This window comes from Syntrophobacterales bacterium, assembly GCA_031274925.1.
Taxonomy (GTDB): domain Bacteria; phylum Desulfobacterota; class Syntrophorhabdia; order Syntrophorhabdales; family Syntrophorhabdaceae; genus PNOM01.
Window position 1 is genome coordinate 1 of sequence record JAISPL010000037.1, and the last position, 100,929, is coordinate 100,929.

A 100,929-nucleotide genomic window follows, 5' to 3' on the forward strand; every position below is an offset into this window, starting at 1 on the left:
CAATCTGGCCGTTTGAAAAGCTTATAAGGAAAATCTCCTTATGATTTCATCAGAGATATATGGACGCTTGAGCCTGAAAGATTTAAAAGTGACCCAAACCATTTCAATGTGGGGGTAAACAGGTAGGTAGTGTTGGTTTTATTTTAGGGGGAAAGGTCAAAGGAAAATTTGGGATATGGAACGGTCCGAGCACAGTGCAGTCAACGAGTATTAGCAGATAGGGAACCACAGGGAAAAACAAGTTCCGTATTATCGCGGGCCTATCAAATGAGTCCTGCTTTCTTTCCTGCATACTTTAGCACATTAATAGCAAAATCCATCTCATCCATTGTAAGAGACCGCACAACCGTCAACCTCAACCGAGACGTACCGGGTGGAACCGTAGGCGGCCGTACGGCTTGGATAAACACGCCCTTTTCCATGAGAATATGCTGCATCTCCACAGCCTTGGCATCTTCGCCCACAACAACCGGGACTATAGGCCCGATACTGTCTTTAAGATCAAATCCTGCATCTCTCATGTGTCGTCTGATATATTCTATATTCCCCCAAAGGTCGTCCCTGAAAGACGGATTATCTTTGATGAGCCGTATGGAGGCAATGGATGCCGCGAGAACCGATGGAGACAGCGCCGTGGTATACATGAATGTCCGTGCACGATTCACCAGATAGTCGGTCACAATCTTGTCACCAAGGACAAAAGCTCCGAAAGAACCGAAGGATTTCCCGAAAGTGGCCATCTCCACATCCATGGACCCTGTCAATCGGAAAAACTCTGCCCCTCCTCTGCCCGTGTCACCGAATACGCCTGTCCCGTGGGCATCATCCAGAATAAGTTGGTATCCGTATCGGTTCCTTAGTTCCACAAGATCAGCGACGGGGGCAATATCGCCATCCATGCTGAAAACGGACTCAGAAACGACGAATTTTATCCCCTTGGAGCGGTCTTTTCGTATCTTCCCTTCCAAGTCATTCATATCACGATGTCTGTAAATCACCTTTTTCGCACGGGAAAGCCTGGTGCTGTCAATCAGACTCGAGTGATTCAATTCATCGCTGAATATGACGTCGTCCTTTTCGGTAAGGGTTGCAATGACACCCATATTGGCCATGTACCCCGTGGAAAAGACCAGCCCGCTGGGGTAACACTTGTAGGAGGCTATCTCATCCTCAAGGACCCGGTAGAGTTCAATACTGCCCGATATGCTTCTTGATGAGCATGTTCCTGCACCATACTTGTGCGCAGCCTCCGCTGCAGCCTCAATTACCTGAGGGTGGGCGTGCAGGGAAAGATAGCTGTTGGAGCAGAGGTTGAGGAACTTCTTGCCATTGAATAATATCCACGAGGCATCAAGCGGTTTTACATGGCGTATTGCCCGGTAATTGCCTTTCTGTTTTATATTTTCTAGGTTTACCTTTAATCTATCCCTCATGTAATTCTCGCGTATTCTCTTCCAGGCGACTCTTCCTGTAGGCCTTTCCTCTCGTATGTAAAGCTGTGCACAACAATCTATTACATATCACCGACGAACCAAGCGGTCAACAACATTCTTGTTGCAGGCCAACTAGCAACTACATAATAAAAAAACAGGGTGGACATGGCCCACCCTGTTTATACCTACCTTATTTTCTTAGCCTTTGATGATTCTGCAGAGTATCATCTGATGCTGTGGAGTAATGGACTTCGGATTCTGGTAACAGCAGTTCGCAAAACCCACGAGGTATTTCCTTAAATCGCTCAGCTTTACGACTTCGTCAACAAGACCCATTTTGGCACAGTATGCCGGCCTAGACTTATCATAGTATTCTTTGACAAGCTTGTTCATCTGATCAATGACAGGCGCCAATGGCTTGCTTGAGTCTTTCTCTTTTACCAGTCTTCTTGCAAAACTCGCCACAGACGCAGTCTCACCGTGCATGACGTAAATCTCCGTCGTGGCAGTGCCGATGGTAAAGGCGTTATTATTGTTCGCCTGGGGGCCGGCCATGATATAGTGGGCAGCAGCCGTTCCTTTTCTCAATACGATTGTCATCATGGGAAGATCGCTCTGCTCAATGGAGTAAATGAGCGCCTGTCCGAGACCCAAGAGTTCGGCTTTCTCGGCGATGTCACCAACATCAATTCCCGACGTATCCTGAATCCAGAGCATGGGGACTCTATCCCTTCCGCACAGCGTGACAAACTCGTTCACTTTGATGAGTCCTTCGCGGTAGAACTTTCCACCAATGCCGGGATACGGCGCGTAGTACGGATAGCCTTTCGGCAGCATACCCTGTCTGTTTGCAACTACGCCAATGAGGAAGCCATCAATCTTGACAAGACCCGTATAAAGCTCTGGACCAAAACCTGGCCTAAACTCCATGTTCTCACTGTTATCGACCAACCTCGCCATGAGCTGCTCAACATCATAGGTCATTTTTTGGTTGAAAGAGAGGATGCTGTAAAGATCTTCTGCGGGAAATTTTGGCTCCGCCGGCTGCGCTACTCTGAAAAAACTCGCGTCGTATGCGGGCAGTTTGGCCATCCATGCCTTCAGTGAATCCAGAAGACTCTCCTCGGAAGGATGCACTTCCCTGAAAAATCCAGTGCTGTCATGATGTATCTCAACCCTACCGGGAGGCACTGATTTAAATTTCCTAGTTGCCTCTATGATCTGTTCAGCCATACCCTCGTCAAAAAAGCCCTTCGGCGCCATTCCACTCACAATACCCGCGCCGCCTACTGCGATGTTGCAGTCTTTATGGGCCAGTAGAAGTGTAGGGCTGATGCCCTGATATCCGCCGCCTGCTGGATTCGTTCCATATATTACCGCGATAACAGGAATGCCTAACTTGTTCAACTCCGCGTGGCGGAAAAAAGTTGTTCCGCTTCCGCGCCGGTTAGCGTAAACTTTTTCCTGCTCGGGCAGTTTCACGCCACTGCAGTTGACCAGCCACACAAGGGGGCAATGCAGTCTTTTCGCCATGTCGGTTACTCTGAGTATATTGTCCGACTGGCCGGCAATCCAAGCACCTGCCATAACTTTGTTGTCAAAACCAATGATCACGCACCATCTGCCGTTGATTCTCCCGAGGCCGTCTACAACGCCTGTTGTTCCGGATTCTTCGTCCATGGGATCATAAAGCAGATGGAGAGGGGCCCAAGTACCAGGGTCTACGATATATTCCAGTCTCTGATGGACAGTCCATTCTCCTCTTTTGTTCAAAGCCTCTTTCGGCATTCCCGCGTTCTTATTCTTTTCAATAAGGTCCGATATCTCTTGTTCGACTTTCTTGATCTCTTCGGCATTAGCTGCATTTACCTTCGCCGATTTTCCCCAGTCCTGCATCTTTTCGAAGTAGGGTCTCATTTTTACCTCCCCTGAAGTTTTAATAGTATTTCAATTTGTAATAATTTTCACAATTATATTGATATATAAAGCCTCTTGTCAACATAAATTGGAAAATTATTCAGCATAGTTGAAATACCTGCTCTCGTGATCAATATATACAAAACAATGCCACACTTGAGTGCATCAATTAGTCCTCCGGAAAGAGCGATCAAGCGCGAATACCCAAGCCGCGATACCCCCTCCTGATCATTTTCTCAAGGCAGGACCATACCGGAAACCCGTCCCAGATCAGTGTTTGAATAGCCTCTGGCCCGCAAAGGCCATGGTTACGTTTGCCTCGTTGCACGCCTCAATCACTTCGAAATCGCGCTCGGACCCACCAGGTTGTATAATCCCGGTAACGCCCTCCTTTATAGCGGCGTCCACACCGTCTCTGAATGGAAAAAACCCGTCCGATACGACAACGGACCCTATGAGTCCCGCCTTCCGTTCTCTGGTAAACCGCTCTATTTCGATGAGATCCTCCATCTTCCGCTTCCCCCTGTCCGCCTCCAACCTGAATACCGCGTATGGAACCCCGTATTTCTTGAATACCTCGGCATCCATGAACTTCTTGTAGGCTTTGAAGGTAGCGACCTCCACCACACCTACCCTGTCCTGTTCTCCTGTTCCGATAGCGATGGTAGCCTCGTCCTTTATGAAAAGAGCGGAATTGGAGCTTACGCCTGATTCCACGTACCACCCGAACAGCATATCGGTATATTCTCTGTCCGTGGGCGCCCTCCTGATCCGGTACGTTTCGCCTTTATAGACCGTTTCCGCAGGCTTCAGGTCCTCCTTGCCCTTAATCCTGAAAGGCTGGGATTCCTGAATGATGAGTCCACCGTCCATCAAAGACTTAATATCAATGTACCTCTTCGTCTTGAATGCTTGAAGTCGCGCAATATTGTCGATCTTGAGTATCCTAAGATTCTTCCATTTTTTTAAAATATCAATAGCATCCCCTTCAAAATCGGGTGCGGCCACCACCTCAAAGTAATACGGCGCCATAGCTTTTGCCGTCTCAGCATCCAGCGCCTTACTGAATACCACCGCTCCTCCGAATGCGGCGATCCTGTCGCACCAGAACGCCTTTTCGAATGCTTCCGCCGAGGTAGCACCATAAGCCACACCGCACGGGTTATTATGCTTCATGATCGCACACGCAGACTTACGGTCGAGAAATTTGAGGATATTAAGGGCATTATCAACGTCTGTCAGGTTGATCTTTCCCGGGTGTTTTCCCACCTGCAACATATCTTTTTCGGTTATCTTGCTGGTTAGACCTCCGTCGAAATCGAAGAATTTGACATCCCCGAGGATAATATTGCCGTTTATCAATTCATACATGGCTGCCGCCTGGTCCGGATTTTCTCCGTACCTGATTCCTCTCTCTACATTGCAATTCTCATCGGCATCGAAAATATTCCAAATCCTTTTTTTGTACACAAGGGTCTGCCCGCCCATATCAATCTTCATGGTGTCGGGAAAGTTGTCCTTTACGACCTTCTTGTACATCCCTTTAATATCGTCCACGGCGCCCCCATTGTATGGTTTAATATTCTTAATTTCGACAAACCAGAAGTTTCCGTCTGTAAAGAGTACCCAGGTTCGGCGGTGCTTATCGGCTTATACCGAGAAGCATCTTTGCCACGGATGCTGCGTCGAGTCCTTCCGCCGCGTAGGCCTCCTCGGCATCGTCCGACACTCCGTACGCCTTTACTCCTAAAGACTCCATCCGACCTGTATACCCATGACTTAGAAGATACGTTGCAATGCGCGGCGCGATCCCTGTGAGGACATTATGATCTTCATAGGTAACCACTAGGGGGAGTCCGCGGAGTTTTTTCATCACTTCCCCGTCAACCTCCTTCACGCTCGACATATTGACAACACCAACGTACATGTCTTCCCGTTCTAATATCTCCGATACATGAAGGGCTTTGTGTACCATTCCCCCGTAGGCGATGATAACCCCATCCTTCCCTTCCTTTAATACATCCATTGTGCCATACTGATATTCATATCCGTCTCCGTAGAATGCGGACCGGTCACTCCTCACGGTAACACCCCAGCGGGACCGGCCCATAGCCACCAGAAAATTCCCTTTGCTGGCCGCTACGTACCGCGTCACCCTGTCCATCTGATTCGGATCGCACGGCACAATTACCTTGAAGTTGTGTAAGTTATTTGCTAGGCCTATGTAGTCTACGCATTGATGCGTTTTCCCGTCTTGACCAACATCAAGACCCACATGAGTGAGAATAAGCTTGAGGTTGGCCTTGTTTATATCGTTAAGCCTCTGCTGGTTGTAGGTCTCATCTATTCCGAAGGCCCCAAAATCGGCAAAAAACGTAAGGATACCATCGGTCGACAGGGCACCAGCAATGGTGGCAGTGTTATGTTCCTGGATGCCACCCTGAAAGAAATACTCGGGAAAAACTTTCGCAAAATCGGCCGTTTTCACGGAACTTGCTAAATCACAGTCAAAAACACAGATAATATTGCCTTTAGGTATATTCCTTTCCGCCAAGTCTTTCAGCGCTTTGCCGAAAGCTGTTCTGTTGTCAATCTTGTCCTCGTCGGAGTAAGTGAAGGGAATGCCGGGGTCTATTGCGATCTCTTTATCTCTCATAGGGATTTTCCATGAACACTGACCATTCCTGTTCACCTTGTATGTCTCAAAATCGTCTTTCAGTCCAAGAGTCCGCAAGGCTTCCCTATATTCACTTTCGTTAAGCGGACTACCGTGATATTTTTCCTTGTTTTCCATAAAAGGTATGCCCTTCCCCATTATGGTATGGGCAATAATACAGGTAGGGTTTTCATTGATTCTGGTCCTTTTAAAAGCCCGGTAAACCTCATCATAATTATGACCATCAATTTCAAGAACATCCCATCCATCAGAGAGATAGTTCTCGGCAATATTCTGCGGCATTACAGAATCTATGGCCCCACTGATCTGAAGACCGTTATAATCAACGATTACCGTGATATTTAAAAGGCCAAATTTCTTGGCAAACCGCCTTGCCTCCGAGATCTGCCCTTTTTGCTGTTCACCATCCCCCATAAACACGTATATATGAGAGTCTTCACCTCGTATTTTCGAACCTATTGCAAATCCGCAACCTGCGGAAAGCCCCTGTCCAAGATTCCCTGTCGACCAATCTATGAAGGGTATACCCTTTACCACATGTCCCTCAAAGGGACTCCGAGCCTTTCTGAAAAAAGTAACGACCTCATCACGCGGAAGATGTCCAAGCCTCGCGAGGCTCGAGTAAACGCCGGGGGATGTGTGACCATGGCTGACCACAATACGGTCCCTGGGTTCCCCTGTCAGTCTCGCATATGAAAAAAGCACAAGATACATGTCGAGGGACGAGATAGATCCTCCAGGGTGACCTGAGCCAGCCAGTCTCGTCATCGTTATAATATCGCCTTTTGCAAGACGCGAAAGCTCGCTGAGCTTCTGACAATCCGCCTCACTAAGTTTTTCTTTTTCAAACATTCGCCTTTCCTCCTAGCAAGTAATCACAGTAGTCCCGTATAAGACACCTTTCACATTCGGGTTTCCGCGCCAGACAGATGTAACGGCCATGAAGGGTGACGAGAAGGGAGAATTTCAGCCAGTCCCCTTCCGTAACCTTCTGTTTCAGGTCCTTTTCTATCTTCTCCGGATTTTTGTTACTCGTAAGACCTACCCTGTTTGAAACCCTGATCACATGAGTATCGACTATAACCGCAGGTTTTCTGAAGGCGATTCCTGCAATCAAATTTGCGGATTTCCTTCCTATCCCCTTAATCGTCGCAAGGGCAACAACGTCTTCGGGTATATGACCGCCGAAGCGTTCTTCCACTTCGGTCGCGATATTCTTGATAGCCTTCGCCTTCTTTTTGAAGAAGCCGGTTGGTCTGATATCCTCTTCAAGCTCTTCAAGTGGAACACGGAGGTAATCCGTGAATCCTTTATATTTCTTAAAAAGTATAGGTGTAGTTCTGTTCACCCGCTCGTCCGTACATTGCGCAGACAAAACAGTTGCCACGACAAGTTCAAGGGGCGTACCAAATTTCAGCTCGTTCCTTTCCTCCCCGTGCATCTTTCTCAGGGCAGCTATTATCACATTTATGTTTTTTTCCATATTGCAACTCCACGAGCGAGTGTATTTCTTATATCACTAACACCCTGTGTATTCAATATGTCATTAAACTTCTGTCGCCCATTGCGGGTAATTCCAACTCCGCACACAATTTAGGTGGTTCCCGATGTAGATTGCGGCGTCATGTCATGGTTTATGGAAACCATTGCGCCACACTTTTAATCGTACTTGAAGTGCCTCCAGTCGATATCAATCAGCACCAACTCGCATTCGCTCCATGAGCACATTGTTCTTTCTAGGGCTGTACTGTCAATGAAGGTTCATCACGTCCACGCCAGAGACCCGTCTCTGGATAAAGAGCAATCGGCCCGTAGGTACCTGGCATGGTCCTAAAAGATCCTCCATGGCCTTCGTATAATCCATCGCTTCCATTTGCTTTATGCTGAAGCCCGAATGAACCGATCTATCGTAAAGAGGATCTAATCATCTTAATCCAAACTGCCGTCGGAAGGAATATGCCGGCCTCTTCAAAAAAATGCGGATCAGCTTTCAGGCCATGCCTCTATATCATAAGTAGCAAAATCAACCGGGGAAAAAGATAGCGGATAGCGATACAGAAAAACATACTACATGGAAAGAAAAGTCAAATGCCATATAGACTCAATTCCATGTATTCTGTGGTTTTGCTATTCGCTATTTGTCTTGCAAATAGCCTAAAACTGTTTAAAATAATCTTAAATTATCGACAGAGCAGAACATGGATAGGGAAGAAGCACAAAAAGAAATAACATTTCTAAGAAAAGACCTGGACTATCATAATTACCGTTACTATGTCCTAGACGATCCGGTAATCTCCGATGCAGAGTATGACAGAATGATGAGAAATCTGCAGACTTTGGAAGAGGAATACCAGGAGTTGGTTACACCTAATTCTCCAACCAGGAGAGTAGGCACAAGACCGCTCAGCGAGTTCTCCACCGTCACCCATACTATGCCAATGCTTAGTCTCGCAAACGCCATGACCCTGGATGAGATGGCGGATTTTGATAGACGTATAAAGAGACTCCTCAACGTGAGTGAAGTCGAGTACGCAATGGAGGCAAAGATAGATGGTCTCGCCGTTGAACTGGTATACATAGATGGCTTATTCTCGCTTGGGTCTACAAGAGGAGACGGGTACACGGGGGAAGACATTACACAGAACCTGAAGACCATCAGGTCGATTCCCATGAGACTCATCAGCGATCATGGCATTCCTGTCCCGGAAAGGCTTGAGGTAAGAGGCGAGGTATACATGGGGAAAAAAGAGTTTGAGGTTTTGAACAGGAGAAGAGGGCAGGCAGGTGAGACTCTATTCGCCAATCCAAGAAATGCCGCGGCCGGTTCAGTGAGACAACTCGATCCCAGGATTACTGCGAAGAGGAATCTTAACGCATTCTTTTACGCGCCAGGACAGATAACCGGCATATCAGTGAGTACTCACCTAGAATTTCTCGATAACCTCCGAAAGTGGGGATTCCGCGTGAACGAATATGCGAAACTCCTCACCGGTCTCGACGAGGTCTTGTCTTACTACGATCTGATTTACGGCAAGAGAGAAGAAATACCATATGAAATTGATGGGACCGTGGTAAAAGTAAACAGATTAGACCACCAGGCACGCCTGGGGACGGTATCCCGGTCTCCACGATGGGCAATTGCCTACAAATTTGAGGCCCAAGAAGAGACCACCGTCATAAAGGATATCATCGTCAGCGTTGGAAGGACAGGTGCGCTTACCCCTGTTGCCATGCTGCAACCAGTCTACGTATCCGGCGTCGAGGTATCAAGGGCGACACTACACAACGAGGACGAAATCGGAAGAAAGAATATCATGGTGGGCGACACGGTCATTGTCAGGCGGGCGGGTGATGTTATCCCTGAAGTAGTAAAAGTGATACCGGAGAAAAGAACCGGGATGGAACGGTGTTTTGCCATACCTGATAGATGTCCCGTATGCAGCGAAGTTGTGGTAAGGCCGCCGGGGGAAGCGATCAGGCGATGTGTAAATATCAACTGTCCGGCCCAGATAAAGGGTAGCATAGAGCATTTCTCATCCAAGAGGGCGATGGACATAGACGGTCTTGGAACCAAGCTGATTGAACAACTGGTGGACAAAAGAATTGTGAAGGACGTTTCCGACCTTTATTACCTCACAAAAGAAATGCTTGTGAGTATGGAGAGAATGGCGGATAAATCTGCTAGAAAAATAGTAGATGCTATTGAAGCGTCCAAGAGCAGGTCATGGGCCAGGTTCATATACGGTCTCGGTATAAGGAATGTAGGGGAACATATTTCGGGACTCCTCGCGGAACGATATGAGGGTATCGATATCCTCATATCCGCGACACGGGAAGAATTGATGGCCATCCCGGAAATAGGCCCAGAGGCAGCTTACAGTATTATATCCTTTTTTGGCGATGAAAAGAACCTCGCCACGATCGAAAGAATGCGCAAAAAAGGTGTTGTAGTAAAACAGGAGAAGCTCCACAGGCGGAGTCTGGATGGCATGACTTTCGTCTTCACCGGCACCATGAACAAGATGGCGCGGGAGGATGCACGAAGGATGGTAGAGGATCTGGGCGCGAAGACCGCTTCCTCGGTGAGCAAAAAAATTGATTACATTGTCATCGGGGAAGAAGCAGGCTCGAAACTGGAAAAAGCTCGCGAGCTGAATATAAGGACTCTTACAGAGGACGAATTCCTACATCTCATACAAAAGGCTTGACTCACCAAGCCCTTGGGTAGTAAATAGTGAATCAACAAAATGAAATGGTCGGCTGTCGGCTGTATCGTCAGTATGCTGGGTAGCGACCCTTCACAATTCTTCCGCAAAGAGAGAAGTGCTAAGTCTAAAAATTCCGGTAAAGAGGCCTTCGCATGTTGGCAATCATCGCAGGAACATCGTTAATAGAGTCTGCCCTTTTTGCGGCGTGGAAGAATACCTCCGTGCAGACACCTTACGGCGGAGTAACGGTAAAAACCGACAGTAAACATTGGTTTTTACAGAGACACGGGGACCCTCCCATGCCGCCCCACCGCATAAACCATCGCGCTCACATATGGGCACTTAAGATGCTAAAGGTTACTGAGATCGTAGCTTTCAACTCGGTGGGAAGCCTGAAACTGAAAATTGAGCCTGCCGCGCTCGTGCTACCCCATGATTTTATATCTCCATGGGATGTCCCTACCATGTTCGACCATGAAATGAGATTCACGGTCCCCGAAATGGACACGGCTCTCAGGAGCCATCTTGAGGGGGTCTGCCGTGAACTGGGTTTTGACGTGGTCGATGGTGGAGTCTATATACAGACCAAGGGTCCAAGACTCGAAACCAAAGCCGAGATCCGTTATCTACGGAGACTTGGTGACATCGTAGGAATGACAATGGCATCTGAGGCAACCCTTTGTACGGAAGTGGGGCTGCACTATACAAGTCTGTGTTCTGTTGATAATTACTGTAACGGCATCAGCAAAGTACCGTTAACAGTCAAGGAGATAGAAACCAACGTGCTCAAAAACAGTGAAAGACTGGAGTCTATAATCAACGGCATTATCTCGAAGGACTTTAAGAATAGATGAAGATACTCGTTAAAGGAGCGTTTCTGGACGGACAGCAAAGAGACGTCTTTCTCGAAAACGGCACGATCCAGGAAATATCGGAAAATTGCAAACGCGAGGCGGACCACACAGTCGACGGAAGAGGTAAAGTCCTTTTACCTTCTTTCATAAACGGGCATACCCATTCGGCCATGACGCTTTTCAGAGGATATGCCGACGATATGCCCCTTAAGCCCTGGCTGGAACAAAAAATATGGCCCCTTGAGGCCAAACTGACGGAAGAGGATGTTTATTGGGGAGCGAAACTTGCCTGCTTGGAGATGATAAAGAACGGAATCACTGTCTTCAACGACATGTACTGGTTCTGGGAAGCCACCGCGAAAGCAGTGCGTGACATGGGGATCAGAGGCTTCATTGGTGCCGTTTTCATAGACATGTTTGATCAGAACAAATGCCAGCAGGAGATCGATAATAATATAAGGCTGTTCGAGATTTCGGAAAAATATCGGCCCCATGTGACATTTACCTTCGGTCCTCATGCCGTCTATACAGTCTGCAAGGAGAGCCTCCAATGGATGCGCGATTTCTCCGAAAAACACGATATTCTAATCCATATGCATCTTTCGGAGACCGGTGAGGAAGACACGTTCGCTCAAGAGCGATATGGGATGTCGCCCGTCGGGTTTCTCGATTCCATGGATATTCTCTCACAAAGGTTTTTGGGATGTCATGGTTGCTGGCTCACTGAAAAGGACTGTGATCTGCTCAAGACAAAAGGTGTAAGTCTTGTTCATAATCCGGTCTCCAACATGAAGCTTGCAGTAGGCAAGTTTTTTCCTTATCGTAGTATCGCGGAGCGGGCGATCCCTTTTTGTCTCGGGACCGATGGATGCGCTTCCAACAACCACTTGGACCTCATAGAATCAATGAAATTTGCCTCCCTATTGGCAAAGTTTTCCACCGGAGATCCTACTGCCCTTCCCGCCAAGGAAGTATTCAGAATAGCCACTGAAGACGCGGCCCTCATATTCGGACTGGGTAACTGGAGAATCAAAGTTGGATGCAATCCCGATCTTATTCTCGTTGATCCGGCACGGCCGGAGTTGACCCCAGGCTTCGACATCTATTCAGACGTAGTCTATTCCTCGAATGGTTATATTGTGGATACAGTGATTTCAATGGGTAAAGTAGTGATGGAAAACAGGTGTGTGCCCGATGAGAGCGAAATTATTAAGAACGCCAAAATGGTGTCAAAAGCCTTGGTTGCACGATAATAGTCTTCGGAGACCGGCAAATATAAACGAACAGGATATTTTGGATTTCAGGCAATTGTTATGAGGTTTGTATGTAATGTGATGCTCGAAAAACCGACAAAATTAGTTAATGATGTTCTAAGGATGTTAGGGCTATACACGGTCTATATAAAAACAGGGCAGGAATTCGACAAATTTATCGCCCTCCACGAACAGACACCATACTGGCTGTTTAGCGGAGATTGTGCGTTAGATTCGGCGAACACATCGTGTTCGTGTGGCTCACAGGCCGAAAGACCAGTTCAGAGAATCCACCACGTGATTGATCCGTACGTGGGGCCCAGTGCATCGAATGTAACGTACGCCTAATCCGAATCCCAAGAGAGGAAATCGAGCCTTATATGCCCGAATTTGCTTTCATCGCTACGAACGCTTCAGGCAATACCCGTTTGCCGGAAAGTCTATTATGAGAAGGAACCCACGCATCACAAATATCTGATTCATGAAGGAGGCCGCCATTGACTGAAACACACGGCGAGACGAGCATTGACGAGATTATAAGCATCTTGAGGAACTACCTGAAAGATGCTGTCCCTGTGGTCACCAGATTGTCACAGAAAAGGAGAGACCCGTTCATTGTTCTAGTGGGCACCCTTTTAAGTCTCAGAACGAAAGACGAAACCACAGATCGGGCCATAGGGAGATTGATGGCACGGGCAAAAACACCCTTGGAGATACTCAGCCTTAAAGATGAAGAACTGCAAGAGCTTATTTATCCTGTAGGTTTTTACAGAAACAAAACTAAGACCCTGAAAGAAGTGTCAAAAATAATCCTGGAAAAGTATCAAGGTGTAGTGCCCGACACGGTAGATGAGTTGCTGAACATAAGAGGGGTGGGAAGAAAGACGGCCAGCCTTGTGCTCAATGAAGGATATGCCAAGCCTGCCATTTGCGTGGACACGCACGTACACAGGATTTCCAACCGGCTTGCTATTGTCGAAACACGTAATCCCCACCAGACCGAGAACGATCTAACAGGTGTGCTTCCGCAAAAATACTGGATTATTTTCAATACACTCCTTGTCGTTTTCGGACAGAAGGTGTGCACACCCATCTCTCCTTTTTGCAGTACCTGCCCTCTGAATCATCTCTGTCCACAGGCAGGCGTGACGACTCATCGGTAGATCGTCTCACAACAAATTATATACCAGCTATTTCGTCCTGTATACGAAAAACTGAACAATTACGAATGGAACAATATTATGGACAACGAGAACATTTTGTGGAATTTACCATGCAATTTAATTCTCAGCGAGACAAACAGGTAAAAAGAGCGTCTTGAGAGGTGAGACGTTACCTTAAACGCTGCCTCACTTTTTTAACTATAATGGCAATTCCCCATTCTAGGGCAAAGCCGCTACGAGTAAATATTTGGATTATTGGACTCGTCTTATGTTCCTTTATCTGCTATCTGCCTTTCAGGGGTAAGGCATGCAATTAGCGTTGGGGAGTAAATACCATAGAATACTATTATGGGATGCGAAAAACTTTTTTATCTATCCTCCCAGTTCAAAGAGATGAAAATGGTTATACAGTCTCTTAAAAGAGCGGATCAGTAATTCTCAAGGCTGCTTTCAATCAAATCCATAAAGGAATTTTTAGAAAGTACATACTTTGAAATGCAGGTGCCCTTGATATTTGATTCATTTAAGAAACAGGCGAGAGTGTGTCCGTATTTGATATCAATGTATGATGGGAGACTGGGATAGACAGCCAGGAGGGGGAGGGAGGAGATCAGTCTATACTTTACATAGAGAGAAAGAATATTGTATAGTATTGCGCGACAACAAAACATTCGACCATGCAATACAGTTCGTTGGTCCCCCAACCATACAGAATGACCTGATAGCACGGTTACGTTAAGAGGTGAAGAGTTATGTCTGAAACAAATTTCGAAAGCACTGGTATGGTCGACGACTTGAGCAACAAGGAGTTGATAAAAGAAGAGCAGTTTGCCGAACTGTTCGAAAAGAGCGGAACGCTGTCAAAGAGACTTGATCCAGGCCAGAAGATTAAGTCCACAGTGGTGAGCATTTCAGGGGATTTTGTGTATGTGGATCTGGGGGGGAAAAGTGAGGGAGTTGTAGATCTCAGCGAGTTCCTGGATGAAAATTCCAACTGCACCATCAAGACAGGAGATGAATTGGAGGTCTTCTTCATTTCAGTACAGAATGGCCTCAAAAAGCTTACCACACTTATTCGCGGACTTTCCACCGTCGACCTGTCCGGTATACATGATGCCTACGAGGCAGGCTTACCCGTGAGCGGCAAGGTTACAGGAGAACTCAAGGGCGGCTTTGAGGTACACATCGGAAAAGTGAGATGCTTTTGCCCCTTCTCTCAGATTGATCTCAGAGGAAGCAAGGATGGGGGGGTATATGTGGGTAAGACTTTTGCATTTCGGGTCCTCGAATATGAAGAAGACGGTCGCAATATCATCCTTTCGAGACGGACCCTTTTGGAGGAAGAGAGACGGGCGCAGATAGACACCCTCAAGAAAAGTCTCCAAGTCGGCATGGAAGTGCCCGCCAAGGTCCGTTCCATTCAAAGTTTCGGTGCTTTTGTGGACCTCGGCGGCATCGACGGTCTCATACCAATGAGCGAGCTTGCGTGGGACCGCTCGGAAAAGGCCAAAGACATACTTTCCGTTGGACAAGAAGTCATCGCAAAAATTATAGCTCTCGATTGGGAGAAAGATCGACTAACCCTCAGTTTGAAGGCAATGCAGGCTGATCCATGGCTCTTGGTGGCAGAAAAATACTCGCCTGATATGGCGGTCACGGGAAAAATTGTAAGACTCGCTCCATTCGGAGTTTTTGTTTCGCTTGAACCGGGCATTGACGGGCTGCTACATATATCCAAACTGGCTGGAGGGAGAAGGATCAAACATCCGAAAGAGGTAGTTGAAGTCGGTCAGGAAGTTGAAGTATTTATCCTTGAAGTCGATGCGAACAACAGAAAAATATCGCTCTCGATGAAAAAAAAGATAGAGAAAGATAGGCTGCCCATGCCTCAAATAGGTGAAATTCTGCGCGGAACCGTCGAAAGGGTAATGCCCTACGGGCTTTTTCTGAATACAGAGAGTGGCGTGACCGGGTTCATACCAAACTCTGAGATGGGAACCCCCAAGGGAACCAATCATAGTCGAATGTTCCCTGAAGGTACGCCAATGGAGGTCGTAGTCACGACAATTGATGAAGCCCACGGCAAAGTCACGTTCAGCCGTAGCGGTGTCGAAGAAAAGGTGGCACAGGATGAGTACGTTCAGTACAAGGACAAGGTGAAAAAACAGGAAACATCGTCCGGTGGATTCGGAAGCCTTGGCGAGCTCATCATGGCAAAGTTAGGCGAAGTAAAAAGGTAGTTCGCCTAACATCCATAAATCTGGAGATCCGTCCGGAGGGTCCTCATAATCTGACTTAACTGAAATCTATCCTCAAACCTGATGATATTCTTCCGATGTATACAATATGACATAGGAGGAATGGATGATGACCACGCAGAAAAAACGATCAGGCATTAATACGAGGACCTTCACGATTGAGTAAGGGAGTTGTTTTTTATAAAGGAGTTGTAGCGGATGTAAGGATGCAAGTCTCTTTAGAAAAGTGACCCCTGCCATTGCCACCCAGAGTCTGGGGGATCATTCATGATCTTTAAGGAAGCACAACAAACTTGAAGCTTAAGCATATGCGTTCTACGCGGTAGTTTATAGCCACACTCCATTACAGTAAGAACAGCCTATCCGCATATCAGGTTCTGTCCAGATAGTTTCGCAAATTAGTTCGCGGCCGATGGAAGATAGAGTTTATCCAACCATATCACCGGATTCAAACTCGTAGCTCTCAAAATGCTTCATGCTCATGTATTTTTTGTTACCCCACTTGAGTGCCTGCAACATGGCGCAACCTCGCGCAGACCAGCATCAATGCGGACTTCCGCGCCAACAGCCCTTGTCCGGCGGCGGATCTCCCGATTCAGACGCTCTATTAGTCTTAATCCAATGCTCGCTAAAATACGTCAATGTTTCCTCAATACTGCCCTTCCGCTTCCGACAGCTCGGAGTTCATCAACAACGGGGCATGGGCCTTTTCCTGCGCGGGCATGGATGTTTAGTCACCGAGAACACGTTACGATAGAAATCTTCCAACATCCCTCGGCTCTTCCAGCTTCATCTCCCTTCAGCCATTGGAAGCAGCTTCTTTCATGCCTTTCACGGTAGCCACGCGGCGATCAGGATACTGACGTTCTCATTCATCCACATAAACGTAAAGATATTTCCCTCCAGTCAATGGTCTGTTCCGCCAAGCCTCAATGTGGACGTTTAAGACTTTCGTACACCACAGGGGCCTCCGTGATGTCCTCCATCCGGCGGACACCCCGGTTTTCGCGGTCTCAAATGCCATCCCCTTCAGCTTTGGGATTTTGAGCGTCACATCACCGGAGGAGTGGCCACTTCGGTAGCCCTGGCGCTGTACGTTCGTATTTAGCGGCTATAGCACCTCCTGTTCCAACAGACTGTTTAGCGTTTCTTCCACACTACCGAAGACTAACTCCTTCAGCTCATCCTTTATGACTCCCTCGTTTAGTTGTATGATTTTCTTAGGCATGGTTCGCGGACTCCTTTCGGTTTAAATGATGTTTTGCAACGCCATTTTACCTATTGGCCGCGAACCTGTCTTTATTCAATTTGCAAAATTTATCAGCTTATCGCATACCACACATTTTTACGTAAAGTTCTGTTAAGAGTAGACATAGACTTAAATGATGATTGACTCGCATGAAACTCGCATGGAGCGGACGCGTTCTGGGAAATAGTCCGTCTTACGGACCCTTCTCAACGCCCTTACCATATATCGAGGACACGATATCGGATACAAGAAAACGGTACAGCAAAGAAAAGAGGTATCGGATTGATATGGTGGGTAAGGCAAATTACCATCGTCTCCGCATCTACAAAAGAGAGGGGTCCCTAATTCAAGGAACCCCTCTCCCAATACCGTTCGAACAAAGATATTTCTATGCGATACTCGCCAGCTTTTCCTGGAGATTCTTCGTGAACACCTTTTCTGTGTCTTTTGCTTTCTGTTTCATTACCCTGTCGCCGAACATCGCAAGTTTTCCGACAATTGTCACATTCACTTTATAGGAGAACTCAACTTCGCCGGGAGCCGTTTCTTTGAGATCAAGGAATGTCTTCTGCTTGAAGTGACCAAGCTTCGTCATATCCTCGCCTTCGCCCTCAAACTCGGCATGGGTCGGTTTTTCAATTTTTATTTTTTTTGTTACGAATTTCAACTTGACCGATATGATCCCGACTCTCTGTTTTACCACGCTCTCAAAGCTCATATCGTCGATAATCTTGACTGACTCCGTGCCAGGTATACACATCATGACGGTTTCTGGTTGCATGAGAAAATCAAACAGCTTTTCGATCGGCGCTTTGACCGTAAATCCACCTTCAATTATCATGAAAGCCTCCTTTTATTCAAAACGTTGCTAATGTTCCCGTTTACTTTTTCAGGCTTGCTTGCGCCTTCTCGATAAGCTCCGCAACTGTCTGATAGCTCTGATTTCCGGGATTCAATGCTTGTTCAACCAGCAGGTCCTTGAAATTTACGCCCTGTGAGTCAACCCAGTCCCGGTGTTTTTTGTCGCCTGTTCCAAACACGTGTCGCGCCGCCTGCAAGCTCACTTCATACTGTTTGCCACATACGGGGCATCTATATTTTAACTCAATAGCCATTGCATACCTCCTCTCTACTCATTCGGTATTTGTTTTACTTGCCGACTTTTTCTTTTTCTGCCTTCTCTCTCAATGCCTCCACGATCATATGCGGTCTGATCGGGCATTCCTTTATCTGAATGCCGAGGGCATTGAAGATAGCGTTGCCTATTGCCGCTGCCGTCGGGTTTGTAAGGCCTTCGCCGGCTTCCTTCGCACCGTACGGTCCTTCCGGCTCATACGTGTCGATTTCGGCGATAGGGACAGGCGGCATTTCCGTGGCTCTGATCATTTTGTAGTCGACCAGGTTCGGATTCATAAGCTTGCCGTCTTCGTATGGCATATACTCAAGATAACCATAGCCCGCTGCCATGGAGAACGCGCCTTCCAACTGACCGGTAAGGCCCAGATGGTTGATCGGCGTCCCGCAGTCATGGGCGGTGAGACTGTCAATAAGGTCAATTTTGCCTGTCTCCGGATCAATTTCAACTTCCACACCTTGCAGCATATAACTGTAAGCCGGAGATATCATACCTTTTCTATGAGGAGTGTAATAACCCCTGCCTACGATCCTCTGTCCATCCTTACCGCGAAGGGCTATCTTAACCAGTTCTTCAAAGGGCATGCCTCTCTCAGGACGTGCTACAATATGTACCCACCGATCCGCGATGTCGAGGTCGTATACTATATTTAAGCCCATTTTCGCCAGCGCGAATTCTAAAAGTTGGTGTTTTGCATCTTCACACGCCCTCTTTGTCGCATTACCGGTCATTAGAGTCTGTCTGGAACCCCATGCACCGAGGTCAGCCGGACAGTGGTCGGTGTCGCCTGAATGAACCTTTATATCCTCAACTTTGACTCCGAGCGTTTCTGCGGCGATTATTGCCATCGTCGTGTTAGAACCCTGGCCGATCTCTGTTGCGCCTATATGAAGCTCAACGGTTGCATCCTGATTGATGGTAACAACAGCTGAAGAGAATGAATACGGAGTATCAAACCAGTTGAAGATGCCACCCGACATAAAACCTGCAGCCGAGAAACCAAGACCTCTATTGGGAGGAAGACCGCCAGCTTTCTTCTTGGTAAGCCAGTCCTGCATGATCGTGAATGCCTCGTCGAGACCACAGCTGGCGATAAACGCCTGGCCCGGGACTTCGTAACCGGCGTAGTGACCGTTTTTCCGTCTCATCTCGACCGGGTCAAGACCAAGGTCTTTCGCGATCCACTCAAGCTGCTGTTCGGAACAAAACAACGCCTGGGGTGCGCCAAAACCACGCATGGAGGTTGACGGAAGGGTGTTCGTGTAAACTCTGTATCCGTCGTACCGGTATCCGCCCCACCTGTAAGGAAAGGAGTGGAAGAAGCCGGTCAGGTATAAGGCTGTTGCCCCCATACCTGTGTATGCACCGCCGTTGCTCACAACCCTTGACTCACGGGCAAGGAATGTACCGTCTTTTGATACGCCGGTACGGACCCAATAGTGCATCGGGGTTCTACGCTTGGAGGCAATGAAATCCTCCTCTCTGCTGAATACAACCTTCACAGGTCTGAAAGTCTTCATGCTGAGAATAGATGAGCAGAAAACTGCGCCGTCAAGCTCAAACTTACCGCCGAAACCACCGCCCACATACTGTGCGATGACGCGGATATCACCCTCTCTCATGCCCAGTACACCAGCCATAAGGGCTTGTATGTAATATGCAGACTGGTTCGAATGCCAAATGGTAAGTTTTTTCTCGGGAGTGTAACTGGCCACTGCAGACCTGGTCTCCATGCACATATGTGCCTGGCCGCCACAGAAAAAGTGGTCTTCTCTGATATAGTCGGCCTTCTCAAAACCACCTTCCACGTCACCCCACTCGATATGCCGGGTAACATTGATATTTCTCTCCACACCTTCATGAAGCTCCGGCGCACCCTTCTTCATGGCTTCGTACGGCTCAAACACACCATCAAGCACATCGTACTCAACATCAATAAAGTCAAGGGCTTTTTCCGCGATTTCCTCTGTAATTGCCGCTACTGCGCATACAGGTTCACCGATGTAGCGAACCTTGTCAATCGGAAGAATCTGCTCATCACAAAGCTCGTTGAACCGCCGCCAGATACCCTGCTTTACGCCAAGCGTGTCTTTCCCCGTCACCACGGCCTTTACACCGTTCATCGCCAGGGCTTTGCTTGCATCGATACTTATTATTTTTGCATGAGCATGCGGACTCCGAAGGATCTTTCCGTAGAGCATACCGGGCAGTTTCACGTCGAAACTGTATGTCGCCCGGCCCGTCACCTTCGCAATGCCATCGATATTATGAACGTGGGTATTAATAACGTGCAGTTTTTCTTTCGCCAGACTTGTGGTTGTCATAGTGAGTCCTCCTTGTACATACCTTTTGCCACCCGCTCGACAGCCCGAACAATGCTATTGTAACCGGTGCAGCGACAGATATTGCCTTCTATGGCCTCTTTGATCTCATCAACAGTAGGTTTCGGGTTCTCAATGAGCAGCCCTGATGTAGCCATCAGCATACCTGAGGTACAGAAACCACACTGATAGGAACCTTCGTCCAGGAATGCGTTCTGGATAGGGGCAAGTTTCCCATTTGCCTCAAGCCCCTCGGAAGTAGTGATTTCCATACCTATACACTGCATTGCTAGTATGGAACACGCCTTTACGGCCAGACCGTTCACGAGCACCGTACAAGCTCCGCAAGAAACCGTTTCGCAACCCCTTTTCGTCCCGGTAAGCCCGATATGATCTCTTATGGCTTCAACAAGAAGGGTTTTGGGGTTTACGTAAAGTTCATACTCTACTTTATTGACCGACAATTTTATCTCTTTCTTTTCCATACTGTATAAACCTCCCTACCCTAATTTGACAGCCTGTTCCCAAGCCTGTTTTGCCAAACGCTTCGTCAGGACTTTGATCAGGTGCCGTCTGAAATCATCGGATGCATGGATATCGGACACAGGATCCGCATCTCCGCCTGCGGCCTCGCCGGCCTCCGCAAAGATGGCATCATCGGGCTTCTTGCCAATAAGAACCTTCTCTGCACTTTTCGCGCGAATCGGTGTTACTCCCGCATTGCCAAGTACAACTCTCGCGTCGGTGATCATTCCTGATGCGTCTACAACCACTTTCGCAGCCACACCCACGATGCCCATGTCATTCTGTAGAAGGTTAAATTTCTTGTATACACATGCGGTCTTCGGGGTCATAGGAGGAACCTGGACCTCAAGGATCATTTCGTCATGTTCCATTGCAGTTTCAAACAGGTCGGTATAGAACTCTTCAAGTTCCATAACCCTCTCACCTTTATTCGATCCCACCTTTATTTTTGCCCCTAGCGCAATCAGCACGGGAGCCGGGTCGCCTGCAGCGTCTGCGTGAGCCAGGTTGCCACCGATCGTTCCCCAGTTACGCGTCTGAACTGAGGCAAGTCTTTCTTCCATTTTAGGCAGAATAGAATATTTCTCTTTAAGCAGCGCCGACGTTTCTATACTCTTGTGGGTTGTAGTAGCGCCCATTTTTAGACCTTCTTTGTCGTCATACTTGATATAATCAAGCTCTTTCAAGCCTTTGATGTCGATCAGGTGGTTCGTGACAATAAGGCCCTGCCGCATGACAATAAGCAGTGATTGACCGCCGCAGATAATCTTACAATCGTCCACATGATCTGAAAGCATGGTCAACGCTTCCTGGACCGTGCCTGGTCTTAGGTACGTAAAATCATGTATCATGTTTATCTCCTTTCCGTAATACTTTCTTAGCTGTTTTTAAACCGTAAATTTAGCCGCCGCCAACAGTAGTTTCTTGACAAGTCCTGATTGCTCGCCCTTGAACCTGCAGCTCACTCTGTTTGACTTTTCCACACTATTTTTGCTTCCGTGAGGTTCTCCTCCCTTTCTTCAAGGTCCTTGAGCCGCATGTTGCTATAGATAAGCTCCTGAGGAAACTCAAACTTCAGATGGGCGCATCCGTACGTCGGCTTCGGTCTGGCTGCCTTTAGGTGCCTTGCTGCTTTACAAATCTGCGAATGCCTGCCAATGTAAATTGGGCATTCTTTGCACAATTTATTTGAAAACGGACAGGCTCCTGAAACTCTTGTCATCTACTTGCTCACCTCCTTTAGTAATTTTATTTTAACTGCCACTCCTAAAACTGCAATATGAAATCGGCACTTACGGCGCCGCTATTTTTATTAGTGAATCGGCTCTATCAAAATAAATTATCTGTTTTGACTATACAACAATATTTGTATTCATATCAAGATATTTCTCAATTATACATCTCGGTTTTATGTTCCTATTCAGAAACACCTCATTACCTCATTCCGTTCAGTTTGCTTGGATTCCAACAGCCCACTTTTAGCTACATCCAGTTCCCGGACTTCACCTCGATAAGGCGATCGCCAGCGCACTTCCTTCACTCTCTTAATTGTCTGAGGATATCCTTCTTTGTTGCCATTTCGGCATCGTGAGTTCCTTCTGGTTTTCTCACTCCTTAAACGGCTTCATCCACACTCAGCGTATTCCACAAATTTATCGCGTACCAAGGATACCTACAGATAGTATACCCATAGAGAATCAAATTCGTCTTTAACTGTGAGCATCCATTTGTGGCAGTCCGGTCCATAATACAACGGTCCCTAAGGTGCATTGGCTGGTAAGGGACTAAGAAACATTCCTTTTTATATTCATCTTTGAGAAGGATTGGTGCCACGGAGATCTTGTTTACATCAAGATGATAAAAATGGTTGTTTGCCAGAAAAAGAAGCCCCCCTGCCAGTGAAGGGGGGGGATGGCAGGAGGGGCTGTCCAAAACGCCCTACTAAGAGGTATCTCAGACATATATATCATAACACATTTCCACGTTTACTACAAGCTTTCTCTAAAACAGGCGGTTCACAGGAGATACACGGAACGAAACGCCAGTTCTGCCGGCCCTAACTGCAGAAAGGCCCTGCTGACGGTTCGATTCCTAGATCCCATAGTGCGCGTAACTCTTTAATAGAAGGGAACTATTTACCGTACTTTCAAGGAAGAGGGAGCAAAAATTTGCAACACCTGGCCCCAATCTAAACAACCCGCATAAAATTACGTTTCGTAGTAGGACGATTATTAGAGCCAACAAGTTCTTCCCGGGATCAGGACCTTTTCTCTCGAGAGCCAAGTTTCTTTGCTGATGCTTTTTCCTTCTCCTTTTTCTTTGCCTCAGTCATCTGTCTTTTTTGGCTGGTTAACTCGGCCTGATGTTTCTGATGGGCCTTTACCGCATCAATCTCGGCCCGCAATTGCAGGATTTCAGACTTCAATTTGTTGCGTTCTCTATTGGAGGCTTCGATTTTGGCATCGGAACTCGTCTGGAAACCTGCCAGTTGCCCTCCTACTCCTTTTAGCTCACTGACCTCGGTGGCGAGACCAGACACTGTATTCTCAAGAAAGAGCAATCTAATCCCGACAAGAACGATCAATATAACAAGGATTATAGGAAAAACCGGCACTTTTTTGAGGACAGACGGCATCTTGCTACCCTTAGGCGGCACTACCTTTGTCTTTCTTCCGCGATCCGCGGTATATCCTCCGGGAACGTCTATGTCATTCATCAACACAGCTTTATCATCTTCATCAAATACCGGCATTTTCGCTCTCCTTTTATATATAAGTCTACCGATAATTATCACAGTTCATCCTCTCATGCCACAAAAATCGTCTCCTTTGTACTGAACTGCCCGCAAACAAAGGGATTCCAGAATGTGAGACTTACGGTCCACAGGTGAACCCCGAAAATTCTTGACAATCGCGGCTAAAAACGTTAATTTTCAGCAGGTTATGGATAGGACCCTCCTCCTTAATACCAGTTTTGAGCCGATAAACGTTCTACCATGGAAAAAGGCGGTTACCCTTATATTTCTCGGAAAAGTTGAGGTCTTAAAAGAATACGAACGGGAAATAAAGGGAGTATCCGCCACCATGCGACATCCGGCAGTAATCAGATTGCTCAGGCTTGTACGAAACCGTCACATAAACGTCAAGTTTTCAAGAAAGAATATTTTCTTAAGGGATAACTACACTTGTCAGTATTGCGGGAAAAAATTCGAACCCAAAAGCCTGACATGCGATCACATAATTCCCCGGTCAAGAGGCGGTACAGCGGAATGGACCAATATTGTCACGTCGTGTCTCCACTGCAACGTCAAGAAGGGCGACAAGATGCCGGATGAGGCAGGCATGAGTCCTCGAAAAAGACCATCAAGGCCTCGCGGATTTTATATGCTTATGCTCCTTGTGGGCGTAAATGTAATGCCTGATTATTGGAAAGACTATATATTTTCGAGGGATTAATATGGAAAAAATTTGGGCGCCATGGAGAATGGAATATGTCGGCAGTGAGCCAAAGGATGACAAAAAGTGCTTCCTTTGCATTGATGAAGTCGATGATGAACAGTCGCTCGTCGTGGGACGGAAAGGCAGGGCCTTCGTGATTATGAACCGCTACCCCTATACGAATGGCCATACGATGGTCGTTCCGGCAAGACACGTTGGTACGCTGGAGGACCTGCCCGACGAGGAGGCTCTTGACATGATCCGGCTCGTGAAGATCATGTCAATTATCTATAAAAGAGACTTCAACGTCCATGGTCTCAATATCGGTATAAACTCAGGGCGGGCGGCTGGTGCGGGTCTGGAGGAGCACTTCCACATTCACATTGTACCCAGATGGTTCGGTGATACCAATTTTATGCCTGTCATGGGAGACGTGAGAGTCATCTCCGAACACATTATGGACTCATATGAAAGATTAAAGAGAAGATTCGTTGAACAGGCGCTTTGATCCTTCCCGTCCAGTCTTATCCCCCCATGATATAATCTATGCCTTCACAAAAAACTTGTCGGATGATCTTGCTCTCCCCAAGAGGGCAATAGTTACCTTCAATAAAGGAGATCTGAATTACATCCTGAGTCAATCAAAAGGCATACCGGTGGAGGCTTGGTCACGTTTCAGACAGATATACCGTCTCAATGGCTTTAAGACGGTTATCACTCGCTCTTATTTCGGAGGACCCAATATTTCAGCCCTCGTGGAAGAACTTGCCGCTTTCGGGGTGGCAGAGTTCGTGATGTGGGGGTATTGCGGTGGAATTGATCCGGCTTTGGCGATAGGAGACATCCTCGTGGCTACGGGTGCTCTGCGGGAAGACGGTGTTTCTTTTCACTATATGGAGGGCAATGACGCCATGGTATCTTCCAGCTGGCTTAATTCGTGGGTGACAAACGCAAGAGATGAAGGATTCCACTCAGGTACGGTATGGAGTTGCGATGCCATCTACAGAGAAACGGCTGGCAAAGTTATGCGATACAGGGAACTGGGTATCAGCGGCGTGGAGATGGAAACTGCCTCTTTTTACAGCGTATGCAATTACCTTGGAATCAGAGGGATCGTCTTTCTCGTCGTGTCTGATTTACTTACTGAAGATTCCTGGACACCAGGCTTCCGAACGAAGTCTTTCAGAGCAGGCGTGAAAAAACTTGCGCAATTCATTCTCAACCAGGCCATATGCTAATCGGCAATAAAAAAGAGGCCGATACTCCGTCGGCCTCTTTACATTCTTGAATCGCCCTAAACCGAACTTATCTTTTCGGCTTTCAGACAGAAACTACCTTCACCGCTACTTTTTCACGGCTTTTTTTATAATCACAAACCCATTACTGGGACCAGGAATAGCTCCCTCAACCATAAGAATATTTGTGTCACCTCGTACATCTATCACCTTCAGGTTCTGTACCGTAACCCTTTTCGAACCCATATGCCCAGGCATTTTCTTTCCTTTAATGGTACGCCCCGGCGTCATGTTCTGCCCGATAGAACCTCCATGCCTGAAAAACTCATGCGTGCCCCGTGACGCAGGCGCCCCTTTAAAGTGATGTCGTTTTACAACGCCCGCAAACCCCTTACCTTTCGATGTACCCGTCACATCTACAAACTCTCCGGGCTCGAATATTTCCACCGAAATCTCGCCGCCAAGTTCATAGGCTTCCAGTCCCTCCGCATCAACCCTGAACTCCCTCAGTAATGCCCTTGGCAAAACATTCGCTTTTTTAAAGTGACCGTTCGCCGGTTTATTTACCCGTTTCACCTTTTCTATTTCTTCAAACCCGAGTTGAATCCCATCATATCCATCACCGGAGACGGTTTTTTTCTGCACCACCGCACATGGACCAGCCTTAATTACGGTCACAGGTATAGCGCTGCCGTCCTCCCCGAATATTTGTGTCATTCCGAGTTTTCTACCAAGCAATCCAATTCCCATTTTCCTTCACCTCCGAAAAGTTTAAAATAATAGTAAAAAAAGATAGTAAAGTCAAGGAGAAATACGGGTAACCCCTTGAAGGGATGCACGTTATGAATAGCTAATACACAGTCTTGCAGTACAGAGTACCATAATTTCACCGGATTCTGTTACAATATATCGACATGACTGATATGCTGCCTGCAAGCAAAGAGGATCTGACCGCACGGGGATGGGAAACTCTTGATATTATTCTGGTCACCGGAGACGCCTATGTGGATCACCCCTCATATGGAGCCGCCGTAATAGGAAGACTCCTTGAGTCGGCAGGTTTCAGGGTCGGTATCATTGCCCAGCCGGACTGGAAAAGTGTCGACGATTTTACACGTTTAGGAAAACCAAGACTTTTTTTCGGAGTCACTTCCGGGAATCTTGATTCTATGGTGTCCAATTACACATCCCACAAAAGACGAAGAAAGGTGGACGTCTACTCTCCAGGAGGAAGACCGGGTCTAAGACCAGACCGGGCCGTAATAGTCTACGCAAACAGGATAAGAGAGGCTTTCCACGACACGGCCATTGTCATAGGCGGCATTGAGGCGAGCCTCAGGAGGATGTCCCATTACGACTGGTGGGATAATAAAGTGCGTAGGTCCATTCTCCTGGACACAAGAGCCGATATCCTCGTCTACGGGATGGGTGAACGGCCGATCGTCGAGATCGCCCGGCGCATGACGGAGGGAGCCGATCTTTACGGAATTCCCGGCACCGTCATCGTAAGAAAAGAGGCGCCTCTGTCCGATGGCCCCATTCACATGCCGACCTACGAAGAGACCAGGGATGACAAGAAGAAGTTTAGCTCGGCATTCAAGATTTTCTATGCGAACCAAGATCCTTTCACCGGAAAAATTCTCACCCAACGTCACGACAGGCGATATGTAATCCAGTTCCCTCCTTCCCCTCCCCTCTCCAGAGATAACCTGGATGCCATATACGGACTTCCGTTCACACGAACAGCTCACGCTTCACATAAGGAAGACAAACCGCCTCCCGGCCTAGAAACGGTCAAATTCTCCATAATTTCTCACAGGGGCTGTTGCGGTGCCTGCAGTTTCTGCTCATTATCGCTGCATCAAGGCATGATTGTCCAGTCGAGAAGCGAGAAGTCCATCCTTGACGAGGCAAAAAAAATCTCCGAAATGAAGGACTTCAAGGGCACAATTACGGATGTGGGAGGTCCTACGGCCAACCTGTACGGGTCACAATGTCCGTTATGGCTGGAAAAAGGTCATTGCGGCAAAAGAGATTGCCTGATCCCGGTGAAATGCAAAAACCTCAGGCTCGGCTACAGGGAAAGCATGGAGCTTTATCGGACGATCCTCTCTCTCCCAAAAGTCAAGCACATGTTTATAGAAAGCGGTATCCGGTACGACCTCCTTGTCGACAAGGAGACAACGGATTATTTCGAATACCTCTGCCGGCATCATGTTGGCGGTCAGATGAAAGTTGCCCCAGAACATTCGGTGGATTCGGTTCTAAGGGTCATGAACAAACCTGACTTTCAGGTCTATCAGAGATTTATCCACAAATTCAAGGAGATACAGAACCGGATCCGGAAGGACCAATATGTGGTGAACTATTTTATAAGCGCACACCCGGGAGCGACAATAGAGAATGAAAATAGCCTCTCAATGTATCTCCGGGAACGAAAGATGCATCCCGAGCAGGTTCAGGATTTTACCCCCCTGCCCTCCACTGTGGCAAGTTGCATGTACTACACTGAAGAACATCCCTTTACCGGAGAAACCCTACATGTGGCAAAATCCTTTGAGGAACGGGAGATACACAGGGCTCTCATCCAGCGCAGACATTCAAAGAACAGGAGGCCAGCACATAACATATCGAATTCATTATCTAATAGCCGCCGCAAATAGAATGATTGCCAAAAAATTACTTGACATTTATCAGAGCAAAAGTTAGTAATATTTCTTATGCGATTGTTTAGAATGTCAAAATTTACCTCAATCTCCGTGATAATAACCGCTGTTTTGCTTTTTACCGTGGTCACAGCGGTCCGGGTGTTCAGCGATGAGATCCGCAAAGACGATGCCTACGTTAAAGAAAAGATCGTCGATTATCTCAAATCAAAAAAGGTACGAACTTCCGAAGATAAACTCAAGACGATAGCCGACAGGGTTTATGAAGAATCCCGGGAATGCGGCGTTGACTACAGACTCATTCTTGCAGTGATGAAGGTGGAAAGCAATTTCAGGAGTGATGCTGTCTCAAAGCGCGGTGCACGGGGGCTTCTCCAGATAATGCCATCTCTGGCGCGACACGTTTCGAAAGACATGGGCATACAAGTGAAGGGATCAAAAACGCTCAACGAGCCGGAAAAGAACATAAAAATAGGAGTAAACCATATCTCAAGTCTTCTGGAGAAATTTGAGAACCTGAAGACAGCCCTTCATGCGTATAATGTAGGGTCTTATAAGATCAGAAATAAAGTGTCCAAAGATTATGCTCCCGACACGCCTTTCACCAGAAAAGTGCTACACGAGTATAACCAAATGCTCGTCGTTCTCCCCGATCTTGAGGAAGAGGAATAGTTCACATTCAAGGCGCCTCCGGTCTAGGTTTAAGCCATTTAAACGAAAATCTTGCCCGGGTTCAGTATGTTGTTGGGATCAAAAAGCTGTTTTATTTTTTTCAGGACTGTAATGATTTCGGAAGAAAGTTCCATATCAAGATAAGCGGCCTTGGAGATACCTATCCCGTGTTCTCCGGACAGGGTGCCTCCGAGCTTCAATGCCTCGGTGAAAATCTCTTTCACCGCTTTCTCCGCTTTTTCCCTGTCTTCTCTCGTATCTTTTATCATAATGTTCACATGGAAGTTGCCGTCACCGGCATGGCCAAAACTCAGAATAGGTATGCCGAACCACTTCCCCATCTCTTCAAGGGCATGGATGAGAGCGGGAATATTTGAACGGGGTACTACCACATCTTCAGCTATCTTCACTGGATTTATATTGAAGAGCGCCTGTGAAAGAGTGCGTCTCGCCTGCCACAACTTATCTGCCTCCTTCGGGTTTCTGGTCATACGGCAATCTACTGCCCTATATTCAAGCATAATTTCTTTCACTTTTTCAGCCTGGGAGTTGATGGATTGTTCATCGCCGTCCACTTCAATAAGAAGGAGACCACCCACATCCTCTGGAATACCCATAGGGTTGGCCTGCTCGCTGCAACGGATCGAAGCCCGATCCATAAATTCGATGGTAGAGGGCACAACCCGCGCGGCAATCGTGGCAGAGACTGCCTCTGCGGCCTCGTCGACCTCTGCAAATAAAGCCAGGATCGTGGCTCTCGCCTCGGGCAGCGGTATCAGCTTAAGGATGATTTTCGTTACCACACCGAGCGTCCCTTCGCTGCCTACGAAGAGTCTGGCAAGATCATAACCCACTACTCCCTTCATGGTTCGAACTCCAGGATTGATGATTTCACCGGTTGGGAGCACAACCTCTAGGCCGAGCACGTAGTCCCGTGTGACGCCGTACTTCAACGAATTAGGTCCCCCGGCGCACTCCGCGATGTTCCCGCCTATGCTCGAATATTTATATGAAGCCGGGTCGGGAGGATAAAAAAGGCCATGTTTCGCAGTCTCCTCCTGAAGAATAAAAGTGACTACTCCCGGCTCCACCACTGCTATCAGATTCTTTGGATCGATTTCGAGTATTCTGTTCATCCTAGTAAAAGAAATAACAATCCCTCCAGACAGAGAGATGGAACCTCCGGTCAATCCGGTACCAGAACCCCTAGGAATCACCGGGATCAGATGTGTATTGGCCAGAATGAGAATACGAGATACTTCATCTGCCGACGAAGGAAGGACCACCAGATCCGGGACTGCTCCGTCTGTTCTCGCATCATATGAATAGCACCGTCTCTCCTCAAGGGAAGCGCGGACATTTTCCTGCCCCACAATGCCTGCAATCTCATCGATAATTCTTTTTTCCATTTCTTCCTCTTATTCTCCGTAGCATCGATTAATGGGCAAGACCCCTGCCACCAATTAGGTGCCAGACCGCCTATAGATATTATACAAAAAACCGTTATAAATCAAGGGGGAATGGGTGGCAGGGACAGTTCCTTCGGCCCAAAAAGTGGTAGGCATTTTTAAGAACCTGTTTCTTTAAGGAGCTTTTGTGATACCTTGTCCAGTATATGAATTGAGGAAAAATGAAGAGTGCCTTTATAGAGATTGACCCCATGGGCTGCCAGAAAGATGGTCTTTATGCCAGCGTTTGCCTAAAGGTTTTCTCGGAAAAATCCCTCGGTTCCACCACGACTACTGAGCGGGAAAAATTCTGTAACTCCTGTGGTCATTGCGTAAAAGTATGTCTTTTCAAGGTAATAAAGGCGCATAGCTACTGTCCGGCCGAGCGACTCCACGAGTCAAAAAAACAGTCTCATGCCCGGCTATGGTTAGATCTATGAATTGATGTGACAAGGCGCTCGACAAAACAGTTCCGGGATAAATATGTGGAAAACAAAACCATCAAGAGAATGATTGACTACACCCATTTCTTATAGGAAAGCATACTTCAGAGATAATACCATGATGGACAGGTGAGTTCGGCTCATAATGCATGCTTACCTCCCACCCTCTCGGGTCGGGTAGCCTTTACACAGGTTATATTGTCACAGACCTGGGTTGCTTCGTTTGATTAATACTCCCACCCAACATCTATGCCAGATTAGCGCTCGTAGATCTGGAAATGAGATTTCCACAAAATCATTCGATTGAAAGAAATCTTTCGCTATGGTAATAAATTAGCAAATTTTGCCACAACATCATTGGCTGTACGCAAGAAAGAGGAGGATAATACCCTGCATGATTGATACCGAGGCTACACCTCAAAGCGACTTTATCCGTGAGATCATTGAAGACGATCTTACGACGAACAAAAACGGGGGTCACGTTGCCACACGCTTTCCTCCTGAACCTAACGGCTATCTCCATATCGGTCATGCCAAATCAGTGTGTCTCAATTTCGGAATCGCCGCCCAGCATGGCGGTACGTGCAATCTTCGCATAGATGATACCGATCCGAGCGGTGAATCCCTTGAATTCGTGGACTCCATAATTGAGGATGTTCAATGGCTCGGCTTCGACTGGCAGGACCGACTCTTTTATGCTTCCGACTATTTCGAGAAACTTTACGAGTTCGCCGTAATGCTGATCAAGGCGGGTAAAGCATATGTCTGCAGTCTTAGCGCGGATAAGATCAGGGAGTATCGTGGAACTCTGACGGAACCTGGAAGAGAAAGCCCTTACAGGAACCGCTCGGCAGAGGAAAATCTGGATCTCTTCAACCGGATGAGGGCAGGCGAATTTCCGGACGGCGCTCACGTCTTAAGGGCAAAAATCGATATGTCGTCGCCCAACATCACCATGCGTGACCCCGTCATTTACCGGATCAAGCGATCGCCCCACTATCGGACCGGCTTACAATGGATCGTATACCCCATGTATGATTTTGCCCACTGCCTTTCCGATGCGTTAGAGAACATCACCTACTCTATCTGCACTCTTGAGTTCGAGAACAACCGGCCTCTTTATGATTGGATAGTGGATCAACTCATTTCTGAACCCCAACCCCGGCAGATTGAGTTTGCCCGTCTCAACCTGAGCTACACGGTTCTGAGCAAGAGAAGGCTCATTGAGCTGGTGGAGCAGAAATCTGTGAAAGGTTGGGATGATCCCCGGATGCCCACCATCGCGGGAATGAGAAGGCGCGGATACACGCCCCAAGCTATCAAGGATTTCTGCACAAGGATCGGGGTGGCGAAAAACGACAATCTGGTTGACATGTCTTTACTCGAAAGTTGCGTCCGCAACGACCTAAACGAGCATGCACCCCGCGTCATGGTGGTGCTCAGACCTCTTCGTCTCGTGATCGATAATTATCCCGAAGGGCAGGTGGAAAGTTTTGAGTGTCCCAATCATCCTCAGAATCCCACCTTTGGAACACGGATGGTACCATTTTCCAAAGTTCTATACATAGAAACCGACGACTTCGTGGAAGACCCTCCCAAGAAGTATAAACGCCTAAGTCCAGGCAAAGAGGTCCGCCTGAGAAACTCATACGTGGTGAAATATTCAGGCACAGTGAAGGACGATAAAACAGGCGAAATAGTTGAGGTGCATTGCACTTACGACCCTGCAACAAGAAACGGCATCCCTTCTGACGGGCGTAAAGTCGAAGGCGTCATTCATTGGGTATCGGTGGATCATTCAATTGCCGTCGAAGCTAGATTGTATGATCGCCTGTTTCTGGTACCCAATCCAGCAGCCTCGGGCGATTCATTTTTCAACCATCTCAATCCGGCATCACTGCAGACAGTGGCAGGGTGCCGCGCCGAGGTAAGTCTTGATGTTGCTAGGCCAGGAACTATGTACCAATTTGAAAGGCTTGGATATTTCTCTGTTGATCCCGTTGATTCATCTGCAGGAAAACCCGTTTTCAACCGGGTAGTACCTCTTCGTGATTCCTGGGCCAGATTGTCGGAGCGGGAAAAAGGTTAAGTTATTCTGCCCGGAAGGATCGACAAGTCCCGCTCAGGACATTTATTCTTCAGGGCAGATGGAACATCTCTGGGATTACTTCGGAAAGAACGGGTAATATAATATATCCATGACCTCAGGGATAGTTTTGTAGCGCTCTTTTCTGGTTCACACATTTTTTTATACTTCTTGGACAAACACCGCCCGTTCCAGCACCTATTATGTGGAAACTGAGGATCCTCGCTCCAAACATTAGCCCATGCCACGCGCGTTTCATGGTCTGAGGCATGGGCGAACACACCTTTCCTGCGGCATCCCTATAGCCCATATATCAGGCTTGCTCGCTTGAAGGTAGTCATGGACGGCGTCCATTTAATGCCTGTTTTTTTCAGCCTTGAGTCGGTCCGCATTCGATTGCCTTCCAGAGGCAACGAGCATCGTATCTCCCTTGAAGTGTTTTTTCTTTTCCTGTCCTGCAGTCTTTCGCGGTAGTAGGTGCAAGGTAAACGCCTTGTAAACCAAAACCACGCGATCAAGCTCAAGCTTCCACCGATCGCAATGACATCATATTCCTTCATCCCACACCTTCTAACAGTAATGACACCGGACGTCAAGAAAATTATGAGGATCGTGAGAAGCCATAGAACAAAATAACCAAAGACTTGCAAGAAGCCTATCAATCCGCTCTACTACCCACAACCTGATCTGACGTTCCCCTGATATACACAATACGATAAGAAGTGTCAAACTGAGTCTGAACGTAGGTAAGCCTTAGCCTCGTCCCACAACTCGTCCATTTTTGCTAAAGAAGCGGTTTTCAAGTCTGTCTTCTGCTCTACGTAATTGAATCTCCTGATAAATTTATCACACGCAAGCCGTAACGCATCTTCAGGGTCGATCCTCTGAAACCTCGCAATATTTACCATGGTAAAAAGCACATCGCCTACCTCTTCCCTCACGGCACTATCTGATCCTGAACGCTCAGCTCTTTCAAGCTCTTCAAGTTCTTCTGACATCTTTTTATGAACGTCGGCCAACTCCATCCAGTCGAACCCGGCCTTTGACGCCCGCCTAGAGATAACATATGCCCTGAGCAGGGCTGGCATTATGCGGGGGACATGGGATAGAGGAGAATAATCGGCGTTTTCCTCTTTTTTCAGCTCTTCCCACCTTTTTTCAACCGACACACCGTCGTGGATCCCTTTGAATACATGTGGGTGCCGATGATACATCTTCTCATGAGTATGAGAGACCACATCCTGTATGTCAAACAGTCCTCTTTCTCGGCAAATCTGGGTTATAAATACGATATGAAAAAGCAAATCGCCAAGCTCTTCTCTTAGAGCCTGTCCGTCATCCCTTTCGATTGCATCTATCAGCTCATACACTTCTTCAAGGAGGTATGTCTTGAATTCCTTAACCGTCTGCTTCTTGTCCCACGGGCATCCCTTATCACCACGAAGAGTCTCCATGAGATTTACGAGTTTTGAGAATTCTTCCATATCACCTCCATGATAGCATCAGTGACCCGCTCCATAACCTGCTTCTGCTCCATGACAATCTTCTCCCCTGCATCTCCCATTCTTTTCCTCATTGTCTCGTCGGTCAGAATACACTCCATTTGAAGAAATAGTTCCTCCCCTGTTTCCACCGTGACTCCCGCTTCACGCTCAATGATTTTGGCGGCTATCTCGCGGAAATTTTCCGTATAGGGACCGAAAATTGCGGGAGTTCCGAAAAAGAGCGGCTCCAGCATGTTCTGACCTCCATAGGGAGCCAGACTTCCGCCCACAAAAGCGACCGCGCTCTTTGCATATATAGAGAGGAGGTCTCCAACAGTGTCGACTATTACGATGGATGGCTTTGCATCTGGAAGCCCACTGTACACGGAATATCTCATCGTATCAAAGGACTCTGCAAACTGCTCTTCAAGGAGCCCTATAAGATGCAGTTCTCTTGGCGCCACAAAAATAAGGAAGTCAGGAAAGCGTCGTTTTAATCTCTTTATGACAGGCGCTATTATGTATACCTCTTTTTCCTTCACGCTTCCGAAGGTAATTATGTTACCTTTTGAAGCACCGCCCCCACCTTCCACATTCCGATAATATTTCATGTTACCCGCATTGACCACTCTCGAAGGGTCCATGCCGATCTCCACATACCGCTCCCTGTGCCCCTCTGATTGGGCTAGCACAAGATCAACATCTGAAAACACCCTTCTCATAAAAAAAGAGAACCGCTTGTATTGCTTCACAGTGCTGTCCGATATCCTCCCGTTCACAATCACAACCGGAATACCTCTCTTTCCAGCGTACCATATAAGATTAGGCCAAATCTCCGTCTCCACAATGACCAAGGCCTTAAAGTTGACGCCGCCGGCAAACCTTCTTATGGAAAACGGTATGTCAAAAGGGAGGGAGTATGCGTGAACGTTGCTCCCTGCTTTGGCCCTCAGAAAGTCTCTGGTATAATACGTATTGGTAGTGACAAGAAATTTTTCCCTGCAGTCCTTCCCGCGCACGCAGTTCAGAAGGTTTTCGGCAATTACCGCTTCCCCCACCGAGGCTGCATGTATCCAGAGGGCCTCTGAAAGCATTGTTTTGGTTTTGGCAGGAAAAAGCCTTTCGCCGAGTGTCCTCCGTATTTTCGGGCTGGCCAAGGAAAAGAAAACAAAAAAAGGAAGAAGCAGATGTATCAGGATATTATATATTATCTTCCACATGCCATTTCGTCTGCGTTGTCCGTCAAAGCGATGAGTTTTTCCTCAAGTTCAATCCTCTTGACTTCAATGTCTTCGGTGGTATCGTTCTTTCCTGCATAGATGGGATCACCCCAGATTATCACTACTTTCGAGAATAGGCGGGGAGCAACGAACCGATCCCAGGAATTAAAAGTTTTTTTTTACTTGCGCCGAAGGTAAGAGGCACTATTGGCTTTCCAGTAAGTTTGGCCAGTTCCACGATGCCTTTCTTGACTTTAAATCGCGGGCCTTTCGGGCCATCCGGGGTTATTGCCACATCAAAACCACGTCTGAGATCACGCATGATCTCTCGCAGAGAGGAGACGGTCCCCTTCCTGTAAGAACCCCTGATGGCTCCAAGGTTAAAATAGGCCATGGTTCTGGCGATAAATTCGCCGTCCCTGTGTCTGCTTATAAGAACCTTGCCCTTCCCGCGCTTGTTCGCAAAGGGCATCATGAGAAGTCTCCCGTGCCAGAAACAGACGATAGCATTCTCTCCACGCTCCCACATGGCACGGAATGCTTCGCTGTATACATAGTCAATCCTCGCTGTCATTCTGAAAAAAAGAAGGAAAAGATAAATTATGGGAGGCAACGCGTTAAGCATGATCATGTATTTCAGTTTTTTAAACACTTTTAGCTCTCTTTCCCATTTTAATGATTTTTTTCTCTGGAGGTTCCCTGAATTGTATATCATAAAGGCTTTTGTACGGCCCATCAATCATTATGAGGTCATCGTGTCTTCCTTGCTGGATAATCGTTCCGCCGTCAAGGACTATTATTCGGTCGGCGTTCATCACGGTGGAAAGCCGATGAGCTATGATGATCGTGGTTCTTCCTTTCATTAGGTTTTCCAAGGCCTTCTGGACCTCCATCTCCGCCTGGGTATCCAGAGCGCTCGTGGCCTCATCAAGAATAAGTATCGGGGCATCCTTGAACAAGGCCCGCGCAATGGCGATCCTCTGTTTTTGACCCCCGGAAAGACGCACCCCCTTCTCACCGACCATGGTATTATATCCTTTGGGCTGCTTCAAAATAAAATCATGGGCAAAGGCCATCTTGGCAGCCTGTTCGATCTTCTCCTGATCCTGGACCCCTCCATAGGCTATGTTGTTTCCTATAGTATCATTAAAAAGTATGACATCCTGTGTAACTAGGGCGATATTTTTCCTGAGGGAGCATAAGGTGACATCTCTGATATCAGTCCCGTCGATCTCCAGAGAACCTTCAGTCACATCATAGAATCGCGGCACTAGATTGGCCAGCGTCGTCTTCCCTGTTCCGCTTTTTCCTACAACCGCAAGGACCTCATTCTTGCTTATCCTCAGATTCACATCCATAAGTACCATTTTCTCGTCGTATTTGAAATAAACGCCCTTGATATCGATTACGCCCTCAACCCTCTCAAGTTCGATGGCACTCTCGTTTTCCCTTATTTCAGGCTCACGGTCAATGATCTCAAAGACTCTCTGACTAGCAGCAAGCCCCTGCTGTATATTATGATTTTCCCTGTTAAGTCTCTTTATGGGTTCGTACAGCATGAGGAGTGCCGCAGTGAAGGAAAAAAAGTTACCAGGTGTTGAGTTTCCTGCAATTACCGCTTTTCCACCATACCAGATAATCACAGCCATTGCAATGCCACCCAACAACTCCATGATCGGATGAGATAAAGCTCTTACTTTGTAACGTTTCATATTGGCACTAAAAAGGTCCTCGTTTTCCAGCCCGAACCTCCTATTCTCATATTCCTCCATGGAAAAAGCCTTCACGACGCGTTGTCCTGTAATCGTTTCGTGGAGAAAATTGGTCATCTTCGCCATTGATCTCTGGGTTTTTGTACTGATCTTTCTCAATCTTTTCCCAAAGGATACGATGGGATAGATGGCAAATGGCAGAACAACGAAGGCTATGGCGGCAAGTTTCCAGTCTCTGTAGAATACAACAAAGATGAGGCCAAAGATGCTGAAAGCGTCAAGAAGAACTGCTGTGAACGCATCAGAGACGGATGTCTGAATGAGGGTAACATCGTTCATGATGCGCGATATACTTACTCCGGTAGGTGTCTTATCAAAAAATGAAAGAGGCTGTCTCTGAAGACGGTCGAACAACAGATTCCTTATGTCCGTTACTACTTTTTGCCCCACGTAGCCCATTAGATACGCCTGCGCGTAGGTAAAGACTCCTTTAGTCAGGTAAAGGAGAACTACTCCGAATGGGATGAGAAGGAGCATGCTTGCGTTTTTCTCAAAGAAAATATTGTCAAGGACAGGCTTCACCACATAAGCTGTGAGTCCGTTAGCACCTGCCACCAGCGCCATAAACACCATGGCAAAAGCCAACTTCATCCGGTAAGGCTTCAGAAAGCCTAACAATCTAAAATATAGCGCCATATCTATCCTCTAAAAATCGTACAATCGACTCTCCGGCCAAATGATATGAATCTTCGGAACTGAGCCTTCTCTTTATCTCAGTCATCCTTTTTTCAAGTCCCTTTCTTCCATTTTTTAACATATAGAGTGTCTTTTCCACAATATCTCCTGTGCTTATATGCTGGATGAACTCTGGAAATATTTCTTCACCCATGATGATATTGGGGAGACTGATATACTTGACCTTTACAAGCGCTTTCGCAACAACATAAGATAATTTGGAGACTTTGTAGACCACTATCGTAGGGGTGCCGAGAATGGCCGCTTCCAAGGTCGCGCTGCCTGAAGCCATAATGGCGGTATCGGAATAGGACAGCGCATCATAGGAAAGTCCTCTTATGGGGATAACCGACCTCCCGACAGAATATTTTTGGATAATCCGGTCTTCAATGCTGTCGGCAAGAGGAAGGAGAACCTTGAGATTATCTACGCGCATCACCAGTTCATCCGCAACCTCAAGTAGTAGCGGCATATGTCTCGTAAACTCGTTTTCCCTGCTACCCGGCATGATGGTAACCATTGCGTCACCTTCTTTCGCACCCACCATATCGAGAAATTCTTGCCGTCCGAGTTTTGGCTTCACAATGTCCGTAAAAGGATGACCGATGTAGGTGACATCAACTCCGTGGCTGTCATAGAAAGCTTTCTCAAAAGGAAGTATACATATCACATGATCCACAAATTTCTTGATCTTCTTGATCCTCGATTCACGCCACGCCCATAACTGAGGCGGTATAAAATAGATTACTGGTATACCTTCTTTCTTTGCCATGTGCGCAATTTTCAGATTGAATCCAGGAAAATCGACGAGAATGATAAGAGAGGGTTTCTCCTCTATAAGATGCTTTTTCAATCTCCCGTATGCCTCTCTGATATATCTGAGTTTTACAAATATTTCACTTAAACCCGTAAGAGATATGCGTCCATAGTCGTAAATAATCCTGACACCCGCCTCCGCAAGTCGGGTACTGCCTACTCCGCTAAATTTGATGGGCAGCAATCTAGTTATCGCCTTCACGAGATGCAGGGCATGAATCTCTCCGGAAAGTTCGCCGGTCACGAGGACAATCTTATTATTGAAACTTCTGAATTCAGGACCGGCTTGCAATGTACCGATCAATCGAGTCGGCAAGCATAAGGGCGTTCAACCCATCCTCACCCGTGACGCTTGATTTGATTTCGCCTCTGACAGACTGAATAAATTCGGTGAGTTCGTGTTTCACAGCGTCCGCATTTGCGGTTTCATATTCCACCGTTTCCATATTACCGTCACCACCTCTGGAGGCAATCGTCAACCGCCCGCCCAGAAGGTCAATAGAATACTGCGTTTCTTTCTCAAAAACAAGCAATCGCCTCTCCTTTCCTACGGCAACCCTGCTCGCTGTGAGATTCGCAACGCAACCATTTTCAAACTCTATTCTTGCATTTACCATATCAAGTTTTTGGCTCAGAAACGGAAATCCATGAGCCTGGACTGCCTTCACTCGATCTTTAACTATGGAAAGAACGAGATCAATATCGTGGATCATAATATCAAGCACAACGGTTACATCCGTGGACCTTCCGGTAAAAGGACTGACTCTCACTGCCTCGACATACACTGGTTTCTTGATTGCCGGCAAGGCTTTCGCAAAAACAGGATTGAATCGTTCGAGATGACCCACCTGAAACACAAGACCTTTCTTTTTTGCAAGATCAATAAGCTCTCTGGCCTGCTCGACGGTAGAAGTCACCGGTTTCTCAATGAAGACGGACGCCCCATTTTCTAGGGCGGCTTTTCCGACTTCATAGTGAGACTCGGTCGGAGTAGCTATTACCACCGCATCTGATTGTCTTACAATATCTCTATAATCAGTGAAACAGGGGATTTCGTTTTTGGGTAATACCTGACGCGTCCAGGAAGTATTCACATCCACCACACCCAAAATTTCGATGTCTTCCATGGCGCTCAGTTTCTGCAGGTGTATCCTGCCCATGTGTCCCGCGCCGACTAAAGCTATTTTCAACGGCATATACCCCTCTTTGAAGATTTAATAAATTCGATAAGACTATTTACATGTTGGTGTTCTCCGGATATTTCTTCCTGAACAACCCTGAGCGATGTACTGAGCGGCAGGGATGACCTGAAAATAATCCTGTACGCCTTCTTGAGCTGAGTAATATCTTCTTTAGCGAATCCTCGGCGCTCAAGACCCACTACGTTGAGTCCGTACAATTTGGCCCGGTCGCCTGCCGCGATTACAAAGGGGGGCACATCCTTCGGCACTCCGGTTACTCCGCTTATGAATGAGTATTTACCTATCCTGCAGAATTGGTGTACCGCGCAAAGTCCGCCGAATATCACAAAATCGGCAATCTCCACGTGACCTGCCAGCGTCGCGCAATTCGCCATGATTACGTTGTTGCCCACCTTGCAATCATGGGCAATATGGGCATAGGCCATAATGAAGTTATTGTTGCCCACACTGGTCACCCCACCACCGTGCTCGGTCCCCCTGTTTATGGTCACATATTCTTTTATTGTATTGTTGTCTCCCATGACAAGGGTCGTCTCTTCCCCTTTATACGATATATCCTGAGGAGAACCTCCAAGAGATGCGAATGGACTTATAGTACAGTTTTCACCTACCTGAGTGTCTTTGTGCAACACCACATGGGAAAGTAATCTTGTTCCCCTACCAACCCTCACCTTTTCTTCTAAGATGCAGTACGGTCCAATGTGAACATCTTCGCCAATCTCTGCGTCTTTGTGTATTATTGCAGTAGAATCTATCAATATATCTTCTCCCTGTCCGCAACGGATGTCGTAACTTAAACCCCGGACTTGGTATTCCTGCCTTTGAGTCTTCCCTCTCTAGCCGTCTTCCGGTTCTTTCTTTAACATCGCCATTATCCGTGCCTCTGCGGCAACCTCGTTTTCAATGGTCGCCTCTCCCTGGAATATCCAGATACCCCTCTTGTGTTTTACCACATCCACTGTGAGTCTCAATTGATCCCCAGGCACCGCCGGCCTTCTGAAGCGGGCATTATCAATCCCAATAAACAGGACCGACCCTTTCGTGTCAGGAAAACTCTTGAATGCGAGAACTCCTCCCGTCTGAGCCAAGGCCTCAATAATAAGAACACCTGGCATAATAGGTCTGCCGGGAAAGTGCCCTTGAAAGAATGGCTCATTGAATGTCACGTTCTTTATACCTACGATCCTTTTCTCTCGATCATACTCCAAAATCCTGTCTACCAGCAAGAAAGGGTACTTGTGGGGCAAGAGCTTCAGGATCTCGTTAATCTCTACCATTTTCAACCTCCAGATGGAGTTTCTTCTCAATCCGCTTCATCGCAGCAAAAAGTTTCGGCAATCTTTTCAGATAGCCCTGGAGTTTTGCCCACTCTCTGTGGGGCATATGAGGCGTACCCAAAATCAGTGAGTTTTCGGATACGTTACTCGTGATACCTGTTCCTCCGCCTGCTTTTACATTATCGCCGACCGTGACATGATCTCTAACCCCCGCCTGGCCAGCAAGCACCACATTCCTACCGATGACCGCACTCCCCGCGATACCCACCTGGGAAACAATGATAGAGTTTTCACCCACGGAGACGTTATGGGCGATCTGCACAAGATTATCTATCCTTACCCCTTTCCCTATCAAAGTCTTTCCGAGAGACGCCCTGTCAATGGTTGTATTTGCCCCTATTTCCACATCGTCTCCTATTTCCAGAGCACCAAGCTGAGGAATCTTCGCATGGCTCTTCCCGTCCCACATGTAACCGAACCCATCGGCCCCCAGCACCGCCCCCCCATGGACTGTTACTCTTTTGCCAATGACCGTTCCATCGTACACAGTCACGTGGGGATGGATAGTGCTTCCCTCCCCTATTCTCACATTTGCCCCTATATAAACAAAAGGGTATATGGTCACATTCCGCTCAATGACGGTACCTTTTTCTATACAGGCGTATGGATAGATCGAGACCCCATCAGAAATAGCCGCACCATCAGAAACCACGGCCAGAGGATGTATTTTTTTTATGTGCTCTCGTGGCGAGTCAAACAGCTCGGCGATTGTCAAATATGCAAAGGAAGGGTTCTTCACTACGACCAGATTCCTTCCTTTTAAGCCTTCAACGTCTGTTCCTTCTCCTATAACAATAGCAGACGCTCTGCATCCCGTCAGAAGCTTCCTGTATGCAGGATTGGTAAGAACAGCTATCTCACCTTCCTTCGCCTCCCCAATCGTCGAAATACCGGAAAGGAGCACATCCTCTCCAAGAAGATGTCCCCCTACCTGTGCCGCAATTTCCTTAAGACCGATCATTTCTTTGTAGCAGGCTTTTTCCTTGAAGCCTCGTTATAGAGGGTAATGACTTTACTCGTCACATCCAGACTCGGACTACCAAACAGAATTCCAGCCTGGCTCTTCTCCAAAACCATAGAGTATCGCTCTTTTTCGCCCATACTTTTCACAACTTCTTCGAGCTCTTTCAGTATCTTTTGGGTAAATTCCATATCCTTTTGCTGTAACTCCCCCTGGTAGTCATTTGCCAGTCTCTGGTAGTCCTTCAGCTTGGCCTGATACTGTTTATCCTTCTCGGCCCTCGCTTCTGACGTTATCATCGCACCCTGTTTTTCCATCGCATCCTTCAGTTTCTGCAACTCATCCTGCTTGGCGTCAAGATTTTTTTTCAGTTTCTCGGCCTCATCCGTAAGTGATTTCTTCGCTTCTTTGCCCTTCTCTGACTCAAGCATTACCATTTGAAGATCGACATATACGACATTCAATGACTGGGCGAGAGCAGTCATAGGAAGACAAAACATCACGGCTACTGCCACAACGATAGATACCTTTTTCATATATCCTCCAGTTTAGTACTGTGTACCCATTGTAAAATCAAACACACTCCCTTTTTCGTCTTTCTGCGGATTCAGGTTGAATCCGAGTTCTACCCTGATCGGCCCCATAGGTGAAAACCACCTGAGACCAACACCAGCGGTTTTTTTTGCACCGCTTAAGACCCAACCGCCACTCCCTTCAAATCCTGAACCCACGTCAAAGAACAGGACTCCTTTTATTCCCGCAGGCTGATAGATCGGATAAATCCATTCGAAGTTGAAAAACAACTGGTTCGAAGCACCTATCGGATCACCATTTGTGTCTCTCGGCCCAGCATATCCGTATTTGAAACCTCTTACAGTATTTATGCCACCCACATAAAATTTCTCGTAAAGAGGGAGCATCTTACCGCCGTAAGGCCTCAATATGCCCGCTGTCCCCCGCACAAAAAAGATGCTTTCCCAGAATCCTGTCGGTATATACATGGAATATGCGCCAGCTCCTCTCTGAAACTGATTATCTCCAAAGAAGGGGCCACCCGCCAATTCGTAGCTTATCTCATATCTTGAACCTCTCGTGGGATTCATAATGTTGTCTATCCTGTTGCTGAGAAGGCTCACAGCAACACTGCTTGTGGCTAAAGTCCCCTCCTGTTCTCTAATGGTTGGACTCGCATTGAAATCAATATTGGTCACTTGGGTTTTTTCGTACCTGTATCTCAAGCCCGCCTTAATGAAGTCGGTGAGTGGCCTCAGGAACTGAACGCTTCCTCCGATCTGCTTGTAATCGTAATTGTCCATGATTCTTCTGAAGTTGAACGCTGAAAAAGCTGCAGAGATATTCCGGTCAAAAAGATACGGCTCCACAAATGTCAACCTGAATTGCTGCGTAATGCCACCAACGGAAGCAGTAAGAAATGCTTTTCTACCTGTGCCGAGAAGATTCTCCTGAGACACAGCCCCTGTGACGATGGGGCCTTCCGCAGTGCTGTATCCTACACCCATATTCATGCTACCAGTCGGTTTTTCTTCTACTCTGACATCAATGTTAACCTTGTCTGGTTCGTCGGTCTTCGCGATCTTCATATCCACATCTTTAAAATACGTGGTGTTGATCAACAGCATTCTGCCTCTCTTCAACTTAGAAGCAGAAAATCTGTCCCCTTCGGCCAGTCTCATCTCTCTTCTCACCACCTTATCCCGCGTTCTGATATTGCCGAACACGTTGATCCGATTTACAAAAATTTCATGCCCTTTTGCGAACTCAAAGGTAAGATCGACAGTCTTCATTTCGTCATTTATTGAGGTAAGCGGGGTTACGTCACAAAAAGCGTATCCTTTGTCCTGATAAAGGTCGGTAAAGGTAAGTATATCGTTCTGGTAAGACGAAGCACTGAAGGCTTGTCCCGTTTTGGTTTTCATCACCTTCAAGAGCATCACATCATCATAGAGCAGGTCACCTGTAAATTTTATCGCTCCTGTCTTATAAAGTTCGCCTTCGTCAATGGGTATTGTTACGCTTATCGATTTTCCATCTTTCGAAACAGTTACATCGGGAACCTTGACTTTCACTTTTACATAACCGTTGTCGTGGTAATACGCTTCCAGACGTTTCCTATCATCTTCAAGGCTCTCCTCATCAAGAATACCGGATCCGGTGACCCACGAGAGTATGCCTTTCTCTCTCACTTTCATTACCGATTTAAGTTTATCGGCTTTAAACGCATTTATGCCTGTGAACTCTATCTTCCGCACATATGCCTTTTCTGGTTCGTCAATGAGAAACCTAACAACCGCCCGGTAGCCTTCTTCGTACGAAATCTCGTAACCTACTTTCGCGGCGTAATAACCCTTGCTACCGTACAACTTCCGTATTTCATCCATGCTTTCTTTTATCTTCTCGATGTTAAGTACAGTGTTGGTCCTTATCTTAAGCTTCCCTCTTATCTCCGATGTCTTTACCTGCTTGTTGCCTGACACGTAAATCGCCTGTATTGGCGCTCTTTCTATTACTACAAAGGTGACGATCTTCCCATTGTCTGAATCCTTCACATCAATCTGGACGTCGCTGAAAAAACCAGTCCTATAGATGCTTTTCATATCTTCCCTGATTTTTTCGAGATTGAAGGGATCATTTTCTTTGGTTTTAATGGCATTAGCTATGAATCCTTTATCAACACTCTCGTTGCCGGTTATTTCGATCTTGACAATCTTCTCTGTTTCCTGGGGCTTGGCAAACTCCTCCCGTATCCAGGTCTCCGGGGGCTTTATAATCTCCTCCTCCATTACCGCGTCCTTTGCCAATCCGGCCACAGGTAATATCACCGAGAGAAGACATAAAAATATTATCAAGCTTTTCATCGTGCAGCTTGGGAAAGTCATACCTTCACTACGCTTCCGTCAAAATTTCCACAATTAGCAAAACTAACAAAAAAACATCTCATTGTAAAGTAAAAAGACAGGCGGTCGACTTACCCACGCATCCTCGTCAATACGGTTCACGACTGTTTGCCTGGAACCAACTTCCACAACCATTACCAAATTTCTAATCTCTATAATTGACCTCCATGGATACGTTCGCTCCTAGGGTAATAGACCATATGGCCCTCAAAACAATTGCTACGCGCATGGTGGTGTCATTTTTCCTTAGAATAAACGGGAGCAAAGCCAATAACAAGAGATTTCCGAATCAGGTGTTCGTCAAGCTCTCCCATCCGGTTACCTATTCGTCTGCTATACCGTTGAAATGATTGATATCTCTGGTCTCTTTATACAAAAAACATGATCTGTTTCAGTATCGGGCACATTGCCGATCAATGTAGCTGCGTCGGTAATTGTGACGGTCCCGGAGATCACCGCACCGAGGCATATCTCGACGTAATATTTGGATCAACGTCAACTGCGGCTAACAAACAATGGCAAAGAGGGCAAGAAGACTGATCTTACTGAGGCTGACCTGTGTGGCGTCAAGCTGATCAATGCCGTAATTCACGCCCACTATTACCTTCTCTTCATTCAACATAAACTCAACAGCCAACACCGATCAGTTTTCCCGCTAAACCAGTTAGACATATCGGTATCGTTGTACAAGCTTCATTGTCAATACCGGGTGTACTTTTGGAAACACGGCAGCTTCGCTCCTGTTTCTAAAACGGTCCGCCGTTAAATCGCAAGATAGGTCTTCCTAACATAGTCATCTCTGATAAGATCTTCGCTATTTCCCTCCCGAACGATCTTTCCATGCTCAAGAACGTATGTTCTTTCTGTAATTGTAAGGGTATGGTTCACATTCTGCTCCACAAGCAGAATGGTTACCCCCCTTTCATGGATCATCTTTATTACATCAAATATCTGGAGTACGATGGATGGTTGAAGCCCAAACGACGGCTCATCAAGGACAATCAGTCTGGGATTGCTCATGAGCGCCCTTCCGATACAAAGCATCTGTCTCTCCCCGCCGCTCAACGTCTTCGCCTGCTGCTTAAGCCTCTCCTTCAGGCGAGGAAACATTACGAAGATCTCTTCCAATGTCTCGTCAGTATGATTTTTCCTTATATAACCACCGAGATAGAGGTTGTCATAGACGGACATGTCCGGGAATACCTTCGCGCCCTCTGGCACTATAGCTATACCTTGCCCTATGATCTTTTCGGTCCTCATGGATGTTAGGTCAGCGCCGTTGAAAAATATGCCGGAAGCTGGTCCTCTCCTGGATACTTTGACGAGGCCCAGGATCGAATTGAGGAGGGTTGATTTCCCCGCACTATTAGGACCGATAATGGAGACAAGCTCACCCTCCCTTATCTTTGCGTTAATGTCGAAGAGGACCTGAACATCGCCATAAAATGCATCTATATGTCTTACTGAGAGCATATTCTCTCCCCAAGGTATGCAGTGATAACCTTCTCGTCGCTACATACTTCATAGGGGGTTCCCTCCGCTATCTTTTCCCCATAATTGAGCACAATCGTTCTGCCGCATACACCCATTATCGCCTTCATTATGTGTTCAACAATGACTAGGGTCTTGCCTCTTCTTTTCAATTCACGGACGATATCCATACCTTCCTCAAGCTCCATTGGGTTGAGGCCCGCGAGATTTTCATCCATAAGGATCACTTCCGCCCCGGTTCCAAGGGCACGTGCAAGTTCCAGTTTTCTTCTTTTCGGGAGAGATATAGCGGCAGAGTGCATATCTTTCACATCGCTGATCCCCAGAAACTCCATGATCTCATCCGCCTTCTTTTTGGATTCTTTTTTATTAAGACCCTGCCCAAACATAAGGGCCACCATAATATTTTCTTTCACAGTCAAAGCAAGAAAAGGGTGAACTATCTGGGATGTCTTCGTGATTCCCATCCTGCAGATATCGTGGGGTAAAAGGTGTTTTATGCTTCGACCCCTGAACGTTATATCCCCGCCGTCTGACTTATAGATACCTACGATGACGTTGAACAGGGTGGTCTTGCCTGCCCCGTTAGGTCCAATGATTCCGAGAATCTCATTCTCTTCAACATTGAAGGTCACGTTGTTCAAAGCTTTTAATGCCCCAAATGTTTTACACAAAACCCTTATCGACAGAATACTGCTGCTCATTTCCTAACCCTTTTTAGAGAAATAAGCCCTGTAATCCCTCTCGGCAGAAATATAACAATGAACAAAATTATGAATCCAAGAATCAGAAGATATGTGTAAAGAAACCTAGCGCCGATTACCTCATTGGCGATACTCAGCATGGTTGCCCCGAGTACGGGACCGAAGACAGTCCCCGTCCCGCCGAGGAGTGCCATGACGATCATCTGTATGGTGTGGATCACGCTGAATACATCGTTAGGACTGATATAGGTCAGCCAGTACGCATTGATCCCTCCCAGAACCCCGATCATCGCAGACGTAAGGGCGTATACCAACACCTTACAACGCTGCGTATCAATGCCAGCTAGTTCAGCCGAATCCTCAGCCTCTTTGATAGCTTTGAGGGCATACCCAAATTTATGCCCGTTAATAATGTAGACGGTGAGAACAATGAGGAACGCTGTCGCCAGAAACGTGTAATAGAAGAAAGGCTCGCCATGGGCGATAGGCAAAGTGATCCCATGGCTTCCCTCAAAGAGGGTCATTTTAAACGTTCTGTCAGACTCAAGAACAATCTGTTTTGCCGCTTCCGCAAAAGCCAGGGTGGCGATCCCAAAGTAAGCTCCCCGGAGTTTCATGGTATATCTTCCAATAAAAAGGGCAATGGCTCCAGAGAGAATACCTCCCGTGAACACCGCAGGAAAGAAATCGACTCCCCCTCTAGCCATAAGAAGGGCAGTGGCGTAGTTTCCTATGCCGAAATAGCCAACAGCGCCAAAATCGATATACCCTGTAAAACCCGAGGTGAGATTCCAAGCAGAAGCGAGACCTACCCACAGAAATATCATGGAAAGGACTCTGTAATAGTATCCCTCTAACTGAAGCAATGGGAACAGGGCCAACAGAAAGGCTATGGCGGGCCAGACATACGCCTTTGGTTTCATTCTACAATCCCCTTCCCCATAATACCGCGCGGCTTAAGGATAAGTATGATAAAAAGAAGAATAAAGGTAACCGCCACCGAAAGGCCGGAATTGAGGTATGTGGCGGTAAGCGACTGGATCACTCCGAGAAGTATCCCTCCCACAAGAGCCCCGGGGATATACCCCATGCCACCAAGGACTACCACGCAAAACGCGATAATCGTGTACGGCAACCCCATCTGCGGGTAGATAACAAAGTATGTGGACAGGAGCCCCCCCGCCATACCGGTAATTGCCGCCCCCACAGCAAACGTCAGGGCATACACTGCCTTGACATCAATCCCGACAAGCCTGGCCATCTCTTTATCTTGGCTTGCAGCCCTTATCGCCTTGCCGTATCTTGTCTTCTCAAGAAAAAGATACATACCGAAAGTCGTTAGAATTGCGATAACAAAGGTAACGAAACGCGCAATCGGAACCGTTATGGGTCCAAGGGAAAATCCCGTACCCGAATACTCTGTAGTCACGGTCCTGAAATCAGCGCTCCAGAGCAGAAGTGCGAGATTGGCAAGGATCAGGTGCACTCCGAAGGTGCATATGTAGGAGATCATGGGAGGGGACTCAACCACCCTATTGATAAGTATTCGCTGGATGACGTACCCCATAGCTCCTACCGAGATCATTGATAGCGGGAGACTCAGGAACGGATCAATGCCATAAAGCGTAAAAACCCAGTAGGCATTGAAGGCACCGATCATAATGAGTTCACCATGGAAAATGTTCACAATGTTCATTACGCCGAATATGAGGGAAAAACCGCTGCTGTATACGGCGTACACACCTCCCATGAGGAGTCCGTTAATCAGCGCCTGAACAAAAAGCGTCATGCGCTACTTTCTTTCCTTCCACGGTTTCGCAGGATAGACCGGTGGCTTCTCCTGAGCCTCCTTTGGAAAGACCGTGGCCAATCTTCCGCTCTGCACCTGGACGGCCACAGGGGGATGCTCGACGTTGGCCCCGTCAGGACCGAATTTAATCTTGCCATATACGGTCGAAACATCCATTTTATGGAGCTCCTCCATTAACTTTACCCTATCCGCTGCCCCGAGAGGAGGCGTAAAGCCAAGCTTTTCGATGGCCCATTGCTGAACAAGGGCTCCTCCGATAGAGGCGACCTCGACATAGTCAGGATATCGGTTGAATCTCTTGAAATATTTCTCGTTCAATTCCTTTGCCGTCCCGAACACCGCATCTTTATACAGCAAGTTGGGGGCCCATTCCGCAGCCGCCACCACATATTCCGCGTCTTTACCGAGGGATTTTATGAAATCTGGAACTGTAGGCCCGTAGCTGAACGCCACCATTTTAGGCGTGAAATCGACCTCTTTCAGCGCTTTCATAACATTGAGCGCGACTTTGAGATGAGACCCAACGAGGAGTATGTCGGGGTTCTTCTGTTTCACTTTGAAAAGCAATGAATTGTAGTCGTCCAAACTTAGAGGAAAGAGCTCATAATAGACTACGTCTACGCCCTTCGCCTTACAGTATTGCTTGAACCCTTCCGCCGCAAGGGAAGTGAACAGGATATCGGAACCGATAATGGCCGCCGTCTTCGGTCTGGGATTCAGAATATCCACGATCTCGACACAGCCTCGCACTTCCTCGGTTGCCTTTCCTAGGGTCGAAAAATAATATTTGAAGTTCCTTTCAAAAAGCTTGTTCGAGCTAGCACCCCCACTGATCATGGGGTACTTGTACTTCTCGGAAATGACGCTGGCCGCGAACACCGAATCACTCCCAAACCCTCCGAGGATAAGATCGACTTTTTCAAGGGTGGCAAGTCTCTCCACCAATTTGGCGCTCTCGGCTTTATCGCTCTTATCGTCAAAAAACAGAAGCTCGACAGGATATTTCTTTCCTTTGACGGTAATACCCCCCTTGGCATTTATAGTTTCAGCCCAGTAAGTATACGCATCCTTCACAAGATTCCCATCCCTTCCAAAAACCCCCGTCAGAGGAATAGCGCATCCGATCTTGAATTTCGCCTGCTGCGCAAAGCCGGATGCTGGCACAAGGAGAGCCATGACCAAACCAATCAACGCGATCTTCCAATATCTCATAACCGACCTCCTTTGTTTTTTTATCACAATCGTCCCTTGCCGTCCACTTATACCCATCTCAACATAGCAATCTCTTCATCGAGAAATAATTTTATAGAATCCATTCTCGACTTGTCATTTTCGAAGAAGGAATCCTTTTTCGATCTAAACCATAAGAGCGCATATAGCCGGAAGAAACCTACATTCACACTCACATTGCCAGCCCCATACTCACGTATGCATTCTGGACTGCTTTTCCGCCATCTGCTGCAAGACAGGCAGAGTGGCCGAGTTAGTCCCGTTTTTCTCTCCTGTCAAGCAGGAGTCTGGCTCCGGCCAGCAGTCCCGTAGCATGACAACGATATGGTTCTTGCCGTTGCCGTTTAGCGACGGCCTCTTGCCATGCCTGTCATACAATTCAAAAAACTCCTTTAACTATACGTCTGTTACCTTGCCTTGTAGTCCCATCCCCTGCCTCCTTTATATGCTATCTGCCGTTTGGCTCATGATAACCATTCCTGATTCTTGCCGATCCCCGCAAGCTGGCAGTATATCTGTATCACCTCATCTTCGTCGAGGTTATCTGCGTTTCTAAGCTGATCCTCGTTTATGCCAAAAATATCACATAGTTTTTTGATATTAATTGTGCTTGGGGTCATACGATCCCTTTCCAATGCGGTCACTTTGGCTTACCTGACTTGTGGGCTACCCGGTATACCCAGCCTTTCCTCAGGCTAGGCCTGAGATATGCTCAACATCTTAATCTTTTGCCGTTTGGATACCTGTCTACCATCATTTCATTTTGTCATGCCATATTCTCCATTAGCTGATCCTGGGATCAACGGATCTATTAAGGTCACACGCCGGATAGCCCATTTAAGTATATATCTGATGATGGCAGCAGGCTACAAACATCTATGATCACACCGCTTGTGCAGGTACAATAGATCACATCTTTGTCAGGACCCCTTGCCCTCGCGCTGACCCGATAAACCTCACGCCCTTCGCCCTGAGGCCGGACAGCATCACTCTGTTCAATTTCCGTTCTGCTTTATATGAAGACAGTTTGCTGCACGCAAGACATAGGAAACAAAGAAGATACATGTGCCCAGGGATAGACTTCCCTGCTCTCATCTATTATTCTATGGTACAATCGTCCTCGCAACTTTTCATAATGCCAGGCAAAGGTACCTTGAATCCAAGCTTTGTCCTGTCTCTGAACAGAAGATGGCTCCATCCTATTTCCCGTCGATAGACAGCTTCAGTCTTCCGTAATTGTTTCTCATTTCCGGCAGAAACGCCATCGTGTCCTCCTTGAAACAATTAAAATGTAGGCGCAATTACTCAGATCATCACCATAACCGTATCTTAAGTTGCCGATGTTGACCCAGTTATGTGAAATCTGGGAGGAAAAGCATAAACTCTCGTTCTGCTGCACTTTGTACACCCTATCATTTCAAGATCATCTAAAACCAACCGCAGTACAAAGTCAAACCCCTCACTTTCGTGGGAATCAATACATGGGAACCTCCCATGTGCAGAAGGGCTGCATTTCTTTGTTCGTTATGTTCTTTGCCAGGGACTGAATATGCGCATCACACCGCTTAAGACGGGATGTCTATCCGGTCTTTCATATTTGTCGTAACATCGTCATGCGTGGATCCAGTACCCTAGCGATTTTTTTTTGAGCATGGAGATGGACGGGTCTGCCTTGCCCCGTTCCAGTTGAGAGATAATGGAAGGTGCACTTTCCACCAGATCGGAAAGTTGCCTGATATTCAGATTCTTTCCTACCCTCAGCTGCCTGATTCTCTGTCCGATATCCATAGCTAAAGACTGTCTCTTTTAAATACTTTTTAAATTATTAAGTAACAGCTAATTCTTGTCAAGAGAAAAACGGTGAAACACAAAACGATTAGGCGCCATGCAGTATAACGCGCAAAAAGATAAGATAGTTGGAAAAATGAGGACTCTCATTCAGAAAGAGGGGGGGCGAAAGCGAGAAGTTACTCAGGTATGTTCACTCCTGATCTCAACTCAATCAAGGTGACCTCCGGGGGAGACATGAACCGTATCGGAGGACCCCATATGCCTGTTCCCCGGCTTACATACAGCCGTGAGTTTCCACCCAAGTCATAATAGCCCGCAGTAAAAGGAAAGACCATCCTAACTATATAATAGAATGGATAAATTTGCCCTTTATGGGTATGGCCTGAAAGCTGAAGGTCAAACAAACCAAGGGCGCTTTTGTCGATCACCGGCCTGTGTTTGAGTAATAAAGTAAACCGGTCGCGGTCGAGTCCTCCGAGAAGCCTTTTCTCCTCCACGGTCTCATATTGATGGAAATGTATTCCCGTAATATCGTCGACACCAGCCACATTGATTGCCCCTTCTATCGTTACTGCGTCACCCCTCAGGACCTTGAAGCCCGACTCCAGCGCAAATGAGATGAAGTTGGAAATTCCGGCATAAAATTCGTGATTACCCGTAATGGCGAACTTCCCAAATCGAGGCTCCACTTCCATGAATAAACGGGCCAGGCTATTCATAGAATCCGTCTGACCATCAAACAGGTCGCCCGTCGAGACGAGCATATCGGGTTTTGCCTTCTTAATCTCATAAATTATCTTTCGGAGCCTCTCCTCTCGTACTATGAGACCCAAATGTACATCGGAAATCTGGACAATTCTCAAAGAATTCATCCCTCTCGGGAGTTTGTCGGTATGTATCACAATTCGTTCCGTCTTTATACACTCAGCCTCGAAAAACCCATAGCAAGCAATGGACATAGCGCACAACACCGCGATGTAAAAGTAGAGCCTGAAAGCCCCGGTAATAGGCGACAGATCTTTTCCGGCAGTCAAACCGATCAGATAAACCACCAGCCTCCATATATCGAAAAGAACAGAAGCGCAGAAAAAAAGAAAGAACAACCCAAACCAGAAGTAACCCACATAAGCCATGACAATGGCAAATTTATCTAGGCCCACCTTTTCCGACATCCGGACTATAATAGGGGCAAAGAGCATGGTGATTATAAAGAAAGTAAGAAGTATAGTGGACAGCGGACCGAAACCAAAGGCACACCGGGCCTTCATGATAGCGTAAAAATGCATGCTCCCGTAAATAAGAAAAAAGGCAACAAGGAAAAATCTCATTGACTTTGACGGACTACTTTACGTACCATCCTCCCGTTCCTTGATTCAGAAGGCCTGAAGCAACGGACAGTTCCACTCCCCGCCTGAGAACAGGTTGACGGTATTGATGATGAGAGAGAAGACGCCACCATCACAACATCATGGTAATTTTCGTCGTCTCGCCGACATCGCGCGGAACAAAATCTCCCGATGCGATACTTTTTTCAACGAAAATTTGCATAAGTTTACTCTGCCGGTCAGAGACCAAGAAACGGGGCCGCATGATACGCGCCTATTCCAGCCATCAGGGAGAGACAAAACATAAATATAATGGAAAAAACAAACCATCTCCAATTCTCCATCTCATGTCTCATGACGGTAATGGTAGGTGCGCATGGTATAAAAATCATCAGCATAACAAGAAATGCCAACGCCGACGGACGGGTAATCACCGTGGGCAGCACCGATCTCAGTCCTTGCTCTCCCACGTTGTAGAGCACTCCAAGGATCGCTATGGAATTTTCCTTGGCTACGATACTCGACAGCAGGGCTACGATCATCCTCCAGTCAAGACCCATGGGAGCGCCAAGGAAGTCAATCTTGTGTCCGATCCAAGCCAGAACGCTCGTTTCTATTTTTCCGCCCGGTACGTTGGACAGTACCCATATGGCAACAGAAAAAACCATGATAACGGAGCCTGCTTTGCGGATAAACGCCATAGTTCTGCTCCACACCACCAGACCGATGGTTTTCAGATCAGGTCTGTGGTAGAGTGGCAATTCCATAATGAAAGGCACGGGCTCTCCTTTCAGAAACAATCTGCTAATGATCATGCCCGCAACACCTAGGGCAACGATGTTGAGTGCCACAAGGGACCACGATACTACAAGAGCTTTTCTTCCGAAGACGGCAGCGGCAATAAAGGTCATTGCGGCAAGGCGGCCGGTGCAGGGCACGAAAGGGGTAAGGAATATGGTAAGAAGCCTCGCCTTCCGCGACTCCACGATGCGTGCGCCCATTACGGACGGCACATTGCACCCAAACCCAAGACACATGGGCAGGAAGCTTTTTCCGTGGAGTCCTACAATGTGCATGAACCGGTCCATCACAAAAGCAGCGCGGGCCATATAACCCACATTTTCAAGGAAGGCCATGGCAGCAAAGAATATGACGAGCAGTGGGATGAATGTGAGAATAGACCCAACACCACCTACTACTCCGTTAACAAGCAGTCTCATCAGCCATTGAGGGGCAAAGAAAAAATACGTGTCGACCCATTGGCCAAACGTGCCGATAAGATACTCCAACCATTTCTGGGCGGGAAATCCCAGTTCAAAAGTAAGCGCAAAAATAATGCCGAGTATACCCAAGAGGGCGGGAATGCCGATGACGGGGCGGGTAAGAAGGTGATCTATGCGATCCGTTATCAGGACCTGCCCCATCTTGAATCTCGATATGGCAGCGCGCGTTACTTCCTCTATCCAGTCATAGCGACCCCCGACTACAGCTCTCATTGCATCCTCGTGTTTGATCAGAAGGGCGTTGATCTCACTCCATATGCTCACAGGGACTATTTCCTCTATGAGTTGAGAAATCTCCTGGTCACCCTCCATCAATTTTGTTGCCACCCACACGTTCGTAAGAGGGGCCGAAACATACTCTTGGACGAGCCGGATCAGCGTGTGATAAATGGCTCTGTGATCTTCCGATACATCGGGCATTTTAGGATTACAGGAAAGCTCCCCTTTTGCAAGCCTGATCGCCTCCGCGATCAGTTCTTTTATGCCTCTGTTTTTAGTGGCTACCAATTGCACAACGGGCACGCCTATGGCTTTCTCAAGCGCTTTGATATCTATGTGAATCCCCTGCCCCTCGGCCACGTCGGTCATGTTAACTGCCACAATTACGGGAGGACCAAGAAGGAGCAGTTCAGAAAGCAGATACAGACTCCGCTCCAAGGCTGAAGCGTTTACAAGGAGAATTGTCGCATCAGGATGCTCATTGATAATGAAGTCTCTAGCCACTCTCTCCTCTTCGGAGAAAGCGCTCAAGCTGTAAGTTCCGGGAAGATCGACGATCTTAATTTCATATTCGTCTGTTATATATACCCCTTCTTTTCTCTCGACCGTCTTGCCTGGCCAATTACCGATGTGCTGAGAAAGTCCGGTAAGCACGTTGAAGACCGTCGATTTCCCTACATTAGGCTGACCCGCTAGAGCTATAAGGAACGTTTCCCTGCCCGCAAGTTCCGTTGTTCTATCTTCAAGAGGGGTGGCTCTGATAACCAGGATTTGCTCGCCCTGTCCCCTTCCCAGCGCTACTCTCGTGTCCGAAGCAAACACTATGATAAGCCGTCCGCTGTTCCGGAGCACTCTTATTTTAGCCCCGGGCACTATACCCATGGCAGCAAACCTGCTCATGAGGCTTTTGCCGCCCGAAAGGTGGTAGACTATACCTTCATCCCCTTCTGCAAGGTCGGTTATCGGTAATGGTCCTTCATCCATTATTCTTCATCAAGCCTTTTTGAGTATTGAATACATGCAAGCCGAGTCAGGGAAGCACGGCACAATGTTAATTATTACTATGTCTCATGGGCGAGTGTCAATTGGAACCCTTCGGCCGGTACCGACAATTACCGCTTCTAGGAAGAATCGGTCCCGCCGTGACAGCTCAGGTTCAATCTGGAGCGACAAGATTCTCGCCGGCGCGATATGCATCGGCCAGCGCAGTGGGATGGTCAAGAATGGCGCCTTTCGCGTCGATACCGAGATAGCTTAGCGTCCGGTGTTCCGGGACGCTGATGGTCCTGAAAAACGCACTCGTAGTTGCCTCACTGCACTCCACACCGACTTCCTTCTTCATGCCTCCGGCGAGAAGCAGTAATCCTTTTCTTCCATGGCTTCCACGAGGGATTTCTCTTTTCAGTAAATACTTTTCACACCATAGACACTGGCAACGGTCAATCATGATTTTCGCTTGGGCAGGCAGACAAAAGAAAAAGATGGGGGAGGCGAGAATGATCCTGTCCGCCCCCCTGATAGCCTCGTATATATCCACCATCCCATCCTTAATCACGCATACGCCAGTATCTGTGCATCCGCCACAATTCTGGCACGGCGTTATGTTCATGCTGTTGAGCCTGAAAAGAGTCACCCGGTGAAGAGAGGGGTCTATTGCCTTCAGGGCTTCCGTGATAAGAATATCCGTGTTCCCTCCCTGTCGTGGGCTGGCATGGAAGGCGGCGATTATGCTCAACTAATTACCCCGTGTCACAAACGGTCTAATCGGCCTTGTAAAACGCCACTTTTCTTGCCCCGCACACAGGGCACAGGTCAGGGGCTTCTCTCTCGGCCGTATACCCGCAGACCTTGCAAATGTAATAGTCGTGTTCCTCATTCTTTCCAAGCTCCTCCAAAGCTTTTTGATAGAGAGCCGCGTGAATCTTCTCAACTTCATTTGCAATTGTGAAACTTCTTTCAGCTCCCTTATTACCCTCACCCTGGGCATCTACGATCATGGCAGGGTACATATTTTGAAATTCAAAAGACTCTCCGCTGACTGCAGTCTCCAGATTTTCCCTCGTGCTTCTGATTCCCGCCAATTCTCTCAGGTGATTGTGTGCGTGCACCGTCTCCGCTTCGGCGGCGGCCCTGAAAAGTTTCGCAACTTGTTTGTAACCTTCTTCCTCGGCTTTCTTCGCAAAGGCAAGGTATTTTCTGTTGGCCTGGGACTCACCTGCAAAAGCTTCCTTCAGATCTTTCTCTGTTTTTGACATGCCACCCTCCATGTATTTTTGAATAAGCCGTTTCTCTGGAAATCAGGCCCAGACCAGGAACCAAGACTCCCGTCCTATATCTTACCTTTTCTCTTCAAATGCGTCCTGTGGCGCATTGCAAACAGGACATCTCCAGTCATCAGGAAGATCTTCAAACTTTTTACCATTTTTTGCCTCATCATAGTCATATCCACACACAGTACACGTCCACATCGTCATTGCCCCTCCTTATTCGAATTTTTTGTGGTATTCTTTAACCTTCACAGCAAAATCCCTTCCGAATTCATAGCACTTCCGATCATCTTCCTCCGACGGTCTGTACATTACTTCCAGGCCCGGTTCCGCAACTTCAACAGCCGTCCGTTTTATCATGCTGTAGGCTTCCTTCACGGCTCCGCCTCCCCATCCAAAACTTCCGAACGCACCCATTATTCTGTTTTTAGGCTTCAGTCCTCCGAGGTGATACAGGAATTTTGCAACCGACGGGAAAAGCACGTTATTCATGGTAGGACTCCCAACAAGACAACCTCTCGCTTTCCATAACTCTTTGATTGCGACACTCATAGACGTTGCTCTCAGTTTTATCACTTTACAGTCCACTCCCTCATCTTTTATTCCCTGCGCCATAGGCACTGTCATCCTCTCCGTGCTATGCCACATGGTGTCATAAATGAGGGCTACCCTGAGATCAGCCTTGCCGTTTGCCATATCAAGATACATCTGAAGCACCTTGCCGGGGTCCTTCCGCCATATCACACCATGATCAGGGGCAATCATATCAATCTCAATGCCGGCTTTCACGATCTCGCCTATCTTCGCCTTTATCAGTTGCCCGAAGGGCATAAGTATATTCGCATAATAATCTTTCACTGAATCTTCCAATTCGAAGGTTGACGCACATCCTACAAATTCATCGTCAAACCGGGACGCACTGGCAAAGTGCTGGCCGAACGCATCCTGGGAAATGAGCAACTTTGCCTCTTTTATATAGGTAACCATCGAATCGGGCCAATGCAGCATGGGTGTTTCGAGAAAAAGAAGAGTATGCTTTCCTGTGCTTAGGGTATCTCCATTTTTGACTATCTTGAATGTCCACTTCGACACATCAAAGTGTCTCTCCAGGCCCTTCTTGCCTCTTTCTGTGATATAGATTACAGCTTGGGGTATTAGTTTCATTATGGCATCAATGCCGCCCGCATGGTCAGGCTCTATGTGGTTTATCACAAGATTTTCTATACGGGAAAAATCGGTGAGACGCTTGATATTCTCAATAGTCTCATCTGCAAACTCCTGTTTAACGCAGTCAACGAGGGTAACATGCTCATCCATAATAAGGTAGTTATTGTAGCTCGTCCCGTTATGTGTGATGTACCCGTGAAAATCCCTTACACCCCAGTCAATTGCTCCCACCCAGTGTATGCCTGGTTTAATCTCTACCGCTTTCATAGGTTCCTCCTTGTTTTGAATCGTTTTTACGTCGAGATGCAATCACGTACTGCCGGGATAAAAACTTGAGCCGGCCCGGAAAGCCTCCCTCGTCCCAAATGACTGCATGCTTACATGATTAAAAATAAGACATGAATGGAAAAATATCAAGTCCGAAGGAACATTTTACAACAAGTGGTCGTTTTTGATTCGCCCTCTACACTATTCGCTCTACGCTCCACGTCATCCGCACTTGACCGCACTCGACGTTGCATGGTATTAAGACTAGATGTATATGACAAGGGTCTATTATCAGGATACGGATGCGGGCGGCGTCGTCTATTTTGCGAATTATCTCAGGTTCGTTGAAAAATCTTGGTTTGAGTATCTTATGTCCATTGGAATCTCCCTTCCTGAGTGGGAAAAGTCGGATACCTACGTAATGGTCAAGACGGTGTTCCTTGATATGTCTGAAAAGGTCATGTACGGGGATCTGATCCGAGTCGACACATCCGTGAAAGAGGTGAAGAATACAAATTTCGTCCTGATCCACACGATCACGAAAGAAGACCGGGCCGTGACAAAGATAGAGACAAGAATGGTTTGTGTCGACGGCAGTGGCAAGCTCAAGAGAATGCCAAAACCTTTCATGGAAAATCTGGCGAACAGAGTAGTCGCGACGTAAAAAACCACTTCCTCCTGCTTACGCTGAGGTCCCGCCCTTCCATGCCGCCACAGGCTCAGCCCATAAATTTTCTGAATATATCTCTGGCAATAATTATTCTTTGGATTTGATTTGTGCCTTCGTAAATCTGTGTCGCCTTAGCGTCCCTCATCATACGCTCAACAGGGTAGTCTTTGGTGTACCCGCAGCCTCCAAGAATCTGCACCGCGTCGGTCGTCACCTTCATTGCCGCATCAGCAGAAAAAAGCTTCGCCATGGCGGAAAGTTTATCGACACCTATGGCGCTCATCTTGTCTCTTTCGTACACCTTCATATCAAGGAGATGGGCTGCGTCATAGACAAGAGCCCGCGCCGCCTCTACTTGGATCGCCATATCGGCGATCATAAACTGGATGCCTTCGAAATCTGCAAGCTTCTGTCCAAACTGTACGCGCTTCCATGCATATTCAACCGAAAAATCAAGTGCCCCCTGGGCGATACCCACAGCCTGGGCACCAACAGCCGGTCTGGAAAGATTGAGAGTCGACATTGCAATATCCCATCCCTGCCCCACTTCACCCAGCATATTATCCTTTGTGAGTCTCACATTATCAAACGTGACCTCTGAGAGATCGGAACCGATCATCCCCATCTTATCTTCATTTTTACCCACAATAACACCAGGGTAATCCTTCTCCACATAGAACGCCGTGATTCCGTTTGTTCTCAGTTTCGAGTCAGTGGTCGCGAAAACGGTAATGAACTGCGCGTTCGCCCCGTTTGTGATCATCGCTTTCTTGCCGTTTAAGTACCAATATTCGCCATCCTTCACCACATTGGTCCTCATGTGCGATGCGTCCGAACCCGCCTCCGGCTCGGTAAGCGCAAAGGCTACCAGATGCGGCTTGTCTGGGTCGGCGATCTTGCCATAAATGTATTCTTTCTGTTCGTCATTCGCCGCCACCATAAAAGGCATGACGCCCACGTTATGGGCAAGCGGTATGAGGGAAGCAGTCCCAGAAACCTTCGCCAGTTCTTCAATAACAAGGCAGAGGGATGTAATATCGCCATCAAGACCTCCAAAACGCTCCGGCAGCATGAGATAGAGGAGGCCATGCTTGTTATACAAATCTACGAGATCCCATGGAAAAGCGCCTGTCGCATCTATATCTTTTGCCCTTGGGGCAACTTTATCTTTCGCCAATTTTTCCGCAATCTTTTGAATCATCAAGTGTTTTTCCGAAAGATTTAGCATGCGGTTAACCTCCTTTTTGTTGACAAAGCCGTCTATTATTAACATAATTTTCCTGTTAATCAAAGGAAAAAGGAGGCTCAATGTCGAAGGTATATTTTACAGATCTAAGGACATCACCGAAACGAAACCTTTTTAATAAAATAGAAGACCTGTTGAATCGGACTAAAATCGATACAAAAATTGCACTGAATGACCTAGTAGCGGTAAAGCTCCATTTTGGCGAATATGGAGGCACAGCCTTTCTCAGGCCTGTTTATCTCAGGATCGTGGTGGACCGGGTCAAGAAGGCAGGGGGGAAGCCGTTCCTTACGGACACGAACACCCTCTATGCTGGTTCCAGGAGTGATTCCGTAAGTCACCTCTCCACCGCCATGGCGAACGGTTTTGACTACTCGTGCACCGGTGCGCCCATTATCATCGCAGACGGACTTCGAGGGGCAAACGGCGAAAAAATATCAATTCCCGGAGAAGAACTGAAAGAAGTGAGCATCGCCAGAGAAATAGTGAATGCGGACGCAATGGTTGTGGTAACCCATGTCAAGGCCCATGATATTTCGGGATTCGGAGGAGCACTCAAGAATCTGGGTATGGGGTGCGCAACAAGGGAAGGAAAACTTGTTCAGCACAGCACCGTAGCGCCTATGATCAACCCTAAGCAATGCAAAGGCTGTAAATTTTGCCTCAAATACTGTCCTGCCGGGGCTATTTCCATGATGGATAAAAAAGCCGAGATCAGAGAGGGATGTATAGGTTGCGGAGAATGCGTCATCGTGTGCCCTCAAAATGCTGTTGAGATACAGTGGAATCAAGCCCAGGATGTTTTTCAGAAGAAAATAGTGGAGTACGCGTACGGCGCTGTGAAAGGAAAGGAGAAGAAAACGGTCTACCTCAACTTCATCGTGCAGGTCAGCCCTTCGTGCGATTGTTATCCCCACAGCGACGCAGCCATAGTACAGGATATTGGGATTCTTGCGTCCGCAGACCCGGTGGCAATAGATACGGCCTCATGTGATCTCATACACGGCCAGCCGTCATTGCCCAATACCGCCATTAAGACCGTGCTCGCGCCTGGATCGGATAAGTGGCGCGCCCTCTTCCCAGGGATTGACTGGACCATCCAGTTGAGCCACGGCGAGAAGTTAGGTCTTGGCGAGAAAGCCTACACTATTGTAAAAATATAGCGGACCATGGAGGTCCATAAAACAACTTCTTCCGTTTGAAACAGAGAGGCGTGACCGATCGCCATAGCAAGAAGAAACGGCAGGATAGCTCTAAATTAACTTCAGTTCAGGCGTGTGCTGGAAATTCGTCCCTCAGCTTCCACAATGAAGATTAAGGAAATAAAAACAGTTCGCTATTCCCATTCTACTCCATGGACACCATCCTTCAAAACCCTTTTCAACGGAAAATTTTCCCACAAACACCGGGTGACGACCTCTGGCCATAGCCAGGACCGGCTTGAAAGAAGCCCGACAAATAGTTATAATTATATATATAAAATAAACGAAGTCATGCCAAGCGGCAAAAATAGACACATCAATATGCATTAACATAAAGTGGGGTTAAGAGGGAGATAATCTATGTACGAACAAGGCGTCATCAGGCCACCGAGTGAAGCTAGTAGCCTGCTCCTCAGGGTAACAAGGAACTGCCCATGGAACCAGTGCGTTTTTTGTCCCGCCTATAAAGGGACCAAGTTTTCCAAAAGAACAGTTGCAGAGGTAAAGAAGGACATCGATAGCATGGCCGTGGACTACAAGGGATACGGGGAACAAATCCAGTCGGCGTTCCTGCAGGACGGCGACAGCCTTCTCCTTCCCACAGCCCAGGTACTCGAGATATTGCTGTATCTCAAGGAAAAGTTCCCTAACATAAAGCGAATTACGACTTACGCCAGGGCTCCCACCTTGCGGAAGAAAGGCGTAGAGGAACTGGTTCAGTTGAGAGAAGCAGGTTTGACCAGAATCCATGCTGGCTTGGAGAGTGGTTCGGCGAAAGTGCTCAAAATTATAAAAAAAGGTATTACCCCGGAAGATATTGTCGAGGGAGGCAGAAAGGTTGTAGAAGCAGGAATATCCCTTTCGGAATATATCATGCCTGGAGTCGGAGGATACACGCTAAGCGAAGAACACGCGCGGGAAACGGCAAGGCTTCTTAATCTTGTCAGGCCCGATTTCATCAGGGTCCGCACTTTTGCCCTCCATCCCCAGTCACCGCTCAACAAAATGGTGGAGGAAGGCGCATTTATACCAATGAGCGACGACGCAATGGTAGCCGAGATACGCCTCCTCGTGTCAAGCCTTGATGAAATGCACAGCTATTTTTCATGCGGTGATTACAGCCCCAACCTCCTGATGCAGGTCGACGGATACCTGTACGAGAAGAAAGCTTACATGCTTCAGGAACTTGACAGCTTCCTAGCTCTTACGGCGGAACAAAGACAGGCTTATTCACTTCTCAGAAGAACCTCGTACATGAACTACCCCATTGATGTGGTTCTCAATGAAGCTACAATGAGACAAATAAGGCCTGAGATAGAAAAACTGGAAAAAAGCGGGAAGGACGGTTTCAACAAGTATATTCAACGCCTCATGTCGTTTCAGATCCCTCAGCCTCAGACGGATAACTGGAAGTGAGATATGAGTGCCTCTTAGGCAAAGGTCCCAAATATTGATAGAGGTAGCACTTTATGCCACCGTTAAATATTTTTCTGTTCTTGTCGGCTCTTTTACCGAAGAATTTTTGAAAATAGGGATGGGCGGCGAACATGAAGAAAGACCAACTGTCAAGCCCTTGAAATACATTCCCCATCGTTCTGTACAGCCGTTCTATTTCTCTCGATTCTCCGAGCCGTTCACCGTAAGGGGGATTACAGACAATACAGCCATATTTCTTTCGGGAGCGAAATTCCTCCACAGGTAATTTTTGAAATGCCACATAGTCGGCAACACCGGCTTGAAGGGCATTGGCGCGGGCCTTTTTCAAAACCTCTCCATCATTATCAGAAGCAAGAATTCTGAATTCCATATCTTTAATCTGGCTCTGCGCTTCTTCCCGTGCCTCTTCCCAGATATCTTTCGGCATCTGCGGCCATTCTTCAGAGATAAATGATCGCTTGAGGCCAGGAGCGATATTTTTGCCCATAAGGGCAGCCTCTATGGCAATGGTCCCTGACCCACACATGGGGTCAACCAATATTCTGTCCGGAGTCCAGCGGCTCAGCATCACAAGGGCAGCGGCAATGGTCTCCCGAAGTGGAGCCTCCCCCGCATCCACCCTGTAACCCCTTTTATGGAGGCCAGGCCCTGATGTATCCATGGTCAGAGTTGCCATATCCTTAAGCATGGATATCTCTATCTTGTACACCGGACCCGATTCTTCGAACCATTCAGTCCGGTATTTCCTTTTCATCGCCTCCACCACCGCCCTTTTCACGATGGCCTGGCAATCCTTGACACTGAACAACTGCGACTTTACCGATTTTCCCACAATGTGCATTTTACCCGTCAGTGGAATAATCTCTTCCCAACCCACTTTCATAGTACCCTGGAACAGTTCCTCAAAATCCATCGCGGGGAACTCCGCCACTTTGATTAACACTCTGTCCGCCGTCCTGAGCCGGATATTGCAGCGGGCGATGTCACGCTCACTTCCCTTGAATGAGACCTTTCCGTTCTCCAAAGTCAAGAGCTCGTATCCCAGGGCCTTCAATTCGAGGGCAACCACAGATTCAAGACCGAATGTTGAAGTTGCAATTATTGTGCATTGAGCCATATCTGTTCTCAAGACCCCCCAAAGCTATGCCCGCTGGCCGGTCGCACAATGTGCTGGCAACTCTTGAAACTTAATAAAATATTCGTTGAGTACGCTTTATTATATATCAATTTATAAGACACAGGACAGTGGAATACGTGCGAAAGATCGTACAAAAGCGGTTCGGAAAGGCAGCCTGATATCACGGGTTCATCACCATTTCCAGCTCAAGTTTCCGCCGTAAAGTCTTCGCCAAGTCGGCATAACGTTTTCCATCCTCTTTTCTTCCCATCCTCTTGTATAGCTGCCCCATGAGAGCGTAGAGGTTTGCCAGATTCGGGTAGTCCGGCTCTGGTTCAGCCTCCAGTATGGAGAGCGACTGGGCGCACATTTGCTTCGCCTCTTCAAGCTTGCCCTGGGCAAGACATGAGGCTGCCAAGGTCCCGGACTTTAAAGCCGTTTCCCTGTGCTCATGCCCCATCGCCTTCTCCGTTATCGCAAGGGCACGCCGATAAAGCGGCTCCGCCATGGCAGATTTGCGGCCGTAGTAATAGGCGTGGCCTATATTGCCGAGAATAAAAGCAACCCCCATGTGGTCGGGCCCCAGCTTCCTCTCTTTTGTCGCAAGGGAGCGCTCGAAAAATCTTATAGCTTCCGTGTATTTACCCTGATAATAGTACGCATTGGCAAGTTCATCCACCGTCCGTTCCGCGTGAGGGTGGTCATCTCTTAGCAGCTTATCCTGCGTGTCTAGCGCCCGTTCGAGGTATGGTTCAGCTCTGTCGTATTTGCCTCTCGCGCTTAAGACCCGGCCCAAATCATAGCGTGATTCAGCCGTCAGGAGATGATTTGAACCGAAGACTTTCTTTCTGACCTCGAAGCTATTCTTGTAAAATCCATGGGCGGCCTCATGCCAGTTCTGCATGAAATAGACACCGGCCAGCCCCTTCAATACCGCCGATACAACACCATGGTTCGTACTCCCGGCCTTTTTTGCCATTTCTAAAGACCTTTTGAGAATTATCTCCGCCTCCGAATATCTTCCTTGAAATGTTACGGCAACTCCGAGCCTCTCGAGGGATGATGCCACAATGAGACCTTCCGCCCCAAAGCCGGTTTCTGCAGACCGGAGGGCTTTTAAAAAGAGCTCTTCCGCTTCTCCGTATTTCCCCTGCTCAAGGCAGGCAGATCCCATATGGCACAATACTGGCGCTATACCGCCATGACCGGGACCGAGCTCCCTTTCAAGTATATCTAACGAACGCGCATAAAATTTCTCAGCCTCAGGATATCTGCCATCCTTCATATAGAGTTGAGCAAGCTCATTTATGGGCACAAGGAGTTCATGGTCGTAAATGTCCCTCCCATCCTCCATCTTCCTGAGAGATTCTTCAGCCTTCTTTATCGATTCCGCATCGTAATACATCTTATCGTTGGATCCCGCCGACCCGCCATAGTGAGACGTTCTCCCTAAGATATAATCCATATAGAGAGGTATATTAAGGATGACTCTGAGCGCCGATTGAGCAATCTTTTTCATCCGCTTGCCTTTACCTTATTCTTTCCTGTTCCGGCCTGTCTTAGGCGCACAGTGATCCTCCATACCCTGGTACTGGAAACGCATTCTATCACAATCTTTCTTCATTGCGTCGTGCGCCGGGAAGTTGAATCTATTGATGCCGCAGGAGACAGCATAGGCTATCCCGGAGCGCTCCCTATCTCAGGCAGATTTACATTTCTCGCCGGCATCCGCCTGCGCTCATTAGGCCATACTTGCTAATATATTATTTCCTTCAGAAACAGCCCTTTAGCAGGAGCAGTTGAGCCTGCCTTCCGTCTGTCGCCCGATTCCATAATATCCCGGAACCCTTCTGCGGTCAGTCGCCCAAAACCGGCAAGCACGAGCGTTCCCACAATATTCCTCACCATGTAGCGAAGGAACCCTGTGGCCTCAAGCACCACATAAACAAATTCGTTTCTCTTTCCAACCCCCGCCCTAAGAACCTCACGTTCCGTGCTCCGGTACGTCTCGTCCTGTTTCTTGAATGCGGAAAAATCGTGAACCCCCTTCACATTTCGTATAACAGTGCCCATATTCGAAATATCAAGGCTATGCCGGATATGCCACGCATATCGTCCATAAAACGGAGAGTTGTGGGGCGTATTAAGGATACAATAAATGTAAGTCTTACTTTTCGCGGAGTATCTCGAATGAAAATCCTCCGGCATCTCGTCCGCCTTCTTAATCTTGACGTCAGAGGGCAGAAGGCTATTAATCCCCTTTTCCAGACTCTTAAGATCAATCAATGTGTCGGAGTGAAAGTTAACCACCTGGCCTTGGGCGTGGACTCCGGTATCGGTCCTCGCGCCGCCATATAGTTTTACCGGACGGTTGATAATCCTCTCGACCGTCTTCTGAAGGGTCTCCTGTACGGTAATAACATTGGGCTGATATTGCCACCCATGATACGCTGTCCCGTCATAAGAGACAGAGAGAGAAATGTTTCTCATAGATGTTTTTTGTCATCGCCGCTCCTGACTTTATTATGGCCATTCTTGATCTTCAAGTCCGGTCGTGCGGCCGGTTTTGCTTCCGCTCTTGATTTCCCAGAGTCGATGAGCTCATGTTTCATTTTTGAGTCCACGCCCGCCTTCTCTTTCTCTTCCAGTTTGTTGTATACCTCATCAAGCTCCCTCTTCAGGACGATATTTTCAGCCTTGAGAAAACCGTTCTCTTCTTTGAGAATTTTTATCTCTTCTTCTAGGCCTTTCACCTCCTTGCCACAGGACGCAGACCCGATCAGGATCGTAAGAGAAAGAAAAATGAACGGGACGAATCTCATAAGTATTTATTCTCTCCCATGCCTTCCCAATTGTCAACAGGTTAATATTTGTGGTAGACTATGAAACTTAAGAACACTTCGGTTGCCGGATCTTAAAGTGCGCAATGAAGGGGGAAATCTGTTACGGACTCAAATATTTGCCCTTCATATTGCCTAAATCCGGCGGTCGTGAATGACCCGTTACAATAAAACTCATGCATAGGGAGGGCGTGGATGCACACCTCGGTTGTTACTGTACCCATAGAAGAAGAAATGAAGCGATCATACATGGATTATGCCATGAGCATAATCATCGGGAGGGCACTGCCGGACGTGAGAGACGGCCTCAAACCGGTCCACCGGAGAATTCTTTATGCCATGTATGAGCTGGGTAATACCCACGACAAGCCGTATAAGAAATCAGCCAGAGTGGTGGGGGATGTGATAGGTAAGTTTCACCCTCATGGCGACCAAGCTGTTTATGACGCCATCGCCCGTATGGTGCAAGATTTCTCCATGAGGTATCCCTTAGTCGACGGCCAGGGCAACTTCGGCTCTATTGATGGGGACGCCCCGGCAGCCATGAGGTATACCGAGGTAAGACTCTCAAGGATCGCGGAAGAAATACTCAAGGATATCGAAAAAGAAACAGTCGGGTTTAGGCCGAATTATGACGAGTCTCTTGTCGAACCGGTCGTTATGCCCACCAGGATTCCCAACCTCCTCGTAAACGGTTCTTCAGGTATCGCCGTAGGTATGGCAACCAATATCCCCCCTCACAACCTGACGGAAGTGGTGAACGGCATCGTTGCATATATAGACAATCCAGAGATTACCCTTGATGAGCTTCTGACTTATGTCACGGGTCCGGATTTCCCAACCCAGGCCATTATTTACGGCAGGCAGGGCATAAGAGAGGCATACGAGACAGGAAGAGGACATATCACTCTCAGGGCCCGGGCATCAATCGAAAAGAAGAAGGACGGAAGGGAAATGATAGTCGTTTCTGAGATTCCTTATCAAGTCAACAAGCTGCGACTCATTGAGACAATCGCTGATCTTGTAAATACGAAAAAAATTGAAGGTGTATCAAATCTGAAAGACGAGTCAAACAGGGAAGGGATACGGCTCGTTATCGAGTTGAAACGGGGTGAGATGGGACCGCCCATTCTCAATCAGCTGTATAAACATACCCAGCTGCAAACCACCTTCGGAATCATATTCCTCACCATCGTAAACAACGAGCCAAAAGTACTCAGTTTGAAAGAATTGATCACGGAATTCATCCTCTTCAGGAAAGAGGTAGTGACAAAAAGGTCGACCTTCGAGCTCAATAAAGCCTTGGGCAGGCTCCATATCCTAGAAGGTCTGAAGATAGCTCTTGAGCATATCGACGAAGTAATCGCCCTTATTAAACAGTCGAAAAACACCCAGGAAGCCAGGGTCTCCCTGATTGACCGCTTCGGCCTGTCAGAAAAGCAAGCTACGAGCATTCTCGAAATGCGCCTCCAAAGGCTTACAAATCTCGAACAGACGAAAATCCTCGAAGATTACGAAAATACCTCCAAAGAGATTGCGCGGCTAAGAGAAATACTTGCCAACGAGAAGCTTCTCCTTGATATCGTGAAGGCAGAGCTTATTGAAGTCAAAGATCGATACGGAGACAAACGGCAAACCGAGATCGTGGATCAGGTGCCGGATATCACTATTGAGGACATGATCAAAGACGAGGAGGTCGTGGTTACTATTACCCACAGGGGCTATATCAAGAGAACGGCCCTTGACCAGTACAGAGCCCAGCTTCGCGGAGGAAAAGGGAAAATAGGAATCGTGGTGAGGGACGAGGACTTCGTTGACCAGATCTATACAGCCTACACCCACGACCACTTCATATTTTTTACAAATGCGGGGAAGGCTTATACCATCAAAGTCCATGAGATTCCAGAAGCTCCAATGACGTCCAAGGGAAAACCCCTGATCAATCTCATCAACGCGGAGAAAAATGAGAGGATAACGGCCATAGCCCACACGCGGGAGTTTGAAGAGGACAAGTATCTCCTTCTCGTAACCAAGAAGGGGCAGGTGAAAAAGATAAGCCTGAGCGCCCTCAGCCGCATGAGATCCACTGGCCTCATAGTAATGAAGCTTCCGGAAGATGACAACCTCATGGGCACCCTCCAGACGGACGGAAACAATGAGGTTATGGTGGCCACAAAGAAGGGCAAATCAATAAGGTTCCACGAGAGCGATGTGAGACCCATGGGAAGGGTTGCTTACGGAATAAGAGGGATCAGGCTCAGGAAGAATGACGAGGTCGTCTCGGTCGAGATAGTCGACCGGGATTGCAATGTTTTTACTGTTACAGAAAAGGGCTACGGAAAAGTCTCACCCTGTTCCGAATACAGAAACCAGACCAGAGGCGGCACCGGCATCATAAATGTGCGTTGCGGCGCCAAGAACGGCGATGTGGTCGGTTTAAAAAAGGTGACTGAAGCAAGTGAGATCATCCTCGTTACCGACACGGGGAGGACCATAAGGTTCAACGCAAAAGACATGCCCGTCCAGAAAAGGGGCGGCCTCGGCGTAAAACTGATGGATCTTGCAGGGGACAAGACGATAAGCTCTGTAGCCATTGCAGGAGAGGAAGGCCCTCAGGCCCGGGACGAAACTCCCGTAAAAGATAACGGACCTGAGACCACCGCTGAGTGATGCCGGTCTCGTTACCCAGGAAACCCCGTAGGGGGCCCATTGGAATGAGCGAATTCAACAGCCCGAAATATCAAGGAGCCAGATAGCGGTGACATGAACGCACCCCGATATGATATAGGAATGATCGGCGCGGGCGCTTGGGGCACGGCCGTTGCCATACACTTGGCGAAAAAAGGACTCACCGTCCTTCTCTGGGTATACGAAAAGGAACTGTACGAAACACTCAGGGCAAGTCGAAAAAATAATCTCTACCTGCCCTCCTTCCGACTTCCCGGCTCAATAGAATTCACAGATTGCCTTGAAATGCTTTCCGGCTCAACGGAGGACATCATAATCGCCACACCGTCCTTCGCCACGAGAGCCACCATAGCTCCCGTGTCGGAAATTTTGAAGGGCAAGAACATCCTGATCCTCACAAAGGGATTCGAAATCAATACCTTATTGAGAATGAGCGAAGTAGTTGCGGAGACCGTGGGGGGAGACTCACGGATCGCCACCCTCTCCGGTCCCTCCTTTGCACAAGAAGTAGCCGAGGGGGCTTTCACGTCGGTCGTAGTCTCGTCCGAAGACAACGACTTTTCCTATTATCTTCAGACAAAAATCCACAGCGACAATTTCAGGGTCTATACATCCAGAGACATAATAGGTGTGGAGTTGGGAGGGGCCATGAAGAACGTGATGGCCATAGGAGCCGGGATCATAGAAGGCTTGGGGCTTGGCTCCAATGCCAGAGCAGCCTTTATCACCAGGGCGCTGGCGGAAATTAAACGCCTTGGAAAAGCCCTTGGGGCGAAAGAAACAACATTCATGGGGCTTTCCGGCATAGGGGATCTCATACTTACCGCCTACGGAAATCTAAGCAGAAACAGGGCCTTCGGCATTGAGCTGGCCAACGGAAAAAGGCCGGAAGACGTAATAAGAGCCCGAAAATTCGTTGTAGAAGGGTACTATACCATTAAAGCCGCATACACCCTCGCCCTGAATTCTGGAATAGAAATGCCCATCACTCGCGAGCTATACCGTATCTCGTATGAAGGTAAGGATCTCACGGCGTCAATTGCTGAAATCAAAACAAGGGTTCTCAAGGAAGAAGACGAGTAGATGCTCGTTGACGCTCCACGCGACCACGCAGATAACCAGGTCCGCATGTGTTTTATTTCCCAATAAATACTTATTCGTTGAATGTTTAATTATCATCTATGAGGCAAGCCGGCACCACACAAATCCAGAGAAATAAATGTGGGGGGAGGCAGGTTGATACAGGATTATATCTGTAATCCGCACTTCAATGTAAATAAACAAAATCCACGATCCGCCCACAACCAGGCGGGGGACACCCCAGGAGTTCGTAAGTCATATAGGACGGACATACCGTGGCTATAAAGCAAAAGCTGGTGAAGGCAATCGGGCTCGCCAATTTAGATTATGCCAACGAAGAGTTTGAAATAGTGTCTCGAGAGGAAATATTCAGCAGAACTCTTTTAGCGGCTAGCAGCCTGGATGACCAATATGTGCACCCGCACTGACCCAGGACATGGCGATCATCTCACGCCCAGCATGCAGGGACGGCAGAATGAAGATTAAGAGTCACCTTTGAAGCCGTACTACGGATACGGTTATTATCCGCCGTACGGCGCCCATTCCACGTCACACTACTCCTTTTATATATGATACGACTACGAGTCTCCCCTCACCCTGTACAAAAAGTCGCGAAGGGCGATACGTTGTTCAAGGAGCATCTCAACGAATAAGTATTCTCTATGTCTCCTCTCATGAGACATACCTCCACAAAATCGGGGAGCAGCAATAGTAGAGATCAAAGCCAACAACGTTCTTGGTTACGCTCCGGGACTGAACAGAAAATAGGCAGAATAACGGTATGGACAATAAACGCTGGAAGGTTCACAAAAAACGGCGATATACTTTTTACGTGAACAGATATTTTCATGCGGGAAACTACCTGGATGCGTCAGGTTGAAACAATCCAAGAATTCTAAGTCCCGCAAGAGAAAAGAACCCTCCAGGCGCCCATACTCTCAAGGGAAACTGATGGACAGGAACAGAATAATGATGCGTCAAGCCTCAGGGTTTGACATGAATCTGACTTAAAACCGGTGACGTCAAAATAGGAGAATAATTACTCCATGTCCGTTCATTGGTCTCTCTTAATCGCTGCCAGTTCCCCGAACAGTGTCCGGCTAAATTCATGATTCATCTGTCTGCCAGAAATTTTTCCACTGATCGGGTTGTCGGGGAGAGAATATCTTCAGATTTTGCCCTGTCGGCAAAAGGAGTTCGCTTGGTCGGCAGCCCAAGACTGCGGCGGCAAGATGAAGTCCCGACAAACTCGCACCCGACACTCCGTGAAGGATACTGGCCCCGCAGAGGCAGAGATTCTCTATCTCCGAAAACTGTTTGAAGCAGAAAGGGCCTATTTGTCCAAAGCTCTTCTCGGTTCCGTAGCAACTCCCCCTGGTCGAGCGCACGTAATGGTCAAATGTAAGAGGGGTTCCCAGCTCGCTGAAGAGTATGTGATCGCCTATTCCTGGAATAACACGTCCGAGAGATTTCAACATGGCCCCGGCCACCTTACTCTTGAGGTTTAAGTACTCTTTTTTGGACCGCCTTCCATTGGCCGACCCCGCGAAGGAAGCGAAAGCCTCATAGGCCAGGAAACGCACCGCCTCAATGGTATGATGTCCGGTAAAGCCACTAGGATCCTTGAGGGTTGTAATCCCGAAAAAAATACCGGGAAGAGGGTCATTCACTGTATCTGGATGCAGGGCGCTCTTGAAAAAAGACTCCAAATCACGGTGGGGGATATACCAGTAGTTTCCTGAATCCATACCCATGGATTCAAGGTCGAGATCTGTGGCGAGAAAAAGTATTGCCGCTGCAATCGAATACCTTGTGCGGCACAATTTCTTTCGAAGGCCGGAGCTTATGTGCTCATAGCCCACAAGACGATTATACGTAATCTCAGGGCTGGCGTTGGAGACCACACGGCCAGCTCGAAGCTCGGAGCCATCTTCAAGGCGAACCCCGATGGCACACCGCCGGCTGCTTCTTTTCTCAATGAGTACTCTCTCGACAGGCGTTGATAATAGGATCTCTCCTTTTTCTTTCGCGAAGCCCCTGATCAGGGCTTTCGGGATAGAATCCGCACCGCCTGACGGGTAATACGCACCATTAAAATAGTGCCCCGCAACCGGGGCGTGCATGGCGAAGGGCACCCTTGAAGGAGGCAACCCGTGATCACCGCAAGGGATAGAAAGGAACGCACGGGCCAACGGGTCGGATATCCATCGTCGGAGGATGTGTTCGAGGCTGAAGAGTCCATAGCGGCCCATATTCCAGGTTCGGAAAGGAACGGTCAAAAAATCGATAAGGCTTTTTGTTTCGGGAATGCACCTCATTTCTTCGCAGATTGTATAGAGAAGAGAAAAATAGCGGTCAATCCCGTTGGCTGCACCAGGAAATCGAGTTTTAAACGCCTCGACCATGATATCCTTTCCTGCTGGAATGTCAAAAACTTCTTCGCCGATTCGGATATGCTCGAAACCTTGAGGGTTCATCTCAAAAAAGGCCATATCATCCGCTACGCCGAGACCTTCGTACACTTCCCTCAAAGCGCCGCCCGGACCTAGTTCTCCTATATAGTGTACACCCGGACTGAAACGGTAGCCCCCTCTGTGGAAGCTGTGACACAGCCCTCCGGGACGGGAATGCTGCTCAAGTACAAGCACTCGCTCACCCGCCCTGGCCAAACTTAAGGCTGCGGTAAGCCCTCCGGCGCCTGATCCGATAACTATCGTATCCGCGTCACGCATAACGGTTCTTCAGGTACAAGTCCACTGGTTTGCCCGGCTTTCGCTTCCATTCATATCGCCTCCCCCACCTTTGGTTCAATTTTCTTCGGACTTATGCAAAAACATCGCTTCCGCCTTCTCATGACAGCTCCACAAGAAGAAAACCAAAGTATTAACTTAAAAATTACAGTTTGTTAAGAGGAACAATTCATGTAATTTATATTATATGCAACTTATCTAATTTTATTAATATCAACACAACATGTGGCTGCCAACACTAATTTGCCGTAAGGTCCCAGTCGGTTCGCCTTCCGTCGTGCAATCATTGAGTTCACATAAAACCAGCGATCCCGCTCATTAAAAACGCAGAAGCAGGCCACGTCACATCCGAAACTACCCGATTTTCATTCCAATGCATACAATCTTCAAGAACATCGCTTGTCCAAAGGTAAACATTACGTTCAGGTAAATAATGAAACAAAGTTAAGCTTGTCAAGATTATTTCAGTTTTGACAAGCTTAACTGCACCACTATTGGTCAAAGGCAAACCGCATCACCGCAGAACCAAATAAAAAACCCTGGCCGTTTTCACTCGACGACCTGCATAAGGATAGAACTTCTTTTAGTGGTGCCATTCCATTATCCAGCTGACCGCCATTATTCCATCCCCAGGCCCACACTGTGCCGTCGCTTTTCATGGCAAAAGAGTGATTCTCTCCCGTGGTCAGCACGGGTGCTGCGGTAAAATCCTACCAGATGCTGGAGGCGCCATCATGAGGATACTGGTCAGTATAAGCATTGCTGAAATAAGTATAGATATAAAATACATTTTTTCTGATTTTCATCTGAAAGTGCTCCTTTTCCGGGAAATTAACCCTTCATATCCCGTGTTCACCTTTTAGACGTATAGTCGTCATTATATCACATAAGTCAAACGCCTTTAAACCGTGAAGGGGGGCGGTATATTGTAACTACCGGAATCGATATAACTATGTTTCTGATTAATCTTACAGGTATCTGTCTTTCAGAATTTCGCGTGAAAATCAAATGATATTTGACTGAAATTTGTAATCAGAATTTCTGCAAGCAATGAAGTAATAACCAGGTCATAAATGTCTTTCTGGGGGGGGCAGTGTGGCTCTATGAGGATGCTCAAAAGATGTAAGGAAGTTACATAAGGGTTGAGGGGTTTAAGATTTTAGCGGGATCATCCGGAAAGAACCGGGATTTAAAGGATAGCGCATGCATAAGGCATGATAGATTTGCAATTATTCAAAGGTATATTTTGGGGTTGTTGCGCGGAGAATTGCAAAAGGATGATAGAAATATTTCAGACGGCATCACCCTCCGTAAACGTTTGTTTCATGAGACTTATCAACGTCTGCGTTAGAATAGAAATGTCGAGGCGCTTTCGGGGAAATTTTCCGATTTTGACGTTCAGAACATCATCATCGGGGAGGAGAAAATACCCTTCACCGCCGACCATATAGACGATATTGCCTCAGATCTCCCTCACACAAGCCCTCCACGAGTCAGGGTAGATTACCCTTCCTCTACATCGGTACCGGGGTCGTAGGGATGGAGCGCGGCCTTCAACACTCGGTTATCATTTTCCAGCTCGGAAACTTTTTTACCCGCTCGGATCGCATTTCGAAACGCTATCAGATTTCCTTTAATTGCCTCTTTAGTAATCTCGTCGTCCGACACCATAATTTCCACCAAGGCATCAACAAGATCTCTGAGTTCACCTTTTTCAGATCCATAAACATGGGGCGGCTTTTCGCCTACGCCTTCAGCGGAGCGGGTTGTACCATACTCGTGAGACGTCTCGGTGTCCTTGTTTATAATCTCTCTCTTTAATTTTGCGTATCCGGTGTCTTTTATATATAATCCCGGCCCAGATGAGCTTATTAAACCGATCGGCTTGCCCTCTTCCTCGCCGCGTTCCGCCGTGATTATTCCGGTAAGCAGAAAGATCAGGTCCAGATTATTATTGACGCAATAGCGCAGCAATACGTCATATGGAATTGTTTGACGCGCTCGCCAAGTAGATACCACACTGTGTCGCACGCCCAGAAACTTCGCAAGGGCACTGTGATTCTTTAATCCATGCCGCTCTATAATCCCATCAAGAATCTCATCAATAGTTCGCATATACGTCCTTTTTTACTTGACATATATGTCGCAAATGTGAATATAATCTATTTAACATGGCAACAATGATCGGCAAAACAATAAGAAAGCTGATGATCGACAAGGATGTTACTGCGGCGGCTGTTGCGAGAGAAGCAAAATGCACCCGACAGAACGTTACATACGTAATAGATGGGAGAATCAAGGATACGCCCGTTAAGGGGATCCTTGCCCGGCACTTAGGAAAACCCGTGGACGAATTGTGGCCTCCTAATGAGGCCAGACATAGAAAATAGGATTGGGACAATCGCTCAACTCTCATTTGATTTTGATTTTATCAAATCCTCCTGGAGGATGCAATGTCAAACAGCAAAAAACAATCTACCAAGGTACTGTCAGGACAGGGATCGCTCTTTGATACCGAGATATCAGAGGGCGCCCTGGACGTGTCCATGGCCTTTAGGGATGCGTTATCTAAGGCCTTAACCAGTTGTAAAGATTCTAGGTATCAGGTCGCCGCAAAAATCTCCGAACTCACCAAGCGCAATATCTCGAAAGATATGCTCGACAAATATACATCTTCCAATCTGGACTATGGTTTCAGGGCCGAGGACCTCGCCGCCTTTTGCGCGGTCACTGGCTCACTGGAACCCTTCCGGGTCCTTCTCTCTCCGCTTCGGTGCGATGTGGTTGACCCCCATGACTCTGAATATGTGCGCCTCGCCAAGCTCAATCAAGAAAAGACTCGCCTACTGAACGAAATTGCCCAGGTCGAATTTAAGCTCGGCCTCAAAGGAGGAAAATAAATGCCCGAGGAGAACCGCTACAGAATAGATGCAGTCTGGACCGCCGCGCAGATACTCAGAGAGGTCGCAAACTCCCCGGAGCCGATGGGGATGAAGGAAGTAGCAGCTATACTCGGCATATCGGAGAACACCGCCTACCGTCAGTGCGAAACGCTTGCTGAAGCTGGACTCCTTGAGCGGGTAGGCGCACACTACGGGCTTGGCACGCTCTGCATGCTCTTCTGGGCAAAATCGGTGGCAAGGCTCGAATCACAGCGTGAACAGATCAGCAGGCTGCTCACAGCGGTGAGAAAACCATAAAAAGCGACAGGAGGCGCAACCCATGCAAAAGGTTACAGAGGAACAATTTAAGGTGGCAAACGAGATTTACGAGGCAGGCAAAAGCGTCACGGAGAACAGGATAGTAGAATTGCAGCAGGAACTTGAAGTTAACGGGGATGAGCGCGAGGCCATTGGGATACTCAAAAAAATATCCTTAGACCGGGCGCACGGTGACATGGTGGAGGCAATGATCCTCTACAAAGTAAAGGAAGACAAATCTTACAGAAAAGCGGGTCTCACTTGGGCCGGATTCTGCGAAGCGACGGGCAGGGAAGTGAGAACGGTCGACCGGCAACTCGCCGACCTCAAACCGGTCTTCCATGCATATTCGGAACAACTGTCCTATTTGGTAAAATTTCCCCCTACGAAAATAAGGGCTTTAGGAAGAGGCCTTTCAGACCAACCGTCCGATTTTGAGGGAAAGACCATCGAAGACGCTCTCGCCGAAGTCGAAACCCTCAAGAAAGCCCGTAAAGAACAGGACGAGGAACTCGCCGCCCAGAAAAAAGCCCACGAGCGCGTCCAGGAGGATACCCACAAGACTATCACGAAACTCGAAAAGGAACTTGCCCGCCATGAAAAAGCCGCCGAGTCCCGCGGACTCACCTCCGAAGAAGACGCATTCTTGAAGCAGATGGAGTTCCTTCGCGCTGGCTTTGACGGTTACATGCTTAGGGTCGATCCGGAGACCATAAATGACCTCCGCACCGATGAGGAAGAAGCAGAGCCTACGGCCCGCATGATCGCCGCCTACCTTACAACCATTGACTATATGCGTAAGCAAATCCTCACCGCCTTTGACGCGGCGGTGACTCTATACGGTGACCCTGTCATGTGTCCAGAATCAGCCTGGCACCCAGGCATGGGCGGCATCATCGAAAAGGAGAACTAATCACATGTGGCAAGAGGACCTGGCCACGAACTGAACCGAGCCTCCTCCCGCGACCGTAGCGCAATCCTCGCGCATTACGAGACGCAGACAGGATACAGGAGGCAACGTCTCTACACCATCGCCGCCCAGTATGGCTTTGTCTCGGCCAGGTCCACGCGCTCAGACAAGGGTTGTCTCAAGACGGGCCTCACAACGGAACAGATTGAAGGAATCGCGTCACTTATCCATGTAACCCGCCGAGAGGTAAAGGGAGCCATCATGCCCACCGAACGGGCAATGCAGATCGCCGAGGATAACGGGTGGATCAAACCAGGCCAAGCCTCGCCCTCCGTCATGAACCGTCTCCTCCGGGAGCGACAACTCTCTAAAACACATCAGAAAGCCCCTGCGCCCCACACGGAGATGCGTTCTCTTCACCCAAATCACGTCCATGAGGTCGATGTATCAGTCTGCATTCAGTACTACCTCAAAGGCGGCCGTCTTGGGATTCTTGATGAGCGCGACTTCTACAAGAACAAACCCCACAATTTTGCGAAAGTAAAGACGAGGCTGCTCCGCTATGTCCTTGTGGACCATTTTTCCGGATCGTTCTGGCTTAAATACTATGATACCACGGGCGAGACTCAGAAGAATATGTACGACTTCCTCCGAGAGGCGTGGGGCCGAAAAGACGAAGAGGAGAAGCTGCCTTTCAGAGGCGTCCCCTTCGTGATGCTCTGGGATGCAGGTTCTGCTAACGTCTCAAAAACCATGGTCTCATTCTTCGACAGCTTAGGCGTCTCAGTCCCAAAGGGCCGCCCCAGGAACCCCCGCAGAAACGGCGCCGTGGAAGTCACCCACAACATCATTGAACCCTGGTTTGAATCCGGCCTACGAATACAACCAGCAACGTCCGTTGATGAACTAAACCAATGGGCGCACGACTTCTCCATATGGTTTCAAGCTGACCGCAAACATACCCGGCACGGTATGCCCCGCACGACCTGCTGGCTCCTCATAAAAGAAGAACAGCTCCGCGAACTCCCATCAGAAGACATCCTTCGGGACCTCTTTGTCAGTCCGAAAGAAGAGCGTACGGTGAGCGGCGCATACACGATCAGTTATCGGGGAAACGAGTACAGCCTAAAGCATATTGAGGGTCTCTTTAGGGGAGCAAAAGTATGGGCGATACTAAAACCCTATAAATGGCCTGCGATTGAGGTCGCCTATCGGGAAGCGGTCTACGAGGCCGCGCCAGTTGAGAAACTTCCCGCTATTGAGGGCGGATTCTCCAGGAACGCCGCCATCATAAATGAGCAGTATCGGTCTCAACCGGAGACAGAGACAGAGTGCGCGATTAAGCGCATGGAGAACATGGCCTACGGCGAAAACCACAGTAAAGGCGTAGTACCTTTTGAGGGACTCCGGGTCTACGGCCACCATGCCGACAAGGTGGACGCCACTCTGATGCCGCGGCGCGGCACCCCCATGGAGATCGACCGCGGCATCACAGAAACCCTGATCAGCATGACCGAGTTTTTAAAACGTCTGGTCGGCAGGGTCGGTTCCATATCACGGGAGATGAACACCCGGTTGCGGGAGGAGTATGGGGAATCCATTGAAACAACCAAAGCGGAAGAGATTATCCGCTCCATAGAGGACGAAAACTGGCCCGTCATACGGGCCGCTGAAGACAGGAGGTGATTGAATGGCAAATAACATGGTCAACAAAGTATACTCGGCGCCCGTCGAGCCAATCATTCTCAAACAACTCCTCTCGGACTGCGCTATTAATCAGCGGGTGATAGGGGATTTGACGGGTCTTGCCCGGACGACCATCAACATTACGGTCAATCGGGGCTACATACCGAGCAGGACGCCGGAGTTCAAAAAAACGGTGGAGAAGTTCGTAGCGGATAATACTCAAGCTGCCTGCTGGCTCGCAACCCAGGGGTTTTCAGTGGCAGATATCTGGAAACCTTTAGGAAAGCTCAATTACCGGGTTCACCCGTCTGATACGACGGATAAGATACGGGCCGGAATAAAAAGGGCCACAGCGGCACTCAAGCCAGGCGATCCGGAGCAGATCACAATTCAATGGGAGGTGGAAATGCTGGATCAGGAAACGATGCGATGCTTCAAAATCTTCAGAAATCCCTTTATAGACGACATTCTAAAGGACGGCGATATCTACATGAGTGAGGAACACCGTTACATTGAGGCGGCGATGCTAGACGCTGCCCACCATAGCGGGTTTCTGGCCGTCATTGGCGAGGTGGGATCAGGTAAGTCCGTCATACGCCGGAAAGTAGTAGGGCAGTTGCGAAAAGACGGCAACACCCTCGTCATCTACCCGCAGATAATCGACAAGACCCGGCTCACGGCGGCGAGCATCTGCGACGCAATCATCATGGATATATCGGAACAGAAGCCGAAGGTGAAGCTGGAACAAAAGACGCGTCAGGTTCAGGACCTTCTTCTTGAACGCTCCAAGCAGAACTTCAGATCAGTTCTCATTGTTGAAGAAGCTCACGATCTTAGTCCTGCGACGCTCAAGTATCTGAAAAGGTTCTACGAGCTTGAGGACGGGTACAGAAAGCTCTTGGGTATTATACTCGTCGGTCAGGTAGAGCTGAAAAAATACTTCAACGAGTCGACCCATGTCGACATGCGCGAGGTGATTAGGAGAATACAGACCGCCGAGGTCCGCGGCTTAAACGGCAACATAGGCGACTACTTAAATCTCAAGTTCCGACGCATCGGCGCGAAGCTCGACGACATCTTTGAGCCTGACGCAATAACAGCCCTGTCCCGGCGTCTCACGGTAAGCGATCAGGGAAACAAGAAAATCAGTCACGCTTACCCTCTGGTCGTAAATAACTACGCGGCCAAGGCGATGAACGCGGCCTGCGAGATGGGCGAGGAGAAAGTCACTGCAGCGGTGGTGGAGGCAATATGAAGAAGAGAAGAGTGTTAGCGTTTGAAATATGCGATATGTGTGACTTTGCTGCATACCATATAGATGATTATTTGTGGTGCTCATATAACGATGAGGACAAAAAGATAGAAAGTCCAGAAGACGGAATCCCTGAATGGTGCCAAAGCCCTTTCCTGATAGAAATCACGGAGGAAGAATGAACATACAAATAAAGGTCCAAGCGCCGGATCTCCTTGCAGTGACTGACGTAATTGATGTTATGTCTTTTATTCGTGATAAGGGGTGGATCCTAAAGGAGGCAGACATATCCATGGAGGCAGAGGAGGAGGAGGAGGAGGAAGAAGAAGAAGAAGAATGAAAGCGAGGGTGTATGCCGACACGATCAAAGGATCAATGCCTTCGGATTCAGAGGCTAAAGCAGGGATCAGACCACGCAACGGCATCGCCTACCCCAACGGCGATCTCCATTGCCGCGTCAGAAACGGTCGGATCAGCAGATCAGCCTGTGTGGTCCAGGCATACCGGCAGCCGGAACACTGCAGTGGTTGTCCGGCAAACCTGTAGGGAGGTTATACATGCAAAAAAGGATGGCGACAGAAGTGAAGCGGACAATCTACCCCATAAATATTTACGCTTGGGGCGATCCACAGGAAACAGATGCAAAGAAGTGGACTGCAAGGGCAAAGCTTGTGGCCGCCGCGATCTTGGGGATCGCTGGAGGATACCTATGGGCGGTGTTTCAGTGACGATAGAAGTAGAAGTGTATAAAAACTGCACCATGATTTATCTGAGAGATGATAATGGACATCTCATTGAGTGCTACGAGACGAGAGACATCACCATCAGGGATTATAGGCGCTTCAAAAAGATCGGTACAAAGACAACCCGCGGGACTCTGAAAGCCGTGCGGGGCAATTAGGGGGATTTATGACAACAAAAAAGCAGTTGATAGGTGATTGCGCTGATTGGCAGGAAGTAGACCAGGCCCTCCGCCGCATGGGAGAGATTGACATCAGTCTCAGCAAACTGGAAGGTGAGATGACACTCAGGGTTAACGAGATCAAGGCGGACTACGACATAAAGGCCGAAGGTCTCATTGCCGAGCGGAATAATCTTGAAGGAAACATCACGCTCTACGCTGAATCTCACAAAGATGAGTTTACCAAGGTCCGCTCGAAAGACCTCACTTTTGGGGTTGTAGCATACCGGGTCGTCCACAAGGTAGTTATCAAATCGAAAAAAGCCACTGTCGCCGCCCTGGAGGCCTTGGGTCTGGACGGATACCTCCGGATCTCGAAAGAACCGGACAAGGAGACAATGAAGCTCCTTGATGCCGGTACTCTTGCGAAAGTAGGTGCGAGGGTTAAAACGGATGATAAGATCAGCGTCGAACCGAACATTGAGAGTATCAGGGGTAAAGAATGAAGCTGAAAGAAGCCCACGAAAAGAGCAAACCTTTAGAAAGACTAAAGCACGTCAGCGGCCTTACCATACCCCGGCAGGAAACCCTGTTTAAGACAATCTGTCAGATGAGCAGGCGCAAGTACGCCGAAACGAACGATGACGGCTGGGCCATCGCCCAGCCCGCGAAATCGCCAGGGCGTGGATAATGGATAACCCCATCTGCTGGAACTGTCCACCGGAGAGCGGCAACGTAATGAAGCGGATCGGCGCGACCTCGGCCCATTATCATTATCAGTGTCAGGTCTGCGGTGTGGAGAGAATGGAGCTAAGGGAGGACCGGCCGCCCCTTGAAGAAAAGTATCGGTATCTCTTGATACGGGAAGAATGATATGACTAACGCCCCCATCAACAAAGGCCAGATCAAGCTTATAAAGATGCTGCAGAAAGAACGCGATCTCTCCGATGACGCATACCGGCAGCTCCTCGCCGATCATTTCGGCGTTATGTCCTGCACGAAACTCACCATGCGTCAGGCTCGGAACTTCATTGATTTACTTTCCGGCAAGCGCTGCTGGACCTGTGCGCCACGACCGAAGCGGGAGAAGATCTCCGCGAACGTGACATTACTCGCTTCCCCCGACCAGCTCCACATGATTGAGGACTTGCGCCATGCCCATAGCTGGGCATTTAACTCCATCCGCTATAACGCATGGCTAAAGAAACGAATGAAATTTGACAAAGTCGTGACATCTATTCAGGCCACCTTGGTCATAGAAGGATTAAAGGCAATGATCAAAGCCGAGAAGCACTGCGTCTGTCGTTATAATCAGGAGGCCTAATAATGGACCAGTGGATTCAGACGATCATTCCCCACCTCACCACCGAAGACCTTCCGGAGAGCTACCGGCAGGTAGCGGCGATTATCGGCGTCGAGGCTGCAGTGAGGCTCTCCGAATATCTGGGCGGTCTCCCGTTTTATTTTCCTCAGCTCGACGGGATCCTCCGCAAGAAGCGCGACCAGGCGATCAAAAAAGAGTTCACGGGAACCAATTACCGGGACCTCGCGATAAAATATAGTTTGACAGAACGCTGGGTACGTGAAATATTAAGCACTAATCCCTCGCAGGAACAACCACCCCTTTTCTAAAAGAAGTAAATTTCTGAAGTACTTCAGCGGACGTAATTCGCCCCATATTTTACATTTTACCCATGCAAGGAACACATCTTTTCACCCCCCCCCAGCACCACCAACCGGAGGGCATAGTGCTGTCAAGGCCTAAGCCCTCCCCTGGCTTTAAAAGCTTAAATGGAGGAAACCATGAAAGAAAACTTTGAATCAACAGTACAGTTCATCATCAAGGAAGAAGGAGGCCAGACGGTAGACCACGCGGGGGCGACCAATATGGGAATCACAATCGGCTTGATGAGGTCGCTCAAGCTTGATTTGAACCATGATGGCGTTATCGATGAGAAGGACGTGGCGCTCGTCGATCAGACGGTCGTCAGTAAAGTTATACGGGAACAGTTCTGGAATCTCGTCGGCGGGGATAATCTTCCTACGGGGATTGACCTGATCACATGCGACTTTGCGTATAACGCGGGACCGGCAGCGGCAAAGGCAATCCTATCGGCCACCGATCCGGCGAGCTATACCCTACGGAGACAGATGTTTTATTGGGATTTACGCTGCAAGAATCCCCAGAAGTACGGTCCCTATTTTGCCGGGTGGATAGGCAGAACAATCCGCGCCTGGCAGAAAGCCGAAGAACTGAAAAAACAAGGAGGAATAGCGTAATGAAGAAAAACGGACGGTTTATGACGGCAGGTATGGTTTTGCTCGCGGCATCCATCCTTTTGACCGCGTGCGGAGGCTCCGGAGGCTCCACGGCGGTAAAGACCGCACAGATCACGAAAGTCACCGCCGAGGCTGCTCTTGCCGAGGCAGTGAAACTAAAGGCGTCAGGCGCCATCACAGAGAGTCAGTTCAATGATGTAAAACAGGCCTACGAGACACTCCGGACTGCCCAGGGTACGCTCATAGACGCAAGAGAAGCCTATCTCAAGTCGCCTACACAGGACACAGAATCGGCTATCGTCGTCGCCGTCCTCACGGTCGCGGCCCGATCCTCAGAATTTGTAGAAATCGCCAAAAAATACCACTTAGGGGAGGAATAACATGGATATCGTCACAGCGTTAGAGATGTTGCCAGCCGTGCTCAACCTCGCGGTGAGGCTTACCACCATAGTACGAACCAACACAGCCATGCCCGTAGACGAGGAGATCGCTACTCTGGAGGCCGCCCGCATGAGATCCGCAGACGACATAATAACAGCGGTCGAGGCGGAGATCGCAAAGGGGAAGACCGCACAGTGACCTGGTCGGAGGTCGCAAAGTCCCTTTGCTTCTGGGGTCCCGGTATGGTGATCGCGTGGTTCACGCTCACCGCCCTTTATAAGCTCGCCGACAAATATCTGGGCGAGTTCATAAAAGCCCAGCAGGGGCAGGCGACGTCCCTCGCCCAGCTTGCCCAGGGCACGGAGGGACTCAGGGACTCCGTACAGGCATTTGTGACCAAGGACAACAGCGAACACCGGGAGATCATCATCCTCCTGAAATTCATCGCGGGAAAACTCGAACGCGTGGAGGACCGTAATGGATGCTAAAACGGAACGGTACAAAAGAATAAGAGGCGCAATTCTCAAGCTGCTCGCCCAGGAACACCGTTCCGCCAAACTTACACAAACCTACAAGAATCTGATCGAATCTGACCAGTGACGGGTTTGCTATTGACTTCCTGCTTCCCCGAGGCCGCCTTCACCTTGAGCTTTTGCCCAAGGCCAGCGCCTTCCTCTCCGCAGGCTGACACGGTGGAACTCACCGCCATATTCTTCAAATTGATTGCCGCATTTACGTCACGATCATGGACATTACCGCAGACCGGACACGTCCACTTACGCACCGACAACGGCAGTTTATCTAATTTGTTCCCACAAGCCGAACACACCTTGCTGCTGGCAAAAAACCTGTCAGCAACAACTACATTTCCGCCCCGCATCGCGGTCTTATACTCCAGTTGTCTGCGGAACTCGAAGAACCCCATGTCGGCAATGGAACGGGCAAGATGGCGGTTCTTCTCCATGCCCCGCACGTTCAAGTCCTCAATACCTATGGTATGGAACCGACATGTGAGGTTGGTCGTGAGCTGGTGCAAGGCGTCCTTACGGATATTGGCGATACGGTAATGCAGCCTTGCCAGCTTCTGTTTGGCCTTACGCCGATTGGCCGATCCCTTCTGTTTGCGGCTCAAGCTGCGGGAAAACCGCCGCAGGCGACCTAATAGCGCCTTATGAGGTTTGGGGCCAGAGATTGTCTCTCCCGTCGATAGTGTTGCCAAGAATGTTATGCCCAGATCCACACCAACCGCGCCTTGGTTTTCGGTTTTGGGAAGGTGGATGGAAGTATCAACAGTGATACTGACATACCAGCGGTCAGCTAAACGGGAGATTGTGGCCGACATGATCTTACCTGTAAATCGCAAGCCTTCAAACATCCGTACCCAGCCCAAGCGGGGAATATTGAGGCGTGAACCGGCTACCTTGAACTGGTCATTGGTGAGACTGAACCTGTCATGGATACCTTTCTTGCGGAACTTGGGATAATGGGCACGCCCTGCAAAGAAGTTCTTGAAAGCGTCGCCCAACTGGATAATCGCCATCTGCGGCGCATTTTTGGTGACTTCCAGCATCCACGGAAACTGTTCGCCTTTGATGGCGTTGAGTCGGCGGCGCAGCGCATACTGTGACGGCTTGGGTAATGTGTTGTCGGTTTTCCATGCCTCGTACTGGCGTGTCCATTCGGTAAGTGCCCAGTTATAGGCAAAGCGAGCCGTACCTGCTGCACGAGACAGGTAGGTGCGCTGCACGTTGTTCGGGTTGAGCGCGATCTTGTGGGCGGTTAGCATTGAGACGCCTCTACGGCTTGGCGCACACCATCAAGCAGTTTCTGGTTTTTACGTGAGCGGCTGCCATATAGCCGGGCCGAGAATACGGTGATGATCTCCAATACGTCCTTGGCAAGATCTTCTTCAAATGTGGTATCTTCACCTTGATTCAAAATCACCACTTCCACGCCTTTGGCTTCGCAGATGGCAAATACCAATTCAGCGCCAAAACGCAGCAACCGATCTTTGTGTGTTATGACTAGGCGACCAATATGACCGTCGATGATGGCTTCCAGCAACCGCTTCAAGCCCTTCTTGTGGTAATTCATCCCAGACCCAAGATCGGATACAACCTCAAATGTCCAGCCCTGACGAGCACAGTAGAGTTCAAGTACTTGCTTTTGACGCCCAAGATCATCCTTCTGGTCATGGCTGGAAACACGGGCATAGGCGATGGTGCGGCGGTTGGCCTCATTATTCGTGTGAAATAATTCTGGCTTGAGTTTTGCCAGATCGTAGCGACGGTGACCGCCTGCCGTGTGTTCAGCGGTAAGTCGGCCAGACGCCTCCCAGCGCCGTAACGTGGTGATCGACACGCCAAGCGCCCTGGCGGCTTCTCCTATACCAACAAATCTCTCCACATTGGAGAGTATAGCATAGATTTAGTTATATTACAAGTGAACTGGTTAAGCCCTGGGCCCATCGACTTCCTCGTACTCCACCGGCTTTTGGACGATCTCCGCTACACTATGCCTGCGGAGGAATTGGAGAGCCACATCGTCTATCTGGAAAAAAAGGGCTGCGTAAAGAAGGAGACGAGGGGTGCTAAGGGCTTTGAGATCACCATGATCACCATTACCGCCCAAGGCCTAGACGTAATTGATGGATTTGCGGACACCCGCGGCGTTGACGTGGGGTTTTAATGGCGAGGAAGAGCTACATGGCCGAGACCATCGAGGCGGCCTACCAGACATGGAGACGTAGCGGCCAGAACGTGGAAATGACGCTCCGTGAACTCGCCAAGCAGGGCTACACCATCAGCAAGCCCACGATCTATGAGTGGACGGAGAAGTACGGCTGGAAGGATCGGGCTACACGGGCGGAGATCAAAGAAAAAGAAATAGCGGATGTAGCCGCTATCGACGCGACCGATCAGCTAATCGCGGATCTCGAGAAACAGAAAGCGAAATATGACCGCTTCTTTGACACCCTCGGAGATTGCGGGGTCGATAACCAAGCTACCTACGCTTATACGGCTTTAGTCAAAACCATCTCGGAGGTCAGAAAGAAGGCTTCGGAGAAACCGGACCTATACGCCATGACACCGATGGTCATGGACGAGTTTGTAAAATTTATCAAAGCCAAGGCCACGGAGAAGGAGAAGGCCGTTCAGGAAACTGTATTTGACCTTATTGATCGGTTCTTTGAAGAGGTAAAGCCGGATGGCGTCTAAAACTGAGATCAAGAGGAAGATTGCGGCGGTAAGGGCGCAAATGCGCACCGAGGCGACGCCCTTCGAGGATATATCTCCCGCAGCGCGGGAAGAGCGGATCAGAAAATCCCGGACGGACGACGGCTATTTCGCGCGGACATATCTCCCCCATTATTTCAACAAACCGTCTCCAGAATTCCACAAGGAAATCTACGAATTAGCAAAAGTGGAGGATGAGCCGGTCTTTATCGCCGCCCCAAGGGAGCATGCGAAGTCGACCATCGTCTCCTTCGAGACGCCCATTGAGGACATCTGTCTTGAGCGGAAGCGCTTCATTATCCTTATCTCCGATACAGAGGACCTTGCCGCTGACTTTAACGTATTCATCAAACTTGAGCTTGAAGAGAACGAGCGGATCAGGGCGGACTTCGGGAGCCTGAAAGGCCCATCGTGGAGCGACAACGATTTCACAACAAGAAACGGCATAAGGGTTAAAGCCCGAGGCCGTGGCCAGCGCGTGAGGGGACTTAGGAACAGGCAGTTCCGCCCGGACCGGGTGATTATCGATGACCTTGAGAATGACAAGAACGTCAGAAACCCTAAGATTGTAAAAGAGGCGGTCAACTGGATTTTGACTGCTGTTATGGGATCTCTCGCGGAAAACTTTTCTATGATGATGATCGGCACGATCCTCGCTAAAAACTCCGTACTCTCCTGGTTTATTAACGCCAAGGACGAAGGAGAGAGGCCCCTCTATCTCTCGAAGGTCTATAGGGCAATCCAGGACGGAACGCCTCTATGGCCTGAGAAGTGGCCCCTTGAGCGATTAGAGAAGAAGCGTCGGCAGATCGGCACGATCAATTTTAACCAGGAGTTTATGAACGACCCCAAGGACGAGGACGGCATGTTCCGAGAGGAGTGGATCCGCTATTACCACCCCGAGGAGCTAATCGGCAAAAGACTTAGGTCCTATATCTATATCGATCCCTCCATGGAGAATGGTGCGTCTAATGACTATAAGGCAATCATCGTTCTCGGCGTAGATGACGATGGAATCATGTATATCCTCGAATCTTTCATCCGCCGTTGCTCCATCGACATGATGGCGAGAGTCGGCTACTCCCGCTATGAAGAGTTTAGGCCCATAGGCTTCGGCATGGAAGAAAACGCTTTAGGCGAATTCGCCCAGAGTCCTTTCAGGCTTGTGGCTAAAGAAAAGAAATATATCCTTCCCATCCGTGGCGTGAAGCATTCCGTGTCGAAAGAATCGAGAGTCTCACGGCTCTCTGCATTCGTTGAGCGCGGCATTATTCGTTTCCAGAAGGGTCACAGCGACCAGGACCTTCTTGTGGAACAGTTGATCTATTTCCCTTCTACCACGATAAACGACGATGGCCCGGACGCCCTGGAGGGCGCAGTCGCCATGGCCGAGGAATATGCGGGATGGAAGATGGAGTTTGCCTCTTCGGGAATAAAACGGCAGAGTGAAAAAATAGGGGGGTTTTTCGCATGACAGAGGGCCACATGCCTAAATACACGCCCAAAGTGTTTGACACGTGTTATAACGCGTCAACGGGGCCTTTCCTTGGCTGTTTACGGGAGGACCGCCATGCCTGAAACCCCTAAACTCACCACCGACGAGATTGCAACAACCGAAAAAGACATTTTTCAGGATTATATGGGCAAGGGCCAGATTAATCCGGATAAGGTCCTAAGGCGAGAATCGGGCGGCAGTGGTATAGAGCTATATGAGGATCTGCTCCGTGACGATCAGGTAGGGTCTAATCTGCAGACTCGCGCCCTTGCCGTGGTTGGCAAAGAATGGGACGTAACGCCAGCCAGCGATAAAAGGATAGACCAAAGAATAGCCGATTATGTAAAAGAGGTTTTACTCGCATGCAATTACGACGACGCGAGGAAGACCCTTCTCTCCGGTATCGTCCTTGGTTATAAAGTCTCGGAGGTGATGTGGGAGTACTCAGAAGGTCAGGTCTGGATTAAAGAGATTATAGGCAAGGCGTCGAGGCGCTTTACGTTTGATCTTGAGCGCAACTTGAGGCTCCTCACAGTCCGGGACATGTTCGAGGGCGAGGCGGTACCGCCCTGTAAATTTATTGTCTATGCCAACGCGTCTGATAACGGCTCGCCCTTCGGTGATGGTCTGGGCAGATCCCTCTATTGGCCCGTGTGGTTTAAAAAAAATGGCGTCAAATTTTGGATGACCTTTGCCGATAAATTTGCCAGCCCCACCACCATCGTAAAATACCCGCCCGGCACACCAAAGGAGCAGCAGCATGATCTTCTATGGGCCGCAGACGCCATCCAGCAAGAATCGTCCATCGCGATACCAAATAACGTAGTAATTGAACTCCTTGAGGCAACACGTTCAGGCACGGTCAACGCCTACGAGAGTCTATGTAATTTTATGAACGCTTCCATCTCCAAGGTCATACTCGGTCAGACATTAACGACCGAGATCGGCAGCAAAGGCAGCTACGCAGCCTCTCAAACCCATAATACCGTCCGCGAGGATTACATCAAGGCGGACGCGGACAGCCTGTCAGCGGCCCTTAACAGTCAGTTGGTGCGCTGGATCGTGGATTATAACTTTTCGGGCGTAACCAAGTACCCCAAAGTATGGATCAGGACCAGCCCGGATAAGGATTTAAAGTTACTCGCGGAGCGAGACAAGATACTCGCGGACATGTGCGTCCCCATAGGGACTAAGTATTTCTACGACACATATAACATTCCCAAGCCCGATGACGGCGAGGAGCTGATAAACCCACCCGCTTCGGACAACCCTTCAAAAAACCAGGACGGCTCCTCTTTCTCCGAAGGGTCGGCGTTTGCCGGACTCATCGCCGCGCAAAAGGATATAGACGCCCTTGCAGACGACGCCCTTAAAAAAGGCGCCATAGGCTTCGGTTCGCTTCAGGGGATAGTCGATTCCGCAGAGTCCTATGACGATCTGCAGACTAAGCTCGGAGAGGCATACGCCGGTATCGATATGGAGCGGTTTCGTGAGGTATTGGCGCAGGCTATTTTTATGGCCGATCTAAAAGGGAGATCTCTCGAATGATTGATTTTACGCTCCTTCCCTTCGACGAGGCAATCAGGTTCTTCCGGGACAAAGTACCCCTCACACCGGATAAGTACAGACAGCTCACCGACGAGGCAAAAGCTAAAGCGTTTACGGCGGCTGGCGTTGCCCGTATGGACGTGCTCACCGACCTTTATACCGGTATTGATAAGGCCATAGCGGACGGTACGACATTCGCGGATTTTAAGAAATCAGTTAAAGAAACCATTGAGAAACGCGGGTGGGGCGGCATGAACCCGCACCGCTTAGACACGATCTATCGGACTAACATTCAAGGGGCGTATCAGGCGGGTCATTACGCACAGCAGACCGAACTGACCGGCAATCGTCCTTATTGGCAGTACGTGGCCGTAATGGACGGCAGCGTCAGGCCGCTGCACGCCATAATGCACCGCAGAGTTATGCGCCATGACGATCCCTGGTGGCGTGAGAACTATCCGCCCAACGGCTTTAGGTGCAGGTGCACGGTGAGGAGCTTATCCCAGAGGGAGCTTGACCGGGAGAAGCTTAATGTTGATAAGAATCCGATCCCTGCCGCGGATCCAGGCTTTAGAACCAACCCAGGAGAAGCTATGGGCAAGGCGCTTACCGACGAGCAATTTTTGAGGCTCCAAAGCGATCCAAAACGCTGGACCCCGCTCATCAAAAAAACATTTGAGACCTACGGGCGACCAAAAGCGCGAGATATTACGGACTATATGGCTACATCCATCCCGCTATGGCCCAGAGGTAAAAAAGCGGCCGAGATGTATAAATCCGGGATGGCCGGGCAAGCCCTTACGGACCATGTCGGCGATCCGCTTATACTCAACGATGTGTTGATTGATCACCTTAATCTCGATGGAAGGGAACGGTTTTTGCCCTTCATAGCCGACGTAGTACAAAACCCCTATGAGATATGGCTGCAAGCCGAAAAAGAAAAGGATACGGGCAGGATAATGCTCAGAAAGCGATATATATCCGTTATTCGTGCAGGCAAGGACAGACCTGTTCTTCTCGTCGCGGAGAGCTCCCGGGGTCAATGGACAGGCTATACGATGCTGTACACGGATGACGTCGGATATTTGGATCGAATCAGAATGGGGATTTTGCTCTATGGCAGGTAATATGGGGTCAAGCGTCCCCCGCGCGGAACGTGGCCGGTCTTTGCCGTATCGGGTGCGCGGCCCACGGCGCCGACAAGGATTAAGTATACCACAGAATAAGGACGTGTCAAGTGGACGATTTTAAGATAACTGTTGATATCCAGGACAAGGAGCTTAAGGATCTCCTTACTGCTCTGACCAAAAGGGCAACGGATCTCAAGCCGGCCATGAAGGAAGTAGGCGATATAGTGCGATCCTCCATTATCCGGAACTTTGAGGCAGGCGGCAGGCCGGAGCGATGGCAGCCGAACGCGCTGTCCACGATCATGGCAGGAAGAGGACGATCCAGGACATACACGCTAAAAGGTATAGTCAGAAAGCCCCAGGAACGGAAGCTACAGAAAAGCAAAGTACTGATGCGTACAGCCCGCCTTAGAAACTCCATCAAACATAAGGCCTACAGCGACAGAGTGGAGATTGGCACTAACGTGATATACGGACGCATCCATCAGCTCGGCGGCAAAGCAGGCAGTGGTCTTAAGGTGACGATCCCCGCAAGGCCGTACCTCATGGTACAGGACGAGGACTGGCCGGAGATCAGGACCGCCATAGAAAACTATCTCATCGACCAGGAGGACATAATGCAGATCCCAGTATTCCGGACGGGCACACATACCGATTCTAATGGTAATAAGCGGACATGGACCGAGGCCGATCTCGACCGTATGGTCGCATCCTACGATCCCAAGCGGCACGAAGCGCCTGTTGTCATCGGCCATCCGACCGATAACGCGCCAGCGTGGGGATGGGTAGAGGCTCTAAATCGGACGGGAGATACCCTCTATGCTAAGCCTAAAGATCTGGTCCCGGAGTTTGTCGATATGGTCAAAAAAGGCATGTTCAAGAAGCGCTCTATCAGCCTCTATGGAGACGGAACCCTGCGGCATATAGGTTTTCTGGGGGCGTTGCCCCCGGCGGTAAAGGGCCTGCCAGACATACAGTTCGGAGAAGGTGAAGCAATAACGATTGAATTTGAAGAACACAAACAACACGAAGGAGGTAGAAAGATGGGAGTAATGAACGCAATTGATTGGATTAAGCAACAGGCGGGCAAAATGGGAGTGACCATTGCGGATCCCCCGGAGTCCCCACTTGGAGCGACATTCAGCGAGGCCGAGCTTCAAATCAAAATTGAGGCCGCAAGGAAGGAGGAGCGGGATAAGGCGGCGCAAGAGTTCTCCGAGGCCGGTAATGCCCGAGAGAAGGATATCAAGGCTCGGGAGGAGAAGATCAGACAGCGGGAGATAAAGGCCAAAAAAGATGACATAGCCGCTTTCTGCGAGGCCCTTCAAAAAGAAGGGACGCTAACCCCCGCCATGATGAAAGTAGGCATGGGCATGACCAATTTCTTAGAGTCGATTGCCGCGATTGAGACCACGATAGAGTTCGGAGAGGGTGACGAGAAGAAGAAACAGGCGCCAATAGAATTTATGCAGGCATTCCTCCGAGGTTTGCCCAAGGCCATAGAATTTAAGGAAGTGGCTACGGGTGACAAAGATGCGGGCGCAGGCGGAGACGCCGCGAAGCGGGAGAAACTCATCAGTGATTTTACGGAGAAAAATCCCAAGGCATCGTACAAGGACGCGGTGTTACACGTATCAAAAGAACACCCGGAACTTTTTCGGGACTAACTAAGGAGGCAGACGATGATAGGACAAACATCAGGCATTGAAAAATCGGTTAACGCAGGGGCGGCGATCACCGCCTATACCATCGGTAAATTTGGCGCAAACGACAATACCATGATCCCCGCTACTTCAAATGCGGACCTCATGTTCGGCGTCTTTCAGCACGACGCGGGGAATGGCTCGGAGGTGCGCGTAATGCTAACCGGCATATCTCGACTAAAGATCGGCGCTGGGGGTATTGTCAGGGGATCACCTGTCACGGCGGACGCGTCCGGACAGGGTGTTGCCATAACAGGCGCGGCTGGTACCAACGTACAAAGTATAGGTATCGCCATGGCGACCGGGAATGCGGGCGACATTGTCCCTGTCCTTATCGCACCGTCGAGACCGCAGCAGTAACAAAAATATAGGAGGTATACCATGCCAGAAGCAAGAACAGTACACGTTGATGCGACTTTAAGCACCCTGTCCGTAAAATACAGGAACGAGGCCATGATTTGGCCCATGGTGCTGCCCTTGGTTAAGGTGGGGCGGCGATCAGATAAATTTGTCAGATACGTCAAAGAAGACAGTTTTAAACTTGCCGATGACGCGATCGGTCCAAAATCATTACCAAACGAAGCGGACTGGGGAGTAGTCACTGACAACTACTCCGTCAGGGACCACGCCATGGGTGAGTGGTTGCCGCAGGAAGCCATCGACAACGCCGATATCCCGCTCCAGCCCGAGGTCGATACGAACGAGTTTTTGAACCTGCTCTTAGATATTGCTCAAGAAAGACGGGTCGCAAGCCTCGTATTCAATCCATTAAACTACCCCACGGGCAACAAAGTGACCCTGTCTGGCACATCTCAGTGGGGACAGGCAAGCGCAAGCCCGATAGCCAATATCCTTGCCGCCATAGAGGGCTGCTTTATCCGTGCCAACACTGTGATAATGGGCGCAGATACATGGATGGTATTCAGGCGGCTCCCGGAGATACTGACCGCAGTCAAGGGTCAGAATGGCGGAGGGCTCGCCACACCAGAGGAGTGCGCCGGACTCTTTGAGGTTCAAAACTGGATTGTGGGCCGAGGTCGCTATATCACCTCGGCGGAGGGCCAGACCCCAACATTCTCGCGCCTCTGGGGCAAGCATGCCGCGGCGCTCTACGTTGAACCCAATCCGGGTATCAAAACCATTACCTTCGGGGTCACCTTCTCGGAGATGTTCCGTCAGACTCAGAGGGACTTCGACCCTAAGCGTGGAATAAAAGGGGCGCACTACTTCAAGACGGCCTGGAACTCGGACGAGAAGATCATAGCGGCGGACCTTGGGTACATGCTTGAGAACGTCGTACCGTAAATAAGCTACTTCCATGGCCCTCTCTCTGCAACGGGGGAGGGTCAGGAAAAAAGGAGACTTACATGCCAATATACATAGTAAAAGATGGTCACATACTCCATGACGGGACGCTATACGCTCCAGGAGACACTATAAGCCTCAAAGAAGATCAGGCGGACGGCCTTTCGGTAGAGATGCTCCAAGACGGGCAGGAGGGGACAACTCTAACTAACAAGGAGATGATTGCGCTTCTTGCGCAACGGGGCGTTGAAATCCCACCCAAACCTACCAGGGCGCAGCTCCTTGAACTCCTTGCCGAGTCCGAAAAGACAGATAAAAAGGACGGTCAGTAAATGTACTCTACCATTGACGATATCAAAAAACTGCTCCCCGAGGGCGCGCTTATCCAGCTAACCGATGACGAAGATACCGGAGCGCCGGTAATTGCAAGGATAGACGAGGCAGTAGTGCAGGCCGACGCAGAGATCAACGCGTACTGCGCGGGCAGGTACATAGTCCCGTTTGCGACCACACCCGACGTGATCAAAAAATGCTCAGTCGATATCGCGATTTATAACCTATACAGCAGACATGTGGAGGAGATTCCGGAGACAAGGGCTGACCGGTATAAAAATGCGATACGTCTCCTTGAGGCCATAGCTAAGGGGACGATTTCTATCGGGGCGGCGGAGGAACTGTCTACAAATAACTCCGACAGCGCGGTAAACACAAAAACAAACGATGACCGTACCTTTACAAAAGAAAGTCTGGCGGGGTTCTAAATGGACTTTACGGATATTGAAGACAGGATAAAGACTGCGATCAGGACGGCTATACCCTACGCCAAACTTGTTGAGACCTACGCGGGTCAGCTTGAGGGCGATATGGAAAAGCTTCCCATGTCGTTCCCTGTAGTCTTCGTGGCTTACGGCGGCTCCGCTCTCGACCTGGTCGATGGTCAGAGCTATAACGACGCCCCCACATTCTCGATCGTCGTCGCGGCCAAGGACTTGCGAGGAGCGAAGGATCTGCGCGAAGGCGAACATGGCTGCTACCAGATGATAAAGGGTGTGCTCGGCGCAATAGCGGGACAGACTTTAGGACTCGACATATGGCCTCTTAAACCGGTCCGGGTCAATCTTATCTTTATATCCAGGATCATGGCAGCCTACGGCATAGATTTCGAAACGAGTTTTGATAGCATCTATCAGGAGGGATAATGGCAAAGATACGAGTAATCGCAAAAGTAGACGGAGTCCACGCAACGAGCGGTATCTACCTCGAAAAAGGAAAGCAATACGACGTCGAAGAGGACCTTATCGGCGATGAAGTGTTTGAAAGAGTGAAACCTGATCCGGCAACCAAGACTAAACCGGTTGCAAATAAAGAGGAGGCTTAAATGAGCGGAGTAGCAGGAGTCGAGATAAAGGCCGCGTATAAGAGGGCGGCAGTCTGGGGAACGGCAGTGGCCTGCGGAGCGGGTGACGGGCTTTTGATTATACCATCGACGATCAAGAAAGATGCAACTGTGGACGTGGACGATTCTCTGGGCACTTATTTCTCTAAGGACGGCATCTTAGGCGCCATAAAAGTCGAAGGAGATCTCAACGCATACATGCGCTATGACGGACTCGACGTGCTGCTGGCTCAAGTCATGGGCATCGCGGGGGCGCCGGTCAAACAGGGTACAACCGCGGCCTATGCTTATACGTATAAACCCACAACAGATACAGACGGCGAGTTTGGCACGCTGACCAAGAACATGAAGAACTACATCGAAGAACACACCAGCGCAAAGATAGCAGGGTTTACCATAAAGGGAGAATTCGGCAAAGCGCTTACAATCGGATTTAAGGTAATTTCGATTAACAAGACAGCAGACTCCACGATCAACACTATAACCACCTTCAATAATGTGACGTTTATGGAGGTGGCAAACCGGATAAAGTTCTCTGAAGGGGTGTTCCGGATGAACGCACAATCCGGCGCGGCTCTGAATGTGGGCGATAGAATTTACCCATCATCGTTTGAGCTCTCTTTTCAGAGAAAACTTACCGGAGTGTATGGCCAGTATAAGCACACGAGCGGGAGCAACATTCAGGATTTAATCGATGAGCCAACAAACGACGGGCTTCCAGAGATAACGCTTAAACTTGAGTTCCCACGGCACACAGGCAACACGTATCTTACGATCTTAGGCAGCGACAGCCGTCAGAAGATGGACATCACATTCACCGGAGCCAATATAGGAGGGACCTACAACCGTCAGTTTGCACTCCAGTTCCCTCATTTACAATTAGTCAACGATGACCCCGCCGACGCGGCCGGTATCATCAAGGAGCCGCTGGAGTTTAAGGTCTACGGCGCAGGCTCGGCTCCGGCCGGTATGACGGGTATAACGGATCCATTATGGATTTCTGGGATCAACCAGCGGGCGACAGATCCGCTCGCATAAATAAAGGAGGAGACATGGATATATCAGGATTACAAAGAGAGACCTTCGAGGTGTGGACGCCGTTTTTGGATGGGAAGGTAAAAATAAGGTACGTATCAAGGGCTGAACTGTTTACTATCAACAGTCAGGCTACACGTAATACATGGGATAAAGGCCATCAGCTGCAAAAGGAACACGATCCGATAAAAGCCGATATCTTTCTGGGCAGGGCCGCGGTCAAAGGCTGGGAAGGATTTACCATGAACGGCGAGGCCTATCCTTACACAGAACAGAACTGCGACTTTTTGATGGGTAAGTGGGTAGATTTTGCGCGATTCGTCAACGAGATCTGTATCGATCTTCAGGCCCTCATGGATGCGGAGGCGGCGGCAGAGGAAAAAAAGTAATTGACTACATCAGGGCACGGCTCGACTACCCTGGTGTGTCTTGCGAGATCTGCGAGGAGGCCCGCGAGATTGACGGTGATATACCGGATTGCGAAACTGCAAAGGGCTGCATTATCCCGCCTCTCACCGATCGGGGGAAAAGAATAATGGCAATGAGAGAAAAGCTCATAAGACTCAAGGACCTCGTCGATCCCGCCACGATCCTTGCGATGTACGGAGCTACATTGAACGATCTGGAACTGCTTTCGAAAGTTGAAGAGCTGATTGAATCAGTAAAGGGGACAGATGCCGGACGTTAAGATCGTAATAAACGCCGAGGACGATACCCAACGGGCGTGGAGGGCATTACAGCACGGGGCCAAATCAGCGTTCGACGGCATCGCAACGTCATTGATCGCGGTCACCGCCGCCGTTGCCGGTGCGACCGGCGCGATGAAAGTCATGATTGATCAGGCAGCCCTTGCCGCCCGTGTAGAGACCTTGGGCGTTGTATTGACAACGGTAGGCAGAAACGCCGGGTACTCCACAGAGCAGATGCAGGGCTACGCCGATAGTGTCCGGCGTATGGGCATTACCACACAGGAGTCCCTCTCTGCTGTGACCCGTATGACTCAAGCTAACATCGATCTCGGCAAATCCTCTCAACTCGCCCGTATCGCCCAGGATGCGGCAGTGATAGGCGATACAAATAGCAGCGAGGCACTCTCCCGTCTCGTCCAAGGTATTCAGTCAGCCCAGATAGAGGTACTCCGAGGCATCGGGATCAACGTTAACTTTTCTAAGAGTTATGAACAGCTTGCTCAAAAACTCGGCAAAATCGTCGACGCCCTCACCGAACAGGAGAAGGTTACTGCACGGACGAACGTTGTCCTTGAGGCCGGAAAAGGTATTGCCGGAACCTATGCCGCCTCCATGGACACTGTAGGTAAACAGGCCGCGTCACTTACGCGCTACTCGGAGGAGGCAAGGCTCAAACTCGGTGAACTGTTTAAACCCGCCTACGCCGCGGTTATCACCCTATCGACCAATGCGCTTAAAGGACTAAACGACAGTCTCGCCGAACTTAATAAATCAGGCGCTCTGGCCAAATGGGGAGAGGTGGGCGCAAGCGCCATCAGGCTTTTGGTTGATTCTGCATTACCGGCAGCTTTTTTAGGTCTGGGGGTGCTAAGCGGTCATCTGGGCGCCGCGGCCCTAAAGGTCGCTGCTCTCGCAAAAGAATTTACATCACTGGAGGCGGTAATCAGATCCGTAGCGATCGTCGCGTCCACCCCGTCATTGTTTGCCGTAGGCCCCATGCTTGCGGGTATGGCGATCGCAGGTGCGGCCTACGCAGGATATGAGCTGGGGTCAATGTATGACGCATCAAACGTTAGAGAAAGGAATAAAGAGAGAGAAAGTAAGGCATGGATTCAGGAGAACAAGGAGTTCCTTGCCGAAAGGTGGCGGGTTACACAGAGACAGCTTGACGAGTCCGGTATCAAGGGTATGCTCGGCCCCAAGGCCCTCGCCGACGCAATGCAGGCAGGCGACATAGTCAAATATCAGGTCAAAGTAGGCGAGACCGTCGATATAGAGACCGGTCAGATAGCCGATATTATAGAGACGCGCTTCAAGAACGTCCGGGACGAGCTTCAGAAAACTAAAGAGCAGATTGACGCCACCACCAAGGGATTTGCTCATATGAGTACAGTGCTTGATCAGATGGGTGGCATGTCGCTTAAACTCGCAGGCGATGACCTTAGGCGGCAGATCGCCGAGGAAGTACTTGACATGAGGGCGCTCTCCGCAGAATATCAGGCCCTCTCCGACACGGTTAAGACGGGACTCCAGATGGACCGTCAGGCAGATCAGATGGAGCGGGTGACAAAGCTCTTTGCCGAGTACGGCACGACCATCGACAGTGTCTATACCAATCAAATCGCTTTACAAAAGGAAGTGCTTGCCGAGGTTACGAACTACGAGACCAAACAGTCCAACATCGCCAAACAGGCAGCATCTGTAACAGAGACGGAGATCAGATACAATGAGGCGAAGTTAGCCAATTATCGGGCTACGTATGACGAGTTAGCCAGGATGCGCAAAACCTATTATGACGAGACGGTCAAATCTGCAGCCAATCTGGTTAAAATCGAACGGGATATAATGGCTGGCAAAAAAGAAGCATCCGACATGATCTATGAGATGTGGAATAAGCGTAACCCCGCGGCAAACGAGATGGAAGAATGGTCCAGAAAATGGTCTCGGCTGCAGACGGACGCCGCTTATGCCGCAACCCTCCCTATTGATCAGCAGGCAGAAGCCTATACCCGGCTCGCCAGGTCCTATGCGGATATGGGTAAGGTAATAACCCAGACTGAGATGGCGAGGCAACTCGTCACCTCCGGTTCCGGATTTAGGACGACCACGGAATTTCAGGACGTGGAAATTACACGATACTACGACACATGGCAGGCGGCTGAATTGGGGATGATGGAGATGCTCCGGGCGTCTCAAACCGTGCGGGAGCAGATGGCCGTCCAGGAGGCGCAAAACCACGCAAAAGGAACCGCACGGATCGCTGAGATAACGACCGCCATGGAGGCCCTGAATGTCGCCATCAAGGCCACGGAGGATACGCTCGTGAGTCTTGATAACCTCTTGGCCACTCAACGGATGCTCTCCATTGACGTGTCGGGCGCCCTATCAGGACTTAGCATGGTGCGCGACATGGCAATCGACGCCTTCAGGATTCTGGCCCAGGTGGGTTTTGCGCCGGTATCGCCCAATGGCGGCGCAGGCGTTCTCGGCTCGTATGCCACAGGTACGGATTACGTTCCTCGGACCGGCCCCTACCTTCTCCATCAGGGCGAGGCGGTGATCAAGGCGTCGCAGAATACCGGCGGACGGTCGATCAATATTACTTTTGGCGATATTGTGGTCTCAGGCGTTGACAAAGACGCGCGGCAGATCGCAAGAGAGATAGCTCCCGTCATAAGGGACGAAATTAAGAGGCTGGAGGCGCGCTCATAAAAACTTTCCCTTCAAACTTCACCGTCGAAAAGAATAAAAGAACCGGAGCGGCGCCGTTTTGGATTCTGGAATGTCCTTTTCCGACGGGGGCGATATATCTTTCGGACTATCAGGTCACATTTAC

General features: G+C 48.7%; 102 protein-coding genes. 53 read left to right on the forward strand and 49 right to left on the reverse strand.

Translation table 11 applies throughout. The features are described from left to right. Positions 1-263: 263 nt before the first annotated feature. The 5 genes from bioF to nth all read right to left on the reverse strand — a co-directional run bounded on the left by bioF (position 264) and on the right by nth (position 7,510). On the reverse strand, positions 264-1,433 hold the full coding sequence (bioF, locus tag LBQ00_06345; protein MDR2018470.1) for an 8-amino-7-oxononanoate synthase: 1,170 nt from the start codon (positions 1,431-1,433) through the stop codon (positions 264-266). 198 nt (positions 1,434-1,631) lie between these two features. Further along, positions 1,632-3,350, reverse strand: coding sequence for a glutaconyl-CoA decarboxylase subunit alpha (locus tag LBQ00_06350; protein ID MDR2018471.1), 1,719 nt, complete (start codon positions 3,348-3,350; stop codon positions 1,632-1,634). Positions 3,351-3,620: 270 nt separating this feature from the next. Beyond that, positions 3,621-4,907: an IMP cyclohydrolase gene (locus LBQ00_06355; protein MDR2018472.1), complete on the reverse strand. Its 1,287-nt coding sequence runs from the start codon at positions 4,905-4,907 to the stop codon at positions 3,621-3,623. Positions 4,908-4,992: 85 nt separating this feature from the next. Beyond that, positions 4,993-6,879 carry a transketolase gene (locus LBQ00_06360; protein ID MDR2018473.1) on the reverse strand — a complete coding sequence of 629 codons (1,887 nt, stop codon included), beginning with the start codon at positions 6,877-6,879 and terminating at the stop codon, positions 4,993-4,995. Next, on the reverse strand, positions 6,872-7,510 hold the full coding sequence (nth, locus tag LBQ00_06365; GenBank protein MDR2018474.1) for an endonuclease III: 639 nt from the start codon (positions 7,508-7,510) through the stop codon (positions 6,872-6,874). The genes LBQ00_06360 and nth overlap by 8 nt, the downstream gene beginning before the upstream one ends. A 715-nt stretch (positions 7,511-8,225) precedes the next feature. On the opposite strand from nth, the gene ligA reads away from it, so the two are divergent. The 6 genes from ligA to LBQ00_06395 all read left to right on the forward strand — a co-directional run bounded on the left by ligA (position 8,226) and on the right by LBQ00_06395 (position 15,745). Beyond that, positions 8,226-10,235 (forward strand): NAD-dependent DNA ligase LigA, encoded by a 2,010-nt coding sequence (ligA, locus tag LBQ00_06370; GenBank protein MDR2018475.1) that lies wholly within the window; start codon positions 8,226-8,228, stop codon positions 10,233-10,235. A 152-nt stretch (positions 10,236-10,387) separates the two neighbouring features. Beyond that, the gene (locus LBQ00_06375) at positions 10,388-11,089 is read left to right on the forward strand and encodes an MTAP family purine nucleoside phosphorylase (protein ID MDR2018476.1); all 702 of its coding nucleotides are present in this window, start codon (positions 10,388-10,390) and stop codon (positions 11,087-11,089) included. After that, positions 11,086-12,342, forward strand: a complete 1,257-nt coding sequence (locus tag LBQ00_06380) for an amidohydrolase (GenBank protein MDR2018477.1) — start codon at positions 11,086-11,088, stop codon at positions 12,340-12,342. Before LBQ00_06375 ends, LBQ00_06380 begins: the two co-directional genes overlap by 4 nt. Positions 12,343-12,402: 60 nt before the next feature. Beyond that, positions 12,403-12,690 (forward strand): Mut7-C RNAse domain-containing protein, encoded by a 288-nt coding sequence (locus tag LBQ00_06385; GenBank protein ID MDR2018478.1) that lies wholly within the window; start codon positions 12,403-12,405, stop codon positions 12,688-12,690. A 149-nt stretch (positions 12,691-12,839) separates the two neighbouring features. Beyond that, complete coding sequence (locus LBQ00_06390) at positions 12,840-13,505, forward strand: endonuclease III (protein MDR2018479.1); 666 nt, start codon at positions 12,840-12,842, stop codon at positions 13,503-13,505. A 752-nt stretch (positions 13,506-14,257) separates the two neighbouring features. Next, a complete protein-coding gene (locus LBQ00_06395) occupies positions 14,258-15,745 on the forward strand; it encodes a S1 RNA-binding domain-containing protein (GenBank protein MDR2018480.1) in 1,488 nt (495 codons plus the stop codon). Positions 15,746-17,400: 1,655 nt separating this feature from the next. Here the strand turns inward: LBQ00_06395 and LBQ00_06400 are convergent. From LBQ00_06400 to LBQ00_06430, 7 genes are all read right to left on the reverse strand, one after another. Continuing rightward, complete coding sequence (locus LBQ00_06400; GenBank protein MDR2018481.1) at positions 17,401-17,853, reverse strand: hypothetical protein; 453 nt, start codon at positions 17,851-17,853, stop codon at positions 17,401-17,403. A gap of 40 nt (positions 17,854-17,893) precedes the next feature. Beyond that, positions 17,894-18,127, reverse strand: a complete 234-nt coding sequence (locus LBQ00_06405; GenBank protein MDR2018482.1) for a hypothetical protein — start codon at positions 18,125-18,127, stop codon at positions 17,894-17,896. A gap of 34 nt (positions 18,128-18,161) precedes the next feature. Continuing rightward, entirely contained in the window at positions 18,162-20,471 is a 2,310-nt protein-coding gene (locus tag LBQ00_06410) for a xanthine dehydrogenase family protein molybdopterin-binding subunit (protein MDR2018483.1), read from the reverse strand. Then, a complete protein-coding gene (locus tag LBQ00_06415) occupies positions 20,468-20,953 on the reverse strand; it encodes a (2Fe-2S)-binding protein (GenBank protein ID MDR2018484.1) in 486 nt (161 codons plus the stop codon). The genes LBQ00_06410 and LBQ00_06415 overlap by 4 nt, the downstream gene beginning before the upstream one ends. A gap of 15 nt (positions 20,954-20,968) precedes the next feature. After that, on the reverse strand, positions 20,969-21,844 hold the full coding sequence (locus LBQ00_06420; GenBank protein ID MDR2018485.1) for a xanthine dehydrogenase family protein subunit M: 876 nt from the start codon (positions 21,842-21,844) through the stop codon (positions 20,969-20,971). A gap of 110 nt (positions 21,845-21,954) precedes the next feature. After that, positions 21,955-22,215, reverse strand: a complete 261-nt coding sequence (locus tag LBQ00_06425; GenBank protein ID MDR2018486.1) for a hypothetical protein — start codon at positions 22,213-22,215, stop codon at positions 21,955-21,957. A gap of 1,035 nt (positions 22,216-23,250) precedes the next feature. Beyond that, positions 23,251-23,745, reverse strand: coding sequence for a hypothetical protein (locus LBQ00_06430; protein MDR2018487.1), 495 nt, complete (start codon positions 23,743-23,745; stop codon positions 23,251-23,253). A 190-nt stretch (positions 23,746-23,935) separates the two neighbouring features. Here LBQ00_06430 and LBQ00_06435 point away from each other — a divergent pair, with 190 nt between their 5' ends. From LBQ00_06435 to LBQ00_06445, 3 genes are read left to right on the forward strand one after another with little or no spacing between them, the layout of a single operon-like run. Continuing rightward, complete coding sequence (locus LBQ00_06435; protein ID MDR2018488.1) at positions 23,936-24,448, forward strand: HNH endonuclease; 513 nt, start codon at positions 23,936-23,938, stop codon at positions 24,446-24,448. Between the two features lies 1 nt (position 24,449). Next, on the forward strand, positions 24,450-24,938 hold the full coding sequence (locus tag LBQ00_06440) for an HIT domain-containing protein (GenBank protein ID MDR2018489.1): 489 nt from the start codon (positions 24,450-24,452) through the stop codon (positions 24,936-24,938). After that, the gene (locus tag LBQ00_06445) at positions 24,922-25,668 is read left to right on the forward strand and encodes a nucleoside phosphorylase (GenBank protein MDR2018490.1); all 747 of its coding nucleotides are present in this window, start codon (positions 24,922-24,924) and stop codon (positions 25,666-25,668) included. Before LBQ00_06440 ends, LBQ00_06445 begins: the two co-directional genes overlap by 17 nt. A 105-nt stretch (positions 25,669-25,773) precedes the next feature. On the opposite strand, the gene rplC is transcribed toward LBQ00_06445, so the two are convergent. Next, positions 25,774-26,415, reverse strand: coding sequence for a 50S ribosomal protein L3 (gene rplC, locus LBQ00_06450; protein MDR2018491.1), 642 nt, complete (start codon positions 26,413-26,415; stop codon positions 25,774-25,776). Between the two features lie 164 nt (positions 26,416-26,579). On the opposite strand from rplC, the gene LBQ00_06455 reads away from it, so the two are divergent. After that, a complete protein-coding gene (locus LBQ00_06455; GenBank protein ID MDR2018492.1) occupies positions 26,580-28,328 on the forward strand; it encodes a YgiQ family radical SAM protein in 1,749 nt (582 codons plus the stop codon). 72 nt (positions 28,329-28,400) lie between these two features. Beyond that, a complete protein-coding gene (locus LBQ00_06460; protein MDR2018493.1) occupies positions 28,401-29,003 on the forward strand; it encodes a lytic transglycosylase domain-containing protein in 603 nt (200 codons plus the stop codon). Positions 29,004-29,041: 38 nt separating this feature from the next. On the opposite strand, the gene LBQ00_06465 is transcribed toward LBQ00_06460, so the two are convergent. Beyond that, entirely contained in the window at positions 29,042-30,412 is a 1,371-nt protein-coding gene (locus tag LBQ00_06465) for an FAD-binding protein (GenBank protein MDR2018494.1), read from the reverse strand. Positions 30,413-31,288: 876 nt separating this feature from the next. On the opposite strand from LBQ00_06465, the gene LBQ00_06470 reads away from it, so the two are divergent. After that, on the forward strand, positions 31,289-32,983 hold the full coding sequence (locus LBQ00_06470) for a glutamine--tRNA ligase/YqeY domain fusion protein (protein MDR2018495.1): 1,695 nt from the start codon (positions 31,289-31,291) through the stop codon (positions 32,981-32,983). A gap of 722 nt (positions 32,984-33,705) precedes the next feature. On the opposite strand, the gene mazG is transcribed toward LBQ00_06470, so the two are convergent. The 25 genes from mazG to LBQ00_06595 form a co-directional block, all read right to left on the reverse strand. Beyond that, complete coding sequence (mazG, locus tag LBQ00_06475; GenBank protein MDR2018496.1) at positions 33,706-34,464, reverse strand: nucleoside triphosphate pyrophosphohydrolase; 759 nt, start codon at positions 34,462-34,464, stop codon at positions 33,706-33,708. Next, complete coding sequence (locus LBQ00_06480) at positions 34,440-35,684, reverse strand: hypothetical protein (GenBank protein ID MDR2018497.1); 1,245 nt, start codon at positions 35,682-35,684, stop codon at positions 34,440-34,442. The genes mazG and LBQ00_06480 overlap by 25 nt, the downstream gene beginning before the upstream one ends. Before the next feature lie 121 nt (positions 35,685-35,805). Continuing rightward, positions 35,806-36,336 (reverse strand): DUF374 domain-containing protein, encoded by a 531-nt coding sequence (locus tag LBQ00_06485; protein MDR2018498.1) that lies wholly within the window; start codon positions 36,334-36,336, stop codon positions 35,806-35,808. Beyond that, complete coding sequence (gene msbA, locus LBQ00_06490; protein ID MDR2018499.1) at positions 36,329-38,092, reverse strand: lipid A export permease/ATP-binding protein MsbA; 1,764 nt, start codon at positions 38,090-38,092, stop codon at positions 36,329-36,331. Before msbA ends, LBQ00_06485 begins: the two co-directional genes overlap by 8 nt. Next, entirely contained in the window at positions 38,076-39,251 is a 1,176-nt protein-coding gene (lpxB, locus tag LBQ00_06495) for a lipid-A-disaccharide synthase (protein MDR2018500.1), read from the reverse strand. The genes msbA and lpxB overlap by 17 nt, the downstream gene beginning before the upstream one ends. After that, the gene (locus LBQ00_06500; GenBank protein MDR2018501.1) at positions 39,223-40,143 is read right to left on the reverse strand and encodes a Gfo/Idh/MocA family oxidoreductase; all 921 of its coding nucleotides are present in this window, start codon (positions 40,141-40,143) and stop codon (positions 39,223-39,225) included. The genes lpxB and LBQ00_06500 overlap by 29 nt, the downstream gene beginning before the upstream one ends. After that, positions 40,134-40,907, reverse strand: a complete 774-nt coding sequence (gene lpxA, locus LBQ00_06505; GenBank protein MDR2018502.1) for an acyl-ACP--UDP-N-acetylglucosamine O-acyltransferase — start codon at positions 40,905-40,907, stop codon at positions 40,134-40,136. The genes LBQ00_06500 and lpxA overlap by 10 nt, the downstream gene beginning before the upstream one ends. A gap of 78 nt (positions 40,908-40,985) precedes the next feature. Then, a complete protein-coding gene (fabZ, locus tag LBQ00_06510) occupies positions 40,986-41,426 on the reverse strand; it encodes a 3-hydroxyacyl-ACP dehydratase FabZ (protein ID MDR2018503.1) in 441 nt (146 codons plus the stop codon). Beyond that, entirely contained in the window at positions 41,413-42,447 is a 1,035-nt protein-coding gene (lpxD, locus tag LBQ00_06515; GenBank protein MDR2018504.1) for a UDP-3-O-(3-hydroxymyristoyl)glucosamine N-acyltransferase, read from the reverse strand. The genes fabZ and lpxD overlap by 14 nt, the downstream gene beginning before the upstream one ends. Then, positions 42,444-42,983: an OmpH family outer membrane protein gene (locus tag LBQ00_06520; GenBank protein MDR2018505.1), complete on the reverse strand. Its 540-nt coding sequence runs from the start codon at positions 42,981-42,983 to the stop codon at positions 42,444-42,446. Before LBQ00_06520 ends, lpxD begins: the two co-directional genes overlap by 4 nt. A 12-nt stretch (positions 42,984-42,995) precedes the next feature. Beyond that, complete coding sequence (gene bamA, locus LBQ00_06525) at positions 42,996-45,248, reverse strand: outer membrane protein assembly factor BamA (protein MDR2018506.1); 2,253 nt, start codon at positions 45,246-45,248, stop codon at positions 42,996-42,998. An 876-nt stretch (positions 45,249-46,124) separates the two neighbouring features. Then, positions 46,125-46,835: an ABC transporter ATP-binding protein gene (locus LBQ00_06530; protein MDR2018507.1), complete on the reverse strand. Its 711-nt coding sequence runs from the start codon at positions 46,833-46,835 to the stop codon at positions 46,125-46,127. Beyond that, positions 46,823-47,557 carry an ABC transporter ATP-binding protein gene (locus LBQ00_06535; GenBank protein ID MDR2018508.1) on the reverse strand — a complete coding sequence of 245 codons (735 nt, stop codon included), beginning with the start codon at positions 47,555-47,557 and terminating at the stop codon, positions 46,823-46,825. The genes LBQ00_06530 and LBQ00_06535 overlap by 13 nt, the downstream gene beginning before the upstream one ends. Continuing rightward, positions 47,554-48,480 (reverse strand): branched-chain amino acid ABC transporter permease, encoded by a 927-nt coding sequence (locus LBQ00_06540; GenBank protein MDR2018509.1) that lies wholly within the window; start codon positions 48,478-48,480, stop codon positions 47,554-47,556. Before LBQ00_06540 ends, LBQ00_06535 begins: the two co-directional genes overlap by 4 nt. Continuing rightward, the gene (locus LBQ00_06545; GenBank protein MDR2018510.1) at positions 48,477-49,346 is read right to left on the reverse strand and encodes a branched-chain amino acid ABC transporter permease; all 870 of its coding nucleotides are present in this window, start codon (positions 49,344-49,346) and stop codon (positions 48,477-48,479) included. Before LBQ00_06545 ends, LBQ00_06540 begins: the two co-directional genes overlap by 4 nt. Positions 49,347-49,349: 3 nt before the next feature. Next, the gene (locus LBQ00_06550; GenBank protein ID MDR2018511.1) at positions 49,350-50,579 is read right to left on the reverse strand and encodes an amino acid ABC transporter substrate-binding protein; all 1,230 of its coding nucleotides are present in this window, start codon (positions 50,577-50,579) and stop codon (positions 49,350-49,352) included. A 210-nt stretch (positions 50,580-50,789) separates the two neighbouring features. Next, positions 50,790-50,975, reverse strand: coding sequence for a hypothetical protein (locus tag LBQ00_06555; GenBank protein MDR2018512.1), 186 nt, complete (start codon positions 50,973-50,975; stop codon positions 50,790-50,792). An 86-nt stretch (positions 50,976-51,061) separates the two neighbouring features. Beyond that, positions 51,062-51,217: a hypothetical protein gene (locus LBQ00_06560; protein ID MDR2018513.1), complete on the reverse strand. Its 156-nt coding sequence runs from the start codon at positions 51,215-51,217 to the stop codon at positions 51,062-51,064. Between the two features lie 991 nt (positions 51,218-52,208). Beyond that, positions 52,209-52,385, reverse strand: coding sequence for a helix-turn-helix domain-containing protein (locus tag LBQ00_06565; protein MDR2018514.1), 177 nt, complete (start codon positions 52,383-52,385; stop codon positions 52,209-52,211). A 179-nt stretch (positions 52,386-52,564) separates the two neighbouring features. Beyond that, the gene (locus LBQ00_06570; GenBank protein MDR2018515.1) at positions 52,565-53,716 is read right to left on the reverse strand and encodes a metallophosphoesterase; all 1,152 of its coding nucleotides are present in this window, start codon (positions 53,714-53,716) and stop codon (positions 52,565-52,567) included. 236 nt (positions 53,717-53,952) lie between these two features. Next, positions 53,953-56,199, reverse strand: coding sequence for a ferrous iron transport protein B (feoB, locus tag LBQ00_06575; GenBank protein ID MDR2018516.1), 2,247 nt, complete (start codon positions 56,197-56,199; stop codon positions 53,953-53,955). 172 nt (positions 56,200-56,371) lie between these two features. After that, on the reverse strand, positions 56,372-56,950 hold the full coding sequence (locus LBQ00_06580; protein ID MDR2018517.1) for a flavodoxin family protein: 579 nt from the start codon (positions 56,948-56,950) through the stop codon (positions 56,372-56,374). Between the two features lie 25 nt (positions 56,951-56,975). Continuing rightward, entirely contained in the window at positions 56,976-57,470 is a 495-nt protein-coding gene (locus LBQ00_06585; protein MDR2018518.1) for a rubrerythrin family protein, read from the reverse strand. A gap of 81 nt (positions 57,471-57,551) precedes the next feature. Then, positions 57,552-57,689 carry a rubredoxin gene (locus tag LBQ00_06590; GenBank protein ID MDR2018519.1) on the reverse strand — a complete coding sequence of 46 codons (138 nt, stop codon included), beginning with the start codon at positions 57,687-57,689 and terminating at the stop codon, positions 57,552-57,554. Positions 57,690-57,698: 9 nt separating this feature from the next. Next, entirely contained in the window at positions 57,699-58,916 is a 1,218-nt protein-coding gene (locus LBQ00_06595; GenBank protein MDR2018520.1) for an FprA family A-type flavoprotein, read from the reverse strand. Positions 58,917-59,184: 268 nt separating this feature from the next. On the opposite strand from LBQ00_06595, the gene LBQ00_06600 reads away from it, so the two are divergent. Then, a complete protein-coding gene (locus LBQ00_06600; GenBank protein ID MDR2018521.1) occupies positions 59,185-59,580 on the forward strand; it encodes an acyl-CoA thioesterase in 396 nt (131 codons plus the stop codon). Between the two features lie 55 nt (positions 59,581-59,635). Here the strand turns inward: LBQ00_06600 and LBQ00_06605 are convergent, their stop codons facing one another. Then, on the reverse strand, positions 59,636-60,814 hold the full coding sequence (locus LBQ00_06605) for an acyl-CoA dehydrogenase family protein (GenBank protein MDR2018522.1): 1,179 nt from the start codon (positions 60,812-60,814) through the stop codon (positions 59,636-59,638). Between the two features lie 80 nt (positions 60,815-60,894). On the opposite strand from LBQ00_06605, the gene LBQ00_06610 reads away from it, so the two are divergent. After that, positions 60,895-61,995, forward strand: a complete 1,101-nt coding sequence (locus LBQ00_06610) for a DUF362 domain-containing protein (protein MDR2018523.1) — start codon at positions 60,895-60,897, stop codon at positions 61,993-61,995. A 399-nt stretch (positions 61,996-62,394) separates the two neighbouring features. After that, on the forward strand, positions 62,395-63,450 hold the full coding sequence (locus LBQ00_06615; protein MDR2018524.1) for a radical SAM protein: 1,056 nt from the start codon (positions 62,395-62,397) through the stop codon (positions 63,448-63,450). On the opposite strand, the gene LBQ00_06620 is transcribed toward LBQ00_06615, so the two are convergent. The 4 genes from LBQ00_06620 to LBQ00_06635 form a co-directional block, all read right to left on the reverse strand. Then, entirely contained in the window at positions 63,404-64,588 is a 1,185-nt protein-coding gene (locus tag LBQ00_06620; GenBank protein ID MDR2018525.1) for a class I SAM-dependent RNA methyltransferase, read from the reverse strand. The genes LBQ00_06615 and LBQ00_06620 overlap by 47 nt on opposite strands. Before the next feature lie 181 nt (positions 64,589-64,769). Continuing rightward, positions 64,770-66,107, reverse strand: coding sequence for a tetratricopeptide repeat protein (locus LBQ00_06625; GenBank protein MDR2018526.1), 1,338 nt, complete (start codon positions 66,105-66,107; stop codon positions 64,770-64,772). A 236-nt stretch (positions 66,108-66,343) separates the two neighbouring features. Beyond that, complete coding sequence (gene truA, locus LBQ00_06630) at positions 66,344-67,078, reverse strand: tRNA pseudouridine(38-40) synthase TruA (protein MDR2018527.1); 735 nt, start codon at positions 67,076-67,078, stop codon at positions 66,344-66,346. Next, complete coding sequence (locus tag LBQ00_06635) at positions 67,075-67,410, reverse strand: hypothetical protein (protein ID MDR2018528.1); 336 nt, start codon at positions 67,408-67,410, stop codon at positions 67,075-67,077. Before LBQ00_06635 ends, truA begins: the two co-directional genes overlap by 4 nt. Before the next feature lie 213 nt (positions 67,411-67,623). Between LBQ00_06635 and gyrA the strand changes: the two genes are divergently transcribed. Together gyrA and LBQ00_06645 are read left to right on the forward strand one after the other, a co-directional pair. Continuing rightward, on the forward strand, positions 67,624-70,098 hold the full coding sequence (gene gyrA, locus LBQ00_06640) for a DNA gyrase subunit A (GenBank protein MDR2018529.1): 2,475 nt from the start codon (positions 67,624-67,626) through the stop codon (positions 70,096-70,098). Positions 70,099-70,191: 93 nt separating this feature from the next. After that, on the forward strand, positions 70,192-71,199 hold the full coding sequence (locus LBQ00_06645; GenBank protein ID MDR2018530.1) for an NAD(P)-dependent glycerol-3-phosphate dehydrogenase: 1,008 nt from the start codon (positions 70,192-70,194) through the stop codon (positions 71,197-71,199). A gap of 1,103 nt (positions 71,200-72,302) precedes the next feature. On the opposite strand, the gene LBQ00_06650 is transcribed toward LBQ00_06645, so the two are convergent. The 3 genes from LBQ00_06650 to LBQ00_06660 form a co-directional block, all read right to left on the reverse strand. Next, a complete protein-coding gene (locus LBQ00_06650; protein MDR2018531.1) occupies positions 72,303-73,928 on the reverse strand; it encodes an NAD(P)/FAD-dependent oxidoreductase in 1,626 nt (541 codons plus the stop codon). Between the two features lie 509 nt (positions 73,929-74,437). Then, positions 74,438-74,638, reverse strand: a complete 201-nt coding sequence (locus LBQ00_06655) for a hypothetical protein (protein ID MDR2018532.1) — start codon at positions 74,636-74,638, stop codon at positions 74,438-74,440. Positions 74,639-75,449: 811 nt separating this feature from the next. Further along, positions 75,450-76,061 (reverse strand): helix-turn-helix domain containing protein, encoded by a 612-nt coding sequence (locus tag LBQ00_06660; protein MDR2018533.1) that lies wholly within the window; start codon positions 76,059-76,061, stop codon positions 75,450-75,452. Between the two features lie 65 nt (positions 76,062-76,126). On the opposite strand from LBQ00_06660, the gene LBQ00_06665 reads away from it, so the two are divergent. The 20 genes from LBQ00_06665 (at position 76,127) to LBQ00_06760 (ending at position 85,044) form a co-directional block, all read left to right on the forward strand. After that, the gene (locus tag LBQ00_06665; protein MDR2018534.1) at positions 76,127-76,336 is read left to right on the forward strand and encodes a hypothetical protein; all 210 of its coding nucleotides are present in this window, start codon (positions 76,127-76,129) and stop codon (positions 76,334-76,336) included. Positions 76,337-76,399: 63 nt separating this feature from the next. Next, positions 76,400-76,846 (forward strand): hypothetical protein, encoded by a 447-nt coding sequence (locus tag LBQ00_06670; protein MDR2018535.1) that lies wholly within the window; start codon positions 76,400-76,402, stop codon positions 76,844-76,846. Then, positions 76,847-77,146: a helix-turn-helix domain-containing protein gene (locus tag LBQ00_06675; GenBank protein MDR2018536.1), complete on the forward strand. Its 300-nt coding sequence runs from the start codon at positions 76,847-76,849 to the stop codon at positions 77,144-77,146. Between the two features lie 22 nt (positions 77,147-77,168). Then, a complete protein-coding gene (locus LBQ00_06680) occupies positions 77,169-78,059 on the forward strand; it encodes a hypothetical protein (protein ID MDR2018537.1) in 891 nt (296 codons plus the stop codon). Positions 78,060-78,065: 6 nt separating this feature from the next. Next, positions 78,066-79,742 carry a hypothetical protein gene (locus LBQ00_06685; GenBank protein ID MDR2018538.1) on the forward strand — a complete coding sequence of 559 codons (1,677 nt, stop codon included), beginning with the start codon at positions 78,066-78,068 and terminating at the stop codon, positions 79,740-79,742. Positions 79,743-79,746: 4 nt separating this feature from the next. Continuing rightward, on the forward strand, positions 79,747-80,997 hold the full coding sequence (locus LBQ00_06690; protein MDR2018539.1) for an AAA family ATPase: 1,251 nt from the start codon (positions 79,747-79,749) through the stop codon (positions 80,995-80,997). Continuing rightward, positions 80,994-81,176 (forward strand): hypothetical protein, encoded by a 183-nt coding sequence (locus LBQ00_06695; protein MDR2018540.1) that lies wholly within the window; start codon positions 80,994-80,996, stop codon positions 81,174-81,176. Before LBQ00_06690 ends, LBQ00_06695 begins: the two co-directional genes overlap by 4 nt. After that, a complete protein-coding gene (locus tag LBQ00_06700; protein ID MDR2018541.1) occupies positions 81,173-81,334 on the forward strand; it encodes a hypothetical protein in 162 nt (53 codons plus the stop codon). Before LBQ00_06695 ends, LBQ00_06700 begins: the two co-directional genes overlap by 4 nt. After that, positions 81,331-81,540 (forward strand): hypothetical protein, encoded by a 210-nt coding sequence (locus LBQ00_06705; GenBank protein MDR2018542.1) that lies wholly within the window; start codon positions 81,331-81,333, stop codon positions 81,538-81,540. Before LBQ00_06700 ends, LBQ00_06705 begins: the two co-directional genes overlap by 4 nt. 11 nt (positions 81,541-81,551) lie before the next feature. Then, entirely contained in the window at positions 81,552-81,722 is a 171-nt protein-coding gene (locus tag LBQ00_06710; GenBank protein MDR2018543.1) for a hypothetical protein, read from the forward strand. After that, on the forward strand, positions 81,704-81,895 hold the full coding sequence (locus LBQ00_06715) for a hypothetical protein (protein MDR2018544.1): 192 nt from the start codon (positions 81,704-81,706) through the stop codon (positions 81,893-81,895). The genes LBQ00_06710 and LBQ00_06715 overlap by 19 nt, the downstream gene beginning before the upstream one ends. A gap of 8 nt (positions 81,896-81,903) precedes the next feature. Beyond that, complete coding sequence (locus LBQ00_06720) at positions 81,904-82,401, forward strand: host-nuclease inhibitor Gam family protein (GenBank protein ID MDR2018545.1); 498 nt, start codon at positions 81,904-81,906, stop codon at positions 82,399-82,401. Continuing rightward, a complete protein-coding gene (locus LBQ00_06725) occupies positions 82,398-82,586 on the forward strand; it encodes a hypothetical protein (GenBank protein ID MDR2018546.1) in 189 nt (62 codons plus the stop codon). The genes LBQ00_06720 and LBQ00_06725 overlap by 4 nt, the downstream gene beginning before the upstream one ends. Continuing rightward, positions 82,586-82,768: a hypothetical protein gene (locus LBQ00_06730; protein ID MDR2018547.1), complete on the forward strand. Its 183-nt coding sequence runs from the start codon at positions 82,586-82,588 to the stop codon at positions 82,766-82,768. Before LBQ00_06725 ends, LBQ00_06730 begins: the two co-directional genes overlap by 1 nt. A 1-nt stretch (position 82,769) precedes the next feature. Next, positions 82,770-83,219 (forward strand): regulatory protein GemA, encoded by a 450-nt coding sequence (locus LBQ00_06735; protein ID MDR2018548.1) that lies wholly within the window; start codon positions 82,770-82,772, stop codon positions 83,217-83,219. Between the two features lie 2 nt (positions 83,220-83,221). Further along, positions 83,222-83,527 (forward strand): hypothetical protein, encoded by a 306-nt coding sequence (locus tag LBQ00_06740; protein MDR2018549.1) that lies wholly within the window; start codon positions 83,222-83,224, stop codon positions 83,525-83,527. A gap of 171 nt (positions 83,528-83,698) precedes the next feature. Further along, positions 83,699-84,175 carry a hypothetical protein gene (locus tag LBQ00_06745; protein ID MDR2018550.1) on the forward strand — a complete coding sequence of 159 codons (477 nt, stop codon included), beginning with the start codon at positions 83,699-83,701 and terminating at the stop codon, positions 84,173-84,175. Next, positions 84,175-84,555 (forward strand): hypothetical protein, encoded by a 381-nt coding sequence (locus LBQ00_06750; protein MDR2018551.1) that lies wholly within the window; start codon positions 84,175-84,177, stop codon positions 84,553-84,555. The genes LBQ00_06745 and LBQ00_06750 overlap by 1 nt, the downstream gene beginning before the upstream one ends. Position 84,556: 1 nt before the next feature. Further along, complete coding sequence (locus tag LBQ00_06755; GenBank protein MDR2018552.1) at positions 84,557-84,754, forward strand: hypothetical protein; 198 nt, start codon at positions 84,557-84,559, stop codon at positions 84,752-84,754. A 44-nt stretch (positions 84,755-84,798) separates the two neighbouring features. Beyond that, entirely contained in the window at positions 84,799-85,044 is a 246-nt protein-coding gene (locus LBQ00_06760) for a hypothetical protein (GenBank protein ID MDR2018553.1), read from the forward strand. A gap of 71 nt (positions 85,045-85,115) precedes the next feature. Here the strand turns inward: LBQ00_06760 and LBQ00_06765 are convergent, their stop codons facing one another. Continuing rightward, positions 85,116-86,342, reverse strand: coding sequence for a transposase (locus LBQ00_06765; GenBank protein MDR2018554.1), 1,227 nt, complete (start codon positions 86,340-86,342; stop codon positions 85,116-85,118). Next, positions 86,336-86,962: an IS607 family transposase gene (locus LBQ00_06770; protein ID MDR2018555.1), complete on the reverse strand. Its 627-nt coding sequence runs from the start codon at positions 86,960-86,962 to the stop codon at positions 86,336-86,338. Before LBQ00_06770 ends, LBQ00_06765 begins: the two co-directional genes overlap by 7 nt. 36 nt (positions 86,963-86,998) lie before the next feature. Here LBQ00_06770 and LBQ00_06775 point away from each other — a divergent pair, with 36 nt between their 5' ends. The 16 genes from LBQ00_06775 to LBQ00_06850 all read left to right on the forward strand — a co-directional run bounded on the left by LBQ00_06775 (position 86,999) and on the right by LBQ00_06850 (position 100,805). Next, positions 86,999-87,244, forward strand: a complete 246-nt coding sequence (locus tag LBQ00_06775) for a hypothetical protein (GenBank protein ID MDR2018556.1) — start codon at positions 86,999-87,001, stop codon at positions 87,242-87,244. A 17-nt stretch (positions 87,245-87,261) separates the two neighbouring features. Next, positions 87,262-87,774, forward strand: a complete 513-nt coding sequence (locus LBQ00_06780; GenBank protein ID MDR2018557.1) for a hypothetical protein — start codon at positions 87,262-87,264, stop codon at positions 87,772-87,774. Continuing rightward, positions 87,764-89,266, forward strand: a complete 1,503-nt coding sequence (locus LBQ00_06785) for a hypothetical protein (protein MDR2018558.1) — start codon at positions 87,764-87,766, stop codon at positions 89,264-89,266. Before LBQ00_06780 ends, LBQ00_06785 begins: the two co-directional genes overlap by 11 nt. Before the next feature lie 96 nt (positions 89,267-89,362). After that, the gene (locus LBQ00_06790) at positions 89,363-90,835 is read left to right on the forward strand and encodes a DUF935 domain-containing protein (protein MDR2018559.1); all 1,473 of its coding nucleotides are present in this window, start codon (positions 89,363-89,365) and stop codon (positions 90,833-90,835) included. Next, positions 90,832-91,962, forward strand: coding sequence for a minor capsid protein (locus LBQ00_06795; protein ID MDR2018560.1), 1,131 nt, complete (start codon positions 90,832-90,834; stop codon positions 91,960-91,962). The genes LBQ00_06790 and LBQ00_06795 overlap by 4 nt, the downstream gene beginning before the upstream one ends. A gap of 110 nt (positions 91,963-92,072) precedes the next feature. Then, positions 92,073-93,632: a phage virion morphogenesis protein gene (locus LBQ00_06800; GenBank protein ID MDR2018561.1), complete on the forward strand. Its 1,560-nt coding sequence runs from the start codon at positions 92,073-92,075 to the stop codon at positions 93,630-93,632. Positions 93,633-93,647: 15 nt separating this feature from the next. After that, a complete protein-coding gene (locus LBQ00_06805) occupies positions 93,648-94,028 on the forward strand; it encodes a DUF2190 family protein (GenBank protein ID MDR2018562.1) in 381 nt (126 codons plus the stop codon). A gap of 21 nt (positions 94,029-94,049) precedes the next feature. Further along, on the forward strand, positions 94,050-94,973 hold the full coding sequence (locus tag LBQ00_06810) for a hypothetical protein (protein MDR2018563.1): 924 nt from the start codon (positions 94,050-94,052) through the stop codon (positions 94,971-94,973). Positions 94,974-95,035: 62 nt separating this feature from the next. Beyond that, on the forward strand, positions 95,036-95,305 hold the full coding sequence (locus tag LBQ00_06815) for a hypothetical protein (protein ID MDR2018564.1): 270 nt from the start codon (positions 95,036-95,038) through the stop codon (positions 95,303-95,305). Beyond that, entirely contained in the window at positions 95,306-95,734 is a 429-nt protein-coding gene (locus tag LBQ00_06820) for a DUF1320 domain-containing protein (GenBank protein MDR2018565.1), read from the forward strand. Next, positions 95,735-96,172 carry a DUF1834 family protein gene (locus LBQ00_06825; protein ID MDR2018566.1) on the forward strand — a complete coding sequence of 146 codons (438 nt, stop codon included), beginning with the start codon at positions 95,735-95,737 and terminating at the stop codon, positions 96,170-96,172. Beyond that, the gene (locus LBQ00_06830) at positions 96,172-96,351 is read left to right on the forward strand and encodes a hypothetical protein (protein MDR2018567.1); all 180 of its coding nucleotides are present in this window, start codon (positions 96,172-96,174) and stop codon (positions 96,349-96,351) included. Before LBQ00_06825 ends, LBQ00_06830 begins: the two co-directional genes overlap by 1 nt. Continuing rightward, positions 96,352-97,407 carry a hypothetical protein gene (locus LBQ00_06835; GenBank protein MDR2018568.1) on the forward strand — a complete coding sequence of 352 codons (1,056 nt, stop codon included), beginning with the start codon at positions 96,352-96,354 and terminating at the stop codon, positions 97,405-97,407. It begins immediately after the preceding gene. 14 nt (positions 97,408-97,421) lie between these two features. Next, positions 97,422-97,793, forward strand: a complete 372-nt coding sequence (locus tag LBQ00_06840) for a hypothetical protein (protein ID MDR2018569.1) — start codon at positions 97,422-97,424, stop codon at positions 97,791-97,793. 146 nt (positions 97,794-97,939) lie between these two features. Further along, on the forward strand, positions 97,940-98,092 hold the full coding sequence (locus tag LBQ00_06845; GenBank protein MDR2018570.1) for a hypothetical protein: 153 nt from the start codon (positions 97,940-97,942) through the stop codon (positions 98,090-98,092). Continuing rightward, positions 98,079-100,805 (forward strand): hypothetical protein, encoded by a 2,727-nt coding sequence (locus LBQ00_06850; protein MDR2018571.1) that lies wholly within the window; start codon positions 98,079-98,081, stop codon positions 100,803-100,805. The genes LBQ00_06845 and LBQ00_06850 overlap by 14 nt, the downstream gene beginning before the upstream one ends. Positions 100,806-100,929: the final 124 nt, after the last annotated feature.

Bases quoted from the DNA above. Each gene is read 5' to 3' on its own strand.
- LBQ00_06605 (MDR2018522.1), bottom strand. From the start codon at position 60,814: ATGCTAAATCTTTCGGAAAAACACTTGATGATTCAAAAGATTGCGGAA.
- LBQ00_06360 (MDR2018473.1), bottom strand. From the start codon at position 6,879: ATGTTTGAAAAAGAAAAACTTAGTGAGGCGGATTGTCAGAAGCTCAGC.
- LBQ00_06825 (MDR2018566.1), top strand. From the start codon at position 95,735: ATGGACTTTACGGATATTGAAGACAGGATAAAGACTGCGATCAGGACG.
- LBQ00_06765 (MDR2018554.1), bottom strand. From the start codon at position 86,342: ATGCTAACCGCCCACAAGATCGCGCTCAACCCGAACAACGTGCAGCGC.
- LBQ00_06820 (MDR2018565.1), top strand. From the start codon at position 95,306: ATGTACTCTACCATTGACGATATCAAAAAACTGCTCCCCGAGGGCGCG.
- LBQ00_06440 (MDR2018489.1), top strand. From the start codon at position 24,450: ATGGAAAAAATTTGGGCGCCATGGAGAATGGAATATGTCGGCAGTGAG.
- LBQ00_06500 (MDR2018501.1), bottom strand. From the start codon at position 40,143: ATGCCGTTGAAAATAGCTTTAGTCGGCGCGGGACACATGGGCAGGATA.
- LBQ00_06850 (MDR2018571.1), top strand. From the start codon at position 98,079: ATGCCGGACGTTAAGATCGTAATAAACGCCGAGGACGATACCCAACGG.
- LBQ00_06480 (MDR2018497.1), bottom strand. From the start codon at position 35,684: ATGTGGAAGATAATATATAATATCCTGATACATCTGCTTCTTCCTTTT.
- LBQ00_06565 (MDR2018514.1), bottom strand. From the start codon at position 52,385: ATGGATATCGGACAGAGAATCAGGCAGCTGAGGGTAGGAAAGAATCTG.
- nth (MDR2018474.1), bottom strand. From the start codon at position 7,510: ATGGAAAAAAACATAAATGTGATAATAGCTGCCCTGAGAAAGATGCAC.
- LBQ00_06570 (MDR2018515.1), bottom strand. From the start codon at position 53,716: ATGAGATTTTTCCTTGTTGCCTTTTTTCTTATTTACGGGAGCATGCAT.
- LBQ00_06645 (MDR2018530.1), top strand. From the start codon at position 70,192: ATGAACGCACCCCGATATGATATAGGAATGATCGGCGCGGGCGCTTGG.
- LBQ00_06660 (MDR2018533.1), bottom strand. From the start codon at position 76,061: ATGCGAACTATTGATGAGATTCTTGATGGGATTATAGAGCGGCATGGA.
- LBQ00_06530 (MDR2018507.1), bottom strand. From the start codon at position 46,835: ATGCTCTCAGTAAGACATATAGATGCATTTTATGGCGATGTTCAGGTC.
- gyrA (MDR2018529.1), top strand. From the start codon at position 67,624: ATGCACACCTCGGTTGTTACTGTACCCATAGAAGAAGAAATGAAGCGA.
- LBQ00_06430 (MDR2018487.1), bottom strand. From the start codon at position 23,745: ATGCCGGTATTTGATGAAGATGATAAAGCTGTGTTGATGAATGACATA.
- mazG (MDR2018496.1), bottom strand. From the start codon at position 34,464: ATGGAAGAATTCTCAAAACTCGTAAATCTCATGGAGACTCTTCGTGGT.
- LBQ00_06755 (MDR2018552.1), top strand. From the start codon at position 84,557: ATGGATATCGTCACAGCGTTAGAGATGTTGCCAGCCGTGCTCAACCTC.
- lpxD (MDR2018504.1), bottom strand. From the start codon at position 42,447: ATGATCGGTCTTAAGGAAATTGCGGCACAGGTAGGGGGACATCTTCTT.
- LBQ00_06395 (MDR2018480.1), top strand. From the start codon at position 14,258: ATGTCTGAAACAAATTTCGAAAGCACTGGTATGGTCGACGACTTGAGC.
- LBQ00_06600 (MDR2018521.1), top strand. From the start codon at position 59,185: ATGTATATGACAAGGGTCTATTATCAGGATACGGATGCGGGCGGCGTC.
- LBQ00_06665 (MDR2018534.1), top strand. From the start codon at position 76,127: ATGATCGGCAAAACAATAAGAAAGCTGATGATCGACAAGGATGTTACT.
- LBQ00_06350 (MDR2018471.1), bottom strand. From the start codon at position 3,350: ATGAGACCCTACTTCGAAAAGATGCAGGACTGGGGAAAATCGGCGAAG.
- LBQ00_06415 (MDR2018484.1), bottom strand. From the start codon at position 20,953: ATGGAAAAGAAAGAGATAAAATTGTCGGTCAATAAAGTAGAGTATGAA.
- LBQ00_06795 (MDR2018560.1), top strand. From the start codon at position 90,832: ATGATTGATTTTACGCTCCTTCCCTTCGACGAGGCAATCAGGTTCTTC.
- LBQ00_06750 (MDR2018551.1), top strand. From the start codon at position 84,175: ATGAAGAAAAACGGACGGTTTATGACGGCAGGTATGGTTTTGCTCGCG.
- LBQ00_06700 (MDR2018541.1), top strand. From the start codon at position 81,173: ATGAACATACAAATAAAGGTCCAAGCGCCGGATCTCCTTGCAGTGACT.
- feoB (MDR2018516.1), bottom strand. From the start codon at position 56,199: ATGGATGAAGGACCATTACCGATAACCGACCTTGCAGAAGGGGATGAA.
- LBQ00_06535 (MDR2018508.1), bottom strand. From the start codon at position 47,557: ATGAGCAGCAGTATTCTGTCGATAAGGGTTTTGTGTAAAACATTTGGG.
- bioF (MDR2018470.1), bottom strand. From the start codon at position 1,433: ATGAGGGATAGATTAAAGGTAAACCTAGAAAATATAAAACAGAAAGGC.
- LBQ00_06725 (MDR2018546.1), top strand. From the start codon at position 82,398: ATGAAGCTGAAAGAAGCCCACGAAAAGAGCAAACCTTTAGAAAGACTA.
- LBQ00_06690 (MDR2018539.1), top strand. From the start codon at position 79,747: ATGGCAAATAACATGGTCAACAAAGTATACTCGGCGCCCGTCGAGCCA.
- LBQ00_06740 (MDR2018549.1), top strand. From the start codon at position 83,222: ATGGACCAGTGGATTCAGACGATCATTCCCCACCTCACCACCGAAGAC.
- LBQ00_06730 (MDR2018547.1), top strand. From the start codon at position 82,586: ATGGATAACCCCATCTGCTGGAACTGTCCACCGGAGAGCGGCAACGTA.
- LBQ00_06545 (MDR2018510.1), bottom strand. From the start codon at position 49,346: ATGACGCTTTTTGTTCAGGCGCTGATTAACGGACTCCTCATGGGAGGT.
- LBQ00_06540 (MDR2018509.1), bottom strand. From the start codon at position 48,480: ATGAAACCAAAGGCGTATGTCTGGCCCGCCATAGCCTTTCTGTTGGCC.
- LBQ00_06845 (MDR2018570.1), top strand. From the start codon at position 97,940: ATGGCAATGAGAGAAAAGCTCATAAGACTCAAGGACCTCGTCGATCCC.
- LBQ00_06680 (MDR2018537.1), top strand. From the start codon at position 77,169: ATGCAAAAGGTTACAGAGGAACAATTTAAGGTGGCAAACGAGATTTAC.
- LBQ00_06625 (MDR2018526.1), bottom strand. From the start codon at position 66,107: ATGAAAAAGATTGCTCAATCGGCGCTCAGAGTCATCCTTAATATACCT.
- ligA (MDR2018475.1), top strand. From the start codon at position 8,226: ATGGATAGGGAAGAAGCACAAAAAGAAATAACATTTCTAAGAAAAGAC.
- LBQ00_06405 (MDR2018482.1), bottom strand. From the start codon at position 18,127: ATGGCTATTGAGTTAAAATATAGATGCCCCGTATGTGGCAAACAGTAT.
- LBQ00_06410 (MDR2018483.1), bottom strand. From the start codon at position 20,471: ATGACAACCACAAGTCTGGCGAAAGAAAAACTGCACGTTATTAATACC.
- LBQ00_06815 (MDR2018564.1), top strand. From the start codon at position 95,036: ATGCCAATATACATAGTAAAAGATGGTCACATACTCCATGACGGGACG.
- LBQ00_06745 (MDR2018550.1), top strand. From the start codon at position 83,699: ATGAAAGAAAACTTTGAATCAACAGTACAGTTCATCATCAAGGAAGAA.
- LBQ00_06835 (MDR2018568.1), top strand. From the start codon at position 96,352: ATGAGCGGAGTAGCAGGAGTCGAGATAAAGGCCGCGTATAAGAGGGCG.
- LBQ00_06780 (MDR2018557.1), top strand. From the start codon at position 87,262: ATGGCCGAGACCATCGAGGCGGCCTACCAGACATGGAGACGTAGCGGC.
- LBQ00_06810 (MDR2018563.1), top strand. From the start codon at position 94,050: ATGCCAGAAGCAAGAACAGTACACGTTGATGCGACTTTAAGCACCCTG.
- LBQ00_06380 (MDR2018477.1), top strand. From the start codon at position 11,086: ATGAAGATACTCGTTAAAGGAGCGTTTCTGGACGGACAGCAAAGAGAC.
- LBQ00_06420 (MDR2018485.1), bottom strand. From the start codon at position 21,844: ATGATACATGATTTTACGTACCTAAGACCAGGCACGGTCCAGGAAGCG.
- LBQ00_06470 (MDR2018495.1), top strand. From the start codon at position 31,289: ATGATTGATACCGAGGCTACACCTCAAAGCGACTTTATCCGTGAGATC.
- LBQ00_06595 (MDR2018520.1), bottom strand. From the start codon at position 58,916: ATGAAAGCGGTAGAGATTAAACCAGGCATACACTGGGTGGGAGCAATT.
- LBQ00_06650 (MDR2018531.1), bottom strand. From the start codon at position 73,928: ATGCGTGACGCGGATACGATAGTTATCGGATCAGGCGCCGGAGGGCTT.
- LBQ00_06465 (MDR2018494.1), bottom strand. From the start codon at position 30,412: ATGGAAAAAAGAATTATCGATGAGATTGCAGGCATTGTGGGGCAGGAA.
- LBQ00_06585 (MDR2018518.1), bottom strand. From the start codon at position 57,470: ATGTCAAAAACAGAGAAAGATCTGAAGGAAGCTTTTGCAGGTGAGTCC.
- LBQ00_06805 (MDR2018562.1), top strand. From the start codon at position 93,648: ATGATAGGACAAACATCAGGCATTGAAAAATCGGTTAACGCAGGGGCG.
- LBQ00_06760 (MDR2018553.1), top strand. From the start codon at position 84,799: ATGGTGATCGCGTGGTTCACGCTCACCGCCCTTTATAAGCTCGCCGAC.
- LBQ00_06790 (MDR2018559.1), top strand. From the start codon at position 89,363: ATGCCTGAAACCCCTAAACTCACCACCGACGAGATTGCAACAACCGAA.
- LBQ00_06675 (MDR2018536.1), top strand. From the start codon at position 76,847: ATGCCCGAGGAGAACCGCTACAGAATAGATGCAGTCTGGACCGCCGCG.
- LBQ00_06715 (MDR2018544.1), top strand. From the start codon at position 81,704: ATGGGCGGTGTTTCAGTGACGATAGAAGTAGAAGTGTATAAAAACTGC.
- LBQ00_06560 (MDR2018513.1), bottom strand. From the start codon at position 51,217: ATGACCCCAAGCACAATTAATATCAAAAAACTATGTGATATTTTTGGC.
- rplC (MDR2018491.1), bottom strand. From the start codon at position 26,415: ATGGGAATTGGATTGCTTGGTAGAAAACTCGGAATGACACAAATATTC.
- LBQ00_06635 (MDR2018528.1), bottom strand. From the start codon at position 67,410: ATGAGATTCGTCCCGTTCATTTTTCTTTCTCTTACGATCCTGATCGGG.
- LBQ00_06385 (MDR2018478.1), top strand. From the start codon at position 12,403: ATGAGGTTTGTATGTAATGTGATGCTCGAAAAACCGACAAAATTAGTT.
- LBQ00_06720 (MDR2018545.1), top strand. From the start codon at position 81,904: ATGACAACAAAAAAGCAGTTGATAGGTGATTGCGCTGATTGGCAGGAA.
- LBQ00_06425 (MDR2018486.1), bottom strand. From the start codon at position 22,215: ATGACAAGAGTTTCAGGAGCCTGTCCGTTTTCAAATAAATTGTGCAAA.
- LBQ00_06785 (MDR2018558.1), top strand. From the start codon at position 87,764: ATGGCGTCTAAAACTGAGATCAAGAGGAAGATTGCGGCGGTAAGGGCG.
- bamA (MDR2018506.1), bottom strand. From the start codon at position 45,248: ATGGAGGAGGAGATTATAAAGCCCCCGGAGACCTGGATACGGGAGGAG.
- LBQ00_06840 (MDR2018569.1), top strand. From the start codon at position 97,422: ATGGATATATCAGGATTACAAAGAGAGACCTTCGAGGTGTGGACGCCG.
- LBQ00_06695 (MDR2018540.1), top strand. From the start codon at position 80,994: ATGAAGAAGAGAAGAGTGTTAGCGTTTGAAATATGCGATATGTGTGAC.
- truA (MDR2018527.1), bottom strand. From the start codon at position 67,078: ATGAGAAACATTTCTCTCTCTGTCTCTTATGACGGGACAGCGTATCAT.
- LBQ00_06435 (MDR2018488.1), top strand. From the start codon at position 23,936: ATGGATAGGACCCTCCTCCTTAATACCAGTTTTGAGCCGATAAACGTT.
- LBQ00_06375 (MDR2018476.1), top strand. From the start codon at position 10,388: ATGTTGGCAATCATCGCAGGAACATCGTTAATAGAGTCTGCCCTTTTT.
- LBQ00_06520 (MDR2018505.1), bottom strand. From the start codon at position 42,983: ATGAAAAAGGTATCTATCGTTGTGGCAGTAGCCGTGATGTTTTGTCTT.
- LBQ00_06550 (MDR2018511.1), bottom strand. From the start codon at position 50,579: ATGAGATATTGGAAGATCGCGTTGATTGGTTTGGTCATGGCTCTCCTT.
- LBQ00_06590 (MDR2018519.1), bottom strand. From the start codon at position 57,689: ATGACGATGTGGACGTGTACTGTGTGTGGATATGACTATGATGAGGCA.
- fabZ (MDR2018503.1), bottom strand. From the start codon at position 41,426: ATGGTAGAGATTAACGAGATCCTGAAGCTCTTGCCCCACAAGTACCCT.
- LBQ00_06400 (MDR2018481.1), bottom strand. From the start codon at position 17,853: ATGATAATTGAAGGTGGATTTACGGTCAAAGCGCCGATCGAAAAGCTG.
- LBQ00_06735 (MDR2018548.1), top strand. From the start codon at position 82,770: ATGACTAACGCCCCCATCAACAAAGGCCAGATCAAGCTTATAAAGATG.
- LBQ00_06610 (MDR2018523.1), top strand. From the start codon at position 60,895: ATGTCGAAGGTATATTTTACAGATCTAAGGACATCACCGAAACGAAAC.
- LBQ00_06455 (MDR2018492.1), top strand. From the start codon at position 26,580: ATGACTGATATGCTGCCTGCAAGCAAAGAGGATCTGACCGCACGGGGA.
- LBQ00_06705 (MDR2018542.1), top strand. From the start codon at position 81,331: ATGAAAGCGAGGGTGTATGCCGACACGATCAAAGGATCAATGCCTTCG.
- LBQ00_06620 (MDR2018525.1), bottom strand. From the start codon at position 64,588: ATGGCTCAATGCACAATAATTGCAACTTCAACATTCGGTCTTGAATCT.
- LBQ00_06670 (MDR2018535.1), top strand. From the start codon at position 76,400: ATGTCAAACAGCAAAAAACAATCTACCAAGGTACTGTCAGGACAGGGA.
- LBQ00_06615 (MDR2018524.1), top strand. From the start codon at position 62,395: ATGTACGAACAAGGCGTCATCAGGCCACCGAGTGAAGCTAGTAGCCTG.
- LBQ00_06710 (MDR2018543.1), top strand. From the start codon at position 81,552: ATGCAAAAAAGGATGGCGACAGAAGTGAAGCGGACAATCTACCCCATA.
- LBQ00_06830 (MDR2018567.1), top strand. From the start codon at position 96,172: ATGGCAAAGATACGAGTAATCGCAAAAGTAGACGGAGTCCACGCAACG.
- LBQ00_06460 (MDR2018493.1), top strand. From the start codon at position 28,401: ATGTCAAAATTTACCTCAATCTCCGTGATAATAACCGCTGTTTTGCTT.
- msbA (MDR2018499.1), bottom strand. From the start codon at position 38,092: ATGGCGCTATATTTTAGATTGTTAGGCTTTCTGAAGCCTTACCGGATG.